Genomic DNA, 112,439 nt, shown 5'->3' with positions numbered 1-112,439 from the left:
ACCGACCCCCTGGAGCTGGCCACGCGCTGCTGGGTCATCGGCCACGGGCTGACCTCGCTGGTCGCCACCGGGCCGCTGCCGCCGGAGGCGCTGGGCCACGCCGTACCCCTGCTGACCGCGCTGTTCGTCAGCGCGGGTGACGAGCGGGAGCGCTGCCACCGCTCCGTCGCGGCGGGCTGGGGTCAATCACCTTAAGGGACATGCACGGACATGCCATTACCCGCCCGCGGGGAGGGTGACGGGCATGAAGATCGCAATGGTGGGCCTGGGCCGGATGGGCGCGAACATGACGCGCCGGATCATGCGCGCCGGCCACGAGTGCGTGGTGTTCGACCGCGCCCCCGCCGCCGTCCAGTCCCTGGCCGCCGAGGGCGCCCAGGGAAGCGCCTCGATCGAGGATCTGGTACGCGCGCTGCCGTCCCCCAGAGTCGTCTGGCTGATGCTGCCCGCCGCCGTCACCGGCCAGGCGACGAAGACGCTGTTCGGCCTGCTGGAGCCGGGCGACGTCGTCATCGACGGCGGCAACTCCTACTACCGCGACGACGTGGACCGCGCGCGGGCGGCCGGGGCGCGGGGCATCCACTACGTGGACGTGGGCACCAGCGGCGGCGTCTGGGGCCTGGACCGCGGCTACTGCCTGATGGTCGGCGGCGACGACGAGGCGGTGAAGCTGGTCGAGCCGGTGCTCGTCGCGCTGGCACCGGGGGTGGACGCGGCGGGTCGTACCCCGGGACGGACGGGCGAGCCGTCGGCGGCCGAGCAGGGCTGGCTGCACTGCGGGCCACCCGGAGCGGGACACTTCGTGAAGATGGTCCACAACGGCATCGAGTACGCCGTCATGGCCGCCTACGCCGAGGGGCTGAGCGTGCTCGGCGGCGCGGGGGCGGGCCGGCACGTGCGTGAGGCCGACGCCGAGACGGCGCCGCTGCGCGACCCGCAGTACTACCAGTACGACACGATCGACCTGGCCGAGGTGGCCGAGGTGTGGCGGCGCGGCAGCGTGATCGGCTCGTGGCTGCTCGACCTGACCGCCGCCGCGCTGCACGCCGACCCGGACCTGGAGCGGTTCGCCGGCCGCGTGTCGGACTCGGGCGAGGGACGCTGGACGAGCATCGCCGCCATCGAGGAGGGCGTGCCCTCACCCGTCCTGACCGCCGCGCTCTACAGTCGCTTCGCCTCGCAGGGGGCGGCGCTGTTCGCCGGGAAGGTGCAGTCCGCCCAGCGCAAGGGCTTCGGCGGTCACGACGAGAAGGACGAGATCACGCCGGGGTGAGCTCCACGAAGGACACCCCGGGCATGGGCAGGTCGAACTCCAGCGTCAGCGGGCCGGACACCCGGGCGGGCGGGGTCAGCTCGTCCAGGGTGTTGGCCGCGGCCAGTTCCTCCCACTGGCCGCCGGCGGGCCAGTCGCCGCCGCCCATCGCCTGCCACACCGCCCTGATGTTGGAGTGGCGCTCGTCGATGCGGTGATGGGTCACGAGGTGCTCGCCCGCCAGTCCCGGGATCGACAGCGTGACCGTGCGGGCCAGCTCTGCGGCGCCGTCGGCCTGGGCCTGGTTGAGCGTGCCGTTCCAGATCAGGACGCCGATCCTGCCGTCGCCGTGGCGGGCCGCCCAGACCTCCACGCCGCCGGCGTCGCCCTCGGCGCGCGCGGCCAGCTCCTGCTCGCCCAGCCGGTGGGCCAGGGTGAGCGCGTGGTAGCGGGGCTTGCGCAGGTTGCCGACGGTCAGCAGGCCGAAGCCGCCGTGGAACAGGCGCGGCGGACGGCCCAGCTCCTCGAAGTGGTCGGAGGCCACCCAGTGCGACAGCGCCTCGATCCGGCCCGCTGCCGCCTTCATGCCGTGCAGCAGGAACGTCGCGCCGAACGGGCCGTCGCCGATGCCGTGGAAGTGCGTCGGCGTGGGGCCCCACTCGGTCCACCAGATCGGTACGTCCTCGCGGCCGTGCCTGGCCAGGGCGGGCCGCCAGTCGAGGGGTGCGTTGCCGTAGGTGTGCGTGGAGACGAAGTCGAGCGCGGCGCCGGACTCGGCCACGTGCGCGAGCAGTTCCTCGACCCAGCCGTTGGCGGCCGAGGAGGGCCCGCCGACGCGCAGGTCGGGGTGGACGTTCTTCACCGCCGCCGCCGTCACGTCGTAGAGCAGGAAGTACTCCTCCGGCGTGCCGGACCAGAACACGGCCAGGTTGGCCTCGTTCCAGACCTCGAAGGACCAGCGGTCGACGAGCTCCCGGATGCCGTAGCGCTCGGCCAGGTGCTCCACCAGGGCCCTGACCAGGTCGCTCCACGCCTCGAAGTCCTTGGGCGGTGAGATGATCGCCTCGTAGCCGAAGACCGTCGTGGACGGGTCACGGGCCAGGTCGCGCGGCATGTAGCCGAGCTCCACGACCGGCCGCAGCCCGAACTCCATGATCGTGTCGTAGACCCGGTCGACCAGCGTGAAGTCGTAGACCGCCGTGCCCCCGGCCTCCTTGTACACCCCCAGGTCGTCGCAGAGGATGGCGTGGGCCCGGACACTCTCCACGCCGAACTCCTCCCGCATCGTCCGCAGCGCCGCCGTCAGCTCGGCCCCGATGGGACGGCCGCCGGTGGTGTCCTCGGACAGCATGTGGGACAGGTGCTCGGAGCCGATCATGGCGGTCCAGGGGCGCGGCAGCGCGCGGGTGACACGGTCGGCCTCGACCACGACCGTGACGGCGGCCGGTCCGGACAGCGGCGCCGCCCGCACCGGCGCCGAGAAGGCGCCGGTCACCTCCATGGCGGCGATCGCCGCCACCGTGTAGGCGGCCGGGCCCTGGCCGGTGTCGACATAGCGGCACTCCGGGACGGCGGGCACGTCGACGTCGGGCTGTTTGACCGACTCTCCGTCCCGGTGCACCAGGTACCCGATGGCGCCCGGTACCGGCTCCCAGGTCAGCGTCACGTGCCCGGCGCCGGATTCCGCCCGCAGCCCCTCCGGGGCCGGCAGCGGGATCTCGCCGACGGGTGTGACCTCCCCCGAGGCCTGGTAGATACGTTCCTGCCAGTCACGGCGTGCGGCATCGGCCGTACTCATCGAGAATGCGTTCCTCTTCTACTGGGAGACAAGCGGGATGACGTTCCACTCTTCGAGCCCCATCATGGGACGGAGCTTCGCCTCGACGGCGGGCGTGCCGAAGTAGCGGCGCATGTTGTCGCGGGCCAGCACGTTGCCCAGGGCGGCCATGACCATCCCCTGGTCCAGCGCCAGGTACCACTTCGACACCACGCCCGACCTGACCGCGACGGCGTCGTAGAAGCCGCCGGGCCCGTAGGCGTCGAAGTTCTTCTTCAGCCCGGCCAGGTTCTCCATGGCCGCCTTCTTCGCGTACGGCAGAGCCAGGAAGCCGGCATGCGGCGTGACGACCCCGTCACCGTAGGCGGCCGGTTCCGGCTGGGCGGGGCGGCAGCCCTCGTAGCCGGGGTCGGTGGTGGTGCGTTCCCTGTCGGTGGTGTAACCGGTGGCGTCCATGCCGAGCGGGTCCACGCCGTACTCGCGGTAACCGCCGTGCGGGTCGTTGGAGGGCGAGAAGCCCCAGTAGCCGTACTTGGCCTCGCGCAGGCCGTGCTCGATCTGGGCCTGGACGAACACCGGGTGGTTGCGGCCCCAGCTGCGCGGCGCCCACTTCGACTCGGGCACCACCAGGTCGGGCATCAGTTCCTCGAACATCGAGCCGCCCCAGTTGGGAACGTAGCGCATGCCGCGGTAGCCGTACGTGCCTTCCCAGACCTTGACGCCCAGGTGCTCCTTCCAGGAGCCGACCGGCTTCTGGTCCTGCCAGGCCCAGTCGCAGGCGTTGTCGGGGAAGGTGCGGTAGATGCCGAAGTAGTGCTCGCGCGGGACCTGGCCGAGGGCGATGCCGACGTAGGTGGCGATGCGGGTCTCGGCGGGCGCGCCGTAGTGGTGGCAGGTGGAGTAGACGACGGTGCCGGTGCCGGCGTAGTCGCTCTCGACCGAGCAGCCTTCCGGTTTCTCGGGTGAGAAGCCGCCGCGCAGCAGGCCGGTGCCGGCGTCGGGGCGGGCGGCGGGGTCGTAGTAGGAGGCGAAGTTCATGGAGCGGGCCAGGCGGCCGGCCTTGCCCGCGTGCTGCGGCATGGCCTTGGGGATCATCATGAGCGCGGTGGCCAGCCAGCCGTTGTCGACGCTGGAGGCGAAGAGCTGGATGGCGTTGCCGCTGTCGGGCCACACGCGCACGAGCTTGAGCGTGGCCGGGTCGTACCAGTTGTAGAACTGGCCGGTGGGGGTGTTGCGCTCCAGCTTCTCCAGCGCGTCCAGGACCCTGGCCACGCGCCTGGAGGCGTCGCCGGAGCCGATGAGGCCGAGGTCGCGGGCGGTGAGCGTGCTCCAGACGTAGGTGGCGATGTTGGTGGGCGAGGTGACCTTGGCGCGGGTGCGCAGGTCGCCGGTGACCTTGTCGGCCGGCAGGCCGGTGGCGGGCTCGACCATGGCGTTCATGGAGCGCCACGTGTCCTTGGCGTACTTGTAGAGGGTTAAGTCGGGGTTCGTCACGTGGGTGGGCGTGGCGGCCAGCAGGCCCGCCATGAGGGTGTTGAGCAGCATTCCGGGTGCTCCTTACTTGATGCCGGAGGTGGCGATTCCCTGGATGAAGAAGCGCTGCAGGAAGACGAAGAGGATGAGGATCGGCGCGATGACGATCACCGATCCGGCGACCAGCAGGTTGTAGTGGGTGCCTTCGGCGAAGTTGAGGATGTTGAGCGCGACCGGGAGGGTGTAGAGGTCCTCGGACTGCGCGACCACCGCGGGCCACAGGAAGTTGTTCCACGCGCCGAGGAAGGTGATCAGGCCGAGCGTGGCCATCGCGGGCTTGCACAGGGGCAGGACGATCCTGAAGAAGATCCGGAACTCGCCCGCGCCGTCCACGCGCGCGGCGTGGATCAGCTCGTCGGGCAGGTCGGCGATGAACTGTCGCATCAGGAAGACGCCCAGCGGGTTGATCAGTCCCGGCAGGATGATGCCGATGAAGGTGTTGACCATGCCGAGCTTCGCGATCAGCACGAACTGCGGCATCATGAGCACGATCGCCGGGACCGCCATCTGAGCCAGGACCAGGGCGAAGACGACGTTCTTGCCGCGGAAGCTCAGCTTGGCGAAGCCGTACCCGACCATGGAGCCGAACAGCAGGTTGCCCGCCACGATGGCCAGCGCCACGATCAAGGAGTTCATGAACGCCTGCCCGATGTGCACGCGTTCGAGGAGTTCGGCGTAGTTGCCCAGCGTCCAGGTCTCGGGCAGGAACGTCGGCGGGTCGCGCCTGATCTCCGGCTCGGGCTTGAACGAGCTCAACCCGGCCCAGAGGAACGGCCCGATCACCAGCAGCAGGCCGGTGGCGAGCCCGATGTAGGTGACCACGTGCTGCCCGCGGGTGCGCTTCACCGCGACCTCCCGATCCTGAGCTGCAGCACCGCGAGCGCGATGATCACCGTGAACAGCACGGTGGCCGCGGCGCCGGCGTAGCCGTAGTTGCCGACTCCGAACTGCTTCCAGATGGCGAGCGACACCGACAGCGTCGAGTTGAGCGGCCCGCCCCCGGTCATGACCAGCGGCTCCTCCAGGAACTGCAGGAAGCCGACGGTGCTGTAGATGGTGCAGAAAAGGATCACCGGCCGCAGCTGCGGCACCGTGACCGACCAGAACCGCTGCCACCGCCCGGCCCCGTCGACCTCCGCCGCCTCGTACAGCTCGCGCGGGATGCCCTGGAGCGCGGCCAGGAAGACGACCATGTCGAAGCCGAACCCGCGCCAGGCGGTCATCGCGATGATGGACGGCAGCGCCGTACGCTGGTCCTGCAGCCAGGCGGGACCCTGGACGCCGACCAGCTCCAGCAGCCGGTTGACCAGCCCGGCCTCGGGCTCCAGCAGAAACTTCCAGGCGACCGCGATGCCGATGATGCTGGTGATGTGCGGCAGGTAGTAGCCGAGCCGGAAGAAGGCGGCCGGCAGCCGTCCGATCCCCGAGTTGAGCGCGACCGCCGCGGCCAGGCCCAGCCCGATCGTCAGCGGCAGGCAGACCACGACGAACACGAGCGTGTTGACCGCCGCCTTGACCATGGCCTCGTCCTGGGCCAGGCGGATGTAGTTCTGCACGCCGACGGGGTTGACGCCGAGCACGTCGGCCACGTCGGTACTACGGAAGTCGGTGAAGCTCATCCCGAGGCCGGCCAGCAGCGGCCCGAGGTAGAACACGACGAACATGAGCAGGAACGGCAGCACGAACACCCAGCCGAGCCCGGTCCTCCGAGCGTGGATCATGATTACAGGCCGGTGCCGATCGCGTCGGCCTGCGCCTGGATGGCCTTGGCCGCCTGCTCGGGCGTGGACTTGCCGAGCGCGAGCTTCTCCAGCTCACCCTCCATGACCTTGGCAAGCTGCTCCCAGGTCGGGTAGGGCGGCGGCGTCTTGGCGTCCTTCAGCTGCTCGCCGAAGACCTTCAGCTGCGGGTCCGCGGTCAGCTCGGGCTCCTGCCAGGCCGACTGTACGGCCGGCAGCGCCTTCACCGTCGTGTACCACTTGGCCTGCACCTTGGGTTCGCTGAGCCACTGGACGAACTTCCACGCCGCGTCCCGGTTCTGCGCCTTCTTGAACACCACCATGTCGGAGCCGCCGACGAAGCTGGTGCCGCTGACCGGCCCCTTCGGGTACGGCACGACGTCGAACTTGTCCTTGAACCCCGCTCCCCCGTCGTTGTTGAGCACCCCGGCCATCCAAGGCCCGGAGATGAAGCCGCCCACCTCGCCCTTGATGAAGTTCTGCGGGAAGCCGCCCTTCGGGGTGTCGTTGGGCGCCAGCTTCTCCTGGAACAACGAGGCGTACTGCTTCAGCCCCGTGATCGCCTCAGGCGTGTCGAAGGTGTACTTGCCGTCCTTGACGATCTCCCCGCCGGCCTGCCAGATGAGCGGGACCATCTCCTGCCAGGAGCCCTCGGTGTAGCCCTGGTTGAAGCCCTTCTTGGCGCCGCCCTTGTCCTGGAGCGCCTTGATGAACGTCTTCCACTCCGCCCACGTCTTCGGCGGCTCGACGCCGGCCTTGTCGGCCTGGTCCTTGCGGTAGTAGAGGACGCGGGTCTCGACGTACCACGGCACGCCGTACGCGGTGCCGTTGACGTCGACCGTCTGCCAGGCGCCGGGGAAGAACGCGGCCTTGTCGATGAGGTTGCCGGGCGTGGGCTCCAGCGCGCCGGTCTTGGACAGCTCGCCCGCCCAGGTCGAGCCGATCATGCTCACGTCGGGGGTGGCGGATCCGGCGATCGCCGAGGTGATCTTGTCGTGCGCGACGTCCCAGCCCATCGGGGTCACGTTGACCTTCACGCCGGGGTTGGCGGACTCGAAGTCCTTCGCGAACGCGCCCAGCGCCTTGCCCTCCTCACCGATGGCCCAGACCGTGACCTCGCCCGCGACCTTGCCGGTGGCGACGTCCTTGGCCTGTTCCGGTGCCTTGTTCGCCTCGCGTCCGCATCCCGCGGCCAGGATCGCCAGCGCCAGCAGGCCGGCGGCCGAGCGCCTGGTGGTGGTGTTCATCGGGGTTCCTCCTGGGGGTGATGACCGCAGCTGGAACGGATCACCAGCTCGGTGGTCAGAGTGAGGTGGTTCGGGGTGGAGCGGGCCGCGGTGATCAGCTCGTCGAGCGCGCGGGCCGCGCGGGCGCCGAGCTCGCGCATCGGCTGCCTGATGGTGGTCAGCGCCGGGCGGGCGTGGCGGGCGGCCATGATGTCGTCCCAGCCGGTGACGGCCACGTCATCCGGTACGGCGAGGCCGAGCTCCTCGGCGGCCAGCAGCGCGCCGAGCGCCACCTCGTCGTCGGAGCAGATGATGGCCCGCGGCCGGTCGCCGGACCTGAGCAGGCGCAGCGCCGCCTGGTGTCCGTCGTCCACGGTGTAGTGGCCGGTGGGCACCGCCTCGATGGCGGCGCCGAGCACCGAGCGCACGCCCTGCCAGCGTTCGTCCACGTCGTCGCCGGTGACCAGCGGCGCGCCGAGGAAGGCGAAGCGCTCGTAACCGTGCAGGGCCAGGTGCTCGGCCAGCAGCCGGGCCGAGGCGGTGTTCTCCGCGCGCAGGGTGTCGGCCCCGGCCAGCGGCTCGCGCGAGACGAACACCAGCGGCATCCCCACCTGGATCAGCTCGGCGATGACGTCGTCCGGCGCGGTGTGGCCGAAGATCAGCAGCCCGTCCACGCGTCCGGCCAGATCCTTGACCAGGTCCCGCACCCGCGTACGCCCGGTCGTGGACAGGATGAGCACGGAGCGGCCGAGCTCGGCGGCGACCTCCTCGTAGCCGAGCAGGACCTCGGTGTAGTAGGGGCCGGACAGGTTGGGGAAGACGATCCCGTTGGCGGCGTGGCGGCCCTCGGCCAGGCTGACGCCGAGCCTGCTGGGCGTGAAGTTGAGCTCTTCCACGGCCTTGAGCACCTTCTCGCGCGTCTTCGACGCCACGGGCCCCGTGCCACGCAGCGTCCGCGACACCGTCGCGATCGACACCCCTGCCCGCTGGGCCACCTCGTAGATCGTCACGTCCATCGTCTTTCTCCCTCGCTGTGTAAGCGGTTACACACAACCTCGTGTAAGCGCTTACAGAAAAGGAGTGTGCCAGCCGCGTCAACTTCTCGTACAGACCCCGGCGAGTAACGGTGAGGTCACGCCGCCGCGGGTAAGTGCGATCACATGCTGTACGGCAAGGAACACGTCGAGAGATACCAGCAGACCGGCGGGGCCGAGGGCCACGACTGGAACGGCACCACGGTCCTGCTCCTGACCACCCGCGGCCGCAGATCGGGCCGCCCTTACACCACCCCGCTCATCTACCAGAGGTACGGCGACGCCTACACGGTGGTCGCCTCCAACGGCGGCGCCAAGGAGCATCCCGACTGGTACGCCAACCTGCTGGCGGACCCGGAGGCCGAGGTGCAGGTCAAGGACCGGCTCTTCAAGGCACGGGCCAGGACCGCCACCGACGAGGAGAAGCCCGGCATGTGGGGCGCCATGACCAGGGTGTGGCCCGACTACGACAACTACCAGCAGAAGACCGACCGCCCGATCCCGGTGGTCGTGCTCGAACCCGTCACCTGACGGCCGCCTCCACCACGCCGGTGGCCCGCGCGAACCGCTCCACCTCCTCGCGCGGGATGGCACCGGGCAGGAGCACCGAGGTGGCCAGCCGGAAGACGAGCGCCCGCGCCACCATGCGGGCCCCGCCGTCCACCTGCTCGACCAGCGCGGGATCGGCCCCGTGGTAGAGGAGGCCGTCGGCGACGACCACCGCCTCGGCGTAGCCGGCGGGCCGCCAGTAGGGCGAGAAGTCGATCACCGCGGGCGGCCGTTCCGGGTGGAACAGCACGTTGCCGGTCAGGTCGCCGTGGACGAGCCGGCTGGGCGCCCCGGCCGGGCTCGGGACGCGGCGCAGCCGTTCCAGAAGATCCGCGGGTCCTCGCGGAGGCTCGCGTTCCTCCCACGCGATGCGGTCGGCCATGGCCCAGGCGTGCTCGCGGCGGTCCAGCAGGGCGGGGCGCGGCAGGTGACGCAGGGCCCGGTGGAAGGCGCGGCCGGCCGCGAGCAGGTCCGCCCACCGGCCGCCCGGACCCGGCGTGCCCTCGGTGAACTCGGCGGCGGCCCACCCGCCCGCGACGTGACCGCCGTCGCGCGAGCGCAGCGGCCGCGGCACGCGGAAGCCGTCGGCGCCGGGCAGGCCGCCGAGCACGCGCGCCGACCACTCGGCCTCCTGCGCGTCACCGGCGGGCTTCAGCACCGCGTCGCCGGCGCGGAAGCTCTCTCCCTGGCCGCCGTCGAGCGGGCGGGCGGGCCCCGCGAGCCCGAAGGCGGCCAGTACGTCGTCAGAAGGGCGCATCCCACCATCATGGGCAAGTACGCCTAGAACGTGACCAGCGGCGCTCCGAAGGTGTCGGCGACGAAGTTGACGAAGAAGAAGCCGAAGAACAGGAAGTTCAGGACGAGGATCACGTAGTGCCACGGGCGCGGGCGGGCCGGGCGTGGCAGCCTGCTGTTGAGGTAGATGAGCATGAACGGGTAGATGAGCGCGCCCAGGTTGGACAGGTTGGCCGACCACTCCACCAGGCCGACCGGCAGCGCCAGATGGATGACGATCGAGATGATCACGAGCAGCACGATCATGAACGGGTAGTAGAAGCGCCGCGGGTCGCCCTCGATCAGCGCGCGCAGGCGCGGGCTGGTGGCGTGGGCGGCGTCGGTGGTCACGCGGACCATCGCCTCGAAGATGCCGAGCTGCGTCGAGAAGAGGATCAGCACGCCGAGCACGAGCGCGACGTAGAAGAGCGTGCGGCCGTACTCGTCGCCGAGCGCGGCGGCCACGAACGTCGGGACGTTGGCGCGGGTGGGCCGCTCCCCCGACAGGGCCACGGCCTGGGCCATGAGGATCGTGGGCAGCAGCATGCCCAGCATGGCGCCGACGAAGAAGACGCCCCACATGTCCGTCAGCAGCAGCCGGTACCAGCGGCGCCACAGGCCGCGGTTGCGGTCGTCGTCGGGGAAGGTGACGCCGCTGGCCAGGATCTCCTTGCGGCCGCCGCGCAGGCCGGAGATGAAGCCGGCACGGTAGCCCATGCCGTAGCCCTTGTCGCGGTAGTGGCCCATCACGTACCAGTTGAGGCCCGAGGCCAGCGCGGTGAACCCGGCCAGCGCGCCGAGCTGCGTGGCGGTGATGCCGGCGGGCGGCGCGGCCGGGGTGAAGAAGCCGCGGATGCCCTCCCACCACAGCGAGAACGGCACCACGAACAGGTCGATCGCCAGCAGGGCGAGCAGGATCGTGCCGACCATCACCCAGTTGGCCAGCTCAAGGGCGCGGCTGATGCGGCGGGCCGAGGCGGCGATGACGAAGACCAGGACGAGCAGGGCGATGGCCCACAACCTCGGCTCCTCGGCGCCGGCCGGGGCGATGGTTCCGTGGACGAGCGCGTAGACGCCCTGGCCCGCGGAGGCGGCCCAGCCGCCCGCGATGAACGCGAAGATCACCACGAGCACGGACAGCGGCACCCACAGCATCCAGCCCGGCGGCACCCGGCCCCACCCCACGACCGGGGTCTCGCCGGTGGCCAGCACGTACCGGGAGCACTCGACGTTGTAGAACGTCTGCAGCAGCGCCGAGATCAGGATGACCCAGCCGACGCCGACGAAGCCGTACTGGCCGACGTTGAGGGGGCCGAGCAGCCATTCGCCGCTGCCGATGGAGATGCCGAGGGCGATCAGGCTCGGGCCGACCGCGTACTTGACCAGCTCCTTCGGGCCGAGGCGGCCGACGTTGAAGACCTCCTCCGGAGTGGGCAGGTCGGCGACGGTGAGGGCGGGGCGGCTGACTCCGAGTGGATGCGTCATGGCAGGCCTCCTGGTTTCAGGGTGATCCCGAACCCGGGGGCGGACAAGACCCATTTGGTCAAAAGGAACCGGGGTCACCGGGTCGTTCGTTGGCCCGGCATGGCTGACATCCCCTATGACCGGAAAGAACAGTTCAAGCAGATCGAGAGCGGCCTGATGCCCGGCGAGCAGATCATCGCCGTCTATGACGCGATCGGGGCGGGCACCGGGTTCCTCGGGCTGACCGACCGGCGGGTGATCGTCCAGGACAAGTCGTTCGTGGGCAAGCGGGTCGCGATCACGAGCATCCCGTACAGCAAGATCTCAGCGGTGAGCGTGGTCAGCAACAAGTCGTTCGCGGGCAGCTTCTTCTCCTCGGGCGCGATCGCCATCCACGTCGGGACGCACACCTACGAGGTGGACTTCCGCGGCGACAACAAGGCCCACCACGTGCACAACGTCATCCTCCACCACATCTCCCGCTGACCCCGGGGCTCACACCAGGGACGAGTACAGATCCAGGGTGCGGGTGGCGATGTGTTCCCAGGAGAAGTGCTCGACGGCCCTGGCCCGGCCGGCCAGGCCGAGGTCGCGCGAGTAGCCGGGGTCGGCGAGGACGGCGTTGACGCGCTCGGCGAGGTCGGCGGCGAAACGATCGGGGTCGTGGGGCTCGCCGTCGGGGCCGCCGGAGATGGGGACGAGCAGGCCGGTCTCGCCGTCGGCCACGACCTCGGGGATGCCGCCGGTGGCGGTGGCCACCACGGCGGTCTCGCAGGCCATGGCCTCCAGGTTGACGATGCCCATCGGCTCGTACACCGACGGGCACACGAACACCCGGGCGTGCGTGAGCAACTGGATGACCTCGGGCTTCGGCAGCATCTCGGAGATCCAGACGACGCCGTCGCGCGCTCCGGCCAGGCCCTCGACCAGGCCGGTGACCTCGGCGGCGATCTCGGGTGTGTCGGGCGCGCCCGCGCACAGCACGATCTGCGCGCCGGGCGCGAAGGACCGCGCCGCGCGCAGGAGGTGGACCAGCCCCTTCTGGCGGGTGATCCGGCCCACGAAGATCACGTACGGCCGCGCGGGGTCGATGCCGTGCTTCTTCAGCACGTCGAGGCCCGGGTCCGGCGCGTACTCGACGGTGTCGATGCCGTTGTGGATCACGCTCACCCGGTCGGGCCCGATCTCGGGGTAGGCGGCGAGCACGTCGGCGCGCATGCCCTCCGACACCGCGATCACCGCGTCGGCCGAGGCCAGGGCGGTGCGCTCGGCCCAGGACGAGACCGTGTAGCCGCCGCCGAGCTGCTCGGCCTTCCACGGCCGCAGCGGCTCCAGGCTGTGGGTGGTGACGACGTGGGGCAGGCCGTAGAGCATCTTGGCCAGGTGGCCGGCGAAGTTCGCGTACCAGGTGTGGGAGTGCACGACGGACGCGCCCTCGCAGGCGGCGGCCATCTCCAGGTCGACGCCCAGCACCTGCAGCGCCGCGTTGGCCGTCTCCAGCCCCCCGGGCACCCGGTAGGCCGACACGCCGGGCTCCTCGCGGGCCGCGCCGAAGCAGCGCACCCGCACGTCGGCCAGCCGGCGCAGCTCGCGGGCCAGGTATTCCATGTGGACTCCGGCCCCGCCGTAGACCTCCGGCGGATACTCCCGGCTGAGCAGATCGACGCGCACGGAGCCCACCTTAACCAAGGTCGGCGGCAGGACGCAGCGCTCGGTCCGCGAGGTTGTTCGTACTTGCCGGATTTCGGGGTAGCTTCCTGGTCATGACGTCCCCCAGGGTTCTCGCGGTGGTGCTGGCCGGTGGAGAAGGCAAGCGGCTCATGCCGCTGACGGCGGACAGGGCGAAACCGGCGGTGCCCTTCGGCGGGATGTACCGGCTGGTGGACTTCGTGCTGTCCAACCTGGCCAACGGCGGCTACCTGAAGATCGTGGTGCTCACGCAGTACAAGAACCACAGCCTCGACCGGCACGTGTCGCGCACGTGGCGGCTGTCGGCGATGCTGGGCAACTACGTGACGCCGGTCCCGGCGCAGCAGCGGCTGGGCCCGCGCTGGTTCTCGGGCTCGGCCGACGCGCTGTTCCAGAACCTCAACCTGATCTACGACGAGATGCCCGAGCACGTGATCGTGTTCGGCGCCGACCACATCTACCGGATGGACCCTCGCCAGATGGTCGCCCAGCACGAGGCGTCGGGCGCGGACGTCACGGTGGCCGCGATCCGGCAGCCGCTGTCGCTGGCCGACCAGTTCGGGGTCATCGAGACCGACCCGGCGGGACGCAAGATCGTGGCCTTCCGCGAGAAGCCGAAGGACGCGGTCGGCCTGGCCGACTCCCCCGACGAGGTCTACGCCTCGATGGGCAACTACGTGTTCAAGACCCAGGCGATGATCGACGCGGTGCGCGAGGACGCCCTCGACCCCACCAGCAAGCACGACCTGGGCGGCAACATCATCCCGATGCTGGTCAAGTCGGGCGTGGCCGACGTCTACGACTTCGCCAACAACGTGGTGCCGGGCTCCAGCGAGCGCGACCGGGGGTACTGGCGCGACGTCGGCACGCTCGACGCCTACTACGAGGCCCACATGGACCTCATCGCCGCGCACCCGGTCTTCAACCTGTACAACGACCGCTGGCCCATCTTCACCGGCCACGACCCGCTGCCTCCGGCGAAGTTCGTGCACAACGACGGCGACCGGGTGGGCCGGGCGATCGACTCGCTGGTCTCGCCCGGCGTGATCGTCTCCGGCGGCACCGCGGTCCGCTCGATCCTGTCGCCGAAGGTGGTCCTCCACTCGCACTCGCTGGTGGAGGACTCGGTGCTGATGGACAACGTCAAGGTCGGCCGGGGCGCGATCGTGCGCAAGGCGATCGTCGACAAGAACGTGGTGATCCCGGACGGCGCCAGGATCGGCTTCGACCTGGACTATGACCGGACGCGCTTCGCCGTGACCAGGGGCGGCGTGGTGATCATCGGGAAGAACGAGATCGTGGACCGCTGATCCAGAGCACCCGTCCGCCCTCGACGGGCACCGGCTTGTAGGCGGAGAACAGCGCTGCCTCCTGCAGCCCCTCGACGGCGGGCGAGCGCACCACGGCGGTGCGCGGGTCGAGGCCGAGCGCGTCCCAGTCGATCTCCAGCTCGACCTCGGCGGGCCCGTCGTGCCAGCTGCCGATCGCGACCAGGGAGCCGGCGGGCCCGACGTAGGTGGTCGCGCGGGCCTGCGACGAGACCCGGACCGGCGCCGAGGGCGACCAGTAACCGTACATCGCCGCGGACGGCAGGTCGCAGGCGTCGAAGAGCCGCCACATGCTCCGCGGGTCGCCGTCGCCGCCGTAGACGCGGCTGGTCATGCCGTAGACGAGGCCGCGCCAGGGGTGCCCGCCGTCCTGCAGCATGTCGCCCATCACGCCGAACGGGATGCCGCAGGTCTCGACCAGCCACTGGTCGGGGTGCGCGCTGTAGTCGAAGTACTCGCCGAACCACAGCCGGTCCACGTACGGCAGGTGCTCCAGGTAGAGGTTGGCGCTGCTGGCGAAGCCGTCCTTGGCGTTGAACTGGTTGGCGGAGTGCAGGTCGATCAGCGGGGCGGGACGCTGGTCCAGCACCCGCCTGACGCGTTTCATCACCTCGCGGTCGAAGCCGAGGTCGTCGAGGTAGATGCCGTCGACGCCGACGTTGCGCACCAGCCAGTCCAGGCCCTCGACGTAGAAGTTGTGCCAGCGCGACTGCCCGCTGGTGATGAGCGAGGAGTCGTCGGTGGCGGTGGCGAACCAGGCGGGCAGCCGCCCGTCGCCGACGTGCTCGCGCGACCAGGCGCCGCCGCCACCCGGCCCGGCGGCGAGCACCTCGTCGCCCAGGCTGAGCAGCGCCCACAGCTCGGGCGCCCGCGTGGTCAGCTCGCGCACCGTGTAGTAGACCTTGCTGCGCAGGCCCGCCGCGTGGAGTTCGTCCACGTACTCCTTGAGCCGGTCGACGGCCAGGAACGGGTAGTTGATGTAGGGGTTGACCTCGGTGGCGTGGTGGGTGTTCACCACGGTGGCCCCGGCCTCCAGGACCTCGCGGGCGGGCCGGTAGGCGTGGAAGTAGCGTTCGCGGAAGTGGGCGGCGGTGTCGATCGGCTTGAACGGGGTCAGCGTCAGCCGTACGTCGAACCGGAGCCTTTCCCCGGCGGCCATGCGCCGCGGCCCGCCGTAACAGACAAGCCGGTCGTCGTCGAGGCGGACGCCGCCGCGCCCGCCGTTGTGCCACGAGCCGGGCAGCACGAGCGGCCGCTGGTGGTAGAAGTTCGTGTTGAGCGGGCGCGTGTAGTGCTCGTCGCTCAGCCTGACCTGCACGCCGGCGTTGACCGCGCCGACCCACAGCGCGTCCTGGTTGCAGCTGACGTCCCAGCGCCAGTCGAGGTCTGCGCGCGCCCCTCCGGCCCGCCCCAGCCCCATCTGGTACGGCAGCGCCGCCAGCGGCATGCTCAGCCGGGTGTCGTCCAGGTCGGCATCGGCATGCGCGGACAGTTCGAGCCGGTAGTCCAGCGTCCCGTCGAACTCCAGCCGCCCGTCGAGGTCGAGCGTGAGGTCCCCGGCCCGCCACCGCGACACCCAGGTCACGGCCGCGGCGTTGCGGGAGGTGACGCGCCATCCGTCGCTCGCCCACGCGTGGCCGGGCACCTCGAAGCCGACCGGCCCCGACAGCACCTGTACGGCCTCCTGCCCGAGCGTCACCTCGGGCGTGAAGTACGAGGTCAGCGCGGCGGGCAGCCCGTCAGGGCCGAGCCTGACCGTGCGGCCGAGCACGCCGAGCCGCGCGCCGTCCACGGTGACCGGCGTGAACGGGCGCACCACGGTGTCGTCGGCGAAGCGCCGGGAGTCGAGCCAGCGCAGCCGTGACAGCTTGGCCGGATCGGCGTCGCCGTGGTCGTCGGAGGTCCGATCGCTGAACTCCACCACGAAGTCGACCGTCAGCGGCTGCTCACCCTCCGTGAACACCCGGACAGTGAACTCGCTTTCGGAAATGAGCGCTCCGCACCAGAGCGCTTGCACTGTGTGCGCGCTCACATCGAGGCGCCGGGTGAAGTCGCGGCCGAGGTGGTCGGTGCCGCCGAGGGTGTGGCAGGTGAAGCCGGGCAGGTCGCATTCCACGCGGACGTCGCGCAGGGGGCGGGAGCCGTACACGCCGATCTGGAAGGCGAGATGGTCGCCGCGGTCGGCCCGCAGCCGCACGGGGCCGGGCTCGCGCTCCAGCCAGCGGGCGGGCAGGGCGCGCATCCGGATGGGGTGCTCGCGGCTTTCGCCGAAGGCGAAGAAGCCCTCCATGGGCGGCGCGGGGCGCTCCATGTCGGTGTAGCGGTCGTGCTCGGTGCGGGCCTCGTAGGACTCCACCACGCACGTGCCCGAGGGGCCTTCCGGCAGGTCATCGGTGGGCGGGAGGTACTCGTGCTGGGGGTACTGCGGGGTGGCCGCGTTCTCGTACGCAGTGTAGTAGAGCACGTAGCGCCCCCTGCCACGAGCCGGCGCGAAGGCGTAGCCGCCGGGGACGGCGTGCGCGCGGCCGGCCTCCTCTCCGCCGGCCGTACGCACGAGGCCGGAGCCCCGGTGGTGCTGGGGCGGGATCCAGGGCACGGGCACCGTCACCAGCGGGCTTTCCGTCTCGACCAGGACGGTCACGCGGTGGTTGCCGAGCTCGGCGGGAGCCCAGAAGGAGACGGCCTCGTGGGGTTGCAGCATGGCGGACAGGCTAACGTGTGCCCAACGGTGATTAAAGATGTCTCTTTCATAAATACTGCGAACACTATTGACCAGGGCGGTTGGCATCTCGCACGATGTCGGATCAATCCCCCAATAATCCGGACGAAGGTGAGACGTGACGACGGTCGAGTCGGCAGTGCGCCCCCCACAGGGGCAACGCCGTACCGAGGGCGAGGCGAGCGGGAAGCGCGCCGGGCGCTGGCGTAGGGACAAGACCCTGTTCTTCCTCGCCCTGCCGGGTGCGCTGTGGTTCGTGTTGTTCTTCTACATCCCGCTGCTGGGCAACGTCGTGGCGTTCCAGAACTACTCGCCCTTCCTGGGGTTCACCGGCAGCGCGTTCGTCGGGCTGGAGAACTTCACCGCGATGCTCGCGGACGACGCCTTCTGGAAGGCGGTCGGGAACACGGTAGAGATCACGCTGCTCCAGCTGGTCCTCTTCTTCCCGGCCCCGCTGGGGCTGGCGCTGCTGCTGCACAGCCTGCTGGGCAGCCGGCTCAAGCGCATCGTGCAGACGGTCGTCTACCTGCCGCACTTCATGTCGTGGGTCATCGTCGTGGCGATGTTCCAGCAGGTGCTCGGTGGCGCGGGCGCGGTCAACATGTTCCTGCGCCAGAACGACATCGGCGTCCTGAGCATCATGAACAACCCCGACACGTTCTCCCTGCTGATGACCAGCCAGGTCATCTGGAAGGACTGCGGGTGGGGAACGATCATGTTCCTGGCCGCGCTGGTCGCCGTGGACCAGAACCTCTACGAGGCGGCTGCCGTGGACGGCGGCGGCAGGTGGCGCAGGTTGTGGCATGTGACGCTGCCCGGCATCAGGCCCGTGCTGATCATGCTGTTCATCCTGCGGCTGGGCGACATCCTCTCGGTCGGCTTCGAGCAGATCCTTCTGCAACGAAAATTCGTCGGGGCCAACGCCTCGGAGGTGATCGACACCTACGTCTTCCAGAACGGGCTCATGAACGGTGAGTTCGGGATGAGCACCGCGGCCGGCCTGATGAAGGGCATCGTCGCCGCCGCGATGATGATCGCCGCGAACAAGCTGGCGCACCGGTTCGGAGAGCAGGGGGTCTACAGCCGATGAGGAATCCGTTCGCCCTGCCGCCGATGCCGCCGTGGATGGAAAGGCCCACGGTCCTCGGCCGCGCCACCAAGGGCATCGCGCTGGCGATCATCTGTGTGCTCGTGCTCTACCCCTTTGTCCTGGCCGTCGGCACCAGCCTGGCGGGCGCCGACGAACTGCGCGAGCGCGGCGGGTGGGTGCTCATCCCCGACGCGCCGACGCTGGACGCCTACCAGGTCCTGCTCTCGGGCGGCGTGGTGACCAAGGCCGCCATCGTGTCGATCGGCGTGACCGTGATCGGCACCACGCTGAGCATGCTCGCCACCATCATGATCGCCTACGGCACCAGCCGGCCCGGCTCGTTCGGCAGCCGCTGGATCGTGTTGATGATGCTGGGAACGTTCCTGTTCGCACCCGGAATCATCCCGAGCTTCCTCATGGTCAAGCAGCTCGGGCTGCTCGACACCTACGCGGCGCTGGTCCTGCCGGTGATGCTCAACGCCTTCAACGTGATCGTGGTCAGGCAGTTCTTCATGAACGTGCCCAACGAACTGCTCGACGCCGCCCGCATGGACGGCGCCACCGACATGACGATCCTGCGCAGGGTGATCCTCCCGCTGTCGAAGGCGGTGCTGGCGGTCGTCGGCCTCTTCTACGCCGTCAGCTACTGGAACGCCTTCTTCAACGCGATGATCTACGTCCAGCCGGACAAGTACCCGCTGCAGATGGTCCTGCGCTCCTACATCATCGAGGCCGGCGAGATGAACGCCGGTGACCTCGGCATCGCCTCCCTGCCTCCGGGCCAGGCGATCAAGATGGCGGTCCTGGTCTGCGCCGTGACCCCCATCGTCTGCGTCTACCCCTTTCTCCAGAAGTACTTCGTCAAGGGTGTCCTCACGGGCGCCATCAAGGGCTAAAGGAGCCTGCACCATGAACCTGAACCGGCGTTCCTTCCTGGGCCTGGCAGGGCTGACCGCGGCAGTCGCGGTCACCGGCTGCTCCACCTCGGGTAGCGGCACCGCGGGCTCCAAGGCGGGGGCCGCGGGCGGCCCGCTGAAGATGCCGGCCTACGTGCCGTTCGCCGGCCCGGCCCCCGACCTGCCCGGCAACGCGCAAGGTCTGGACCCGGGCTACCTGAAGTTCCCGTCCAGCCCGGTCAAGACGGTCAAGGCGGTGCCGGGCGACGGCTCCACGATCACCGGCCTGACCTACTACGACGGCCCGATCGTGCCCCAGATGGACGCCAACGCCTTCTGGCAGGAGGTCAACAAGCGCCTCGGGGTGACCTTCCAGCTCGACACCGGCAACGACGAGGGTTACCCCACGAAGTTCAACACGACGGTCGCGGGCGGCGACATCAAGGACCTCATGTGGGTGGCGCCCAACCAGGGCATCACCAAGGTCGCCCAGCTGGCCGAGGCCATGTTCGTCGACCTGACGCCGTTCGTCTCGGGTGACGCGGTCAAGGAGTACCCGAACCTGGCCAACTTCCAGGAGATGACCTGGCAGGCCGCGGTGATGAACGGCAAGATCTGGGGCGTCCCGGTGCCCTACAGCTTCTTCGGCCAGGTCTACGCCGGCAACAAGAAGTCCTGGGACTCCGTCGACGGCTTCACCGCCAAGTCCCCCGACGAGCTGATCGAGAAGTTCAAGCAGCTCACCGACGCCAAGGCCGGACGCTGGGCGCTGGAGCCCGCCTATGTCAACGCCGTCGCCCAGTTCAACCAGATCTTCCGCGGCGTCAACGTGTGGAAGCTGGAGGGCGGCAAGCTCACCCACATGTTCGAGACGCAGGAGTACGTCTCGGCCATCGAGATGGCGATCAAGGCGTTCCAGGCCGGCGTCTTCTACCCGGACCCGAAGATCACCGACATCGCGTCGAAGGTCGCGCAGGGCACGGTCGCCGCGCAGGTCCTGTCGGGCGCGGGCTGGGTCGGCGTCCCCAACCAGCCGGGTTACGGCACCGCCTGGGAGATGACCACGTTCGTTCCCTTCGGCCACGACGGCGGCAAGGGCGTGCACAACCTGGCCAGGGGCTCGGTCGGCTTCACCGGCATCAGCAACAAGAACGACGAGAAGAAGACCAAGATGCTGCTCAAGGTGCTGGACTACCTGGCCGCGCCGTTCGGCAGCGAGGAGTGGTTCTTCCTCAACTACGGCGTCGCCGGCACCCAGCACAAGATGGAGAAGGGCGCCCCGGTCAAGACCAAGGAGGGCGAGACCCAGCTGGCCTTCAGCAACCAGCTGAAGTTCATGACCCAGTCGCCGGAGTTCCTCTACTACCCGGGCAAGGACGAGACCACCAAGGCCATCCACACCGCCCAGCAGCAGCTGCTGGAGATCTCCCAGCCGAGCCCGATCCTCGGCCACTACTCCGAGACCAACATCGACAAGGGCCAGTCGCTCACCTCGAAGGTCTACGAGTACGTCGAGGACGCCGTCAGCGGCCGCCGGCCGCTGACGGACTTCAAGTCGGTCGTGGAGGAGTGGAAGAGCGGCGGCGGCGACAAGATCCGCAAGGAGTTCGAGGAGTCGATCGCCAAGGCGGGCTGATCTTCGCCGGGGCCGGTGTGGAATGCCACACCGGCCCCTCGCGTATCCAGGCGTCCGAAACTCTCCCCCAAACCCCGCCGAATCGGTAGAGTGCCCGGTCCCTGGACGAATAGGAAACACGCGTGAACGTGCGAGAAGCGCGCCAGGCGGCGGCGCGCTGGGTGGCGGGGATCGAGTGCGAGGGAGCGTTCCTCAGCGGGTCGGCGACCTGGCTCGCCCGCGACGACGACCTGCCGCCCGCCTCGGACGTGGACGTCTTCGTCCTCGTCGCCGAGGAACGGCGCAAGCTCGGCAAGTTCCGCTTCGAGGGCGCCCTGCTGGAGGCCACCTACCTCACGTGGGAGCGGATTCCGTCGGCCGCGGCGATCCTCGGCGACTACCACCTGGCCGGGGCGTTCAAGGACGACAACGTGCTGGCCGACCCCACCGGGCGGCTGCGCGAGCTGCAGTCCGCCGTGGAGCCCGCCTGGGCCGAGCCGCGCTGGGTGCGCGAACGCTGCGAGCACGCGGAGAGCGGCATTCTCAAGGGGCTGGCGGCCATGGAGGAGGCGCAGCCGTACCCGATGAAGGTGTTGCGGTTGTTGTTCGCGACGGGCGTCACCACGCACGTGCTGCTCACGGCGGGGCTGCGCAACCCGACGGTGCGGCTGCGCTATCCGGCGGTGCGCATCATGCTCATGCCGTACGGCCGCGCCGCGCTCTACGAGCGGCTGCTGGAGCTGCTGGGCAGCGAGCACCTGCCACCGGGCCGGGTCGAGCGGCACCTGGCGGCGATGACCAGGGTGTTCGACCAGGCGGCCCGGGTGGAGGGATCGCCGTACGCCTTCGCCTCGGACATCTCCCCGCAGGCCAGGCATATCGCGGTGGACGGCAGCCGGGAGCTGATCGAGCGCGGGCTGCACCGCGAGGCGATGTTCTGGATCGCCGTGACCTATGCGCGCAGCCTGCTCATCCTGGGCGGCGACGCCCCCGGCTTCCACGAGATGCTCGCCGACCTGCGGATCGGGTCGCTGCAGGAACGCGCGGACCAGGTCCGCGCGTTCCTGCCGAGGCTGCGGCGGGCGGCCGAGGGGATCATCGGGCGCCGAGACGGCGCCGGGCCTCCTCCAGCTGGCGCATGACGGCGAGGCTGTCGTCCAGCGGCATGATCGCGCTCTCGGTGCGGCCGTCCGCGACGGCGCGGGCGACCTCGCGGACCTCGCCGCGGTAGCCGTTCTCCTCCGGGTCCAGCACGTGCTCCTCCGGCTCGGCGCCCGGCCTGGTCAGCACGATACGGCGGGGCGCCCAGAAGGCGGCGGGGATGTCGGCGCGCATCTCGGTGCCGATCACCGTGGCGCTGTTGGGGTGCGGGCTGAGCAGCGAGGTGTCCAGCAGCGCACGGCGGCCGCCCTCGTAGGCCAGCAGCACGCCCGCCTCCGCGTCCACGCCGGAGGGGCCGAGCGAGCCGGTCACGTGCATGTCCACCGGCGTGCCGAGCAGCAACTGGGCCAGCGCGAACGGGTAGACGCCCAGGTCGAGCAGGGCGCCGCCGCCCAGGGCCGGGTCCCAGAGCCGGTGGGCCGGGTCGTAGGGCTGCGGGAAGCCGAACGCCGCCTGGACCCCGCGGATCTCACCGAAGCGCTCGTCGGCGGCGATCTTCTGGATGAGCGGGTTGAACCGCATCCACATGGCCTCCATCAGGAACACCCCGGCCTCGCGGGCGAGGGCGACCATGCGCTCGGCCTCGTCCAGGCGGGCGGTGAGCGGCTTCTCGCACAGCACGGCCTTGCCGTGGGCGATGGCCGCCGCGGCGACCTCCAGATGCTGGGCGTGCGGGGTGGCGACGAAGACCGCGTCCACCTCGTCGGCGGCGCACAGCTCCGCGTAGGAGCCGAAGGCGAGCTCCGCGTCCAGCTCCTGGGCCAGGACGGCGGCGCGTTCCTTCGAACGCGAGCCCACGGCGGACACGCGCATGCCCGGCTCGGCGGCGATGACCATGCCGACGGTTCGCGCGATTCCGCCGGTGGCGGCGATACCCCATCTCATTCGGACACCTGCATCCTGAAGTCGTAACGGCTGGGCAGCGGGTTCTCCCGGCGTGCCCGTTCGGCGAGCTCCGGCGTGACCGGGCCGGTGCCGGACAGGCGGCGCTCGTGGTAGGCGAACCAGACGGCGTCCAGGGATATCTCACCTTCGCGAAGGTTGTCCACTTCGATGCCGCTGGTGAGAACGTTCCCGGCACGTTCCAGGTCGCCCGCGTCGAGGGCGGCCTGTGTCTCGATCAGCTGGACCCTGCCGCGGGAACGCTGCTCGGCGGGGAGCGCGTCGATGAGGGCCAGCGCACCGGCCGGGCGTCCGGCGGCGAGCAGCGCGCGCAGGGTCTCGACGGCGAGCTCCGGCACCCGAGGCGCGAGTGAACAGGCCTCGGCCAGCAGCTCAGCCACCTCAGACCGCACACCGTCCCTCTCGGATGGCACACCGTCCGTCTCCAGGCGCGGGCCCCCGTCTGTTTCGTGCCGCAGGCTTCCGTCGGTTTCCAGGCGGAGGCTTTCGGCCAGGCAGCGCAGGGTCCACGGGGTGCGCTCCAGGGCCAGGGACTCCTTCCACGCCGTGCGGGCGCCCTCGGTGTCGCCGTCGGCGTAGCGGGCCAGGCCCAGATGGTAGCGGGCGTGCCAGTCGGCGGGGTGCGCCTCCAGCAGCGCGCGCCACCTCGGCCCGGTCACCGGCGCCGCGGGCGGGTCGCTGACCGGCAGCCTCCCGCTCGCCAGCAGCTCGGCCCAAGGAGCCTGCTCCTCCCCCATCTCCCCGTACGGCAGGCCGTCCAGCTCGGGCAGCGCCCCGGCGGCGGCCTCCAGCGCGGCCCACCCGGACCCGTGGGCCAGCCGTACCGCCTCCCCGGAGAAGCCGTCGGCCTGCTCTTCCAATGTCTGCCGGGAAACGAGCCGGTCCAGCGCCTCCGACACCGCCGAACGCGCCTCGTCCCACGACCCGTGCACCCGGTCGGGGTCGGCTTCCAGGAGCCCGTACGCCTCGACCCAGGACCACGACGTGTTGCCCGGCATCGGCACGTGCTCCAACTGGGTACGCGCCAGCCCCGCCTGGATCTCCAGGTAACGCGAGCCCGGCCCGCTCAGCCACTCCTGCCAGCGCCGCCCTCCGGCACCGGTGCCCCAGTGGAACAGCTTGCGCCCGCGCAGCGGATCGGTCGATGTCTGGACCAGGCCCCGGCCCTCGGTGTCGAGGGCGGCGATCCAGCGCCGCTCGGCCGGGGGGATCTCGAAGAAGTAGTCGGCCGAGCGCGGTACCTCGTCGGTGTAGCTGCGGTCGATGCCGTCCAGCACCGGGAAGCCGACCACGCGCAGCTCGGCGGTGTAGTCGAAGTGGTGGGCCCGGTCCGCGGGCGCCACCACCCGCACGCCGGGCCCCTCGGGGACGGCGATGTTGGACCACCAGTAGACCGGCGCCTCGGCGGGCGCCGGGTTGCGGATGGTGACCCGGACGAACAACACCGGGGAGTCCTCGGGCAGCCACGCGTCGATCTGCAGCAGCAGGCGGCGCATCCGCTCGAACTCGTACAACCGCAACATCGGCGTCCCGTCCGCCCTCGTCAGGCGGACGGCGTGGAGAGGCGAACAGGTCAGGGGCCAGTGGCCGGTGGCGCCGAGGTTCCACTCGACGCCACCGGCCAGCCAGGCGTCGCGCAGGGCCAGGTTGGCGGGCTGGAGGATGGGGTTGCGGTGCAGCAGTTCCCTGCCGCTCGGGCGGTGCTCCAGCGACCACAGGCGGCCGCCGTACCCGGGCAGGAAAGTGGCGGTGAGCTGGGAGTTCTCGAGGACCACCACGGGCAGCTCGCGCTCGCGGCGGGCGCGCGAGTAACCGTCCTGCGGCGTGTACGGCAGCAGCGAGTACGGCTGGCCGTACCCGATCTGCGCGGTCATCTCGGGATCGGCGCCGGTGATGCCGGGCCTGACCCGGGTTCCGTGCAGGATCGGCAGCGGGCCGTGCCGGGGCGGCTCGGTCGCGGGCAGGCGCAGCGTGCCGCCGCGCAGGGTGCTGGTCATGTGGTGGTCCCCGAGTGGGTGGATCGTCAGTTGCAGGTCGTGAGCTGGTGCATGCCGATGTCGGGCGTGCAGGTGACCGGGTTGCCGAAGTGGTCGCGGCCGCCGTTGGCCGCGATCTCCCGGCCCTTCTGGAGCGCGGGCGAGCCCTGCTGGAGCTTGCCCTCGCCGGTCAGGAGCGGGTCGCCGGTGACGGTGCCGATCGCGCCGTCCGGTACGGCCACGCCGTTCAGGAGGTTGTTCTCCAGCTTGTATCCGCCGGAGCGCAGGTTGAACACGGCCTTGCCGGTGCCCCTGGTCACGACGATGTTGTTGGCGAACAGGACGTTGCGCGGGTTGGCGTTGTTCTCGTTGATGACGGTCTGGGTGACGCCGTCGCCGATCACGAACGTGTTGTTGTAGATCGCGGCGCTCTCGATGCCGCCGCTGCAGTTCTCGACGCCGCGGAAGTGGTCGTTGACGCTGAGGTTGTAGCGGACGACCGCGTCCTTGATCTTTCCGGCGGCGTTGCACAGGAGCAGGAAGCCGCCCTGGTTGTCGTGGCTGCGGTTGTACTGGAAGACGGTGCCGAAGCCGTTCTCGTCCACGTCGAAGCTCATGCCGTCGCGGGTGGTCTCGCCGCCGCTGACCTCGTTGAACTGGATGACCACGTTGTCGGAGTTGTGCGTCCAGAGCCCGACGCTGTAGCCCTGGGAGCGGCGCTGGAAGCCGTGGACGCGGTTGTGCTCGGCCACGGCGCCGGTGACGCTGCCCAGCACGATGCCGTCGCCGCCGACGTCGGTCACGGTGTTGCGCTCGACCTTCACGCCGGTCCAGGGAACGTGGCGGTTGCCCGGCTCCCGGCCCCAGCCGGAGAGGTTCCAGGTGGAGAAGAGGAAGATGCCGGAGCGGTCGACGCTTTTGACCGTGTTGCCGGTGATCAGGACGTCGTCGAAGAGTGTGGGGGTGGTGTTGCCCTCGACCCACATGGTGATGCCGGCCGAGCCGTACTCGTCCTTGGAGTCGTCGCCGTTGACGTCGTGCACGTCGAGGTCGCGCAGCACGATGTGCCGGAGGGTACCGGCGTCGCGGGCACTGATACGCACGCCGCGGCGCTTGCCCGCGGTGGCGCCGGTGTTGGCGACGTCGAGGTTGGCGATCTCCCAGTGCTGCTGGTTGTGCAGCTTGACCGCGTCGTCGGCGCCGCCGCCCTGGATGCGGGGCTTGGCGCCGCGGCCGTAGGCGTCGATGCGGATCGGCGCGCCGGCCCGTCCCGAGCCCTGCGGGGCCAGGGCGCCGGTGCAGGTGGAGCCACGCTTGAACGACACGCGGTCGCCGGGGCGCAGGGCGAGGGCGTTGACCTGGGCGAGAGAGTTGAGCGGACGGCCGACGGTGCCCTTGGGCGCCTTGCGCGACTGGCAGTCGACGTGAACGGCGCGACCGTGACCGAACCCGGCCGCGCTCAGGCCTTGGCCGGCCATGCCGGGGTCCTGGCCGGGCGTGCCGGGGCTTTGGTCGGGCGTGCCGAGGTCCTGGCCGGGGGTGCTGGGGGCCTGGTCGATTGTGCTGGGGGCCTGGCCGATTGTGCTGGGGTGGTCGGGCGTGCTGGGGGTGGGCTGGGCCAGTGCGGGCGTGGCGGTGAGCCCGACCAGCGCGAAACCGACAAGCAGAGCTTTCACGCGAAAAATCTCCCTATTTCCCGATGCCAACGGTCATGCCCTGGATGATGCGGGTGCCCAGCCACGAGAACAGCGCGACCATGGGGGCGAGGATGATGCAGATGCCGGCGAACATGGTCCCCCAGTCGCGCCCGGCGTACTGCTGGAGGCCGACGAAGTTGACCAGCGCCACCGGCAGCGTGATCTTGTCGTCGCTGGTCATGAGCGCGATCGCGAACAACGTCTCGTTCCACGCGCCGATGAACTGCAGCAGGAACGCGGTGATCAGCCCGCCCCGCGCGACCGGCAGCACGACCTTGACGAAGGCGCGCAGCCCGGAGGCCCCGTCGATGGCCGCCGCCTCCTCCAGCACCACGGGGATGCCGGCGAAGAACCCGGTCAGCAGGTAGACGGTGAACGGCATGGCCAGGCCGATGTAGACGACGGTCAGCCCGACGAAGCTGTCGGTCAGCTCGACCGCGGCGAGCCCGACGAACAAGGGCACCAGCAGCACCTGCCCAGGCACCCCGAGGCCGAGCGCGAAGGTCATGGTCAGCGCGTTCGAGGTCCTGGTACGGCGGCGCGCGAGCGCGTACGCGGCGGGTGCGGCCAGCGCGACGGCGATCAGCGAGGAGACGGCGGCGACCCCGACGCTGTTGATCGCGGCGCTGCTGAAGCCGCCGTCGGCCCAGGCCTTGGCCCAGTTGCCGCCCTGCGGCGGCACCGGCAGCCCGAACGGCTCGTTGAAGATCGACTGGGTGTCGCGCAGCGAGGTGACGAAGATCCAGGCCAGCAGCGCCAGGTCGGCGACGACCAGGAGCCAGACGATCGTGTGTCCGATGCGCCTCACATCGACACCCGCTCCCTGCGCATCATCCGCCGCAGGATCAGCACGAACACGCCGACCATGATCAGGCTGACGACGGCGGCCGCGGCGGCCAGGCCCAGCTTGGGCACCGAGCTGCCGGGGAAGGCGGAGTAGTAGACGTACATGGCCGTGGTCCAGGTCTGGATGGGCGCGCTGCTGACGGTGGCGCCACCGCCGAACAGCAGCACGATCTCGAAGACCTTCACCGAGCTGACCGTCCAGAGCACCGCGCAGACGCTGACGACCTCCCACGACAGCGGCAGCGTGATGTGACGGAAGCGCTGCCAGGCGTTGGCGCCTTCGAGCTCGGCGGCCTCGTACAGGTAGGTCGGGATCTGGTCGACGGCGGCCATGATGATGGTGGTGTAGTAGCCGGTGGCCGTCCACACGATGGTGGCGATGATCATCGCGGGCAGGTTGTCGATCGACAGCCACTTGGGCACCGCGTCGATGCCGAGGAGGTTCAGCATCTTGTTGACCGGCCCGGTCGGCCCGAACAGGAACCCGGCCGCGATCCCGAAGACCAGCGCGTTGACCAGGCACGGGAAGAAGAGCACCGAGCGGGCGAACATCTTGCCGGCCATCTCGCGCAGCGCCAGCGTGAGCAGGAAGCTGATCGCGAAGGTGGCGACACCGCCCACGACCAGGATCTTCACGGTGTTGGTCACCGAGTAGTGGAAGGCCTGGTCGTCAAGCAGCGTCTGGTAGTTGCCCAGGCCGCGCCACTGCATGGCGCCCATGCCGTCCCACTTGTACAGGCTCGTCCAGGCGGCGTAGGCGATCGGGGCCAGGAACAGCAGGGCGTAGAAGGCCAGCGCCGGGCCGACGAACGGCCAGAACAGGCGGCTGGCCTGCCGTTCCAGCGGGCCCCCGCGGGCCGCGCGGGCCCGCCGGGGTGCGGCCATGGAGGTGACCGCCACTAGCCGTTGGCCTTCCAGTAGGCGAGGTGGCCTTCCTTGGCCTTGGTGATGAACTGCTCGGCCGTGGCCTTGCCCAGCCACAGCTCGCTGAAGGCGGGGAAGAGCGCCTTGTCGAGGTAGTCGCCGGAGACGCCGTCGATGGGCAGGCGGCTCGGGCTGTCGGTGAGCAGCTTCTGCGCGTCGAGCAGCTCCTCGGGGGCGGGCACGTCGGCGCGCGGGGTGATGTTCTTCGCCTCGGTCGAGATGCCGGAGATGTTGTCCTTCTTCAGGAAGTAGGCGATGAACTTCTGGGCGGGCTCGGGGTTCTTGGCCCGTTTGGGGATGGCGAAGCCGAGCGGGATGATGTCGAGTTCGGTGTTAGTGCCCTTGGTCGTGGGCACCGCGAACTCGCCGACCTTGAAGCCGCTCGCCAGGTTCTTCTGCGCCTCGCTGGGCACCCACGTGCCGTCGAGGTGGAAGGCGGCCTTGCCGGTCGCCCAGTTGGTCTGCTGCGCGGGGTACTTGCTGGCGTCGTAGCCCTTGAGGATGTGGCCCGCCTTGACGAACGCCTCGATCCGCTTGGCCGTCTCCAGCACGCCCGGCTGGTCCCAGGCGGCGCCGGTCTTGTCGTTGACGATCTTGCCCATGGTTCCGGCGCCGTTGTCGCGGACCAGCAGGTAGTCCATGAACAGGAAGTTGGTCCAGGTGTTGTCGCCGTCGGAGGCGACGCACGCCTTGTCCTTCGCCTTGAGGGTCTCGCAGAGCTTGACGAAGTCGTCCCAGGTGGCGGGGGTCTTGGCCAGGTCGGCGTCGGCCTTGTTGTAGTAGAACATGGCCGAGTTCAGGACGTAGGGGACGATCCAGCGGGTGACGCCGTCGGGGTCCTTCGGCATCGCGTCCAGGTACTTGGCGGGGATGACGTCGGAGACCTTCTTGCCCTCGCCGGGCACCTCGCTGTCGTAGACGGGGGTGAGGTCCCTGGCCTGGCCGGTCGAGGCGAGCAGCGAGCTGATCACGTCGAAGCCGTTCTCGACCAGGTCGGGTGCCTTGTTGGCGGCGATCGCCGGGCCGATCTTGGTGCGGATGTCGCGGCCCTGCCACTCGACCGTGACCTTGGTGCCGGTCTCCGCCTGGAACTTGTCGATCGCGGCCTTGATGACCTTGGCCTGCGGCTCGTTCTCCTTCCACATCGACCAGTAGGTGAACTGGCCGCCCTTCTCCTCCGCGGTGCTCTTGTCGCCGGTGCTCTTGTCGCCGGTGCTCTTGTCGCCGCCGCCGCAGGCGGTCAGCGCCAGGGCGGCCACGACACCGGCCGCCAGGACCCTGGGTGCGCGCATATCGGTTCACCTTTCGCGATTACCTGTTGCGGCACCCTAGAACCGCCTCAAAGCGCCAAACAAGGCAGTACATGCAACGCTTTGATCACAGCATGCACTAAACGACGATTTTTGCGCATAAAGATGCACACTCCTGCAAGGAGTGCGAGAAAAGCTGCACTGGGGGTGCTAAAAGACCTCAGGCGGTCAGTACTGCTTGACGCTGTAGTCGTAGCGGCACGGCAGGCGCGAGGCGTGCGTGTGCGGCTGCCCGTGGTAGTCCCACCACAGGGCGTCGAGCGAGTCCTCGCCCTCGCGCAGGTCGTCGACGACCAGGCCGGTGTCGAGGATGCGCCGGGCCCTGGCCCGGTCACCACCGTCCAGGGCGGCCCGGCACTCCAGCAGCCGGATGCGCCCGTGCCAGCGGTCGGCCGGGCCCAGCTTGTCGATCAGCGCGAGCGCGTCGGCGGGGCGGCCGCCGGCCAGCAGCGCGGCGAGCGTCTCGATGGTCAGCGGGCGCAGCCGCGGCGAGAGCGCGTGCGCCTTCAGGTAGAGCTCGGCCGCCGCGCCCGGCTCCTGCTCCAGGACGGCCAGGTTGCGCAGCGCCCACGCGTTGGGCGCGCACGCCAAGGACTCCTCCCAGGCGGCGCGCGCGCCGTCGTGGTCGCCGTCGTGGTAGAGGTTCACGCCCAGGTGGAACCGGGTGAACCAGGTCGGCTCCGCCGCCTCCAGCAGCGCCCGCCACTCGGGCCCGACGGTGTAGGAGGAGGGCGGGAGCGCCGGGGCCGGGGGCGGGATGGAGCCCTTGCGCACGAGCGAGAGCCACGACTGCTGGTCGCGGCCGATCGTGGTGTCGGCGAACGGCGTGGCGGGCAGGTTCAGCGCCCGGCTGCGCCGCTTGGCGAGGGCCCGGCGTTCGAGCGCGCCCCATCCGCTGCCGACGTGCAGCGTCTCCTCCGGTACGGCTGCCGCCAGCCGTACCGCATGCTCGTGCTCGGACGCCAGCCGGTCACGGGGGATCAGCCGCTCGACCGCCTCGCCCGCGCGGACGGCGGCCCCCTCCCACGCGCCGTGCGCGTCCTCGACCTCGGCCAGCCCGTAGGCCTCCGTCCAGGAGAAGGCCGAGCGGGGCGCGAGGCGGACGTGTTCGAGCTGCGTACGCGCCAGACCGGCCTGGATCTCCAGGTAGGGGCGGTCGGGGCCGGACAACCAGTCCTGCCAGTTGCGCCCGGCGGGGCTGGCGCCCCAGCGGAAGTGCTTGCGCCCGCGCAGCAGATCGGTGGAAACCTGCGCCAGCCCGGCGCCGGACTCGTCGACGGCGGCGATCCAGCGGCGCTCGCCGTCGGGCAGTTCGTAGAAGAAGTCGGCGGCCTGCTCGTTGCGGCCCGGGTACGACTGGTCGGAGTCCTGCCAGCTCGGCACCGGCACACGGCGCAGCCGGCCGTCGTAGGAGAAGTGGTAGGCCTGGCTCGCGGGGGCGAGCACGCGCGTGCCCGGTGCCTGCGGTACGGCGGCGTTCGACCACCAGTAGACCGGCGCGTCCACGGGGAACGGGTTGTACACGCGCACGTGCACGAGCAGCACGGGCGAGCCGGGCGGCAGGCACGCGTCGATCTGGTAGACCAGGCGCCGCAGCCGTTCCCACTCGTACATGCGCAGCACGGGCACGCCGTCCGGCCTGGTCACGCGGGCCGCGTGCAGGGGCGCGCAGGCCAGCGCGGTGTGGCCGAACGTGCCGAGGTTCCACTCCACTCCCCCGGCGAACCAGGCGTTGCGCAGGCCGAGGTTGGCCAGTTGCAGGTGCGGCGGCCGGTGCAGCAGCTCGCGGCCGGTCGGCTGGTGGATCAGGGAGCGCAGCCGCCCGCCGTACTCCAGCAGGAATTCCGCGCGCAGCACGCCGTTCTCGAGCACCGCCGTCTTCAGCTCCCGCTCGGCCCGCTCCCGCCCGTAGCCGTCCTGGAAGGTGTACGGCAGCAGCGACCCGGCATGCCCATAGGCCAGCTGAGCGGCCATCTCGGCGTCGGCCGCGGTCGTCTCGAGACCGCCACGCGGGTCGGTCAGCGTGTGGAGCGGCGGCAGCGGGTTCTCCGGACCGAGCGGCGAAACCGGGAGCCGGACAGAGGAGATGCTCAGCATTTCAGCATATCTTTGCACATATCGCGCACTAACTGCATGATTGGCCAGGTGAACCGGTACGAACGCTGGAATGTCCTGCTGGAGATGGTCGCCGAGGCCGGGCAGCTGGACGTCGTCGAGACCGCCGAGAAGCTCGAGGTGTCGACCGCGACGATCAGGCGCGACTTCGACGAGCTGGCCGCACAGCAACTGCTGACCAGGACGCGCGGCGGCGCGATCGCGCACAGCGTCTCCTACGACCTGCCGCTGCGCTACAAGGTCGCCCAGCACGCGCCGGAGAAGCAGCGCATCGGCTCGGCCGCCGCCGCCCTGGTGCCGGAGGGCTCGACGGTCGGGCTCAACGGCGGCACCACGACGACCGAGGTGGCGCGCGCCCTGGCCACCCGCGACCTCGGCGGCGACCAGCGCGGCCCGGCCCTGACCGTGGTGACCAACGCCCTGAACATCGCCCACGAGCTGGTCGTACGCCCCCATCTGCACGTGGTCACCACCGGCGGCTCGGCCCGCGCCCAGTCGTACGAGCTGGTGGGCCCGGTGGCCACCGGCATGCTGGAGCGCATCGCCCTCGACGTGGCGGTGCTCGGCGTCGACGCCCTCGACGTGGACCACGGCGCCAGCGCGCACAACGAGGGTGAGGCCGCCATCAACCAGCTCATGGCCGCCAAGGCCCGCCAGGTGATCATCGTCGCGGACGGGTCGAAGCTGGGCAAGCGGGCCTTCTCCCGCATCTGCCCGCTGGCGCAGATCGACGTCCTGGTGACCGACTCGACCGCGCCCGCCGACCTCACCGCCCGGTTCGCGGAGTCCGGGGTGCGGATCGTTCAGGTGTGACCGCGGTGGGCTTGGCGCGTACGTGCATGCGCTCGCCCTGACGGCCGAACAGGCTGAGGATCTCCACCGGCCCGTCGCCCGCGCTGCCGAACCAGTGCGGCAGCCGGGTGTCGAACTCGGCCGCCTCCCCCGAGCCGAGCACGATGTCGTGGTCGGCCAGCACGAGGCGCAGCCGTCCCGACAGCACGTACATCCACTCGTAGCCCTCGTGCGTGCGCGGTTCCGGGACGCACTGGTCGGCGGGGATCACCATCTTGTACGCCTGCAGCCCGCCGGGCTGGCGGGTCAGCGGCAGCACGGTACGCCCGTTGACGGTGCGCGCCACCACCCTGACCCGGGGGTCGCCCACCTCGGGCGCGCCGACCAGTTCGTCCAGCGGGACCTGGTGGGCCTGGGCGATCGGCAGCAGCAGCTCCAGGCTGGGCCGGCGCTGGCCGGACTCCAGCCGGGACAGCGTGCTCTTGGAGATCCCCGTGGCCTCGGCCAGCGCGGAGAGCGTGACCCCGCGCTCGGTCCGCAGCCGCTTGAGCCGGGGCCCCACCTGGGCGATGACGTCTTCCATGCCCCCATTGTCCCGGATACGGCAACCGGTGTTGCCAGGCGACCGGTGTTGCCGGACGGCCGGTGTTGCCGGACGGCCGGTGTTGCCGGACGGCCGGTGTTGCCGGACGGCCGCCCCCGCGCGCCGCCCGGCCCGGTCGCCGGAACGGCTAGGCGGCGAAGAAGCCCCGCATCGCGTGGGCGACCTGGGCCGGGGCGCTGTCGTTCGGCGCGTCGTGGGTGAGTCCGGGCAGTTCGACCAGCCGCGCGGCCGGGATGACGTCGTTGAGGACGGCCGCGGCACTCAGCAGGTACGCGGGCCCGCGCTCACCCGTCAGCAGGAGGGTCTCGGCGGCCGTGTCCCGGTAGCGAAGGCCGTCGGAGTCGAGCCTCAGCACCTCCCGCATCTCGGCCGGCACCCTGGGCAGCACGTCCACGTACCCCTGGCGGCGCTCGCCGCGCAGCGTGAGCGCGATCATGGCCTGGATCAGCCAGAGCGGCAACCGGCTGAACGACCCCGCCACCTCCAGCCCCTTGATCTGCCGGGCGAGCGCCTCCAGCGTGCGCCCTTCGGCGAGCGCCCGTTCGAAGGCGGGCAGCCAGTCCCGGGGCAGCCCGCCGTTGACGCTCACGGCCGGTTCGTAGGCGGCCAGCTTCTCCACCGGGTGCCGCAGCGCGGTCTCGAGCGCGACCAGCCCGCCGGAGCTGTGCCCGAACAGCCGCGTGGACCCGGTCTCCGCCATGACCGTGATGACGTCGTCGCAGACCCGGTCGATGCTGTAGCCGGCGAGGCGGGTGTCACGGTCCAGGAGGTGCACGGTGAAGGAGTCGGCCAGGTACCAGGCCAGCGCCCGGTATCCGCGCCCCGCCACCCGGCCGCCGCCCAGGACGACGATCCCGGGTCCGGTTCCGATGCTCTCGTAGCTGATCAGCGTCCCGTCCGCTGAGGCGAGCTTTGTCATGCGCGACCACCCACTCTGTCGGCGTATCGTGAGAGACGATATATCTCGTCTTGGACGGGAGTCAAGATATATCGCGTCAAGGGCATGCTCATCGGATGCCAAGATGGAGGGGATGACTGATGACCTGCCCCGGGAGCGATCACGGCGGCGGGTGCTGGCAGGCGCACTCGCGGGGGCGGCGGCGCTGACCGTTCTGGGAGTGGCCGCGCTGCGCCGTGACCCCGGTCCGAGCGCGGGACCCGCCGAGCCCGCCACGCCCGGCCCCGCTCCCTCCCCCAGCTCCACCACGCCCTCCCCCACGACGCCCTCCCCCGCCACGCCCTCCCCTGCCGCGTCGGGCGTGCCCACCTGGGTGGGCCCGACCGCGCCCGGCGTCGAGGCGGGCCTGTCGCTGGGCCGGCCGGGCGCGCTGGTGGCGGTCGAGGAGTTCGGCGACTTCAAGTGCCCGAGCTGCCGCCGCTACGCCCGCGAGATCGCCCCGGCACTCAAGACGAAATACGTGGACACCGGCATCGCCCGCGTCTTCTGGCGCGACTACCCGATCAGGGGCCGCGACTCCACCCGCGCCGCGCACGCCGGCCGGGCCGCCGCCCGCCAGGGCCGCTTCTGGCCGTTCCACGACGTGCTCTACTCGGGCGAGGTGGCGCTGAGCGACGCCGGTCTGCGCGAGGCCGCCGATCGGGCCGGGCTCGACGTCGCGCGTTTCGAGCGTGACCGCAAGGATTCTTCGGTACGGCAGGCCGTACAGGCCGACCTGGAGTTCGCGCTCCAGCTCGGCCTGCCCGGCACGCCCGCCTTCCTCATCAACGGCGAACTGCTGTTCGGCGCCCAGCCGGTCGCCGCCTTCGAGAAGGCGATCGAGAAGGCCAGGCGGGCGCGTTGACCGAGATCGGCTATGCCGCCGCGTTCCTGGGTGGCCTGTTCTCGCTGGTCAGCCCGTGCGGCGCGATGCTCCTGCCGGCCTTCTTCTGCTACGCCTTCCCGACCGGCCGGGCGCTGGCGGGCAGGACGGCGTTGTTCTACGCCGGGCTGTGCGCGGTGCTGGTCCCGCTGGGCATGGGTTCGGCCCTGGTCAGCCGGGTCTTCTACGGCCACCGCGAGCTGCTGGTCACGGTGGCGGGGTGGGCGCTGATCGGGTTCGGCGTGCTGCAGATCGCCGGGCAGGGCTGGACGCTCGGGCCGGTGGAGCGGTTGCGCGCCCGGCTGGGCGGCGACTCGCCCTGGGCGGTGCTGGGGCTGGGCGCGGTTTCCGGGCTGGCCGGGTTCTGCGCGGGCCCGATCCTGGGCGCGGTGCTCACCGTAGCCGCGGCCTCGGGTGACGCGGTGCGGGGCGCGGTGCTGCTGGCGGTGTACGCGGCGGGGATGGCGGCGCCGCTGCTGCTGCTCGCCCTGCTGTGGGAGCGCTACGACCTGGGGCGGCGCCAGTGGCTGCGCGGACGCGGCGTCGAGCTGGGGCCGGTCGTGATCGGCCGGCTGCGGATCGGCCCGGTGCGCCTGCACACGACCTCCACGCTGTCGGGGCTGGTCTTCGTGGCGCTCGGCGTGGTGTTCCTGGTGACCGACGGCACCGCCGCTCTGGCCGGGCCGGTGCCGGAGGGCTTCGAGGACCGGGTCGGCGCGTGGGCGGCGGGCGTACCGGATCTGGCGCTGGTCGGGGCCGGGGCGGTGGCGCTCGTCGCGGCCACCGTCTGGGGCCTTGCCCGCACCCGCCGATGACCGCACGGGGACGCCTCAACCAGGCCGCGGCTGACCAGGAGCAAGTCCAGAAGCAGGAGCAGGTCCGGGACCGGGACGGCTCAGGCTTCTGCTGACCAGGATGTGGGCTGGGGGCCGGTCGGCAGGTCCACGCGGAAACGCGGCAGCGACTCGGGATGGTTCTCGCGGACGTACCCGACCAGGTGCTCGCGCACGTCACACTTGAGGTCCCACGCCGAGGCCGAGTCGGCGGCGCTCATCAGCGCCCGCAGCTCCACCAGGCCGTTGGGCAGCACGTCGGTCACCTGGAGAGTCCAGTCCTTCTGGTCCCAGAGCGGGTTCTCCTGGATGAAGCGGTACAGCTCCTCGCGCAGGGCGTCGACCGGCACCGCCCAGTCCACCCGCAGGTGAACCACCGCCAGGACGCGGCTGCCGTGCCGGGTCCAGTTCTCGAAGGGGTTCGTGGTGAAGTACGAGACCGGCAGCACCAGCCGCCGCTCGTCCCACAGCCGCAGGACGACGTAGGTGAGCGTGAGCTCCTCGATGCGGCCCCACTCGTTGTTGACCACGACCACGTCGTCCAGGCGCAGCGCGTCGCTGAAGGCCAGTTGCAGCCCGGCCAGCATGTTGCCGATCGTGGACTGGGCGGCGATGCCGACGATGGCGCCGGCGATGCCCGCCGAGGCGAGCAGACCGGCGCCGAGCGCGCGTACCTGCGGGAAGGAGAAGAGCATCGCGCCGAGCGCGACGACGATGATGACCGCGGTGGCGACCCGGCGGACCAGCGCGATCTGCGTCATGATCCGCCGGGCGCGGCGGTTGCGGTCGCCTTCGACGAGCACGAGACGGTCGAGGATGACATCCGTGACGGCGTAGGCGGCGCCGACGATCAGCCAGGTGACGCAGGCGATCGTGATCAGCCCGAGCACCCGGTCGACGCCCTCGCCGAGGGTCTGCTCCTGCGGCGTCCCGCCGAACATGGCGGGCACGAAGACCACGTTGGCCGCGATGACCACGGCCGTGGCGAAGCCCGCCCAGGTGCAGTGCTCGACAAGATGCCTGGCCAGGCCCCACTTGGCGCCCGCCCTGGACAGCAGCCTGCGGGCCACCTCCACGACGATGATCGCCCCTGCCACCGAGAGGGCCAGGATCGCCCAGGTCGACACAGTCACTCCTCACCTGTCGCGAAAAATCACACTCCCCCTATGGTGCCGGACATCTCAGAAGGACTCGTCAAAGGACACGTTGCCCTCGACCGCGACCTGGTAGGCCGACACCCTGCGCTCGAAGAAGTTGGCGAGCTCCTGCACGTCCTGGAGCTCCATGAACGCGAACGGGTTGGCGGCGCCGTACTTCTTCTTCAGGCCGAGCCTGGACAGCCGCTGGTCGGCCACGTACTCCAGGTACTCGCGCATGTGATCGACGTTCATGCCGCCGATGCCGTCGCCGCACAGGTCGCGGGCGAAGGCCAGTTCGGCCGCGACCGCCTCCTCGATCATCTGGGTGACCTGCTCGCCCAGCTCGTCGTCGAACAGGTCCGGCTCCTCGGCGCGTACGGTGTCCACGACGCTGAAGGCGAACTCCATGTGCATCGACTCGTCGCGGAAGACCCAGTTGGTGCCGGTGGCCAGGCCGCCGAACAGGCCGCGGGAGCGGAACCAGTACACGTAGGCGAACGCGCCGTAGAAGAACAGGCCCTCGATGCAGGCGGCGAAGCAGATCAGGTTGAGCAGGAAGGTCCGCCGGTCCTCCCGCGTCTCCAGCCGCTGCAGGCTGGACAGCGAGTCGATCCACCGGAAGCAGAACTCGGCCTTGTCGCGGATGGAGGGGATGTTGTCCACCGCGGCGAACGCCTTGACCCGCTCGTCCGGGTCGGGCAGGTAGGTGTCGAGCAGCGTCAGGTAGAACTGCACGTGCACCGCCTCCTCGAAGAGTTGCCTCGACAGGTAGAGGCGCGCCTCGGGGGCGTTGACGTGCTGGTACAGGTTGAGGACCAGGTTGTTGGCCACGATGGAGTCGCCGGTGGCGAAGAAGGCGACCAGGCGGTTGATCAGGTGGCGTTCCTGCGGCGACATCTTGGCCAGGTCGGCCAGGTCGGAGTGCAGGTCCACCTCCTCGACCGTCCACGTGTTGCGGATGGCCGCCCGGTAGCGCTCGTAGAAGTCGGGGTAGCGCATCGGACGGAGCGTCAGGTCCATTCCGGGGTCTAGCAGCATTACTGGCACGCCTCGCAGTACTCGGGGTTCTCCAGGGAGCAGGCGACCGCTTCCTGGACGGGGGTCGTCTGAACGGTGGTCTGCGCGATCCGGGTGGCCGGTCGTGAGCGCAGGTAATAGGTGGTCTTGATGCCCTTCTTCCAGGCATAGGCGTACATCGAGGAGAGCTTGCCGATGGTGGGCGTGGCCATGAACAGGTTCAGCGACTGCGACTGGTCGATGTACGGCGTGCGCGCCGCGGCCAGGTCGATCAGCGCCTTCTGCGGCAGCTCCCACGCGGTGCGGTAGAGCACCTTCAGCTCATCCGGGATGCCGGGGATGTCCTGGACGGAGCCGTCGGCGCGCTTGATGGCGTCGCGCATGTCCTGCGTCCACAGCCCGCGCTCCTGAAGGTCACGCACCAGATACCGGTTGACCTGCAGGAACTCACCCGACAGCGTCTCGCGCTTGAACACGTTGGACACCTGCGGCTCGATGCACTCGTAGCACCCGGCGATGGAGGCGATCGTCGCCGTCGGCGCGATGGCGATCATGAGCGAGTTGCGCAGCCCGGTCTCGGCGATCCTGGCGCGCAGCGCGTCCCAGCGCTCGGAGGCGCCGACGCCGTAGTGGTCGGGGTGCAGCACGCCCTGGGCGGCGCGGGTGTCGTCGTAGGACGGGTGCCTGCCCCGCTCGACGGCCAGGTCGGAGGAGGTGGCGTAGGCGGCGAGGGCGATCTCCTCGGCGATCCTGGTGGACAGCGCCAGCGCCTCGGGCGAGTCGAACGGCAGCCGCAGCGCGAAGAACACGTCGGCCAGGCCCATGACGCCGAGCCCGATCGGCCGCCACCGCTTGTTCGCCTTCTCGGCCTCGGGCGTCGGGTAGAAGCCCAGGTCGATGGTGCGGTCGAGGAAGCGCACCGCGGTGCGGACGGTGCCGGCCAGCCGTTCCCAGTCCAGGCCGGTGCCGGTGACGTGGGCGGCCAGGTTGACCGACCCGAGGTTGCAGACCGCGGTCTCGCCGTCGCTGGTCACCTCCAGGATCTCGGTGCACAGGTTGGACAGGTGGATGACGTTCTCCGGCCTGGCCGTCTGGTTGGAGACGCGGTTGGCGGCGTCCTTGAAGGTCATCCAGCCGTTGCCGGTCTGGGCGAGCGTGCGCATCATCCGGCCGTACAGGGTGCGGGCCGGGATCTGCCGCGTGTACAGGCCCTGCTCCTCGGCGGCGCGGTAGGCGGTGTCGAAGGCGTCGCCGTACAGGTCGGTGAGGTGCGGGACCGTCTTGGGGTCGAACAGCGACCACATGCCGTCGGACTCCACGCGGCGCATGAACTCGTCCGGCACCCAGTTGGCGAGGTTCAGGTTGTGGGTACGACGGGCGTCCTCACCGGTGTTCTCCCGCAGCTCCAGGAACTCCTCGATGTCGGCGTGCCAGGTCTCCAGGTAGACGCAGGCCGCGCCCTTGCGCCGGCCGCCCTGGTTGACGGCGGCGACGGAGGAGTCCAGCGTGCGCAGCCACGGCACGATGCCGTTGGAGTGCCCGTTCGTGCCCTTGATGAGCGATCCGCGCGAGCGGACCCGGGTCCAGGAGATGCCGATGCCACCGGCGTACTTGGACAGGCGGGCGACCTGCCCGTACCGGTCGTAGATGGACTCCAGCTCGTCCCGGGGCGAGTCCAGCAGGAAGCACGACGACAGCTGCGGCCGGCGGGCGCCGGAGTTGAACAACGTGGGAGAAGACGGCAGATAGGACAAAGTCGACATCAACGCGTACAGCTCGGCGGCCTCGCCGACCGTCTGGGACAGGCCGCAGGCGACGCGGAGCATGAAGTGCTGCGGGCGCTCCAGCACCTTGCGGCTCTCGGGGTGGCGCAGCAGGTAGCGGTCGTAGACCGTGCGCAGGCCGAAGTACTCGAACCGCTCGTCGGCGTCGGCGTCGATGAGCGCGTCCAGCTGTTCACGATTTCGCCGGACGAAGTCGGCGAGCGCGTCCTGGATCAGCCCGGCCGCGTGCGTGGCGGCGATGGAGTCCGAGAACGAGCGGACACCGTGGCCGGCCGCCTCGTCGGCGATCTCTTCGGCCAGCAGCCGCGCGGCGACCCGGGAGTTGGCCGGGTCGGCGATCACGCGCGCCGCCGCCTCCTCGATGGCCAGCCGCCGATCCATCTCAACGATCTGCGTCACGTGCAACACTCCTCGCGAGCGAGCTTTCCCCCTGCGAAGGCACGCGAGAGCGCACGCGGCAAGCACGGAGATCCCCCGGCCGCGCAGCCCCCGGGCCCTCCCTCGAGGCCCAATGGACAAGACAACCGCTGGCAGGTCTTCGGGCTCGCGGGCGTCTCAACGCGTGAGTCCTACTGGCCGTCGCTTCCCGGACCTGGGTCCAGTGCTCATGACGGCGGTCGTTCCCGCTTACCGCTGCGGGGCAGCCCTGGAATCGCACCAGGTTCCCTTTTGCTCCGCCTCCGGGGAGGCGAACCAGCGACAGTGCAGGATCCTACATCTAGTGGCCGATCCCGCAACTATCCCCGGTATGTTGTGCTCGGCGTGTCGAGCATGCCGAGTTCACGGAGTACTCTGCGGGTACGGGCGGACTCGGTGGCCAGCCACGTGGCGAAGTCGTCGCCGCTGAGCGGGATGGCCTCCCAGCCCCCGTTACGGCAGGCCTCGTGCCACGGCGCCGACCGGGTCGCGTCCTCCATCATGCGCACCGCGGCGCCCCGCCGTTCGCCGTCCATCGCGGCGGGCCCGACCACCGCGCACCAGTCGGCGAAGTCGACCCGCACCCCGCACTCCAGGAGCGTCGGGGCATCGACGCCGGGGACCCGGGCGGCCGAGGAGACGGCCAGCGGCCTGATCCGGCCGGAGTCGAGCCGGGCCCGCCAGTCGCGCAGCCGCCCGGTGGCCGCCGCGACCTTGCCGCCCTGCATGGCCGCCGCCACCTCCTGGGCGCCCGGGTAGCCGGTGTAGTCGATCTTCCTGACGTCCACGCCGAGCCCCTGCGCGACCAGGCCGAACAGCAGGTGATCGGGCTCACCCAGGGGCCCGCCGGCCAGGTAGGTGCGCTCCGGCTGGGCCAGCAGGTGGGCGGCGAAGGCGTCGAAGTCCTTGAGCCGCGAGTTGGCCGGCACCACCAGCACCTCGACGTTGCCGGTGAGCCTGGCCAGCGGCGTGGTGGTGACGTGCATGGGGCGCTGGTCGTTCAGCTCGGCGGCGGCCAGCGCGGGCAGGCCGGTGACGGTGACCGTGGTCGTGCCGCCCGTGCCGGTGGCGGGGTAGCCGGTCCTGCGCAGGGTGCGGTAGAGAGCCTGCGCGACCGGGGCCCATCGCTCACCGCCGGGGACGACGCCGACGGGGCCGAGGCCGTGCGCGCCGCCACCCGCGGTGGCGCATCCGGAGGCACAGGCGGCCAGGCCGAGCCCGAGTGCGAAGAACTGCCGACGCCGCATGATGCCCCTCCCCGAACCCCGATAGACCTCCCATTACATGAGGTTATTGGCAGATCACACGGTGTTACACATCGGGGGGCACTCTTCACGTATCATCGGCCGGCAGCGCGAACATCCTGATGTAGAGCGGGCGGGCGTCCGGGGGCGCGTCGTCGGCCCGGTGGCCGTACTTGGCCAGCAGCGCGATGTACTCCTCGAAGAAGGCGTCGAGATCCTGCTTGGTCATCCGGCCGAAGCCCCGCGAGGCCTTGGCCCAGTCGGGGTCGCGCCGATAGGCGGCCCCGAAGCGGTCCAGCAGCGCACGGTCCTCGGCCATGCCGATGCGGTAGAACTCCTCCAGCACCGCGCGGCTCTCCGGCGCCACGTCGCGGAAGTTCGGCGTGCGGATGTCGCGTGGCATGTCGGCCTTGCGCCACCAGCGCTCGCGGCCGGCCGAGCGCTCGGGGATCTCCTCGATGAAGCCGTACTTCTCCAGCTGGCGCAGGTGGTAGCTGGTCGTGCCGGTCTTGGCGCCGAGCAGCTCGCCCAGCGTGGTGGAGGTGGCGGGGCCGTGCACGTTGAGGTGCGTCAGCATGCGCCGGCGCATCGGATGGGCCAGGGCCTTCAGACGCTCGTGATCGTCGAGATACAGCGGCGCCCCATCCTCATCCCTCATGAGGAGAGAGCTTAGTCCTGCCGGATGATTTCTGCAGACATGTCTTTGCCGAGACCTCTCTGCAGAGTAGCGTCGGCAGCATGAAGAGGTTAGTGATCATGGTGTTCGCGCTCGTCTGCGCGTTCGTCCCGGCCGTTCCCGCGCTCGCCGCCGACGGGCTGACCGTCACCGAGGTCGCCTTCCGCGGCAGCGGCGGCCTCCCGATGCACGGCAGCGTGCTGGTCCCCTCCGGCGCGCGCGGGCCGCTGCCCGGCCTGGTGCTCGTGCACGGATCCGGCGGCGGGACCCCGCGCACGAAGCTGATGACCGAGGCCGAGGCCTTCGCCCGCCAGGGCCTGGCCGTGCTGGTCTACGACAAGCGCTCCGAGGGCTACTCGATGACCGTCCGCGACTACGGCCAGCTGGCAGAGGACGCGCTCGGCGCGCACGCGACCCTGCGCGCGTTCGCGGGGGTCGACCGGGACAACGTCGGCATCTGGGGGCTGAGCGAGGGCGGCTGGGTCGCCCCGCTGGCCGCCACCCGCTCCAAGGACGTCGCGTTCGTGGTGATCGTCGGCGGCAACGCCATGCAGCCGCTGCGCCAGCAGACCTGGGCGGTCGCCGCCGGGCTGCGCAACGCGGGCGTCAGCGGCCCGGTGCCCGACCGCGGCGTACCCGCCGTCTACCGGCTGCTGGCCGGCGCCGGGCAGTTCCCGATGCCCTGGCACGACGCGCAGGCCGTGCTCGCCCGGGTCACCCAGCCCGTGCTCGGCATCTGGGGCGCCCACGACCTGCTCACCCCGCCGCGCGAGACCCCGCGGCTGCTGGCCGAGGGACTCTCGCACGAGCACTACACGCTGCGCTACTTCGCCGGCGCCGACCACGCCGCCCACCTCACGCCCGACCGCGGCGTCACCCGCTCCCCCGAGCTCGCGCCCGGCTACGCCGAGGCCGTCGGGACCTGGGTGAAGCGCGTCGCCGCCGGGCGGCTGCCCACCGCGGAGAGCGTGGGCGAGCTGCCCGGCCAGGCGTCGCTGACCGTCGCGGTCCCGCCGCCGGCCTGGTGGGAGTCGGCCGCGGTGCAGGTGGGGGCGCTGGTGCTGTTCCTCGTGGCCTTCCTGGGCTACCCGGTCTGGGCGCTGGTCAGGCGGGTGCGGGGCCGTACCCCGGCGGACATGAGGGCGGGCTGGCCGCGGACGGTGGCGATCGCCGCGCCCGTGGCGGCCTTCGGCGCGCTGGCCTACCTGTTCTACTCGATCATGACGGGCGGCAAGCTGGGCTCACCCGGCCCGCTGGTGGCCGGCCGCCCGCTCGTCTGGCTGGTCCTGCAGGCCCTCGCGGTGCTCGCGCTGGTCGCGGCCGTGCTCACGGTACCCGCCGCGCGCCGCGCGCGTGGTTCCGAGCGGGTACGGCTGGCCGTCCTGCTGACCGGCGCCGCGGCCTTCCTGCCCTGGGCGCTCTACTGGGGACTGCTGGTGCCCTGAGGCCGCGGGCTAGTGGGGGCGGCCGGGTTTGCGGCCCATCGCGGCCCGCAGGTACGGCGGCAGCCGGTCCTCACCGACCAGCCGGGGCGTGTCGGGGCGCCACTCGGTCACCTCGACCAGTCCCGGTTCGACCAGCTCGAAGTCACCGAAGAAGCCCAGGATCTCCGCCTCGGTACGCCCCACGGCCCCGCCGGCGGAGGAGCCGCGGTAGATGTTCTTGGCCTCCTCCTCCGCCTCCGGGTCACCGAGCGTCGGCACCGCGTGCGTGAGCACCAGGTAACTGCCCGGCGGCACGGCCTCGCGCAGCACCGCGACCATGCCCGCCGGGTCGTCGGCGTCCTGGACGAAGTGCAGGATCGACACCAGCAGCACCGCGACCGGCTCGGTGCGGTCGAGGAAGCCGCTCACCTCGGGGCTGGCCAGTAACTCCCTGGGCCGCAGCAGGTCGGCGTGGAGGAAGACGACCCGGCCCGACTCCTCCAGCAGCGCGCGGGCGTGCGCCGCCACGACCGGGTCGTTGTCGACGTAGACGACCCGGGCCTCGGGCGCGATCTCGTGCACGTTGCCCTGCGTGGGCAGGCCGCTGCCGAGATCGAGGAACTGCCGGACGCCCGCCTCGGTCAGCGCCCGCACCGCCCGTTGCAGAAAGGCGCGGTTGGCCCTGGCTATCGGGATGGCCTCCGGGATGTGCTTCGACAGCTGGTCGATCGCGTCGCGGTCGACGCCGAAGTTGTTCTTGCCGCCGAGCATGTAGTCATACATCCGCGCCAGATTCGGCGTCTGCGGGTCGAAGGCCACATCATGATCTTAGGTCTTCTCAGTCATGACTTCACTGGATACCGTCCGATTCATGGCCGATTTCGAGCGTTTCCCCTTTACGTCCGGTCCGAGGGGTGCCCCATCGGACCAATACGCCATCCGCCGTGAGAAGGAACCGCTCGGCCTGGTCCAGGTACCGAGCGGCGACCACGTCCACCTGGCGACCCGCTACGAGGACGCCGCCATGGTGCTGACCGACCCGCGCTTCAGCCGCGACCTGTCCTACCCCGGCGCGCCCCGCATGTTCAGCGGCTTCACGATCGCCGAGGCGCCCGGCGGCCTGATCGGCATGGACCCGCCCGACCACACCCGCCTGCGCCGCCTGCTGTCGGGTACCTTCACCCCGCGTCAGGTGAACGGCTGGCGCCCCCGCCTGCGCGAGCTGGCCACCGACCTCGCCGACCGGCTGCCCGCCGAGTTCGACTTCGTGACCGCGTTCGCCTTCCCGCTGCCCGTCCAGGTGATCTGCGATGTCATGGGCGTGCCCGGCATCGACAGCGAGCGCGTACGGCGCTGGTCGGACGCCATGCTCTCCTCCTCCGGCCTCACCGAGGAGGAGAAGGCCGGATCGGCCGCGGAGTTCTACGCCTACTGCGCCACGATGATCGCCGAGCACCGCGACGCCCCGGGCGACGGCCTGCTCGCCTCCATGATCGAGGCCAGGGACGGCGGCGACCGGCTCACCGAGGACGAACTCGTCCGCATGACGCTCGGCCTGTTCCTGGCCGGGCACGAGACGACCGGCTCGATCCTGTCCAGGGCGGCGCTGCGGCTGCTGGCTCCCCGCGACGGCTTCGAGCGCCTGGTCGCCGACCCCGGCGTGATCCCGCGGGCGACCGAGGAGCTGTTCCGCGTGGAGCAGCCCGGCGACAGCCCGCTCATCCGCGTCGCCACCGAGGACGTCGAACTGCCCTCGGGCCCGATCAGGAAGGGCGAGGGGGTCATCGCCTCCTTCGCCGGGGCCAACTTCGACCCCGGCGTCTTCCCCTCCCCCGCCACCATGGACTTCGACCGCGCCGCCGGGCAGTCGCACCTGGCCTTCGGCCGCGGCGCCCACTACTGCCTGGGCGCCAACCTGGCCAGGGCCGAGGTGCAGGAGTTCCTGGGTGTGCTGGCCGCGCGCATGCCGGGGTTGCGGCTGGCCGTACCGGCTGAGGAGGTGGAATGGACGGTGGGCAGCATCATGGTCCGCCCGCTCCACCTGCCCGTGCGCAGGTAGCCCCTACTCGACCGTGACGCTCTTGGCCAGGTTGCGGGGCTTGTCGACGTCCCGCTCCAGGGCCACGGCGGCGTGGTAGGCCAGCAGCTGCAGCGGGATCGTCAGCAGGATGGGGTCGAGCTCGATCTCGTTCTTCGGCACCACGATCGCGTCGTCGGCCAGCTTGGCGCCGGGCTCGCGGTGGCCGATCATGAGGACGTTGCCGCCGCGGGCGCGGATCTCGCCGAGCGTGGTGAGGTTCTTGTCCAGTAGTTCGTCGTCGGGGACGATCGCCACCGTCGGCATCTCGGGGCCGATGAGCGCGAGCGGCCCGTGCTTGAGCTCGCTGGCCGGGTAGGCCTCGGCGTGGATGTAGGAGATCTCCTTGAGCTTCTGCGCGCCCTCCCTGGCCACGGGGTAGCCGCGCACCCGGCCGACGAACATGATCGACGGACGGCCCGCGTACTTCCGCGCGAAGTCCCTGATCCGGTCGCCCTGCTTGAGGATCTCCTCGATCTGGTCGGGCAGCTTGGCCAGGCCGTCCACGATGCGGCGGCCGTCGGCGGGCGAGAGGTCGTGCACGCGGCCGAAGTGCAGCGCGAGCAGCGCGAACGCCACCGCGGTGGAGGTGAACGCCTTGGTGGAGGCGACCGAGACCTCCGGCCCGGCGTGCAGGTAGATGCCGCCGTCCACCTCGCGGGCGATGGCGCTGCCGACGGCGTTGACGATGCCGATGACGCGGCCGCCCTTGCGCTTGAGCTCCTGGACGGCGGCGAGCGTGTCGTAGGTCTCGCCCGACTGGCTGATCGCGACGTACAGGGTGTCGGGGTCGACGACGGGGTTGCGGTAGCGGAACTCCGAGGCGGGCTCGGCGTCGGCGGGGATGCGCGCGAGCTCCTCGATGAGCTGGGCGCCGATCTGGCCGGAGTAGTAGGCGGAGCCGCAGCCGATGATCTTCACGCGGCGGAAGGAGCGGGTCTCGCGGGCGTCCATGTTGAGCCCGCCCAGGTGGGCGATGTGGAAGCGCTCGTCGAGGCGGCCGCGCAGCGTGCGGGCGACGGTCTCGGGCTGCTCGGAGATCTCCTTGAGCAGGTAGTGCTCGAAGCCGCCGGTGTCGTAGTGCCCGGCCTCGACGTCAACGGTCAGCGGCTCCTTCGCGGTCTCCAGGCCGCCGCTGGCGAAGGTGTGGAAACCGTCCGCCTTGAGCACGGCCAGCTCGCCGTCCTCCAGGTGGACGACCTGGCGGGTGTAGCGGACCAGCGCGGCCACGTCCGAGGCGGCGAACATCTCCTTCTCGCCGATGCCGAGCACGATCGGGCTGCCGTTGCGGGCCACGACGACCTCGCCGGGCCGCTCGGCGTCGAGGACCGCGATGCCGTAGGTGCCGACGACGCTCTTGAGCGCCTTCCTGACCGCCTCCTCCAGGCTGGAGGTCTCCTCGACGGTGCGGGCGATCAGGTGGGAGAGCACCTCGGAGTCGGTCTCGGAGACGAAGACGACGCCGTCGGCCTCCAGCTTGGCGCGCAGTTCCGTGGCGTTCTCGATGATGCCGTTGTGGACGACCGCGACGCGCTCGTCGGCGGAAAGGTGCGGGTGGGCGTTGACGTCGCTGGGCACGCCGTGGGTGGCCCACCGCGTGTGACCGATGCCGAGCGTGCCCTTGAATCGCGCGGGTACGGCCTGCGCCAGGTCGGCCACCCGGCCCTTGACCTTGCGGACCTTGAACCCCTTGTTGGAGACGACGACCCCGGCCGAGTCGTACCCGCGGTACTCCAGTCGCTGCAGACCCTCCAGCAAGATGGGGGCGGCGTCCTTCGGACCGACGTAAGCCACAATTCCGCACATACGGGCGTCCTCTCTTATCCGTAAACGATGCGGCGCAGCTGGCGCAGGGACAGCTCCGGTGCCGCGACCCGGCGTCCCGGCAACTCGGCGGCGATCCTGGGGAAGATCTCGTCGTTGGTGAGGCCGCGGGCCTTCAACTCGGCGTGCCGCCGCCGGACGAACTCCTCCACCGTTTCGGAGAAGTACGCCAGCACCTCGGCGACCACGCGGGCCGCCTCACCTGGGCCCAGCGGACTGGTCCTGGTCAGGTGCGCGATGAGCTCTTCGTAGGGATGCCGTGCCGTGGACACAGTCGAGGACATTACGCATCTGGGCCAGGTTCAAACAACTTCCTGCCCGAAATCGGGCAGGAATTGGCGACTTCGTCCCGTGCCTTTGCCTCGCAAGGCCGCAAAATCGGACCACATACGCATCGCACGCCCCGGGTGACACTCTTCTCACAGGGCATGATTACTCTATGTAGTTGTATGCTGCCTTTCCGTGGGAGTTGTCATGCCACACTGGATCGCCCTCACCCTCGCCACCGGCCTCCTGACCGCACCCACCCCCCAGCCCGGACGGCAGGGCGACTTCGCCGAGGCCGCCCGGGAGTACGGCGTTCCGGTCAGCGTGCTGCTCGGGGTCTCCTATCTGCAGTCGCGGTGGGACGACCACGCCGGGCTGCCGAGCGTGTCCGGGGGGTATGGGCCGATGCATCTGGTGGACGGGGGCGCGGCCGTACCGGAAGGTCATCATCACGACGGCGACCCGCGCGGCGACGACGCCCGCCCCATGCGGCCGCCCACGACGCCGCACGAGCTGGACGATCCGGGTTCCGCCGAGGCTCCTGAGGACACGTTGACTCCCGAGGACACGTTGCGGGAGGCGGCGCGGCTGAGCGGAATCGGGGCGGCGCGGCTGCGGCGCGATCCGGCCGCGAACATCAAGGGCGGGGCGGCGCTGCTGGCCTCCTATCAGGCGCGGCCCAGCGGGGCTCCGGCGGACTGGTATGACGCGGTCGTGCGGTACGCGGGGTCGCGTGGGTTCGCGGACGAGGTGTTCGCGCTGATGAGGACGGGGGCGGCCCGCCGTACCGAGGACGGCTCCCTCGTCCGGCTGGCCGCCGCGCCCGAGGCGGTGCCGCCCGCGCGCCCGATGCGGAAGGCGGCGAACCCGGCCGAGTGCCCGACCTCGCTGGACTGCGAGTGGATGCCCGCGGCCTTCAAGAGGTTCGGCAAGAAGAAGGACTACGGCAACCACGACCGCCTGAACCGGCCGCGGCGCGTCGACTACATCGTCATCCACGACACCGAGGGCTCCTACGCGGGCGTGCCGTCCATGGTGGGCAATCCCCGATACGTCAGCTGGCACTACACCATCCGCTCCCGCGACGGGCATGTCGCCCAGCACGTGCGAAATCGCGATATTGCCTGGCATGCGGGCAACTGGGATATCAACTCGCGCTCCATCGGCATCGAGCACGAGGGCTATCTGGCGCGGGGCGGCGCCTGGTACACCGAGGCGATGTACCGCGCGTCGGCGCGGCTGGTGAAGCACCTGGCGTCGGTGTACAAGGTGCCGCTCGACCGCGCGCACATCATCGGCCACGACAACGTGCCCGGCACCACCCCGAGCACCGTGCCCGGCATGCACGAGGACCCCGGCCCGTACTGGGACTGGGCCCGCTACTTCGCCCTCATGGACGCCCCGCTCAAGCCGTCAGGCAACGGCGACTCGGTCGTCATCCGCCCCGGCTTCGACGAGCACCGCGAACGCTACACCGGTTGTTCGAGCAAGCGCCCCGCCCGCGCCTGCCCGTCGCAGGGCTCGGCGTCGGTGTGGCTGCGCACCGCACCACGCGAGGACGCGCCGCTCGTCGACGACATCGGCAAGCGCGTGGGCCAGGGCAGCACCTACAGCGTGTACGACCACAGCGCCCGCGCCTCGACCGGCCAGCGGTTCGCCGTGGCCGGGCGCGAGGGCGAGTGGACCGCGATCTGGTACCTGGGTCAGAGGGCCTGGTTCCACAACCCGCCGTCCGCGCCGACCGCCATCCCGGCCGCGGGCCCGCTGGTGACGCCGGTGAAGGACAAGGTGCGGGTGTACGGCCGGGCGTACCCCGAAAAATCCGCCTATGCCGGATCGCGCAGCCGCTTCCAGCGCCACGTCCCCCTGAACTACGTCATCCGCCGCGGCCAGTCCTACTCCGCGGGCCTCACCCTGACCGGCACCTACCACCGCGCCGACTCCATCCACCCCGCCCGCCACGACACCGTCAAGGGACGGCTGCGCTACCACCAGATCCAGCTCGGGCACCGGGTGATGTTCGTACGGGCGGAGGACGTGCGGGTCGTCAGGTGAGACCCGTACACGCGCGGTGCGCACGGGCACTCCACGGAAGCGATATGGTTTTCCCGTGACCGGCGCTCACCGCCGGACACACGCGGAAGTGGCTCAGTGGTAGAGCATCACCTTGCCAAGGTGAGGGTCGCGGGTTCAAATCCCGTCTTCCGCTCGGAGTGCGATCTCCTGGTGGAGTGGCCGAGAGGCGAGGCAGCGGCCTGCAAAGCCGTCTACACGGGTTCAAATCCCGTCTCCACCTCGGTTGTACGGCGGACCGCCAGGATCCGCTAAAGTAGGTCAAGCGCCATGCGGAAGTGGCTCAGTGGTAGAGCATCACCTTGCCAAGGTGAGGGTCGCGGGTTCGAATCCCGTCTTCCGCTCGTTCGACAACTGAATAATCCCAGGACGATTAGCTCAGCGGGAGAGCGCTTCCCTGACACGGAAGAGGTCACTGGTTCAATCCCAGTATCGTCCACCAGCATGACCCAGCCCTCCACCTGAGGGCATCTTCACCGCCATCCGCGCGTCCCGCTGGCGTGTCTGACGTTCCAGGCAAGGTCACCGGGAAGGCCGACGGCCGTTCCTCCCCTCGCCGAGCACTCGCCTTCAAGCTCTACCCGGGCGTGAACTGCACCTCGCTGGTCGGACTCTCGGTGTGGCCAGAAGGCTGTCCGCCGGGCAGGTGTGTGAAGACCACGGCTTCCGTTCGGAGATCGTCGGGTCGAACGGTCGGCAGGGACGTCCGGGTTCCGGTCAGGAAGCGATGTGCTCCCAGTTCTCGGTCCTGGCGCAGTCCTTGAAGCCGAAGCGGCGCGCCGCCTGGCCCACGGCCTTCGCCGACTCCATCGCGATGCCCGCCTGCATGACCCGGAGGACGTCCGCCACCTGCGGCGACTCCATCATGCCGCTCATCTTGCGGAGGTCGGCGGTGTAGTCGGCGAGCTTGGTCAGCCAGTCGTTCAGCTCGGCCTGGCCGGTCTCCGGCCTGGGCAACCGGCGGGTGTGGTCGTGCAGGTCCGTCAGAAGGGCCACGCGCTCACGGATGCCCGGCGAGTCGTCGGCGCCGATCCCGTCGCCGTAGGCCAGATCGCCGGCGAACCGTTCGCTGATGACGCGGCACTTCTCGTCCGCGCTGTCGATCAGCGCCTGCCTGGGAGGAGCGGAGCAGCCGGCGAGCAGCAGCAGCACGATCCCCGTGAGAGTCGTCTTCGTCACCCGGACAGGATGGTACGCCCGCCCCGGGAGGGCTCCCCGGCGCCGGCGGGCGGGGCCGGCGCCGGGTTTTCCTGGATGGTCAGGTCAGGGCGGGTTCGAGGATGCGGTTCTGCTCGTCGACCAGGATCACCCGGGGCTGGTGGTCGGCGATCTCGTTCTCGGCCAGCTGGGCGTAGGTGATGATGATGACGGTGTCGCCGCGCTGGACGAGCCGGGCCGCGGCGCCGTTCACCACGACCTCGTTGGCGCCCGGCGTCCCAAGGATCGTGTACGTCTCGAACCGGGCGCCGTTGTTGACGTTGACGACGTGCACCAGTTCGTGGACGCCGATGCCCGCCGCCTCCAGCAGTTCGGGCGAGAGCGTGAGCGAGCCCACGTAGTTCAGGTCGCTGTCGGTGACCGTGGCCCGGTGGATCTTGGAATTCATGAAGGTGCGCAACATGCGGTGAGCCCCTGTCTGTGTCGGTGGAAAGCCGTCGGAAAGTCGATGGATACTACAGGGCCGACGCCCGCGCCGAGTTTATCCAGCCGCACCCCCGACCACCAGCGAAAAACTCTCCGGTGCATCTTTAAGGAATACTGAAAGGCCCTCGATTCGGCTCAGCCCGAATAGATTGGCAGCCGCAGCCGGGGCCCATAACGTCGCCTCCAAGGGGTAATCGGGGAGGAACTTCGGGCGCAGGCAGGACGGGGCGCGCCGTTTTCCCACGTATGTTCAGAAGGGGATTCCGCCATGCCGAATTCCGTGACCAAGCATTACATCGATCAATGTCTGGACGAGCGATCCGGCCTGCGTGACGCGGTACGGCGGGCGCCGTTCTCACCGGCCTTCGCCCACGCCTACGGGCAGCGGCTGGCCGATCGGCCGTGGTTCGCCGGTGAGTCGCGGCTGCGTGAGTTCGCCGCCGATCTGCGGCCGTTCCTGGATCTGCTGGTGTCGCTGCCGTGGCGGTTGTTCGACGGCGACCTGGCGGCGTACTGCGCGACGCTGGGTGTCAGTCCCCGGCACGCCGCGGTCATGACGAGGAACGCGACCCGCAATCCGCCCAGGTACGCCCGCCCTGACGTGTATTTCGACGGCTCGGCGTTCAAGCTGCTGGAGCTCAACATCTGCAGCGCGCTCGGCGGGCTCGACCAGGCGGCGGTCAACCGGGCGCTGCTGGAGGTGCCCGAGTTCCGGGCTTTCGCCGAGGAGCACCGGCTCGGGTTCTCCGACACGGCCGCCGAGTTCGCCGCGGCCCTGCACGACATCGCCGCCCCGGTGGCGGAAGGCGACAGCCCGGTGGTGGCCATGACCGAATGGACGGACGGCCTGGCCGCCTATGGGCACCGTATGCAGGTGCTGCAAGAGCAAATGGGCGCGGCCGGGCTCGACGTACGGCTCGCCGAGGCGGGCCAGTTCAAGGAAAAGGCCGGAAAGCTCTTTCTGGACGGCACGCCTGTCGACATGGTCCTGCGCTATTTCTCGGTCGACGAAATATGTTCCGACCCGTCGGGAGAAGAGGTCGTGGAGCCGATAGTGCGGGCCCACGAATCGGGCCGGACGGTTCTCCATTCAACGCTCGACAGCTATCTCTACTCCAACAAGGGCTGCATGTACCTGCTGTCGGACCCGCGCTGGCGTGCGGCGTTCACGGCCGAGGAGTCCGCGCTGATCGACCGGGTGCTGCCGTGGACGCGGGCCCTGTCGGGCACGGACGTGGTCGAGCGGGCGCTGGCCGAGCGCGAATCGCTCATCCTCAAGCCGCGCGTCGGCTACGCCGGCACCGGGACGGTCGCCGGGTGGACGGCCGGTGAGCGGGAGTGGCGGCAGGCGGTGGCGGCGCACACCGGCGACGGCTACATCGTCCAGCGGCGGGTGACGCCGCAGGCCGAGCCGGTCTGCGACGCGGAAAGCGGCGAGGTGGCCGACTGGATCGCCGCCTGGAGCTTCTTCTTCACCGACCGCGGTTACGCGGGTTCGTCGTTCATCCGCGCCATCCCGGCCGGCTCGGGGCCGATCATCAGCCCGTCCACGCAGCCGCCGATGCGTACCACCAGCGTCTTCACCTTTCCGCACGAATGAGGGGTTGCAGCCATGACCGAGATCATCAGGAAACGGGCCGAGCGCGTCCTTGTGATCGGCGCCGGTGTGAGCGGCCTGACCACGGCCCTGTCGTTGGCGCGGGCCGGGTTCGAGGTCGTCGTCGCCGCCGAGAAGGACGCCGCGCAGTGTGTGTCCGTGGTGGCGGGCGCCTTGTGGGAGTGGCCGCCCGCGGTGTGCGGCTACCACCATGACCAGATCTCGCTGTCGCGCTCGAAGGGGTGGTGCATGGAGTCGTACGAGATCTTCGACGGCCTCGCCGCCGACCCGTCGACGGGCGTGTTCATGCGGGTCTCGAACTTCTACTTCACCCACCGTGTCGAGCAGCACGTCCACGACCAGAACAAGATGAACGAGCTGGCCGTCAGGGTACGCGGGTTCGAGCGTGACCCCGGCCTCGCCTCGGCCAACGGCGTGAACCCGACGTACGGGATCCAGGACGCCTACCGGCACCTCGCCCCCATGATCGACACCGACACCTACACCGGCTGGCTGCTGCGGCAGGCGGAGGAGGCCGGGGTCAAGGTCGTGCGGGCGCGGGTCTCCGGCCTGCTGCGTGAGCAGGAGCGCGAGCTGCACCAGGCGTACGGCGTGGACGCGATCGTCAACTGCACCGGCCTCGGGGCGGCCGAACTGCACGGGGTGCCCATGTACCCGCTGCGCGGCGCGCTGGTGCGGGTGCTCAACGACGGCAGCCGGATCCCGAGGATCGAGGAGGCGCACTGCGTCTCCCACGACGAGCGCAACGGGGACGAGCAGGACATCGTGTTCATCGTGCCCCGCGGTGAGAACCTCGTCGTGCTGGGCGGCCTCGCCGAGCCCGACCAGTGGAGCACCGACATCAACCTCGACAACCACCAGCCGGTACGCGACATGTACAACCGGTGCGTGCAGTTCATGCCGGCGATCGGCAAGGCGGAGATCGACCCGGTCGAGCCGGTACGCGCCGGCCTGCGGCCCTTCCGCAAGCAGAACGTCTGCCTGGAGAGCGAGCCGGGAACCCGCATCGTGCACAACTACGCGCACGGCGGCGCCGGGTTCAGCTTCTCGTGGGGGTGCGCGCGGGAGACGGTCGACATGGTGAAATCCTTCGCGATCTGAACGCGGGGCGGGGGGCTCGGTGGTCCGGGCCCCCTCAGAGGGGGATCTCGGTCAGCCACTCCGGGTGGCGCTCGGAGCGTCCGCGCACGATCGCCGCGTACTCCCGCTCCAGCCGCGCCGTCACCGGCCCCATCGTCCCGTCGCCGACGCGGCGCCCGTCGACGGCGGTGACCGGCAGGATCTCCCAGGCGGTGCCCATGAAGAACACCTCGTCGGCCAGGTAGAGCTCGCTGCGGTCCACCTCCCGCTCCTCCAGCGCCAGCCCGAGGTCGCGGGTCAGCGCGCAGACGCTGTCCCTGGTCAGCCCGGCCAGCAGGCCACTGGTCAGCGACGGCGTGATCACCGTACCGTCGCGCACGAGGGCGACGCAGGCGCCCGGACCCTCGCTGACCTTGTGCCGGTCGTTGAGCAGGATGGGCCAGTCGTGGCCGTTCTCCCTGGCCTCCATCATCGCCAGCCGCCCGTTGTGGTAGTTGGAGAACGTCTTGGCCCGCGGCGGCATGGACGCGTCGCTCACCCGGATCCACGAGCTGACCGCGGCGCGGCAGCCGCGCGGCGTCAGCAGGTGGCTGTGGAAGGGCCAGCTGTCGACGACGATCTCGCAGCGGGTGCCCGCCGGGACCATCTGCTCGCGGATCACGCCGCGCGGGAAGGCCCACGGCCGGATGTAGGTGTCGGTACGGCAGGCGTTGGCGCGCAGCAGGCCGAGGATGGCCTCCCGCAGGTCGTCCACGCCGCCGGGCAGGTCGAGCCGGCACAGCCGCGCCGAGTCGAACAACCTGCGCAGGTGGTCGTCGAGCCGGAAGGCCAGCAGGCGGCGCCCGTCCGCGGCGAGGTAGGCCTTGATGCCCTCGAAGACGGCGGCGACCGAGGCGTGGCCGACCGCGTTGACGTGCACGGTGGCCTGCTCCCACGGCACGAGGGCGCCGTCGCGCCAGATCCACTCCGGGTGCCCGCTACCGCGGGCGGCCAGCGAGTCGAGGGTGTCGGGGGCCTGGGTGTCGGCGGCCTGGGTGTCGAGTGCGTGCGTCATGCGGCCGCCACCTCCAGGCCGTCGAGCGAGATCTGGTACAGGGTGTCGAGGACGGCGCTGGCCGCGCCGAGGTCGGCGTGGCGGCCGGCGGCGCTGGGCACGGCGACGCAGCGCAGTCCGGCGGCCCGCGCGGCGGCGACCCCCACCTCGGAGTCCTCCAGCGCCAGCACCTCCTCGGCCCGCAGCCCGCACCGCCGCAGAGCCAGCAGGTACAGGTCGGGAGCGGGCTTGGCGGCGATGCCGCCGTCGGCGGTGACCAGGTGGTCGAACCACTCGAGCGCCCCGAGCCGCCCGAGGTGCCCGGCCACCCAGGTGCGCGGCGAGCCGGAGACCACCGCGAGCCGGATGCCGCGCCGCGCGGCCTCCCCGGCCAGCGCCCGTACGCCGGGCCGCAGCGGCTCGGCGTCGGACAGCTCCTGCTTGCGGGCCAGCCGCCAGGCGACCTCCTCCTCGGTCACCGCGCGGCCGAGCGTGCGCCCGAGATGCCCGGCCGCGATGTCGGCGCCGGAGGAGCGTCCGGTCATCGCCGTCCACACCGACTCGGGAAACGCGAGGCCGAAGCGGGCGTAGAGGTCGCGCCAGGACTGCCGGGCGGCCCGTTCGGTGTCGCAGAGCAGGCCGTCGAAGTCGAAGAACAGTCCCCGGACGGCCATCACGCGGGCTGCCCTGCGTGGACGGGGCCGAGGACGCGGCCGAGGTAGTCGTTGGCGAACACGCCGTCGGGGTCGAGCGCGGCGCGCACACGCGCGAAGCTCTCCCACTCCGGGTAGCGCGGGCGCAGGATCTCGGCGGTGGCGGTGTGGGCCTTGCCCCAGTGGGGCCGGGCGTCGAGGTCGCGCAGCACGGGCTCGGCGACGCGCAGGATCTCGATGTAGCCCGCCGTCCTGGGCACGCACAGGTTGACGTAGCCGGTCCGCCGGCCGTACGCGGGACTGAGCGGGGAGTCGTCGGGGGCGCCGACGCGCACGAGCACCGAGTACGGCGAGTAGTGGCCGAAGCGGCGCAGCGCGCCGCGCAGCCCGGCCAGCGCGGCGGGGATGTTCTCCAGCGGCAGCGCGTGCTCCATGGCCAGGAACTTGATCGGCTGCGGGAAGGCGAAGACCCGGTGGGCGGTGTCCACGTAGGAGACGCGCTCGCCGGTGGCGGGTGTACGGCCCAGGCGGGGGACGATGCCGGGGCGCAGCCGTCCGGCCAGGCCGGACAGGCCGCAGCGGACCTCGGCCAGCGTGCTGTCGTAGCGGTGCAGCGCGGCGCGCGGGGTGGGCGGCGCGGCGGTGCGGTCCAGCGCGCGGGTGGCGGCGCTGTCGGCCCACGGCAGCCAGGAGAACGAGACGTGCTCGGCGCTGCCCGCCCACTCCCCGAAGCGTTCGAGCAGTGCGTCGAGCGGCTCGCGGCCGAGTACGGCGCGCAGGTTGAAGCGCGGCACCACGCGCAGCGTGACCTCGGTGATCACGCCGAGGGCGCCGAGCGAGGTGCGCGCGCACCGGAACAGCTCGGGGTCTTCGCGGGTGTCGCACTCGCGTACGGAGCCGTCGGCGGTGACCAGGCGCAGGCGGGTGACCTGGCCGGAGAACGGCGGATGGGTCAGGCCGGTGCCGTGGTTGCCGGTGGCCAGCGCCCCGGCGACGGTCTGCGCGGCGATGGTGCCGAGGTTGCCGAGCGCCAGCCCGGCGCGGTCGAGGGCGGTGCTCAGCATGTGTAAGGAGGTTCCGGCGCGCACGGTGACGGTCCCGGCGGCGCGGTCCACGCCGGCGACGCCGCGGAAGCGGGTCAGGTCGAGCAGCGTGCCGTCGGTGCAGGCCAGCTGGTTGAAGGAGTGCCCGGTGCCGACCGGGCGCACGGTGCGGCCGGCCTTGGCCGCGGTGCGCACCGCGTGGACGATCTCCTCCTCGCGGGTCGGCGCCAGCAACGTGGCGGGGGCGCAGCGCGCGGTGCCCGACCAGGTACGCCAGGTGGGTCGGTTGCTCATGTTCTCCCGTTCCCTGTGGAGAGGTGGGTGCGGTAGCGGGAGACCGCGTCGGACCAGTCCGGCATGGTGATCCCGAGGTGCTTCAGGCGGCCGGTGCTCAGGGTGGAGTTGCGCGGGCGGCGGCCGAGGAAGCCGCAGTCGTCGAGCGCGACCGGCTCGGCGGCCCGGCCCTCGCGCCCCAGCGCCACCCTGGCGACGTCGAACCAGCTGGCCGAGCCGGTGTTGGCCACGTGGAGCGTCCCCGCGGTGCCCCGCTTGAGCAGCAGCACCATGGCGCGGGCCAGGTCGACGGTGTAGGTGGGGCAGCTGAACTGGTCGTGGATGAGGCGTACGCGCTCGCCCCGCTCGGTCTGGCGGATCATGGCGAGCACGTTGTCGGTGCGCTCGTCGCTGCCGCCGAACAGCCAGGAGGTGCGGATGACGAGGTGGTCGTCGACGGTGGCCGCGATGCGCTCGCCGGCCAGTTTGCTCAGCCCGTACACGCTGAGCGGGCCCGGGGTGTCGGTCTCGCGGTAGCCGCCGTCGGGGGTGTCGGCCCCGTCGAAGACGTAGTCGCTGGAGACGTAGACCAGGCGGCTGCCGGTCCTGCGGCAGGCGTCCGCGACGTTGCGGACGCCTGCCACGTTCACGCGCAGCGCGAGCTGCGGGTCGGCCTCGCACTCGTCGACGATCGCGTGCGCGGCGGTGTGGACGACGACGTCGGGCGCGAAGTCCTCGACGGAGGCGCGCACCGCGCCGGGGTCGCCGATGTCGAAGTCGGCCACGGAGACGCCGCGCACGTCCCAGCCCGCGGTGAGCGGGTCGGCGGCCAGCGCGGCGCGCAGTGCGGTGCCGAGCATCCCGTCGGCTCCGGTGAGGTAGATCCGCATTCCCCCGCGTCTCCTTTACAGGTGGCCGAACTCGGCCAGCAGCTCGGACACGGTCGCCCCCGAGTTGATCTTGTCGCGGATCGTCTTCTCCTTGCCGATCTGCACGCGGGTGCCTTCCAGCACGTCCTGGGCGTCGGCGGAGGGGACGACGGCGATGCCGTTCTCGTCGGCCACGATGATGTCGCCCGGGTGGATGACCTGGCCGTCCACCACGACGGGCACGTTCACCTGCACCGGCTCCGTGCGGTTGTGCACGGCGGTGGGCGAGGGCCTGGGCACCGTGCCGCGGTACCAGACCGGGAAGTTCAGGTCGCGGATCTCGTCCACGTCGCGGATGGCGCCGTCCACGATCCCGGCCGCGACGCCCGCCTTCAGCGAGAGCGTGGACATCAGCCCGCCCCACATCGCGGTCCTGGTGGAGCGGTGACAGGCGAGCACGATCACGTCGCCCGGTTGCGCCCTGCTCAGCACCGGCATGCAGTCGACGAGGTCGTCGATGGACAGGTTCACGGTGATCGCGGGCCCGACGATCTTGTGGTGCGGCAGCACCGGCAGCAACCCCCCGATGGCTCCGGTACGGCGGCGCGCGTCGGTCACCAGGCAGCTCGGGCTGTACTCCTTCAACACCTCGCGGAAGGCGTCGATGATCTCCTGCGGAGGGCGCGGCATGTCGTTGTAGACGGTCTCCACTGTGGTCCTTTCAGGAAACGTGTTTACGGATGGTGTCGGCCAGGTGCTCGGGGCTCAGCCCGTGGGCGGCGAGCACCTCGTCGTCGCGCCCGCAGCGGGGCACGTCCTCGACGCCGATCCCGAGGAAGGCGGGCGGGCCGGGCAGGCCCAGCTCCAGCAGCGTCCTGGCCACGACGTCGGCCTGGCCGCCCCTGGTGTAGTGGTTCTCCACGACGAACAGCCGGTCGGCGCGGCCGGCCAGGTCGGCCAGCCAGCCGGCGTCCACGCGGTTGAGCCAGGGCAGGTTGACCACGGTGAGCTCCAGGCCGGTCGCGGCCAGCGCCTCGGCCGCGCGCAGCAGCTGGGCCAGGACGATCGGCCCCGAGCCGATGGCCACGGTCCGGCCGCCCTCGCGCACGACGGTGCCCCGGCCGGGCACGAGCGGCGCGGCGGACAGCGTGGCGGTCTCCGGCGGGCAGGGCACGCTGACCAGCCGGAGGTAGACGCTGTGCGGGGTGTTCGCGCAGAAGTCGACCGCGGCCCGCGTCTCCTCGGGGCTCGCCGGCTCCAGGATCACCAGGCCGGGCATCGCGGCCAGCGCGCTCACGTCGCGGACCGCCTGGTGGGAGTGGCCGGGCGCGGCGGGCAGCAGCCCGGCCAGCGACCCGACGTAGATCACCTTCCGGCCTTCCGTGGCGTTGGTGTAGATCTGCTCGTTCGGCCGGGCGTGCAGGAAGCAGGAGAAGGAGTGGACGAACGGCAGCAGCCCCCGGTAGGCCAGGCCCCCGGCGATCGAGACCATGTCCTGCTCGGCGATCCCGCATTCGACGAAGCGCAGGGGGAAGCGGCGCCAGAACGGGATCAGGCCGGTGTCGAGCACGAGGTCGGCGTCCAGGGCGATCACCCGGGCGTCCCGGGCGGCCAGGTCGGCGAGGGCTTCGCCGTACACCTCGGGGAGTTTGGGTGTCTGGAGCTTGACGGGGGGCTGGTCCTGGGCGGTGCTCAACCCGAACGGACCGCAGCTCGCGCGGGCGGCGTCGAGGAGCTCGCCGTGCGCGGCGAGGTAGTCCTCGCGGGCGGGCGCGCCGCTGTGGAAGCGGTAGCGCCACTCGTCCTCGCGCATCGAGGTCGCGGCGAAGCGCGCGCAGCCCGCGCCCTTCACCGTGTCGGCGATGATCACGGCGGGCCGGTCGGCGTGATCGTCGGCGCGGCGGGCGAAGGTGGCGGCCAGTTGTTCCTGGTCGTGCCCGTCGCACCTTAGGACGGCCCAGCCGAACGCGGTGAACTTGGCCTCCAGGTCGCCGAGGTCGCTGACGTCGCGTACCCAGGTGTCGGACTGGATCTTGTTGTGGTCGACGATGACGGTCAGCTCGCCCATGCCGGAGCGGGCCGCGCCGGCCAGGGCCTCCCAGTTCTGGCCCTCCTGGAGCTCGCCGTCGCCGGTCAGCACGTAGACGCGCTGGTCGCGGCCGAGCAGCCGGTTGGCCAGCACGACGCCCTTGGCCTTGGAGATGCCCATGCCGAGCGAGCCGGTGTTGAAGGGCATGTGCGGGGTGCCGACGTCGGGGTGGCCGGGCAGGCCGCCGAGGCGGCGCAGCCGGTGCAGCAGGTCCTCCTCCAGCCGGCCGAGACCGATCAGCGCCGCGTACAGGCCGGGGGCGTCGTGGCCCTTGGAGGAGAAGAACAGGTCGTCCTCGCGCAGCTCTTCGAGCAGGAGCCGGCTGATGACGTCGGCGGCGCTGAAGCTGGACCCGAGGTGCCCGGATCCGGCGCGCATGATCATGTAGAGGGTGTTGATCCTGGTGAGGGTGGCGAAGGCGTGGGCCCGGCGGCAGGGGTCCTCGATGCCGCCGAGCACGCGCGTGATCTCGCTCACCGGCACCCAGGCCAGCGTGCGGGTCTCACCAGCAGACATAGCCGCCATCGACCTGCAACTCCGTTCCTGTGACGTAACTGCTCTGGTTGGAGGCGAGGAAGAGCAGCGGGCCCGCCAGGTCCTCGTGGCGGGCCATCCGCTGCAGGGGCACTTTGGCGCTGAACTTCCTGCGGAACTCGGGGTCCTGGCCGCCGAGCACGCCGCCGGGCGAGAGCGTGTTGACCCGCACGCCGCGCGGGCCCCACAGCGCGGCCAGGTACCGGGTCAGCGCGGACACCCCGGCCTTCGACATGCCGTACGCGGGCGGCTTGAGGAAGGGCGGGTCGAGCGGCAGGTGCTCGTACAGCCGGGGGTCGGGGGCCATGGTCCCGTAGAGGGAGCCGATGTTGATCACCGAGCCCCGGCCGTTCCTGGCCAGCTCGGCGCCGAACACCTGACAGGCGCGCAGCGTGCCGTGCAGGTTGACGTCCAGCACGGCCGCCGAGCGCTCGTCGGGGATGTCCTCGAACGTCCAGCTCCCGGTGGCGGCCGACGGCGGCTGGTCGATCCCGGCGTTGTTGACCAGGATGGCCGGCCGGCCCAGCTCGGCCAGGCACAACTCCAGTGCCGCGCCCAGGCTGAGCCGGTCGGTGATGTCGGCCTTGGCGAGCACGAAGCGCTCGTCGCCGTGGCGGGTCAGGGTCTCGGCCAGCTCCGCGCTCAGCTCGGCGTGGATGTCGAGGCCGAGCACCCTGGCGCCCGCGCCGAGCAGCGCGTCGGTCCAGACCGCGCCGAGCCGGCCCAGCACGCCGGTCACGACCGCGATCTCCCCGGTCAGTTCGATGTTCAGCGCAGTCACCCTCAGCCGAGAAGGTCGGGGCTGAGGTCGGCGTCGAAGGCCAGCGGCGCGCGCAGCGTGCGCCCCACGACCTGTCCCAGCAGGTACGGCCGCATGCCGTCGCCGCCGGGTGACTTGATCGCGATGTCGTCCTCGGTCAGCACGTGGCCGGTGTCCAGGTCACGGGCGGCGACCAGCTTCTTGCCCAGCTTCCGCAGCGCCGGCGCCTCCGCGGGCAGCTGGCGCTTCTCCCCCGAGCCGAGCGACTCCCTGGTACGGCGCAGCCCGGCCACCAGCTCTGCCAGCTGCTCCGGTTCGAGGGAGAAGTGGTGGTCGCTGCCCGGCCTGGTGCGGTCGAGGGTGAAGTGCTTCTCGACCACCCGGGCGCCCAGCGCGTAGGCGACGTAGCTGAGATCGGGTCCCAGGTCGTGGCCGGAGAAGCCGACCACGACGTGCGGGAACTCCCGCCGGTAGGTGCCGATGACCGACAGGTTCAGGTCGGTGGCCGAGACGGGGTAGATGGCGGTGCACTGGAGCATCGCCACGTTGGAGTTGATCGGCAGCACCACGTCGAGCGCGCGGCGCACGTCGGTCATGTCCGCGCCGCCGCTGCTCATGATCAGCGGCAGGCCGGTCTTCGCGGCGTAGCTGAGCAGCGGGGTGTTCGTGAGGTCCGCGGAGGCCAGCTTGATCGCCGGGACGCCGATGCCGACGAGGAAGTCGACGCTGGCGAAGTCGAAGGCGGTGGAGATGAAGTCGATGCCCGCCTCGCCGGCCACCTTCGCGAGGTGCGTGTATTCGTGGTGGCCGAATTCGAGGGCCTCTCTGTGGGCGCCGTAGGTGGCGCCGTAGCTGTTTCTGCCGGTATAGGGCTCGTCGTACATCGCCTTGGTGTACAAGGTCGTGTTCTCGCGCTTCTGAAGTTTGGCCGCGCTCGCGCCGGCGGCGGCGGCCTTCAGGACGAGTTCTTCCGCCTTATCCAGGTCGCCCTCGTGGTTGTGCCCGATCTCCGCGATTACATACGCGTCGGAACCATCCGAGATCACTCTGCCGGCTATTGCCAGTTCCCGCGAACTCATTTTTCCCCTTTACCATGCACACGTGTCGACATGCGGCGCGAATGTTTGTCGCTCCGCACTCTTGGCCGTAACCGACTCGTACCAGAGGAAGCATGCTCCAGCGCTGGTCAGCGCCTTGCGATGGGAGATCCTCAAGTGTCTCCGCCCAGGCGAGCATGCTCGCCGAATACACCTTTGGATTGTTTATCCGTGCCGATCAACCGGCGCCGCCCTTGCCGTATCGATCACACCCCGATTTCACCCCTGGCCTCATCTCCGCGCCCATTTGGCCGCGGATCTATGTGAGGTCCCCACAAATCACTGGTCAAGTGTTACACGACCGGTCGTCGCACTGTCAACACATGACATATTTAGCCAGGTGGATCGTATTAAGTCAGGATGGCCTTAAAGCGCCGATGGACGCCACCCTTCAGCAGGGCTTCAACATTGTGATCCGATGTTCTCGGCAAATTAATGGGGCGGGATATCACGCGATGGGAGCCATTACAAGGGACTCGGCCACGGTGGTGCGCGCGTACATGACGAATCGCCCCGCGCGATGCGCGGTCACCAGTCCCGCGGAACGCAGGGCGGCGAGATGCTCCGAGACGCTGCTGGCGGCCAGACCCGTCCGATGGGTGAGCTCGGTGGTGGAGGCGGGCGTGTCGAGCTCCATGAGCAGAACGGTCCTGGAGCGCCCGATGACCGCCGCGAGGGCGTCGGCCGTGGTGCGGTCGCGGCGCTCCCACAGCGAGGCCACTCCGCGCGCCGGATAGGTCAGCGTTGGCTGCCAGGGCGGGATGGTGCTGGAGAAGACCGACGGCCAGACGAACGCCGAGGGGACCAGCAGCAGACCCTGGCCGTCCAGGGAGCGCGCGCCGGAGTAGCGCGGGTGGGCGATGTGCAGGCTGCCGTCCTGCCAGCGCACGATGGAGGCCAGGTCGGCGAAGAGCCTGGCCGCGCCGCCGTCGGCCAGGCGGCGGGCGCGATAGATCACGTCGCCCTGGTGCAGCGCGCGCAGGCGCGGCCAGTGCGGGGCGATCGCCAAGTCCCAGTACGCCTCGATCACCCCGGCCAGCCTGGCCAGGCCGGGGACCGGGTCGTCGTGGAGCGCGTCCACCCAGGGCGAGCGCGCGTCGACCATGTGCCCGAGGTCGGTCCTGACCTGGCCGGGCGGCGTGGCGCGCAGCGTCTCCAGCTGGGCGGCGAACTCGGGGGCCGGCGTGAGCGGCGGCGGCGTCAGGAAGTCTGGGATGTACCAGCTCGGCACGGGCACCAGGTCGGACAGCGGTCCGAGGTCGAGGCCGGAGGAGGCCAGCAGGGGCCGGGTCTCGGCCACCCACGGCTCGTGCACGATGTGGGCGGCCGGATCCTTCAGCACCCGGATGCTGGCGACGACCTCCTGCAGCGGGGAGGTCGCGAAGCGGGTGCGGGCGAGGTCGTCCGCCGAGAAGCCGAGCGTCAGCATGACACCCCCACAATTTCCGCGGAGAATCCATTGTGCACGCATTTCGGGCGATCGCGAGGCTTTAAGCGGCGCTTCAACCCAGGGCACAGAATCTTTCACTACTTCTTTCCGCGGCGACCCTCCATAATGGGGACCGAAACGGATTCCGGCTTATGGAGAAACGTCTGATGCCAAGTTCCCTTTTCTCGCTGGGCGGCGACCTTCCGATCCGGAGGCTGGGCTTCGGCGCGATGCGGCTGACCGGTGAGGGCAACTGGGGCCTGCCGGACGACCCCGGGTACGCGCTCGACGTGGCCAGGCGCGCGGTCGAACTCGGCGTGAACTTCATCGACACCGCCGACGCCTACGGCCCGGGAACCAATGAGGAGCAGCTGGCGCAGGCGCTCCGGCCCTACCCCGACGGCCTGGTCATCGGCACCAAGGCGGGCCAGAGCAGGCCCAGCAGCGACGACTGGGTGCCGCTCGGCCGTCCCGAGTACCTGCTGCAGCAGGCCCACCTGAGCCTGCGCCGCCTGGGTGTCGAGCGCATCGACCTCTACCAGCTCCACCGCATCGACCCGAAGGTCCCGGCGGAGGAGCAGTTCGGGGCGCTCAAGCAGCTCCAGGACGAGGGGAAGATCCGCCACATCGGGCTGTCGGAGGTCTCGGTCGCGCAGATCGAGCAGGCGCGCAAGCAGATCGACGTGGTGAGCGTGCAGAACCTCTACAACATCACCAACCGCCGCTATGAGGACGTCATCGACTACTGCGAGCGGGAGAACATCGCGTTCATCCCCTGGCTGCCGCTGGCCAGGGGCGGCCACGCCAGCGCCGGCGGCGCGCTGGCACAGGTCGCCAAGCAGCTCGACGCCACGACCGCGCAGATCTCGCTGGCGTGGCTGCTGCGCCGCTCCCCCGTGATCATTCCGATCCCGGGCACCTGCTCGATCCCCCACCTGGAGGAGAACGTCGCGGCGGGCGACATCGAGCTGACCGACGAGCAGTTCGCCTACCTCACGCGCGAGGTCGCGGGGGGCTAGGCGCCAACGGCGGCCGCCGGGGCGCGCGGTCCGGGCAGGACGGACGGCGTCCCGGCGGGCAGGGGCCCGTCGATCAGCCGGTGGTCGGGCTGGGTCACCAGCCGGGCCGCCGTGGCCAGCATCTCCACGGCCGCCATGACCGCGGGACGACGGCCGGCCTCCTGGCGCCAGACCGCGTAGACGCGCCGGCTCAGGCGGGGGCGTACCGGCACGATCCGCACGCCGTCGGGCACCTGGTCGCGGCCCAGCCTCGGCATGACCGCGACCCCGAAGCCCGCCTGCACCAGCGCCAGCTGCGTCGGGTGCTCACCGGCGGTGTGTCCCACCCGCGGCTCCACCCCGCGCTCGCGCATGGTGTGCAGCAGCCAGTCGTGGCAGCCCGTGCCGGGCGACCAGGTGATCCACACCTCCTGCGCCAGGTCCTCCAGGTCGAGCACCGAACGCTCGGCCAGCGGGTGCCCGGCCGGCAGCGCCACGTCCACGACGTCTTCGAGCAACTGCTTCGTGGCCAGCCGATCGGGTACGGCCAGCGGCACGTTGAACCAGTCCTGGACCACGGCGACGTCCAGATCCCCCCGGGACACGAGGGGCATCGAGCCTTCCTGCTCCTGCTCCGACAGCTCCACGCGCAGCTGCGGATATTCGCGTTTCAACATGGTGACGGCCCGGGGCAGCAGGCCCCGCACCGTGGACGGGAAGCCCGCGATCGACAGCTTGCCCACGACCGCGCCCCGGTACCCGTCGAGCTCGGCCTCCGCCTCGTCGGCCAGGGACAGGATGCGCTCGGCGTATCCGAGCAGGAGCCGTCCGGCGTCGGTGAGCCGCACGCCCCTGCCGTGGCGTTCCAGCATGCTCTGGCCTACCTCGCGTTCGAGCTTGGCCAGGCGCTGGGAGACCGCCGAGGTCGTGATGTGCAACACGTCCCCAGCGGCGCTGATCGAGCCGCTCCGAGCTACGGCGTGCAACGTCTGCATTAACGCCAACTCAATCATGTGCCGATCCTAACCGTGGGCCTTCCTCCTCCGTCAGCCCTGCCGGTCGGGTGGTTTTGTGCCGTTCGACGCATTCACCGGCTCCTAGGACTCCGGCTCCTCTCGCGGCAGTTCCCGCATCTTTCTCATCGGCGAGAAATAGAGCGGCAGCCACGCGAGGGCCAGTCCGGCCGCGCCCACCCAAAGGGCGGTCCGCACGCCGGCGAACTGCCCGATCAACCCGGTGAGCGCGGCGCCGAGTGAAAGCACGCCGTGCATGAGGAACCGCATGGTGGCGTTCATCCGGCCCAGCAGATGCGTGGGGGTCACCTGCTGGCGGAAGCTGATCAGGATGACGTTGTTCACGCCGATCCGGTAGTTGAGCACGAGCCAGGCGACGCCCGCGAGCCACAGCCATATCCCGCGGTCGACGAGCGGGAACACCGCGCAGGCCGGTACGACGGCGAGCCCGATGATCCACAGGCCGCGGCCCTGTCCGAGCCAGGCCGTGACCCGGCGCGCGGTCAGGGCGCCGAGCAGCATGCCGATGCCGTCCACGGCGAAGAACAGGCCGAGCGTGAACGCCGACAGCCCGAGCTCGCGCTGGAACATCAGCGGCATGATCACGATGATCATCGAGACCGACATGTTGACCATGGCGCCGTTGATCGCGATGGCGCGCAGCAGCGGGTGGCCGAAGACCAGGACCAGGCCCTCCCTGATCTCGCGCACGAGGTGGCGCTTGCCACCCTCGGGCGGCGGCGGGGGCGCCTCGCGGTCGCGGATGCGCGACAGGCACAGCGCCGACCACACGTAGCCCACGGCGTCCACGGCGGCGGCCAGCGGCGCGGTGATGAGCTGGATGAGGAACCCGGCGCCGGCCGGCCCCGCCACGTTGTTGACCGCCTCCATGCCGCCCAGGTGGGAGTTGGCCTCCACCAGGCGCTCGCGCGAGACGATGGCGGGCAGGTAGCTCTGTGAGGAGACGTCGAAGAACACGGTGGCGAAGCCGCTCAGGACCACGACCACGTACAGCTGGGCAAGCGTGAGCACACCCAGCGCGTACGCCACCGGCACCGACCCGACCAGCGCGGCGCGCACCAGGTCGGCCACCACCATCACCCTGCGGCGCCCGTGCACCCGGTCCATCCACGCGCCCGCCGGCAGCCCGATCAGCAGGAAGGCGATCGTGCCCAGCATGCCGAGCACGCCGACCTGGCCCGGCGAGGCGTTGAGCACGATCACCGCGACCAGGGGCAGCGCCAGCAGCCTGATCTGGGTGCCGAACATACTGACCGCGGCGGCGGCGAACAGCAGCCGGAAGGAGCGGTTGACCCGGAACAGCGAACCCGGCCGCTCCTCCAGCGTCTCCGCCTCCGTCCCGCGGCCTTCAGCCATCGATCCTCCGGCCACGGACGTGGAACAGCTCGCCGAGTCCCTTCAGCGAGCGGTCGCAGGCCGCCGCGTCCTCGCCGACGGCGAAGCCCGCGGCCATCCGGCCCTTCACGAACGAGCCCGGCGGCAGCAGCAGCCGCTTGCCCGGCTCGGCCAGCAGGGTGACCTCCCAGATGCCCGGGGGCAGCCGGTCGGTGTCCAGGCGCAGGTCGTCCACGACCATGTCGTGCGGGGGGTAGAAGTAGCGCACCGCGGCGCTGGAGCGGCGGCGTGGCCGTACGTCGGGACGCTCGCCGCAGGCGATCCGCGCGGCGGCCACGAGCAGGTCGACGCCGGTGGCCAGCAGTCCGACGTAGGAGACGAGGTCGCCGCTGAGGCGGCCGTTGAGCTCGACCACGCGCGGGCCCCTGGCGGTGAGGCGCAGCTCGGTGTGGGTGACGCCGTTGTCGAAGCCGAGCGCGGCGTGCGCGGCGCGTACGACCTCGACGATCTCCGGGTCGTGCAGCAGCGGGTCGTCGGTGCTGACGAAGTGGCCGGTCTCCTCGAAGGTGGGCGGCCGGTCGAGCTCCTTGCGCGAGATGAACACGGGCTCGACCTCGCCGTGGAAGACGGCGGCGTCGACGCCGATCTCCGGGCCGTCCAGGTACTCCTCGACCAGCACGCCCTCGGCGTAGCGCTCGACCTCGGCGAAGTGGGCGCGCTCGGTGAAGGCGAACTGCGCGTCGAGCTGCTCGGGCCCGTCCACGCGGGCCACGCCCTCGCTGCCGGCCAGCGCGCGCGGCTTGAGCACCACCGGATAGCCGATCTCGGCGGCGACGCGGTGGGCCGCGGCGGCGTCGGGCACGGGGACAGAGCGGACCGAGCCGGGGATGTCCGGGGTCATGCGGGCGCGGGTCAGGCTCTTGTCCCTGCAGGCCAGGATGGCGTCGGAGGGGCTGGTGGGCACGCCGAGCGCCTCGGCGATGCGGGCGGCGTTGTGGACGCGCATCTCGTCGTAGCAGAGCACGCCGGCGAACGGCATGCGTGTGAACAGCTCCTTCGCCGCCGCCATCGCCTCGTCCAGGTCGAGCGCGTCCACCTTCGTCTGGCCGACGAGGTAGGGCCGGTCCCAGGTGGCCTCGCGCGCGTCCAGCAGCCACAGCCGGAACTCGCGGTGCAGCCCGCGCAGTCCCCACTCGCGGTACTGCGGGTTCATCCCGCTGTTGACCAGCAGGATCAGCGGCCGGTGGTCGGCGGGGTCGGTGGGCGGGAATCCGTCGGACATGTCATCGCCCCTCGGGGTCGGTGCGCAGCCGCAGCGTGCTCACCAGTTCGTCGAAGACCGGGTCGAGTTCGTCCACGTCGTTCACCTTGAAGATCAGGTGGCCGTGGCCCTGGAAGGTGCGGGGCGGCACCTCGAGGTGGTCGCCGAGGTGGCGGTAGATCTCCACCTCGTCCACGCGCGGGTCGGCGGCCGCCCGGTCGAGGCCGACGATCTCGCTCAGCGTCCCCGCCCGCTCGGGGAAGATGTTCCAGAAGCCGATGGGCCGCGCGACCTCGCGCGGCGCGATCTCGGGGGTACGGCCCAGCGCCAGGTCCAGCGCCGCCTCCACCAGGTCCACCCCGGTGCTGAGCAGGACCGAGCGGTAGATGGGCCCGCCGCCCATGCGCGCCGCGGCTTCGAGCACGACCGGCTCCACCCCGCCGGCCAGCCGGAACTCCACGTGGGTCGGCCCGGTGAGTATGCCCATCGCCTCGTGCACGTCGCGTACGGCGGCGGCGATCCGCTCGACCGTCTTCTCCGGCAGCCGGGTGGGCGTGCAGGCGTAGACCTCCTCGAAGGTCGGCCCGGTCGGCAGCGGCTTGTCGTGGATGGCCAGCACGTGGGTCGTGCCCGCCACGACCAGGGACTCCACGCAGATCTCCGGTCCCGGAACGAACTGCTCGGCCAGGACGCCGCCGCCGTAGGAGCGCATCGCGGAGTCGTGCAGCGGGTCGTAGGTGAAGCCGGCCCACGCGCCCTCGCGGATGACGTCGAAGTGCTCCTCCAGCTCCGCCATGGTGGCGACGCTGCGCACGTACATGCTGCCGGTGCCGATGATCGGCTTCAGCACCATCGGGAAGCCGACCTCGCCGGCCGCCTTCTCCGCCTCTTCCAGGGTTGCGGCCAGGGCGAACCTGGGCTGCGCGACCCCGCCCTCGGCGAACGCGGCCCGCATCAGGTACTTGTCCCTCGCCAGATGCGCGGTCCGCTCGCTGACCCCCGGCAGCCCGAACTCGGCGGCGACGCGGGCGGCGGAGGGCACCGCGGCCTCGGCGAAGGTGACGACCGCGTCGATCGGGGCGCTCTCCGCCGCGGCCACGGCTTTGGCGGCGCTTAACGTCTCGTCGATGCTGCTGGTGTCGGCGACCACGACCTCGTCGACGTAGTCGGCCTCCCATTCGGGATCCTTCATGATCATGATGACCCGGTGGCCGTGCTCCTCGGCGTATTTCCGCGTGCGCGCCAGGTGCCTGCGCCGGCTCAAATTCTTTTTATGCAGCACGATAATACTCATCGAGGCCCCCACGAATTTTCGTCCCGGAACACGGAGTAAAGGGATTTCGAATTCGATGCTAACCGCGGGTCACCCGGGTAACCAGTGAAAAGGTCTTTCAACCATCCTTTAGCGATGCTGAAAGCGCGTGGCAGAATGGCGCCGGTGACCTTCCACGCCCCCGAACCCCACTGGCCCGCGACCGTCGCCGAGGCCCAGGCCGAGCAGGATCGCCTGCGGCCGTTCGCCGACCTGGACGGCCCGGGACCGGCCGAGGTGGGCCTGGTCGCCGGTCTCGACGTCGGGTACCGCGACGACGACGAGGTGGTGGGCGCCGTCGTGGTGCTCGACGCCGCGAGCCTGGAGGTCGTGGACCGGGCGGTGGTCAGGCAGCGCGCGAGCTTCCCCTACGTTCCGGGCCTGTTCGCCTTCCGGGAACTGCCGCCGTTGCTGGCCGCGGTGGGCAAGCTGTCGGTCCGTCCCGAACTTCTGGTGTGCGACGGGTACGGCCTGGCCCACCCCCGCCGCTTCGGCCTGGCCTGCCATCTGGGCGTGCTGACCGGGCTGCCGGCGATCGGCGTGGCCAAGACGCCGTTCGTCGGCGAGCACGCCGAGCCGCCGCCCGCCCGTGGCGCCTGGTCGGCGATCCTGCTCGACGGCGAGGTGGTCGGCCGGGCGCTGCGCACCCGCGAGGGCGTCAAGCCGGTCTTCGTCTCCCAGGGCCACGGCGTCGGCCTGGACAACGCCTGCGCGCACATCCTGCGCCTGTCACCCACATACCGCATCCCGGAGCCGATCCGCCAGGCCGACCACCTGTCCCGCCTCCCCTGAACCCACCCACGCACGCGAAACCGCCCACGTGGGTGAAACCCGCCCATTCGCGCGAACCCCGTCTATGTGCGCGAGCGGGCCAGGTGCCACAGCAGGAACGGCGCGCCCAGGGCGCCGGTGACCACGCCGACCGGCAGGACCGTCTCGGTCAGCAGGCGCTGGCTGATCAGGTCGCTGACCACCACGAGCGTCGCGCCCGCCCAGGCCGAGGCGGTGACCAGTGGCATCGGGGCCCGTGCCAGGCGCTGGGCCAGGTGCGGGGCGGCCAGTGCCACGAACAGCACCGGGCCCGCGGCGGCCGTCGCGAACGCCGCCAGCGCCGCCCCGCACAGCAGCAGCGCCACCCGCGAGCGCTGCACCCGCACGCCCAGCCCGACGGCCACGTCGTCGCCGAGTTGCAGGGCCCGCTGCCCGCGCGTCAGCAGCAGCACCACCGGCACGAGGACGGCCAGGGCCAGCGCCAGGGGCCGGGCGTGGTCCCAGCCGCGGTCGTTGAGGTTGCCGACCAGCCAGCCGAGCGCCCTGGCCGCCTGGTACTGCTCGGCCCGGCTGAGCAGGTAGTACGTGACGCTCACGCAGATCCAGCTGAGGCCGATCCCGACCAGGACGATCCGGTAGCCGGTGGTGCCGCGGTTCCAGGCCAGCACGTAGATCAGCAGACCGGCGGCCAGCGCGCCCGTCAGGCCCAGGGCCTGGGAGCCGAGCCCGGTGAAGCCCAGGACGATGGCGGCCACCACCGCGGTGCCGGCGCCCTGGGTGATGCCCAGCATGTCGGGACTGGCCAGCGGGTTGCGGGTGATGGACTGGAACAGCGCCCCCGCCATGCCGAACGCGGCCCCGGTCAGCATGGCCACCACCGCCCTGGGCAGGCGCAGTTCGTGGACCAGGAAGAGGGTGGCGGGCTCACCGCTGCCCCACAGCGCGGGCAGCACCTCGCCGAACGGCACCGCGATGTCCCCGGCGCCGATCCCGACGGCCAGGCAGAAGGTCAGGAAGGCGGTGAGGGCCAGGGCCAGCCAGACCACCAGGACACGCGGGCGCGCGGTTCCCGAGACGGCGGGCCGTACCAGCCGGAAGGCCGCGCGGTGCCGGGAGAGCCGCACACCGCCGGAAGCGCTCACGGCGCGGCCGCCCTTCGGAGCCGCGCCGGGGTGGCCACCCTCGGACGCCGGGCCAGGACGGTCGCTCACAGCTCGGCCACCCTGCGGCGGCGGACCAGGGCGATGAAGAACGGCGCGCCGAGCAGCGCGGCGACCAGGCTCACGTCGATCTCCTGGGGGCGGGCCACGACGCGGCCGAGGATGTCGGCGACCAGCACGAGGCAGGGCGCGACCAGGGCGGCGCCGGGCAGCAGCCAGCGGTGGTCGGGGCCGGTGACCATGCGGACCAGGTGCGGGACGGCCAGGCCGACGAAGACGATCGGGCCGGTGACGGCCACAGCCGCGCCGGTCAGGACGGTGACGGCGATCGCGGCGCGCAGGCGGGTCGGGCCCAGGCGGCGGCCGAGGGTGACGGCCACGTCGTCGCCCAGGGCCAGGGAGTTGAGCGCGGGGGCGGTGCCGAACGCCAGGATCGCCCCGAGCGCCAGGAACGGCAGGACGGTCAGCACGGTCTCGTTGGAGTGGCCGGTGAGCGATCCGGCCGACCAGTAGCGGTAGCGGTCGAGCGCCTCGGGGTCGGTCAGGGCCAGGCCGCTGGTCAGGGAGTCGAGCAGGTACGTGAGCGCGACGCCGGCCAGCGCGAGCTTGACCGGGGAGGCGCCGCCCCTGCCGCGGCTGCCCAGGGTGTAGACCACGACGGCGGCCAGCGCGGCGCCGCCGAAGGCGAACCAGATGGTGGTGAGCAGCCCGGTGGCGGCCAGGAACGTGGCGGAGGCCACGATGCCGAAGGCGGCGCCCGCGCTGACGCCGAGCAGGCCGGGGTCGGCCAGCGGGTTGCGTGTCAGGCCCTGCATGACGGCGCCCGCCAGTCCCAGCGCGGCTCCGGCGAGGATCGCGACGAAGGTGCGGGTCAGGCGGGTGCCGCGGACGATGGCCGCGGTCTCCGGGTCGACGCTCGCGGGGTCGGTCAGCGCGCGGGCGACGTCGGCGAGCGGGATGGCCCGGCTGCCGACGGCCAGGGAGAGCAGCACCAGACCGAGCAGGACGACCACGGTGCCCGTGATCAGCAACGATCTCTGACGAGTCACCGAGGTCCGATCAAATTGAAGAAGAGGGAAGGCTTACCTTACTATCACGGTCCCATGAACACTCCTCGACGCCTGCTGGTGTCGCTCGCCGCCTTGGCGCTGAGCCTGACGACCGCCTGCGGTGGCACGCAGCCCGCACAAGACAAGACCGCTCAAGGCCAGGCCACGGCCGCCGCGGCACCCGGCGCGTCCGGTGCGTTCCCCGTGAAGGTCGAGCACCTGTACGGCACGACGGAGATCAAGAAGAAGCCCGAGCGGATCGTCACGATCGGGCTCAGCGACCACGAGCCGGTGCTGGCGCTCGGCCACAAGCCGGTCGGGGTGGTGGACTGGTTCCAGCGCAGCCCGTTCAGCGACTGGCCGTGGACGAAGGACAAGTGGGCCGGCACCGAGCCGACCGTGCTCGGCCTGCGCGAGGACGGCGTGAAGATGGAGAAGCTGCTCGCGCTCAAGCCCGACCTGATCTTCGCCATGTACTCGGGCGTGCAGAAGGCGACCTACGACCAGCTTTCCAAGATCGCCCCCGTGGTGGCACAGCCGAAGGGCTTCGACCCGTACGCCGCCCCGTGGCAGGAGATGACGCTGCTGGCCGGGCGCGCCCTGGGCCAGGAGGCCGACGCCAAGAAGCTGATCACCGGCATCCAGGACCGGTTCGCCCAGGCGCGCAAGGACAACCCGCAGTGGGCGGGCAAGACGGCGGTGGCCGCGGACAGCTTCAAGGCCGGCACCTACTCGGCCTTCCAGAAGGGCGACCCGAAGTCGGCGTTCCTGGCCGAGCTGGGCTTCACGATCCCGGAGAAGATCACCAAGCAGGCGGGCACGTCCAATGTGGCCGAGTTCGGCTCGGAGGGGCTGAACATGCTGGAGGTCGACCGGCTGGTCTGGCTGACCACCGGCAAGGAGCCGTGGGAGCGGATCAAGAAGGACGCGGTCTACAAGGAGCTGAAGGTGGCCAAGGAGGGCCGCGACCTGTTCCTGACCTACCAGGACCCGCCGATCGGCGCGGCGCTGTCGTTCAACACCGTGCTGAGCATCCCGTACGCGATCGAGCAGATGGTCCCCCAGATCAAGAGTTGAGCGCGTTAACGCGTTAGGCTAGCCCACGTGAGTGGGATCTTACTGCTGACCTTCGACGACTTCTTCGTGCCGGAGTGGCGCGCGGCACGGGAGGTCTTCCGGGCGCACGGCGCCCGGGTGACGTTCTTCGTCAGCGAGCCGTGGCAGGTCCGGAGCTGGGCGGGCCTGCGCGAGCTGGCCGCCGACGGCCACAGCGTGGGCGCCCACGGCTTCCGGCACCTCAGGGCCGACGAGCGGGTGGCCGAGGCGGGCGGCGCGGCGTACCTGCGTGAGGAGATCGAGCCGTGCCTGGCCGCCCTGGCGGCGGAGGGGCTGCGGGCGCGCGGCTTCGCCTATCCCAACAGCGCCCGCTCCCCCGCCTCCGACGCGGTCCTGACGACGGTCTTCGAGCGGCTGCGGGGCGGGCGCGGGGTGCCGGACGGCGCCGAGCCCGCCGACGTCGGCGACTTCTTCGTGCCGGTGGCCGAGCTCGCGCGCCGGCGGGTGCTGATCGGCGCCGGCGCCGACAACGGCCGGATGTTCCGGCCCCGCGGTCTCACCGAAGCCGCCCTGCTCGGCGCCCTGCGCCGCGCAGCCGCCCGCGAGGAGGCCCTGACCCTGTACGCGCACGCGATCGCCCCCGCCCACGAGGCCAACTACCTGACCCCGGACCGCCTCGACCGGCTGCTGGCCGAGGCCGCCCGGCTGGGCCTGCGCTGCCTCGGCTTCGACGACCTGCCCGCGCCGGCTTGAACCTGACATCAATGGCAAGTCTTACGGTTCTCGCATGACGAACCACACGCTTTTCGACTACAGCCCCATCACCGATCGGCCCGCGATCACGTGGCCGGGCGGCGCCAAGGTCGCCGCCTACGTCGGGCTCAACATCGAGCACTTCCTCATCGACCGCCCGTCCACCAGCATCTGGCCGGGCACCGCCGACCTCGTGCCCGACGCGCTCAACTACGGCTGGCGCGACTACGGCGTGCGCGTGGGCATCTGGCGCACGATCGAGAGCCTCGACCGGCACGGCGTGCGGGCCAGCGCGCTGCTCAACTCCGACGTGGCCGCGCACTACCCGCAGATCATCGAGGCGGGCCTGCGCCGCGACTGGGCGTGGCTGGCGCACGGGCGCACCAACTCCATCCTGCACACGGGCATGGAACCGGAGGAGGAGCGCGCCTTCCTCACCGACGTCGTGGACACCATCGCGGGGGCGACCGGGCGGCGGCCGAGGGGCTGGATGGGCCCGGGGCTGACCGAGACGTTCAACACCCCCGCCCTGCTGGCCGAACTCGGGCTGAGCTACGTGCTCGACTGGACCAACGACGACCAGCCGTACCGGCTGAACGTGCCCGGCATGATCAGCGTGCCGTACACGCTGGAGCTCAACGACCTGGCGGTGTTCTCCAAGGGGACGACCGGGCCGGAGTTCCTGCGGATCGTCCAGGACCAGTACGAGCAGTTGCGCGCCGACTCCCGGGACAGCGGGCGGGTGATGGCGCTGGCGCTGCACCCGTTCGTCACCGGCCAGGCCTTCCGCGCCAAGTACGTGGACCAGGCGCTGGAGTACCTGGCCGCCCAGCCGGACATCTGGCTGACCACCAGTGACGAGATCGCCGAGCACTACGTGCGCACGTCGGCCGCGGCCTGACGCCGGTAGAGCAGGCGGCGCATGAGCGCCTCGGCCGGGCCGGGCAGGCCCCGCCGTTCCAGGAAGAAGGCGAGCGCGAGCGTGATCAGCCACGCGCCCAGCGCGTAGAGGGCCGCGCCCGCGCTGCCCAGATGAGCGCCGAGCCCGAGGCCCCACGCGGCCAGTACGGGACCCAGCAGCACCGAGTGGGCGAGGTAGACCGACAGCGACCGGCGGCCCGCCGCGCCCACCGCGACCCCCAGCGGGCGCCGCACCCACCCGCCGGTCGCGAGCAGGGCGAACACCGCGACGTAGCCGAGCCCGGCGAAGATCCCGGTCGCCGCCTGCAGCAGGAACAGCTCGCCCTGGTCGGTCTGCGCCCCGGCCGGCACGCTCAGGACGCCGAGGTGGGCCAGCGCGGACGGCAGCGCGCCCAGCCAGCCCAGCGGGATGCCCACGGCGGCCGTGACGACCAGCAGCCGGCGGTGGCGGGCGGGCTCCTCCAGAACGCGCTTGCGGGCGGTCCAGATCCCCAGCAGCAGGACGGCGTGCATGCCGAACTGCGCCGGCGCGCCGGCCAGGAGCATTCCCCAGGTGGTCAGGCGCCCGGCGGCGGCGGCGAGCCAGCCGTCCTCGCCGGTGGCGTACTCGACGTGGCCGGGCGTGGCGACGTGACCGGGCGCGGCGTCGGACGCGCCGGTCGCGAGCATCAGCGCGTTCAGCCCGAGTGCCAGGACGAGGAGCAGCCCGGCGAAGATCGCGGCCCAGACGAGCAGGGTGCGGTTGGAGCGGCGCAGGAACAGGGCGCCGAGGACCAGGCTGATCAGGCCGTACACGGCGAGGATGTCGCCGGCCAGCAGCAGGGCCGCGTGGACCAGGCCGAAGGCGATCAGCAGGAGGCTCCTGCGGCGTACCAGCCGGACCGCCTCGGCCGGTGAGTCGCCCCGGCCGACCTGGCGGTCCATGAGGCGGGCCATGCCGTACCCGAAGAGGAAGGCGAAGAGCGGGTAGATCCGCAGGTCGACCAGGACGATCATCAGGAACTGCGTGATCCGGTCGGCCGCCGACCCCTCCGCGGGGTGCCAGCCGGAGGGGCCCGTGCGCGCGGCCCACAGGTGGAACACCACGTTCGACAGCACGATCATCGCCAGCATCAGGCCGCGCGCCAGGTCGGGCGCGGCCGAGCGTTCGCTTGAAGCCATCACTCCCCCTTCACAACTCCGATCGACATTCGGAGTTTCGTGACTCCGAACGGTATACGGAGTTGTAGGATGGCCGCAAGATGACGATCGACGACCTGCTGTGGGGGCGCGTACGGCGCCCGACCCGGGGGCCCAAGCAGGGCCTCGACCTGGAGCGTGTGATCACCATGGCCGTCGAGATCGCCGACGCCGACGGCCTGGCGGCGCTCACGATGAACCGGCTGGCCAAGGCGCTGGGCGCGGGCGCCGCGTCCCTCTACACGTACGTGCCGGGCAAGCCCGCGCTGGAAGCGCTCATGCTCGACTGGATCATCGGCACCGGCCCGCTGCCGCACACCCTGCCGGGCACCTGGCGCGAGCGCCTGGAGGCGGGCGCGCGCGCCGACTGGTACGGCTACCGCGCCCACCCCTGGGTCCTGCAACTGGCCATCGCCCAGGTACGGCCCGGCCCGAACCTCGTGGCGTGGTACGACTCGACGCTGGCCTCGCTGGAGTCCACCGGCCTGACCGAGCCCGAGAAGGTGGACGTCGTGGAAACCCTCGACGCCTACGTGCGCGGCATGGCCCGCCTGGCCCTCGACCCGGCGCCGGCGCGCGACGAGGAGCCCGACGGGGCGGCGGAGGCCTACCCGGCGCTGGTCAGAGCGGCGAGGGCCGGGGCACTGGCGCCCCGGCCCGAGGCGACCTTCGAGTTCGGCCTGGCACGACTGCTCGACGGCGTCGAAGCCCTCGTGCGCGAACGGCTCAAGCCGTGACGCGCTCCACGCCGGTGTAGGCGGACACGCCCGCGCGGGCCGCCAGGTACGTGCGCCGCGACAGGGCGCTCATTCCAGCCCCACGAGCTGGGCGGAGCGGAACAGCGCCGGGTTCTTGGGCGCGGAGCCCACCCCGCCGCCCCACTCCAGGTAGCCGTCGCGGGCGTCGCCGTTCGTGCCCGCGTCGGCATCGTTGACCAGGAACGACAGCCCGACCAGCCCGGCCGGCGGCGCGTCGTGCCCCAGCGACTTCCACGGTACGGCCAGCCGGTACGTGGTGGTCTTGGCCGCCTCGTCCCGCGTCACCCGGACGTCGGCGCCGGGCGTCGGCCCGGCCGGCTGCCCCGGAGGCGGGCCCCAGGTGTAGGCGACGGGCCCGCCGGGCAGCAGGGCCGCCCCGACCTCGACCCTGGTGCCGCCGAGTTCGCCGGGGAAGGCGGAGTAGAGGTCGAACTGGATCGAGTCGACCTGCCAGGCGAGCGCGGCGTCGCGGGCGGCGTTGTGCGTGTCGTCCTTGATCACCGCGTCCAGGACCAGCGCCTCGGGGGTGTGCGTGAAGCGGACGTTCCCCGCGAGGTCGGCGGGCCCGGTCCTGGTCCCGCCCCGCAGGCCCACCCAGCGGCCCAGGGTGTCGAGGTCGATCGGGTCCAGCGTGGTCGCGCCCGCCTTCTCCACCGGGGTGAAGCTCATCGAGCCGCTCTCGGCCGCCTCGCCGGCGTTGACCGCGTAGCCGTAGGCGACGAACGGCGCGACCTGCGGCAGCGCCGCCTCGACCGATGCCGTGGCGGACGGCGCGACCTGCGGCGGATCGGCGATCGTCCCGTGCCAGGAGCCGACCCGCCAGCCGACGGAGCCGAGCTTGAGCGGCGTCGTGGGGCTGTTGTTGGTGAGCGTGACCTTGACCTTCTTGGCGTCGATGACCGGCCGCGCCTTGATCGAGTACGGCTTGAGCACCTGCGTGGAGGTGCGCAGCCTGGCGATGGCGCCGCGGGCGCCGGAGGCGCTCGCGGTGACGGCGCGGATGCCGGTGGTGCCGGTCGCGGGCAGTTCCAGCGTGACCGAGGTCTTCCGGCCCCTTCGGGTGACCAGGTCGGCCGTGACGTCGCCGGCCGCGACGGTCAACCGGCCGGGCAGGTGCGCGCCGCCGGTGCGGTCGGCGGTGACGGTCACCTTGAGCTTCTCGCCGGTGACCGACTTCTCGGGGGCGCCGGCCGACAGCGGCGAGGCATCGGCCTTGGCGGCCAGGACGCCGGAGACGAAGACGGGGCTGCCGTCCAGGTCCAGGCGTACCTTGCCGGCCTGCGGGGTGAGGGTGCTGACCTTGCCGAACTGGTCGGTCAGCGTCACCGGGGTGAGCGCGGCCAGCGTGACCGAGCGGGGCTGCGTGGCCCACAGCAGGCGCCTGCCGCCGCTGATCGGATAGGAGTAGATCTCGGGGTCGCCGAGGTTCTGGCGGGCGCCGAGCGTACGGCCGGCGAGCTGGCGGATGAGCACGGCGTTGGAGATCGCCGCCGGTTTGGGCGCGGGCGCGCCGACGCCGGAGCCCGGACGGCGGAACAGGCCGAAGCGGTGCTCGCGCTCGCCGGGGTTGTCGCCGTCGTCGAGCACGTCGTACCAGAAGTACTTGCTCGCGCCGGCGGCCTTGGCCAGGGTCTGCGCCCTGATCAGGTAGTCGGCCTGCTGCGCCTCCGTCGAACCGGAGGTGTGGGTGGGCCAGCCGTTCTCGCTGATCCAGACCGGCATGTTCTTCTTGGCCTTCACCTTCTGGACGAGCTGCGGGAACTCGGTGACCAGGACCGTCTTCTCCGGCGGGGTGCCGGGGCCGAGGTTGGCGTAGCCGTAGAAGTTCACGCTGAAGGTGTCGAGGTGGTTCAGGCCGCCCAGGTTGATGAACTCCTCGTGCCAGGCGAGCTGCGTACCGGCCGAGGTGGGACCGACCAGGTTGGTGGTGGCCGGCACGGCCTGGTCCACGGCCTTGACCATGTTCAGGTAGCACTGCGGGGTGATGCCGCAGGCGCCGTCGTTGAAGCCGGTGGAGTTGTACTCGTTGTAGATGGAGATGTCGCGGGTCCGCCCGGCGTACTCGGCGGCCACGGCGGCGCCGAAGCGGGCGAAGGCGGCCAGGCCCGCGGGGGTGCTGGGCGTCTTGCCGCCGTCGTAGAGAGGGTTGCGGTAGCCGAGGATCGGCATGGTCGTGATGCCGTGCTTGGCGGCCTCGTTCAGGCCCGCGTGCAGGGGGTAGCCCTCGTGCGTGTAGACGCCGGGCTGCTTCTCGATGCCGCTCCAGTTGGCGTCGGAACGGACCTCGCTCCAGCCGACGCGGCCCATGGTCTCCAGCAGGGCCTCCTCGTAGCCCTTCTGCCAGCCGTAGTGCATCGCGACGGAGAAGAAGGGGTCCTTCGCGGCCAGTGGGGTGATGACGCCGAAGCTGGTGGAGCGGGTGGTGAGCGGGGTTTTGGCGGTCAGCGTGTAGTAGCCGGGGCCGAATGCCGAAATATCGAGACTTGCGGTGCCGTTCGTGACCGGCAGCGTGCCGGAGCGCAGCGGCACCCCGTTGGGGTCGCCGACGGTCCAGTCGATCTGGCCGGCGGCGGCGGAGAAGGTGATCGCGTTCTGGCCCTGGGTGAACACCAGCGACTTGCTGGTCACGCTGAGCTGCGCGGGGTCGGTGAAGTAGACGTCGACCTCCGACACGCACACGCCCGGCATCGACGCGGCGTCGGCCTTGACGTTGAGCCGGAAGTCGGCGCCGTTGGCGCGGTTCTTGAAGTTGACGCCGCCGAGCTCGTACTGGTGTGTCTTCCACGTGCCCGAGCCGGTCAGCTGCAGGTTGGCAGAGCCGGTGAAGGCCCCGGCCGTGCCGTCGTAATGGATGTCCATGCCGGTCGGCCCGGCGTCGAAGTACCGCACGACGACGTACGCCCTGCTCGCCCCCGCCGGGATCGCGGCGTCGGCCACGTCCACGTAGACATAGCGGTTGTACGGCGTGCCCGAGGTCTGCCAGCACGACACGCCGCCGCGCTCGCTGACGGCGGCGGCCGGGTTCTTGTCGGCGTCACCCGGCCAGGCCCGCACGACCCCGGTGTAGACCGGGTTCGCCCCGAGCGTGGCGCTGGCGGCGGGCGCGGCCGAGGCGCCGGGGCCGGCCGAGGTGCTGAGGTCGGCGTGGGCGGGCGGGGTGCCGGGGTCGGCGTGGGCGGGCGGGGCGGACAGCAGCCCGCCCGTCAGTGCCGCCGCCAGCGCGGCCAGCGCGGCCCGGCGTAAAGTGCTCTTCATACGAGGTCCTTTCTCGTGTGCCGCCGCCCGCCCCTTCCTGGTCGTCGTGGCGGGCGGCACGGTCAGATCGTGCGGACGGCCACCGCGACCTGCCCGGTGGCGGGGTCGCCGTGGTTGTACAGGACGGCGGAGCCGTCGGGGGTGAAGATCGGGTGCGGGTGCCGGGGGTGGGTGTCGGCGCCGGTCCTGGCGAGGAACGTCCGCTCCCCGGTCGCGACGTCGATCAGCAGCACGTCGGAGATCTGGCGGGCGTTGTCCCAGCCGCGGCCGGGCTCGTCGTGGGGCCCGGTGGTGTCCACGACGGCGTGGCGGCCGTCGCGGCCGATGTCGCAGTGCCAGATCCGCTCCCCCTCGCTGACCAGCCGCGCGGGGCGGCCGTCGGGGTGGACGGCGTAGAGCCCGCGCGGGCCGCGCTCGCTCACGCCGTAGACGCAGACGAGGGCGCCGAGGTCGTGGAACATCCAGCGCTCGTGGCCCGCGGCCATCCCGCGCTGGTCGAAGACGCGGCGGCGCTCGCCCCTGTGGTGCGCCCACACCCGGTCGCCGATCTCGTCGGCCGGGCCCTCGTGGGAGTAGGCCAGCCACTCCTCGTCGTGCGGGCTGTGGTGCGGGTGGTTGGCGAACCACTCCTCGCGAAAGAGCCGGGTGACCGCGCCGGTGGCGAGCGAGACCTCCAGGCAGTCCACCGCCCCGCCGTCGTGCTCCATCACGACCACGCGGCCGCCGTCGGCGGTGATCGAGCACAGGCCCTGCAGTCCTCGGCCTCGGTGGACCGGCTCGGGTTCGCCGCCGCCGAGGTCGAGGACGTACAGGGCGCCGTCGCGCACCCAGGCCGCCACCTCGGCCTCCAGCGCCACGTCGGGCCAGACCAGATCCGCCGCCGTGAACGCGCACAGCGGGCGCTCGTCCGGTTCGCCGCCGCGCCAGGCGACGCTGCTGATGCCCTGCTCGCCGGTACGCGGGCCGTACCTGCTCACCAGCAGCCGCTCGCCGCCCGCGTGGAAGCCGTTGGCGTGCGGATAGGTCAGGTGCGCCCCGGTCATGACGAGGTCGTGGCCGGTGCGGGACCAATGGTTCATGCCGCTCCTAGGTGACGTCAGAGCCGGAACGGGTGCGCGGCCTCGAAGCCGAGGACGCGCCGGGCCTCACTCAGATCGATCGGTACGGCCCGGCCCGGCAGCCCCGCGCGCGGCGGGGAGCCGGGGTGGTGGCGGGCGAGCAGTTCCTCGGTGGGCTGGGACGCCAGCGTGTCGGGGGCGGCCACGAACAGCACGTGCGCCCCGCTCAGCGGCCTGGTGATCGACAGCCAGCAGGCGGTGGCCGCGTCGCGCAGGTCGAGGTAGGCCCACAACTCCCTGGCGCCGTCGGACGGGTCGGCGGCCAGTTCCGCGGCCCGCTCCGGCAGGCGCTCGTCCGCGCCGCCGACGAACGGGAAGCGCAGGGCCACCACGGACATGCCGTGCAGGCGCGCCGCCATCCTGGCCGTGGCCTCGTCGGCCTCCTTCGACAGTCCGTAGGGGTCGGCGATCAGCAGCGGGTGCGCCTCGTCCACGGGCACGTAGACGGGGCTGACCGGGGTGGGGGAGAACGGCAGGCCGAGCGCGCACAGGCTGCTGGCGATCACCGCCCGGCGCACGCCCGCCCTGCCCGCCTCGTCGAGCACGGTGAAGGTGGCGCGGGTGTTGTTGCCGAACACCTCCGGCGCCGGGTGATGGTTGGGCGAGGGGATGGCGGCCAGGTGGACCACCGCGTCGGCGTCGCGGACGGCCTGCCGTACCGCTGAAGGGTCGCCCGCGTCGCCGGCCACGACGCGGTCGGCCTTCAGGTCACCCGGGTCTTCGAGCACCAGGGCGGTGACGTCCGCGCCCTCCTCGGCGCAGCGGTCGAGGACCGCGCGCCCGATGAGTCCCGCCGCCCCGGTGACCAGCACTCGGGTCAACCCTTCACCCCCGTGAATCCGACACCGCGCACGATGTACTTCTGAAAGGCGATGAACACCAGCACCGGCGGCAGCAGTGCCATGAACATGCCGGCGATGACCATGTTCTCCTCGGCGAACTCCGCCAGCCTGGGCAGCGCCACCGAGATCGGCTGCGCCTCGCCGTCGGAGATCGCGACCATGGGCCAGAGGAAGTCCTTCCACGCGCTCATCAGCGTGAGCAGCGAGGTCACCGCGAGGACCGGCTTGGACATGGGCAGCACGATGTACCAGAACATCCGCCACGGTCCCGCGCCGTCGACCTGCGCCGCGCCGAACAGCTCGCGCGGGATGCCGTCGAAGAAACGTTTCATGAGCAGGACAGTGAACGCGTGCGAGGCGTGCGGCAGCCATACCGCCCAGGTGGTGTTGGCGATGCCCAGGTCCAGGACGGTCAGGTAGAGCGCGACCAGCGAGACGCTGCCCGGCAGGAACAGCGTGGCCAGGATCGCGCCGTAGACGTAGGGGCCGTAGCGGGGGCGCAGCACCGACAGGGCGTAGGCGCCCATGACGGAGACGATGATCTGCGCCAGCCACGAGCCGCCGGCCAGGATGACCGTGTTGAGCATGAAGTGACCGATGCGCAGCCTGCTCCACGCCTCGCCGAGCAGCGACCAGTCGGGGCTGGCGGGGAACAGGCGCAGCGGGTCGGTGAGGAGTTCCTGGGTGGGCGAGATGGCGCCCTTGATCGTCCAGAGGATCGGGCCGAGGCCGAGCACGAGCACGCCGAGGAAGACGGCGAACTGGGTCGAGCCGAGGACGACCCGCACGATCCGGCGCTGCCGGTCGAAGTTGGAGATCATGAGCTGCTCCACGTTCTGGTCGCGCGCAGGTACACCGCCGACAGGGCGCCGAGCACCACGGCCAGCAGCACCGACAGCGCCGCCGCCATGCCGTAGTCGCCGTAGACGAAGGCGTAGCGGTAGATGAGCAGCAGGACCGTCACCGTGGAGTCCTCCGGCCCGCCGTCGGTCATGACGAACGGCTCGGTGAAGACCTGGAAGGTGCCGATGACCTGCAACAGCAGCATGAGCAGCAGCACGCCGCGCAGTTGCGGCAGCGTGATGTGCCACACGCGCCGCCAGATCGAGGCGCCGTCGCTCTCGGCCGCCTCGTAGAGCTCCTTGGGCACGGCGGTCAGCGCCGCCAGGTAGATCAGCACGGTCCCGCCGGCGCCCGCCCAGGTGGCTTCGAGCACCAGGGAGGGCATCGCCCACGCGGTGTCCTGCAGCCAGGGGTACGGCCCCAGCCCGGCCAGCCCGAGCAGGTTGTTGAGCAGCCCGTAGTCGGCGTTGTAGAAGAACTTCCACATCATGATCGCCACGACCGGCGGCACCGCCACCGGCAGGTACACCAGCACCCGGAACACCGCGGAACCCCGCCGCAGCTGCGACATCACCACCGCCAGGAAGACCGGCACCGGGAAGCCGAACAGCAGCGCGAGCACCGTGAACCAGGCCGTGTTGACCACGGCGGTGCCCAGCAGCGGATCGGCGAACAGGTTGGCGAAGTTCTCCCACGCCACCCACTCGGCCGCCGCCACCAGGTTGGTGCGCTGGAAGGCCAGCAGCCCGCTCTGGATGATCGGCCACCAGGAGAAGACGGCGAAGACCAACACCAGCGGTGCCAGGAACAACACCGAGGCCAGGCCATACGGGCCGCGCCGCCGCCGGGCGCGGCCCGGCGCGGGCGCCGCCGCCCGCTCCTTCCGCTGCAGGACCGCCGTCACCGCTGCGACCTGTCCAGGATCGGCGTCACCTTCCCGACCGCCTTGGCCAGCTCACCCGCCGGGTCGGCGTCCTTTCTCGTGAGTACGGCCTGCACCACCGTGTCCAGGGCGGCGTAGAGCTCCTGCCCGGCGACCGGCGGCTCGGAGATGAACTCCTGCTTCTTCACGCCCTCGTTGTAGGTGGCGAAGTGGTCCCAGTTCACGTTGGAGGCGGCCTTCTCGGCGGCCACCACCGGCCCGGAGACCGCGTCGGAGTAGAACGGCAGCGTGGGCAGGCCCGCGACCAGGCCGTCGGCCTTCCGCTTCTCGGCGCGCTGGGTGGCGAGCGCGGGGTCGTACTTGGGGCGCAGGTAGAAGTAGTCGATCCACTTCACGGCCGCCTGCCGCTGCTCGGGGGTGGCCTTCGGGCTGACCACGGCGACCGTGCCGCCGAGCAGGGTGCCGTTGCCGGAGCCCGAGGGGAGCGTGGTCTGGCCGTAGCTCTCCGGCTTGCCGGCGAACTTCGCGACGTAGCTGGAGTAGAGGTTGGGCGCGCCCATCATCATCGCGACCTTGCCGGAGGCGAAGTCGCGCAGCAGGTCGTCCTGGTTGCGCAGGTGCTGGGTGCCCATCGACCCGTCCTGCCAGCGCATCGCCTTGAGCAGATCGAGCGCGCTTCTGGTGGGGACGTCGTCGAAGGCGGGTGCGTACTTGCCACCCTGCTCCTTCTCCATTCGGCCGCCGTAGGAGTAGGTCATCGTGGTGAGCATCCAGCCGCCGGTGTTGGCGGTGGCGTGCATGCCGAAGCCCGGCACTCCGGCCTTGTCGCTGATCTGCTTGGCGGCGGCGCGGACCTCGTCCCACGTGGCCGGGGGCTTGTCGGGGTCCAGGCCGGCCTTGGTGAACAGGTCGCGGTTGTAGACCAGGCCGGCGGCGTACGCCTCGGTGGGCAGGCCGTACACCTTGCCGCCGGAGCTGCTCGGGGCCAGCAGGCGGGGATCGAAGTCCTTGTTGGCCAGGACCTTCAGGTCGGCGGTGAGGTCGGCGACCTGGCCGCGCTTGATCATGGCGGGCGGGTCGGTGAGCGGGATGCGGAAGACCGTCTCGAGCTGGCCGGCCGCCAGGCGCGCGGCGAAGGTCTTGACGTCGTACTGGGTCTCGGTCGGCTTGAGCTTGATCGTCGGGTTGGCCTTCTCGAACGCGGCCACGTCGGCCAGGAAGTTCTTCTGGCTCTCTGCCTGCGTACTCGGCGGCATGCCGGAGACGGTGATCTCGATCTTGCCGCTGTCGGCGCCGTCCTGGCCTCCGCCGCAGGCGGCGGTGGCGAGCAGGAGCAGTCCCGCAGCTCCTCGTGCGATGTGTGTGTTCATCGGGACTCCAGTTCGTGCCGGGGGGCGAGGTGAGTCGAACGTTATATTTGACGCGTTAACGTGTAAAGAACGAGATGGTAACTTGGCCGAAATATCGTGATTTAACGCGTCAACTAGGGTGGCTCCAGGCCGCCGTCGGGGCGGCGCACCCGCGCCGCCCACCGCTCGTGCAGGTGCGTGACCGGCGGGAACCGCGCGGCCAGCCGTTCGTCGAGTTCCACGCCCCAGCCGGGCGCTGAGGAGGGTTGGAGGTGGCCGCCGACGGGATTGAGCGTGCCGGGGAACACCTCGCACACCGCCTCCGGGTAGACGTGCGCCTCCTGGATGCCGAAGGCGGGCGTACTGACGTCGAGCGCGAGGTTGGCCGCGACGCCGACCGGCGAGACGTCGCCCGGCGAGTGCCAGGCGGTGCGCACCCCGGTCAGCTCGCACAGGGCCGTGAGCTTGCGCGCGGGGGTCAGGCCGCCGATCGCGGAGACGTGGCAGCGCAGCAGGTCCACGCCGCCGTTCAGGACGAGCCTGGCCGCCTCGGGCACCGACACCAGCAGCTCGCCGACGGCGATCGGCACCGGCGAGGCGGCCCTGACCTCGGGCAGGCGGTCGTAGTGCTCGGGCGCGACCACGTCCTCCAGGAAGAACAGCCGGTGGTCGGCCAGGCTGCGGGCCAGGATGACCGCGTCCTTCGGGGTCAGGCGGCTGTGCACGTCGTGCAGCAGCTCGACCTCCTCCCCCAGCACCTGCCTGGCCCGCTCGAACAGCGCGGGCGTGGTGCGCAGGTAGTGGCGCACGTCCCAGCCGTCGGGATGCGGGGCCGCCGGGTAGCCGCCGGGGGCGCCGGGCGCGCCGTAGGTGCCGTGGCCCGGCTGGCCGGTCTGCAGGCGTACGTGGCGGTAGCCGTCCGCCATGAGCCGCTGCGCGTGCTCCAGTGTGGCCTCGACGGTGGCGCCCTCGGCGTGCAGGTAGAGCGGCGCCGCCGCCCTGACCCGCCCGCCGAGCAGCTCGTGTACGGGCATGCCCGCGCGTTTGCCGGCGATGTCCCACAGCGCCATGTCCACCCCGGACAGCGCGTTGTTCAGGACCGGGCCGCCGCGCCAGTAGCTCGACAGGTGGATCATCCGGACGATGTCCTCGATGTCGGCCGGATGGCGGCCGATCAGCAGGGGCCCCACGTGCTCGTCGACGGTGGCGGCGACGGCGTGGAAGCGCTGGGTGAAGGTGGCGCAGCCCAGGCCGTACAGGCCGGCGTCGGAGGTGTCCACGCGGACCACCACCAGCGGGATGCCCTCGGGGGCGGTGACGATCGCGCGCACCCCGGTGACGCGCAGGCCGTCGCGGGGCTGCCAGGGGGGTTGTGTCTCGGGCATGACCTGGCCGGGAGAGGGGGTCACGGCATCGCCTTTCAGCGGCTCGTCTTGGGGCAGGACGGTTTCTTGAGTGGGCGGGTTGGCGGGCCAGCGGGTTGGCGGGTCAGCGGGTTGGCGGGCCAGCGGGTTGGCGGGTTGGCGGGCCAGCGGGTTGGCGGGTCAGCGGGGGAAGGGCGTCGGGTGCGCGGGCGTGGAGACGCTGAGATCGCCCCAGCTCCAGACCACCTCCGCACCACCGCCGCCCTCTGCCCCTCGGCTCTCCGTGTCGCGGAGCTCGGCGGCGTCGTCCTCCCGACGACCGCTCGGTGAGGTGGGCCAGGGAGCGGCGGAGCCGGCCGGGGCGGTGGAGGAACCGGGGCCCGAAGCGGCAGAGTCGGCCGGGGCGGTGGAGGAACCGGGGCCGGGAGCAGCGGGGGCGGCCGGGGCGGTGGAGGAACCGGGGCCGGGAGCGGCGGGGGCGGCCGGGGCGGTGGAGGGGCCGGGGGCGGGGGCTGGTGGGAGGTGGTAGGTCAGGGGGGAGGTGGTCGGTCGGTCGTCGCCGGTGAGCAGTTCCACGGCGAAGCCCGCGCGCAGGATCGCGTCGTGGAAGTCCACGGGCCGCACGTCCCCGCTGTACAGCACGACCTCGGCCGCCACCTCGTCCCCCTCCCGAGCCAGCCGCCACCCCGCCGTGACACCCAGGAAGGACGCGGCGGCGGTGTGCACCACGGCCCGCCGCCCGCCGGCGGCCAGCTCGAAACGCCCCTCCCCCAGGTCGCGCCCCGACACCCCGTTCCCGCGCAACGTGACCCGCAGCCGCAGGTCCCCCACCGGGAAGACGGATCCGGGCGGCAGGTCGAGGTTGGGGTGGAAGTCGCCGGAGTCGTAGCTGAGCCACCATCCGGCCAGCACGCGCGGCCCGTCCTGCGCCTGGCGGCACCACGCCGCCGACAGGTCGTGCCCGTTGTGGATCATGCGGGCGCGCAGGACCACGGCCGGGTCGTCGGGCGTACGCCAGTACCCGAGCAGGGGCCGCCGCTGCACCCACGCGAACTCCTCGTTCACGCTGCCCAGGCAGGCGTCCTCGGTCAGCCAGGTGGTCCCGGCGGTCTCGCCGTCGAAGACCGTCCGCACCCGCACGGGGTCCGCGGGCAACGCGCGAAACCGCTCCACCAGGTACGGCGGGCACGCCAGCCCCGGCATCAGCCGGGGCGTCGGGTCACCCTCCGGCACCCCGGCCCGCTGCCCGATCGGGACCCCGGTCTGCTCCGCCAGATAACGCGTCAACTCGGGCCGCAGCCAGTCGTCGTAGGCCCGCGCGTGCGGCCCCGCGAGCTGCCCGGTCCCGGGATGGAACCGCTCGGCCACCGCGCCCCACACCCGCTCCCGCAGCCGTTCCACACCGTCGAGGAACTCCCGGTCCGTCACGACCAGCCGGGCCCGTTCGGCGATCTCCAGCAGGAACGGGCTGTAGGCGGGCGAGTTGTACTCGGCGAAGGCGTCCAGCGCGAGCAGGGCGGTCAGCTTGGCCCTGCCGTACTCCAGCAGGAAGGGTTCGGGGAGCAGTTCGCCGGCGGCGGCCGCGGTCACCGAGCCGAGCAGGGCGATGTTGGTGTAGCGCGGGCCGACGTTCCTGCGGAAGATCGACATGGCCGCGTGGCGCAGCGCCGCCGCCACCCCGCCGTCCAGCACGTCCCCGTGTACGGCCAGCACCTGGGCCAGCCGTACCCCGATGAAGTCCGCCCAGTTCCAGTCGGCCGGGCCCATGGCGTGCGGCGGCTCCTCCAGGAAATAGCCCCAGATGCCGTAGTGCTCGTCCAGGGGGTCGGTCACCTGGAGGGCGGTGACCGCGGCGAGCACCTCGCGCGCGCGGTCCACGCGCCCGGCCCGCAGCAGCGCGAGGGCGTAGTCGGTGGACTCACGGGTCTCGTGAACTCGGGTTCCCGCGGGGATCCTGGTGTGGTATCCGTTGCTGCGCGACAGCCGCCAGGGCATGCGCGCGGCGGGATCGTAGCGTTCGTCCTGGAGGTTGAGGAACTGGTCCAGGTCCACGTGGGCTCCTTTCGCCGAATGGGGGCCGACAGTAGCCTTAGCGTGTTAACGTGTCAACGATGACAAAGGCCGACGAAGGGGGCGGGATGAGCGACGCTGGCGACACCCAGGAGCCGCTGTACCAGCAGGTGAAGCGGGATCTGGTCGCCGCGATCTCCCGCGGGGAGTACATCGCCGACGAGCCGTTCATCAGCCAGCGGGAGGTGTGCGAGCGCTTCGGGGTCTCGACCACGACCGCCGTGCGCGCGCTCAACGAGCTGGTCACCGAGGGCTATCTGGTGCGCCACCGGGGCCGCGGCACGTTCGTGGCGGAGCGGCCCGCCGAGCCTCCCCAGGCCAGGGAGCGCTCGATCGCCTACATCATGCACGGGCACGGGCCGCACAACACCGACATCATCGACGGCATCGGGTCGGTCTGCGCCGAGCTGGGCTACCGGATGTTCCTGTCCGACACCAAGGGCTCGGCGGCCGCGCAGGAACGCGCGCTACGGCAGGCGCTCGACACCCAGGCCAGCGGGGTCGCGCTCTACCCGGTGGACGGGCACGCGGAGTCCCCGGCGCTCGACGAGCTGCGCCGGCGCAAGGTGCCGCTGGTGATGGTGGACCGCTACCTGCCCGAGGTGCCCACGGACGCGGTGCTGTTCGACAACTTCGCCGCCGGATACCAGCTGACGCGTTATCTCATCGGCCAGGGCCACCGCCGGATCATGGCGCTGTGGGACGCCACCGACTGCACCAGCGTCCAGGAGCGGCTGTCCGGCCACGTACGCGCGCTGCGCGAGCACGGCATCCCGATCTCCCCCGAGCTCACCGCGCTGACCACCTACCTGCGGCTGCCGGACGAGCGGCGGCGGGCCATGCTGGCCGGGCTGCTGGAGCGGGCCGAGCCGCCGACGGTGCTGCTGTGCGCGAACGGCTACGTGCTGGCCCACGCCGCCACCGACCTGACCCGGATGGGCGTGCAGGTGCCGGAGAAGGTGGAGCTGGCCGGGATGGACGACGCGGGGCCGTTCGACCTGCTGCCGCTGACGGTCGCGGCGGCGCAGCTGCCCTCGCGGGACATGGGCGAGCGGGCGATGCGGCTGCTGGCCGAGCGGATCGACCAGCCGGACTCGGGCCGCGAGATCGAGCACATCGTGCTGCCCATCGAGATCCGCACCCGCGACGCCGCCTCCGCCTACCTCCGCGTCGTCTCCACTCAGTCCGCCTGACACACCCGGCCCGCTTGAGAGCCGGTCCGCTTGAGAGCCGGCCCGCTTGACACCCGGTCCGCTCCTGCCCCTTGCCGGGGCGGGAGCCTCACCCTACGCTCGTGGTAAGCGCTTTCCAATCAGGAGGTCTCCTCGGTGCCGCCCCCCATCCGCGTCGCCGTCGTCGGCGGCGGCCAGATCGCGAACGCCGTCCATATGCCGACATTTCGTAAACTGCCGGAGGACATCGAGGTCGTCGCCGTCGTCGACGCCACCGAGGACCTGGCCAGGTCCTTCGCGAGCCGGTGGGAGATCCCGCACGCGAGCGGCGACCTGGACGCCACGCTCGCCGAGGTCAAGCCCGATCTCGTGGACATCGCCAGCCCGCCCTCCCTCCACCGCGAGCAGGCCGTCGCCGCGCTGCGCGCCGGGGCGTGGGTGTGGTGCGAGAAGCCGCCGTGCCTGTCGCTGGAGGAATACGACGCCATCGCCGCCGCCGAGCGGGACGGCGGGCCGTACGCCTCGATCGTCTTCCAGCAGCGCTTCGGCTCCGGCGCGCAGCACCTCAGGCGTCTGATCGAGTCCGGCGCGCTCGGCGCGCCGTATGTGGCGCACTGCCAGACCACCTGGTACCGCGACCCCGCCTATTACGCCGTGCCGTGGCGCGGCAGGTGGGCGACCGAGGGCGGCGGCCCGGCGATGGGGCTCGGCATCCACCAGATCGACCTGCTGCTGGAACTGCTCGGCGACTGGCGCGAGGTGCGCGCCATGGCCGGCCGCCTGGCCCGTGACATCGAGACCGACGACGTGACCACCGCGCTGGTGCGCTTCGAGTCGGGCGCGCTGGCCACCGTCGTCAACACCGCCCTGGCGCCGCGCCAGGTCAGCCACCTGCGCATCGACCTGGCCGCCGCCACCTTCGAGCTGTCCCACCTGTACGGCTACGCCAACGACGACTGGACCTGCACCCCGGCCCCCGGCACCGGCCAGATCCCCTGGCCGCCCCCGAGGGACGAGTCCAGCTCCCACCTGGGGCAGCTGCGCGGCCTGATCGCCGACCTGCGCGCCGGCCGCAGACCGCGGGCCAGCGGAGACGACGGCCGCAACTCCCTGGAGCTGATCTCCGCCATGTACCGCGCCGCGCAGACCGGCGAGACCGTGCGCAGAGGCCAGATCGTCGCGGGCGATCCCTTCTATTCCAGCTTGGAGATCACCCTGTGAAGATCAGCGGGTTCGAACTCTTCTTCGTGGAGCCGCGCTGGCTGTTCCTGCGCGTCGACACCGACGAGGGCGTGAGCGGCTGGGGCGAGCCGATCGTGGAGGGCCGCGCCGAGACGGTCGCCGCCTGCGTGCGCACGCTCATGGACGTTCTGTCCGGCGCCGACCCACGCCGGGTCGAGGACCACTGGCAGGTGATGACCAAGGGCGGCTTCTACCGGGGCGGCCCGGTGCTGTCGAGCGCGGTCTCGGGCATCGACCAGGCGCTCTGGGACATCAAGGGCAAGGCCCTGGGCGTGCCGGTGTACGAACTGCTCGGCGGCCCCGTCAGGGACCGGGTCCGGGTCTACACCTGGGCGCACGGCGACACCCCCGAAAGGCTGGCCGATGACGCGCGGGCGAAGGCGGCGGCCGGGTTCACGGCGGTCAAGTTCGCCGCGTGGGAAGGGCCGCTGCCCGCCGTACCGTCGGCGGCGCAGGTGCGGGCGATCGTCGCCCGCTTCGCCGCGGTCCGCGAGGCGGTCGGCGACGGCGTGGACGTCGGCGTGGACCTGCACGGCCGCTTCAGCGCCGCCGCGGCCCGCCGGGTGCTGCCGCTGCTGGAGGAGTACCTGCCGATGTTCGCCGAGGAGCCGGTGCTGCCGGAGTTCTCCCGCGACCTGCGCCGGGTGGTGGAGAGCACGTCGGTGCCGATCGCCACCGGCGAGCGCCTCTACTCCCGCTGGGACTTCCGCGACGTCCTGACCACCGGCATCGCGGTCGCCCAGCCGGACCTGTCGCACGCGGGCGGCATCTCCGAGGTGCGCAGGATCGCGGCGATGGCCGAGACCCACGACGTCACGCTCGCGCCGCACTGCCCGCTCGGCCCGATCGCGCTGGCGGCCTGCCTCCAGGTGGACTTCGCGACGCCCAACTTCCTCATCCAGGAGCAGTCGCTGGGCATCGGCTACAACACCGGCGCCGACCTGCTCGACTACCTGGCCGACCCGTCGGTGTTCGCCTTCTCCGCCGGCCACGTCGGGCTTCCGTCCGCGCCGGGGCTGGGCTTGGAGGTGGACGAGCGGACGGTACGGCGGGCCGCCGAGCGCGGGCACGCCTGGCGCAACCCGGTCTTCCGCCACGAGGACGGCTCGTTCGCCGAATGGTGAGCCCTCCTACGGGGAGCCGGTGAGCGTCGGGATCGAGTCGAGCAGCAGCTTGGTGTACTCGTGCTCGGCGTGCCTGATCACCCGCGGCGCCGGGCCGCTCTCGACCACCTTCCCGTCGCGCAGCACGATCACCTCGTCGGCCAGCAACCGCGCGCTGAGCAGGTCGTGCGTGATGTAGAGCATCGCGATGCCCCGGTCACGGGCCAGCCGGTCGAGGAGCTGGAGGATCTCGGCGCGGATCGAGACGTCCAGCATGGAGATCGGCTCGTCGGCCACGAGCACGCTCGGCTCGGGCGCCAGCGCGCGGGCGATGACGACCCGCTGGCGCTGCCCGCCGGACAACTGGTGGGGCAGCTTGTCCAGGTACTGCTCCGCCGGATGCAGCCCGACCGCCTCCAGCAGTCCGGCCGCCTTCTCCGCCGCCGCCCGCTCACCGAGCCCGAGGTGGTTGCGCAGCGGGCGGGCGAGCGCGTACCCGACCGTGCGGGTGGGGTTGAGCGCGGCGAACGGGTCCTGGAAGACGATCTGCACGTGCCGCCGATAGCGGGTGAGCCGCCGGCCGCGCAGCCCGCCCACGTCGAGGTCGCCGAAGGCGACGGTGCCCGAGGTGGGCCGTTCGATGCCGGTCACGAGCCTGGCCAGCGTGGTCTTGCCCGATCCGCTCTGCCCGACCAGCGCGCTCACCCGGCCCGGCCGCAGGTCGAAGGAGACCCGGTCCACGGCCCGCGTCACGGTGTTTCGCCACCCGCGGCGTACCCGGTAGTCCTTGACCACCTCCCGCACCGACACGACCGGCTCGCGCGGCGCGGGCTCGGCGCGGTCCGGGGTGAACGCGCGGGCCCGGCCCGCCTCGGGCAGGTCGCCGCCGAGCACACAGCGGACCGCGCCGGGACCGGCCGGGGCCAGCGGGGGGTGGGTGGTGGCGCAGGCTTCGACCGCGACCGGGCAGCGCTCGCGGAAGCGGCAGCCGCTCTGCTCCCGGGACAGGTCCGGCGGGCGGCCGGGCACGTAGTCCACGCTCACCTCGGCGGCCCGCGGGTCGGCGTAGGAGCCGAGCAGACCGCGCGTGTAGGGGTGCATCGGGCGGGTGAGCATCGCGGCGGCGGGCTGGTCCTCGACGATCTCCCCCGCGTACATCACCATCACCCGGTCGGCCATCTCCATGACCGTCCCGAGGTCGTGGCTGATGAACAGCACGGCGAAGCCCAGCTCGGCCCGCAGTTCGCGCAGCCGGTCGAGGATGGTGCGCTGCACGACCACGTCGAGCCCGGTGGTGGGCTCGTCCAGCAGCACGAACTTCGGCCGCAGTGCCAGCGCCAGCGCGAGCGCGGCCCGCTGGCGCATGCCGCCGGACAGCTCGTGCGGGTAGCGGCGCAGCACGTCCGGGCCGAGCGCGACCATCTCCATCAGCGCCGCCGCGTCGCCGTCGGCGTCGTGCGCGCGGAAGGCGTCCTCGAACTGCGCGCCGACCGTGATGACGGGGTTGAGGGCGTTCATGCTGCTCTGGAAGACGGTGGAGATCCTGGCCCACCGCAGCGGCCGCAGGTTCTCCTCGCTCGCGTGCGTGACGTCCACGCCGTCGAAGACGACGCTCCCGCCGCTGATCGCGGCGGGCTTGTCCAGCAGCCGCAGTACGGCGTTGCCGAGCGTCGACTTGCCGCACCCGGACTCCCCCAGCAGCCCGACGAACTCGCCCTCGTCCACGTCGAAGCCGACCCGGTCCACCGCGCGTACCGGCGCGGCGTCGCGCGGCCGGTAGGTCACCGACAGCTCGCGCACCTCCAGCAGGGCCATGTCAGTCCTCCCTCAGGTGCGGGTTGCTCAGCGCGTCCACGCCGAAGTTGACCAGCGTGAGCGCGATCATCAGCCCGGCGAAGGCCAGGCCGGGCGCCACCAGCCAGGCCCACTGGCCGGTGAGCATCGCGCCGCCGTTGTTGGCCTGGTTGAGCATCGCGCCCCAGCTCACGCTGGCCGGGTCGCCGAGCCCGAGGAAGGAGAGCCCGGCCTCGCCGCCGATCGCGCCGAGGCAGGCGCCCATGAAGCCGACCACGACGAGCGAGGTCATGTTCGGCATGATCTCCTTCATGATGATCCGGGCGGTGGAGTCCCCGGCGAACTTGGCGGCCGTCACGTAGTCGCGGGTGCGCAGGGAGATGATCTGCGCCCGTTTGATCCGCGCGCCGTACGCCCAGCCCGTGACGCTGATGACCGCGACGATCAGCCACAGTCCCTTGACCGGCGAGTACGCCGCGAGGGTGATCATCAGCGGCAGGACCGGCACGACCAGCGCCAGGTTGGTGAAGAAGGAGAGGATCTCGTCGACCAGCCCGCCGAGGTAGCCGGAGGTCAGCCCGACGGCCAGCGCGATCACCGTGGACAACACCCCGGCGGCCAGCCCGACCACCAGGGAGATCCGGGCGCCGTAGATGAGCTGGGAGAGCACGTCCTCGCCGCGCGCGGTCGTGCCGAGCCAGTGCCCGGCGCCGGGCGGCAGCGAGCCGTCGAAGGAGTCGTCACGCGGCCCGTACGGCGCCAGCCACGGCGCGAGCAGCCCGACGACGACGAACCCGGCCAGCATGACCAGCCCGATCCGGCACTTGCGGTTGCGCCACAGGATGACGAGCCAGCCGGGCAGCCGGGTGGCCCGCCGGGCCTCGGTGGCGGCCAGTTCCGCGGTCATGCGGCCACCTCCCTGCGCACGCGCGGGTCCAGCACGCCGTAGAGCATGTCGGCCAGGAAGTTGGCGAGCAGGACGCCGATCGTGATGAACAGGAACAGGGCCTGCATGAGCGGGTAGTCGCGGTTGGTGACCGAGTCGAGCATCATCCGGCCGAGGCCCGGATAGTTGAAGATCGACTCGACCAGCACGGTGCCGCCGAGGATGCCGCCCAGCGCCATGGCGAAGCCGGTCACGTTGGGCAGGATGGCGATGCGGGCGCCGTAGGTGAGCGCGATCCTGCGCTGGGGCAGGCCCTTGGCTCTGGCCAGGCGGGCGTAGTCCTCGCCGAGCGTCTGGACCATGTTGTTGCGCATGCCGATGATCCAGCCGATCGGGCCGACGATGAGCAGCGCCAGCGCGGGCAGCACGCTGTGCTGGAAGGCGTCGGAGAAGAAGATCCAGCTCCAGCCGGGGTTGGAGCCCGGCCCGTAGCCGCCGCGGGCGGGGAACCAGTTGAGCGTGATCGCGAAGACGTAGATGAGCATGAGCGCCAGCCAGAAGAACGGCAGCGTGCCGACGAACGTCGAGCCCAGCGTGATCACCGAGTCGGTACGGGTGTTGCGCCGGTGGGCCGCCCACGCGCCGAGCAGCGTGCCCGCGGCGAACGAGAGCACGTGCGTGACCCCGACCAGGATCACCGTCCACCACAGCGCCTGCCCGATCATGTGCGTGACCGGGTAGGGGAAGTAGGTGTAGGAGACCCCGAACTCGCCCCGCAGCACCGCGCCCAGGTAGTTGACGTACTGCGTGAGCAGGGTGCCGTCGGGGGCGCCCAGCATCGTGCGCACCGCGGCGACCTGGGCGGGGTCGATCGCCTGGCTGCGCCCGCTGAGCCGGGCGACGATGGCCTCGGCCGGGTCGCCCGGCTGCAGCCGGGGGATGAGGAAGTTGAGCGTGACGGCGGCCCAGAGGGTGGCCGCGAAGAACCCGGCCCGCCGAAGGAAGTACCTCATGCCGGCTTCAGGTTCGTGATGATGAGCAGGTTGTCGCCCGGGTTGGCGTAGGGGTTCTTCGCGTCGGGCCAGCCGACGGCCTTGTCGGTCTGGTACTGGAACCACTTGGCCCCGTACCACAGCGGGATGACCGGCACCTGCTCCATCATGATCGTGGCCAGGCCGGCGACGGCCTTCTTCTGGGTGGCCTCGTCGGTGGCGACGCGCAGTTCGTCCAGCAGCCGGTCGGTCTCGGCGTCCTTCCAGCGCACGAAGTTGGAGGCCGCCTTCTTGCCGATGGGCGCGCTCTGGTCGCCGGCCAGCGGCTCGGCGAAGTTCCTGAACATGTTGCACGAGCCGCCGTGCACGCCGAGCAGCGCGTCGTAGCTGCCGATCGCCCGGTCGCTCTCGTAGGTCGGGAAGTCCGGGGTCTCCAGGTCCACGTCGAAGCCGAGCGCCTTGAGGTTCTTGACGATGATCTGGCCGGCGGCCAGCCAGTCGGTCCACTCGCCCGGCACCTTGAACGTGAACGTCAGCGGCTTGCCGTCCTTGCCGAGCCGGGTCCCGTCGGCGTCCTTGGTGTAGCCGGCGGCGGTGAGGGCGGCGTCGGCCTTGGCCGCGTCATAGGGGATCACGCCCTTGCCCGTCAGGCCGGGCGGCAGCCACTTGTCGTGGCCGGGGACGATGAGGCCGCTCTGGCTGGCCTGGGTGACGTAGCCGTTCTGCGACTTGTCGATGATCTGCTTGTGGTCGAAGGCGCCGGTGAGCGCCTTGCGGAAGGCCAGGTCGTCGAAGGGCTTCCTGGTGAGGTTGAGGTAGACGCTGATCGTGCCGCCCGGCGGGTACCAGTAGTGGTTGACCTTGGGGTCGCGGGCCACGTAGGCCTTGTCCACGTCGGGGATGAACATCGCGTTGTGGTCGTACTCGCCGCGGCTCATCTTGAGCTGGTCGATCGGGCCGCCGCCGTCGGCCTTGTGGAAGCGGATCTCCTGGACCTTGATCTTGTCGGCCTGCCAGTAGTTCGGGTTGCGCTGGATGGTCAGCTGCTGGCGGTTGAAGGCCTTCACGGTGAACGGGCCGGTGCCGACGGGGTTGTCGGCGTTGACGAACGTCGTCGGGTCGGGGACCTTCGACCAGATGTGCTCGGGCACGATGAGGACGTTGACGGCGAGGGTGAAGGCGGAGGCGCCGGCGTCCTTGAAGCGCATGGTGACGGTCGCGGCGTCGGTGGCCTCGACCGAGGACAGGTAGCGCCACACGCCCTCGTTGTCGAAGGCCGGATGTTTCTTGATCAGGGCGTAGCTGTAGGCCACGTCCTTGGCGGTCAGGGGGGCGCCGTCGGTCCACTTCACGCCCTGCCGTACCCGCAGGACGAGGGTCTTGGGGTCGGTCCAGGAGTACGCGGCGGCCAGCCAGGGCTTGGGGGTGCAGGAGAAGTGGTCGTACTCGACGAGCTTCTCGAAGAGGTATCCGGTGGCGCCCAGCTGGGTGGCGAGCAGGTAGGGGTTGTAGTTGGCCTGCGGCTCGGTGCCGCCGCCGAAGTCGCCGTAGTCGAGGTGGCCGATCATGCCCTGGGCGGTGTCCTGCGGGGCGGCCATGCCTTCCGTGCCGGTGCATCCGGCCACGGCCAGTGCCGCCACTAACGCGATGAGGATCTGCTTACGTCCTCTCACCTTTGCTTTCACTCCTTCTGCTGGTGGTGCAGCCGCAGCTCTCGCGCAGCACCGGTTCGGTGGCGAGGACCGCGTCCATGACGGCTCCCGGGCCGCCGAGTCCGGAGATGAGCAGCCGCGCGGTGGTCGCGCCCAGTTCCCTGATGGGCTGGCGGACCGTGGTCAGGCGCGGCTGCACGAGCGAGGCCATGGGCACGTCGTCGAAGCCGGTGATCGCCACGTCGGCGGGCACCGACAGGCCGCGGCCGAGCGCGCCGATGAGCAGGCCGAGCGCGGTCTCGTCGTTGGCGCAGACCACCGCGCGCGGGCGGCGGCGGCCTTCGAGCAGCTCTCCCGCGGCGATGACGCCGTCGGACTGCTGCAGCCCGAGCCGCAGCGGCTCGCGCGGGGCGCTCACCTTGGCCGCGCGGTGGGCGGCTTTGAACGCCTCCCAGCGCTCGGTCACGTCGGGCGAGCCGCCGGGGTTGCCGACGAACGCCAGCCGCCGGTACCCGTGGTCGAGCAGCAGGTGCCTGGTCAGCTCGCCGATCGTGGTGTTGTCGGCGCGCACGGCGGGCACGCCGTCCATGGAGCGGCCGGCCAGCGTCACGACCGGGACCCGCTCGGCGGCCCGCCGGAGCGCGTCGTCGCTGATCGTGCCGCCGTGGACGGCCATGCCGTCCACCCGCTCGGCCATGGTGAGCACCTGCTCGTCGGCGCCGGCGCGGTGGTGGGTGGCCAGGATGTGCACCGAGGCTCCCGCCGCCATCGCCTCCGACTCGAAGCCCTGGATGAGCTCGGAGAAGTACGGCCCCGCCAGCCCCGGGAAGACCATCGCCACCGAGCCGTGTTTCTGCTCGGCCAGGGCGCGGCCCATCTGGCTGGGACGGTAACCGTATTCCTCGATGACGCGGAGCACGCGCTCGCGCATCTCGGGACTGACCTGGCCCGTTCCCCGCGAGACGCGGGAGACGGTGGCGACGGAGACCTGGGCGATCTTGGCGATCTCTCGCACTGTCGGGCGTCTGTTGCCCATGGCCCGCCTCCGCCGTAACGTGTTGCTGTAACCGCTTTCAGCGACCATATGTGAGGAACCTCACCACGGCAAGACCCCCACGGAGAGGACCCGTCCGCATGCGCGACATCCGTCTCGGCCGGCGCAGAATCCTGATCGACGGCGTGCCTTCGCTGGTCATGAGCGGGGAGGTGCACTACTTCCGGCTGGCGCCCCGCGACTGGGGCGACCGCCTCGACCGGCTGGCGGAGGCGGGGTGCACGGCGGTGGCGACGTACATGCCGTGGCTGGTGCACGAGCTGCCCGACGGCTCCGCCGACCTGACCGGCAGGACCGCCGGGCACCGGGACCTGACCGGGTTCCTGGACCTGGCGGCCGGGCGCGGGCTGGCGGTGATCGCGCGGCCGGGGCCGTTCGTGATGGCCGAGCTCAAGAACGAGGGCATCCCCTATCGCGTCTACGCGCGGCACCCGCAGGTGCACCCGGTGACCTGGGACGGCGCACCGGCGCCGACCAGGACCATCGACTACCTCGCCCCCGCGTTCCTGGAGGAGGTGGACGCCTGGTACGCGGCCATCATGCCGGTCCTGGCCGAACGGCTCGCGCCGCGCGGCGGGCCGGTGGCGGCGGTGCAGCTCGACAACGAGGTCGGGATGTTGTCGTGGGTGAGCAACTCCCCCGACCTCACCGACGGCGTGCTGGCCGACTTCGCCGCGTGGAGCGGCGGCGCGTTCGGCGGCCTGTCGCCGCGCAGCCCGTCCGGCCCCGGCTCACCGGCCTTCCACCACGCGCTGGGCGCCTACAACCGCGACCGCTACGCCCGCTACCTCGCCTTCCTGCGCGAACGGGCCGAGGCATACGGGGTGCGCGGCGTGCCGTACCTGGTCAACATCCACGGAACCGGCGGCGGGCGCGGCCGGACCTACCCGATCGGCATCAGCCAGCTCTACCGCGCCTACCGGGGCCGGCCGCAGCTCACCTCGGGCTCCGACCACTACCTGGGCGACCTCACCGTGGGCAACGTCGCCGACCTGTACGTCGGCAACGCGTTCATGGCCGCCGTGCACGACGCGGACCAGCCGCTCACCTCGCTGGAGTTCGAGGCGGGCACCGGCGACTACGGCGAGGACCTGGCGCTGATGGTGCCGCCGTCGGCGCTGGAGCTGAAGACCCGGCTGTGCGTGGCGCAGGGGAACCGGCTGATCAACTACTACCTGTTCGCGGGCGGGGTGAACCCGCCGCTCGACGTCCCCGCGGGCGACGGCAACGACCGCGTCGCGTTCACCGGCGAACGCCACGGCTTCGCCGCGCCCGTGGACCCGGAGGGGCGCACCGGCCCGGCGTTCGCGGCGATCCGGTCGGTGCTGTCGGCCGTGCGCGGGGCGGCGGAACTGCTGGCCGACATGGACGAGGAGCACGACGACGTGGCACTGGGCTTCGTGCCCGACCACTACCTGACCGAGTACGCCTACCCGGGCGACGCCGAGCGGCGGGCGATCGTGGCCGACCTGGAGCGCTTTCGCGGGATGGGCTCCAGGGACGTCCTGGCCCGCGCGCTGCTGCTGGCCGGGTTCTCCTTCCCGGCCGTCGACCTTCAGGAGGACTTCGCCCCCGGCCGGGTGCTGGTGCTGGGCAGCGCCACCACGCTCGCGGCGCGGGTCCAGCGGCGGCTGGCCGCGTACGTGCTGGACGGCGGGCGGCTGCTGCTGGCCGGCATGCTGCCCGGCCGCGACACCGACGGCGCGCCCTGCACGATCCTGGCCGAGGCGCTGGGCCTGTCGGCCGGGCCGCCGGTGGAGGGCACCGCCGAGTTCTTCCCCTCGGTCCGCGCGGCAGGCCGCGCGGAAGGCCGCGCCGAGGTCCGGGTCGGCGTGCTGCAGCACCTGAGCGCGCCGGAGGCGGAGGTCCTGGTCCGCGAGGCGGTCTCGGGCGCCCCGGCCGGCGTGCTGGTACGCGCCGGGTCCGGCCAGGCGATCGTCCTGACCTGCGACTACCCGTGCCATCTGGACTTCTGGACCGGCCTGCTCGCCCTGCTCGGCGCCCGGCCCCGTCACACCCACGACGCGCCGGTCCCGGGCATCGTGGTGACCTCCACCGCCGACCCGGGCGGGCAACGCCTGGTGCACCTGCTGAACGTCGGCCCGGTGGACCAGTCACTCGTGCTCAGCAGGGACGGCCGGCCGCTGTTCGGCGGGCGCAGGATCGACCTGCCCGCCCGCTCGGGCCTGATGCTCCCCGAGGGTGTCATGCTCCCCGAGGGCGCCGGCGATCTGGCCTGGTCGACCTGCGAACTGGCCGGTCCCGGCCTGCTGCGCCGGCGCGGCACGGGCGACGCCGCCCAGGTCGGGGACCGCCTGCTCACCTGGCCCGACGACCCCGCCGCCCGCGGACAGACGGTCCGGCCGGATCAGGAGCGCCCGGCTCCCGGCCACTCGACGCCCTCGAACGGGTCGTAGTCGACCTCCAGCTCCTCCTGCGGCGGCCGCTGCCCCTCGGGCACGTGCTGGAGGTTGACCCGGATCCGGTACCACACGCTGCTGCGCCCGCGCATCCCGTCGACCAGCACGTCGGCGGGCTCCAGCAGGGCGGCCACCTCCGGGTGGCGCTCCTTCCAGCGCTCGAACCCGGCCATGGCCTCGTCCTTGTGCTGCGCCCGCGCGATCTCGATGAGCGGCATCGTCTGCTGCCGCCGCCCCTCCCCCTTGGGCGCCTTGGGGGCGGGCCCCAGCGACTCGGCCAGCTCCAGCAGCCCGTCGAGCACGCCGGCGTGCAGATCCATGTCCTCCCACGGGTCGCCGATCTCGGCGTAGCGCTTGGGCACGGTCTCGATGGTGTACGCCTCCGGCCGGCAGCCCGGCACCTCGTCCCAGGTCAGCGGCGTGGACACGCGGGCATCGGCCACCGCGCGCACCGAGTAGGCGGAGGCGACGGTGCGGTCGTAGGCGTTCTGGTTGAAGTCGACGAAGACGCCCTCGCGCTCCTCCTTCCACCAGCGGGCGGTGGCCAGGTCCGGCGCGCGCCGCTCGACCTCGCGGGCGACGGCCTCGGCCGCCTTGCGCACCTGCGCGTACGGCCAGCGCGGCTCGATCCTGGCGTAGACATGGAAACCCCGCGACCCGGACGTCTTGGGCCAGGCGGTCAGCCCGTGCTCCTCCAGCACCTCCCGCGCCACCTGCGCGGTGGACAGCACGTCGCGGAAGGGCACGCCGGGGATGGGGTCGAGGTCGATGCGCAGCTCGTCGGGGTGGGCCAGGTCCCCGGAACGCACCGGATGCGGGTTGAGGTCGACGCAGCCCAGGTTGAGCACCCAGACGAGCTGGGCCAGGTCGCTGACCACGACCTCGGCCGCGCTCAGCCCGGAGCGGTACTTGAGCTCGGCCACCTCGATCCAGTCCGGCCGCTTGGCGGGAGCCCGCTTCTGGAAGAAGGCCTCCTCCCGGATCCCGTGCACGAACCGTTTGAGAATCATCGGCCGGCCGGAGACGCCGCGCAGCGCCCCGCCGGCCACGGCCCGGTAGTAGGAGATCAGGTCGAGCTTGGTGTATCCGGCCTCGGGGAAGACCACCTTGTCGGGGTTGGTGATGCGAACCTCTCGCCCAGCCACGTCCATGGTCTCAACATACGTGCTCACTCCGACAAAGCCCGGGACCCCCGCAGCAGCGCCCGCATCCGGGTGATCTCCGCGCCCTGCCCCTGGTCGATGTCGGCGGCCAGCACCCGGATCGCCGGGTCCGCACCCTCTTTGACCACCCGTCCGGCCAGGTCGAGCGCGCCCTCGTGGTGGGCGATCATCCCGGCGAGGAAGGCCCGGTCGAAGTCCGCGCCGCGCAGCGCCGCCATGGCGGGCCCGCCGGAGTGCGCGGCGTGCTCCGGTGTACGGCCCAGCCGCCCCAGCCACGTCGTCAGCCAGGTGATCTCGGCCTCCTGCGCGACCCTGACCCGCTCGGCCGCCGCCAGGACGGGCCGCGAGGCGGTCCGCCCGCGGGCCAGCGCGGCCATCTCCAGCCCCGCCCGATGATGGACGATCATGGCCTCGGCGAAGCGCACGTCGGCCGCGTTCGGCTGCTCGACCGGCGCGACGGTCTGGCCGGGGGTGGCGGTGGCCGCGGGCTCGCCGGGGCCACCGGGCAGGATCACGGGCGGCCCGCCGGTGGGGACGACTCCCCGCGGGGGCGGCTGGGCCGTACACGCGCAGGCGAGCACTGTCACGGCGGCGAGCACCGCGTTACGGTTCATCTGGGCAAAATCTACGACGAACGGGGTGACCGTGCGACGGGGTGTTCTCATCGGGCCGCTCGCCGTGCTGTTGTCCGGATGCTTGTCCGGGTGCGCGGGCGAGCCGCCGCTCCGCGCCGCGCCGCTGCCCGTGGTGTCCGACACCCCGGCCCCCACGGGCGCCCCGATCGACCCGGAGATCCTGAAGAAGCACGACGCGACGATCAGGCACAGCGACAACCTCCGGCCCGTCGCCGGGGTGAACAACCCGGCCCCGTTCGACACCGCCGCCGCGATCGGCACCGACCTCGCCTTCACCGGCGGCTACGCCATCGCCGGCAACTACGAGGGCTTCACCGTCTACGACGTCTCCGCGCCCGAGCGGCCCGCGATCATCAGCCAGGTCTACTGCCCGGGTCCGCAGAACGACGTGACGGTCAGCGGCAACCTGCTCTTCCTGTCGGTCGACCTGCCCATGGGCAGCGCGAGCTGCGACCCCGGCGCGGCCGGGCGTACCTGGGAGGGCCTGCGGATCTTCGACATCACCGACAAGGCGGCCCCGAAGTACGTCGGCGCGGTCGCGACGCCGTGCGGGTCCCACACCGCGACGCTCGTCTCGGCCGACGCGCGGAACGTCATCCTCTACTCCTCCTCCGCGCCCAGCCGCCTCGGCGGCGGCGCCAGCGCGGCCTGCGAGCGGAACAAGGGCCGGATCACCGTGGTGAAGGTGCCGGTGGGCGACCCGGCCAGGGCGGCGGTGGCGGCCACGCCCGTCGTGCTCGACGACGGCGGCACCGCGCTGCCCGAGCCGTTCGGCTACGGCGGCTGCCACGACGTCACCGTCTTCGCCGCCAAGAAGCTGGCCGCCGCCTCCTGCATCGGCGACGGCCTGCTGCTGGACGTCACCGACCCCTACAACCCGAGGGTGCTCGACCGTGTACAGGATCCGGCGCACTTCGGCTACTGGCACTCGGCGGTCTTCACCCGCGACGGCGACCGGGTGGTCTTCTCCGACGAGTTCGGCGCCGGCCGGTCGGTGGTCTGCGACCCGAAGGCAGGCCCTCAGCTCGGCGGCAACGGCGTCTACGCCATCAAGGACGGCAGGCTCGAACTGCTCGGCTACTTCAAGATCCCCCGCCCGCAGCTCGCGCCGAAGACGTGCAGCGCGCACAACGGCTCGCTGGTCCCGGCCCTGGGCCGGGACATGATGGTGCAGGGCTGGTACGACGGCGGCGTGTCGGTGATCGACTTCACCGACCCGGCGCGGGCCAGGGAGATCGCCTACTTCCAGCGGGAGAAGTCGCCCTTCGACCACGGCGGCTCGTGGGCCGCCTACTTCTACGCCGGCCACATCTACTCCAGCGACATGATCGCCGGCCTGGACGTGCTGAAGCTGACCGGCGTGCCGTTCGAGCCGGCCGGACCCGGCGAGTTCAACCCGCAGACGCAGCGCTAGGAGAAGCGGCCGTGCCGGCCCTCCCCCGAGGCGAACCTGGCGGCCCCCGCCAGCCCGTCCTCCAGCGAGATCATGCCGTGGCGCAGCTCGTTGACCATGGCCTCGCGCTCGGGCAGGCCGTCCTGCTCCAGGGCCGAGAGCCGGTCGCCGCGCAGGCACGTCTGCGGGAAGGCGGCCAGGGCGGCGGCCAGTTCCTCCGCCGCCCGCCGCGCGGTGCCGGTGGGCACGACGCGGTTGGCCAGGCCCATGTCCAGGGCCTCGCCGGCCTCGACGGGGCGGCCGGTGAGGATGAGGTCCATGGCCCGCGACAGGCCGATCAGGCGCGGCAGCCGTACCGTGCCGCCGTCGATGAGCGGCACGCCCCAGCGGCGGCAGAACACCCCGAAGACCGCGTCGCGCTCGGCGACCCGCAGGTCGCACCAGAGGGCCAGCTCCAGCCCGCCCGCGACGGCGTGGCCCGCCACCGCGGCGATCACCGGCTTGGACAGGCGCATCCTGGTCGGCCCCATCGGGCCGTCGCCCTCCTCGCCGACGTGGTTGTCGAGCCGCTTGAGGTCGGCGCCGGCGCAGAACGTGCCGCCCTCGCCCCACAGCACGGCGACGGCCGCGTCGGACTCCTCGAACTCGGTGAACGCCGACACCAGCGCGTCGGCCATCTTCCTGTCGACGGCGTTGCGCGCCTCCGGCCGCGACAGCACGACCGTGGTCACCGGGCCCGCACGCTCCACTCGGACGCTCATGGCTCTCGCCTCCGTGATCCGTAGTCGCCGAACGGGTCGTCGCGCTCGCACAGCAGCTTGAGCATCTCCAGCTGGTCGCCGGGAAGCAAGGCCATCCGGGACGCCGGCGCCGTGGCGTGCCCATGGAGCCGCTCGTCCGGCACCACCTCGGCGGCCCGCGAGCGGTCTCCGTACGGATCACGCGATGGCCCCCGCCAGCAACGCGTCGAGGTGGTCGGCGTGGGGGGTGTCCAGGCCGCGCAGCGGGCCGCGCTCGGCCAGGTGCGCCTCGGCGTAGAGGCGGGCCACCAGCGCCTTGCGCTCGTCGTCGATGCCCCACGTGGCCTGCTCCTCCAGCAGCGCGGCGGCGTAGACGTCGGCCATGAACTGGGCCAGCGGGTAGAGCCTGGCCTCATCGGGGGCCCCGAGCCAGGCCTCGACGGCCTTGGCGAGGTCCTCGACGCGCTCCTGGGTGAGGGGCGAGGTGGCGGCGCCGCGCAGCCGGTCGAGGAAGGGCAGGTGGGCCTGCTCCTTGAGCATCGCCCGCCGTACGTCCAGGCAGAGGATGTTGTCGCCGCCCTCCCAGATCGGGTTGACCTGGGCGTCGCGCAGCAGGCGGGCGACGGGCCACTGCTCGATGTAGCCGTTGCCGCCGTGCACCTCGATGGCGTCGCTGGCGGCGGTGACGCCGAGCCTGGCGGTGCGCAGCTTGATCACGGCGGGGCCGAGCCGCAGCCGGTTGATCAGGCCGTCGAAGACCATGGCCTGTGCCGCCTCGACCTCGACGATCAGCTCGGCGAGCTTGCGGCGCATGAGCGGCTGGGCGATGAGCGGCTTGCCGAACGCCTCGCGGGCGCGGGCGTAGCAGACGGCCTCGACCAGCGCGCGGCGGGCCACGCCGACGCCCATCATGGCCACGCCGAGCCGGGAGGCGTTGGTGAGCTTCATCATCGTGCCGAGGCCGGATCCGGAGCCCGAGCCGGACAGCAGGAACGCCTCGGCGCCGGTGAACTCGACCTCGGCCGAGGCGACCGAGCGGGTGCCGAGCTTGTCCTTGAGGCGGCGGATGCGCACGCCGTTGCGCGCGCCGTCGCGCCGCTCCCACAGCACGAGGAACGGCTTGACCTCCTCTGACGGCAGCCGGGCCAGCACGACGAAGGCGGAGCCGTTGGCGTTGGAGGCGAACCACTTGAAGCCGTCCAGCCGCCACGCCTCGCCGTCGGGGACGGCGGTGGTCTCCAGCGCGGCCAGGTCGGAGCCGCCGGTGCGCTCGGTGAACATCTGCGCGGCCTCGCCGGAGTAGAAGCCGTTGGCGAAGATCTCGCGCACCCGGTCGCGTACGTCGGCGGGCGCGTGCTTCTCGGCGAGTTGCACCACCATGTCGCCGCCGGTGCCGAGCGCGCAGCCCATCCCGATGTCGGCCTGGTTGAGCAGGTAGGTCCAGGCGGCCCCGAGCGCGGCCGGGTTGGCGCCGTGGTCGAGCGCCTCCTTCACGAAGGCGGGCGCGAGGAAGTTGTCGGCCATCATCGCGGCGCGGGCGGTGTGGAAGGAGGGCGGCATGACGACCTGGCTGACGTCGCGGCCCCACTTGTCGTACTTCTCCAGCCGCGGCGGGTTGCGGTCGGTCTCCTCCGCGCACTCGGCAACGACGCCGCCGGTGACAACGCCCAGCCTGCGCAGGTACGGCTCCGCCCACGCGTAACCGTCGCCGAGGTGGTGGCGCATGAGCAACTGCAGCGTGGGGTCGATGGCCCACCAGTCGCGCCCGGCGGCGCCCTGGTAGCGCTCGGTCGCGTAGCGGTCACTGTTGTCGAACGGTTCGATGAGATAGCGGCCCATGCTCGGAGTGTTACATATACTCAACACGCGATGGAAGAGCGTAATAGTCTCAGTGCCCGGTCCGCCGTCCTCAGCGCCCTGCTCGGCAGCCACCCGCCCCGGCTGGCCGCCCGCCACCTCGTGCGCATCGGCGAGCTGTTCGGCATCGCCGAGGGAACCGTCCGGGTGGCCCTGTCCCGGATGGTCGCCGCCGGCGACCTGGTCCAGCAGAACGGCCGTTACACCCTGTCGGAACGCCTGCTCGAACGGCAGGGCAGGCAGGACGAGAGCCGCGACCCGCACACCAGGCCGTGGGACGGCGCCTGGGAGATCGCGCTGGTGACCGCCGAGCGGCGCGCCCCCGCCGACCGGGCCGCCTTCCGCCACGCGATGGGCGCGCTACGCCTGGCCGAACTGCGCGAGGGCACCTGGATGCGCCCGGCCAACCTCATCAGGGACTGGCCGGAGAGCGTCACCGCGCAGTGCACGCTCGTCGACGGCCGCCCCCGCCGGGATCCCACTCCCCTCCTGTGGGATCTCGACGGGTGGGCGGCCGAGGCGCGCGCGCTGGAGCGGGAGCTGCAGCGGGCCGACGGGCTGGCCGAGGGCTTCATCGTCTCCGCCGCGGTCCTGCGCCACCTGCTGAAGGACCCGCTGTTGCCACCGGCGCTGCTGCCCGCCGGCTGGCCGGGCGCCGAACTGCGCGAACGCTACGACGCCTTCGACCGGTCCTACCGCGAGGTGCTGATGAAGCACCTCAGAGACTGACCCCGAAGACCACGCGCCGGTTCTTGAACTCCGTGACGCTCCAGAGCCTGCCGCCCTGCACGGTCAGGTCCTCGGGACCGATCGGGAAGGGCCGGGCGCTCAGCTTGGCGCCGTTGGTGACCAGGAGCCTGCCGTTCCTGTCGGCGTCGAAGGCCTGGCTGAGGTACCACGTGCCGCCCTGGGAGACCGCGCCCTGGATCTTGGCGGCGCCCATCTGGAAGCAGTCGCGGGCCGGGCCGGGCCGGTTGCCGGCCAGCTCGTAGCGGACCACCCGGCCGGTGGGCCCGTCCGGGTCGTACTCGCCGGTGATCAGCAGGTCGGGACCGGCGCTGCGGTCGATCGCCACGAACGAGAAGATCGCGCCGCTCGGCGAGGCCAGCCGCCAGAAGTCGCTCTGCGGGACGACGTAGCGGTAGCCGAAGGCGTGGAACCTGCCCCCGTGGCGGCCCACGCGCTTGTCGTCGCCGAGGTCCTTCTGCGCGGTGCGCAGGTCCAGCATGGTGTTGAGGTCGAAGACGCGCAGGCCCCGCTTGGTGTCGGCCACGTAGAGCAGGTCGCCGTACCAGGCGATGCCGCCCGCGTGGATGTCGATCGGCCCGTACGAGCCGTCCGGCTTCGCCTCGACCAGCAGCACGTGCTGGTACTTCAGCGTGGACGGGCTGAGGAACGTCACCCGGACGCCGCGCTCGGGCACCGGCGCCTTCGGCTTGAAGTACCAGCTGACCGCGAACACCGGCACACCCGCCTCGCCGGAGTCCTCGCCGCCGGTCAGCCCCTGCGGGTACCAGTCGACGGTCGCCTGGTCCTTGGCGTCGAAGGCGTACCACTCGTGCGGCTTCGGGCTCATCGCGCCCAGCGCCGCCGCGGCGCCCTTGCGCACGGCCGTCCTGTTGGCCTGTGCGAGCAGCGCCTCGACGCCGGTGCTGCCGATCTCGCCGGCCAGCTTCGCCGCGCCCTCGGCGAGCTCGCCGGGCGCCTGCCGCAGCGCGAAGGGCGCCGCGTCTGCCGGGACCATTCCCGTGGTAGCCATGTACCCCTCGCTTATCCGTCTCCTTTGTCTCCGTTTGACGAATGGGGCGGGCCAGAAGTTGCGTTCAGCGCCACAAGTGCACCGGCAGCCCGGACAGCGCCAGCTCGCGGTAGCGCCGCACCAGCCGCTCCACGTCGCCGTCGTAGCGTTCCAGCGCCTCGCGCTGCCACGCCGATCCGGTACGGCGCAGCCGTACACGCTGCTCGATCACCCCGAGCGCCCGGTCGGCCTCATCGGCCGCGACCCCCGCCCCCAGCAGGGCGGCCCTGGCCTCGGGCAGCAGGGCGAGCACCAGGTCGGCGGCGGGCAGCTCGCCCTCGCGGCCCGGCCAGGACAGCCGCGCGTCCAGGCCCTTCTGGGCGGCCCGGTAGAAGTTCTGGTACGCCTCGGCGAAGCGGTAGCCGGTCAGGTCGTGCTCGGCGCAGGCCAGCGTGAGCCCGACCAGGAACGCGGTGTTGGCGGTCATGTCCGCGCAGCTCGGCCCGGCGGGCAGGGCGCGCATCTCGACCCGCAGGTGGCCGCCGTCGCCGGGGTCGTAGACGGGCCGGTTCCACTGCCAGACGGTGCCCTGGTGAAGCCGGAGCTCGGCCAGCTCCCCATCGGATGACATATCCGGCATGACGGGGTCGTAGTCGCGGACGTAGCGCTCGAACAGCTCATACGCCCCCTCGTGCACCCAGTCGGAGCCGAACGTGACCCGCCCGTCCCTTCTGAAGCGCCGCTCCACGTCCCGGTCGTCGGCCGCCTCCTCCATGAGCGCGATGCGCGTCTCCTCCCAGAGCGTGCGGCCCAGGAACAGCGGCGAGTTCCCGCAGGCGGCCAGCACCGGCCCGGTGGCCAGCTGCGCGGCGTTGAACAACCGGGCGAAGCGCTCGGGCGGCGTGCGCAGGTGCACCTGCCAGGAGGTGTTGGCCGCCTCCAGGACGACGTCCTCCACCTGCAGCTCCAGGTCGTCGATGACCACCAGGAACGGCTCCACGCGCAGCCTCCTGATGCCCCTGCTCAGCGCCCGGTAGCGGTTCTCGTCGCTGATCGCCTGCCGGGTGAAGTCGCCGGTGCCGAGCGTGGGCAGGATGCCGATCGGCAGGGCCCCGCCGCCCTCGACCGCGCCGTCCGCCTTCAGCAGCGTCTCCTGGATCTCCGCCCCCATGGCCGAGAACGGCCGGCCGGCCAGCGGCACCGGTGTCAGGTTGATCTCCAGGTTGTACCGGCCCAGCTCCAGCACCACGCGGGGGTCGTCGAGGGCGGCGCGTACCTCCTGGTTGCGCGGCAGCGGCAGGCCCTTCTCGTCGATGAGGAAGAGCTCAAGCTCGGCGCCGAGCGTCGTCGGGCCCTGGCCGAAGCCGGGCCTATCGAGCAGCGCGCGCAACGTGCCGAGCTGCTCCTCCAGCCGCTCTCCGAACCGGGCGAACTCCGCCTCGGAGAACCGCTCCTTGTCCAAGTCTCGTCCCATCCCTCCCTTCTGTCCTGGGGGCGGGCGTCCACACCTACCAGGGCACCGGACCGGCGTCCTCGAAGTAGCCGCCGCTCGGCCCGTCTTCAGCCAGCGTCGCCAGGTGGAGCGCGATGGCGGCGCCCTGCCCGGCGGTGCGGGAGCCGGTGTGACCGTTGAGGTCGGTGGCGCAGTAGCCGGGGTTGGCGGCGTTGACCTTGATCGGGGTGTCCATGAGCTCCTTGGCGTAGGAGATCGTCACCATGTTGAGCGCGGACTTGGAGGAGTTGTAGGCCAGGTAGTTGTGCGGGTAGAGCGGGTCGTCCGGGTCGATCGCCCTGGACAGCGAGCCGAGCTCGCTCGACATGTTCACGATCCGGCCGGCGGGCGCGCGGCGCAGCAGCGGCAGCATGGCGTTGGTGACCGTGACCACGCCGAGCACGTTCGTCTCGTACACCTGCCTGAGCACCGCGGCCTCGGTGGCGCTCGGGCGCGGGTCCTCCTGCGCCACGACGATGCCGGCGTTGTTGACCAGGATGTCCAGCGTGCCGTACTCCTCCTCCAGCCACTTCGCCGCCGCCCGCACGCTCGCCGCGTCGGTGACGTCGAGCCGCACGTACGGCTGGCCGATCCGCCCGGCGGCGGCCCGCCCGCGCTCCTCGTCGCGCGCCCCGACGACGGCGGTGACGCCGCGCTCGCCGAGCAGCCGGGCGATCTCGAAGCCGATTCCCTTGTTCGCGCCTGTGATGAGAGCTGTCGTCATGCCGTCGAGATTCGCCCCGGCCGAGCGCGCGCGGGAGAGACCTCCCGAGACTGGGATCGGCGGTACCACCCTCACGCGCCGCCGATGACGGAGGATGAAGGACATGAACCGCGAAGAACTGGCCGCCTTCCTGCGCAGCAGACGTGCCCGCCTCGCCCCGCGCGAGGCGGGCCTGCCCGAGGGCGGGCGCCGCCGCACCCCCGGCCTGCGCCGCCAGGAGGTCGCCCAGCTCGCCGGCATGTCGATCGACTACTACATCCGGCTGGAGCAGGCCCGCGGCCCGCACCCCTCGCGCCAGGTGCTCAACGCGCTGGCCAGGGCGCTCATGCTCACCGCCGACGAGCGGGCCCACCTGTTCCACCTGGCCGGAGCGCGGCTGGAGACGCCCCGGCGGCGCGGCGACGTGCCCGCCGGCACGCTGCACCTCATCGCGTTCCTGGAGGAGGTCCCCGCCTACGTCCTCGACGCCAAGTACGACATCCTCGCCTGGAACCCGATGGCCAACCTGCTCATGGGCGACCTCGACTCCCGGCCGCGCGACGACCTCAACGTCATCCGCTGGGTCTTCCGCGCCCCCGACCTGGCCGAGCACCTCACCTACGAGGAGAAGGGCCGCTTCGCCCGCGCCTCCGTGGCCGACCTGCGCTGGGCCGCGGGACGCTATCCCGACGACCCCGAGATCCAGGCGCTGGTGGCGGAGATGCTGGCCTGCAGCCCGGAGTTCGCCGCCCTGTGGGACCAGCACGAGGTGGCGGTGCGCAGGGAGCAGCGCAAGCTCATCCACCACAGCGTCGTCGGCACCATCGACACGCTCTGCCAGGTCGTGCCCGTGCCCGACCGCGACGACCTGCGCCTGGTCCTCTACACCACCGAACCCGGCTCCCCCTCTCACCAGGCCTTGCGCAGGTTGCGGCAGGTGACCCTAAGCTCATGAGATGCGAGCGGTAGCCTTTGACATCTTCGGCGGCGAGCTGGACCTGCGCGAGCTCCCCGATCCGGCGCCCACGCCCTACGGGGCGGTGATCAGGGTCGAGGCGACAGGCCTGTGCCGCAGTGACTGGCACGGCTGGCAGGGACACGACCCCGACATCACCGCGTTCCCGCACGTACCCGGGCACGAGCTGGCCGGCGTGGTCGTCGCCACCGGCTCCCTGGTGCGCGGCTGGTCCGAGGGCGCGCGGGTGACCGTCCCGTTCATCTGCGCCTGCGGATCCTGTACGGCCTGCGCCGCCGGAGACCAGCAGGTGTGCGAACGGCAGACCCAGCCCGGCTTCACCCATTGGGGCTCCTTCGCCGAGTACGTGGCCATCGACCACGCCGACGTCAACCTCATCCCGGTGC

At 71.4% G+C, this 112,439-nt stretch carries 96 protein-coding genes, 4 tRNA genes and 1 riboswitch (2 of these 101 cut by a window edge); of the genes, 35 read left to right on the top strand and 65 right to left on the bottom strand.

Going from position 1 to position 112,439, the window contains the following annotated elements:
• Both ACFWYW_RS09730 and gnd read left to right on the top strand, forming a co-directional pair.
• On the top strand, positions 1–195 hold the 3' end of the coding sequence (locus tag ACFWYW_RS09730) for a TetR/AcrR family transcriptional regulator (protein WP_379623707.1). The gene continues 417 nt to the left of window position 1, outside the view; 195 of the gene's 612 nt are visible here — the last part of the coding sequence; the start codon falls outside the window, past its left edge; the stop codon is at positions 193–195.
• Between the two features lie 49 nt (positions 196–244).
• The gene (gene gnd / locus ACFWYW_RS09725; protein WP_379623709.1) at positions 245–1,273 is read left to right on the top strand and encodes a phosphogluconate dehydrogenase (NAD(+)-dependent, decarboxylating); all 1,029 of its coding nucleotides are present in this window, start codon (positions 245–247) and stop codon (positions 1,271–1,273) included.
• On the opposite strand, the gene ACFWYW_RS09720 is transcribed toward gnd, so the two are convergent.
• The 6 genes from ACFWYW_RS09720 to ACFWYW_RS09695 are packed head-to-tail and all read right to left on the bottom strand — an operon-like array spanning position 1,260 to position 8,543.
• On the bottom strand, positions 1,260–3,050 hold the full coding sequence (locus tag ACFWYW_RS09720) for a hypothetical protein (RefSeq protein ID WP_379623711.1): 1,791 nt from the start codon (positions 3,048–3,050) through the stop codon (positions 1,260–1,262). The two genes, gnd and ACFWYW_RS09720, sit on opposite strands and share 14 nt — an antisense overlap.
• Positions 3,051–3,068: 18 nt before the next feature.
• Entirely contained in the window at positions 3,069–4,574 is a 1,506-nt protein-coding gene (locus tag ACFWYW_RS09715; protein WP_379623713.1) for a glucoamylase family protein, read from the bottom strand.
• Positions 4,575–4,586: 12 nt separating this feature from the next.
• Complete coding sequence (locus tag ACFWYW_RS09710; protein WP_379623715.1) at positions 4,587–5,408, bottom strand: carbohydrate ABC transporter permease; 822 nt, start codon at positions 5,406–5,408, stop codon at positions 4,587–4,589.
• Complete coding sequence (locus tag ACFWYW_RS09705) at positions 5,405–6,283, bottom strand: carbohydrate ABC transporter permease (protein ID WP_379623717.1); 879 nt, start codon at positions 6,281–6,283, stop codon at positions 5,405–5,407. Before ACFWYW_RS09705 ends, ACFWYW_RS09710 begins: the two co-directional genes overlap by 4 nt.
• A 2-nt stretch (positions 6,284–6,285) precedes the next feature.
• Positions 6,286–7,548, bottom strand: coding sequence for a sugar ABC transporter substrate-binding protein (locus ACFWYW_RS09700; protein ID WP_379623719.1), 1,263 nt, complete (start codon positions 7,546–7,548; stop codon positions 6,286–6,288).
• On the bottom strand, positions 7,545–8,543 hold the full coding sequence (locus tag ACFWYW_RS09695) for a LacI family DNA-binding transcriptional regulator (protein WP_379623721.1): 999 nt from the start codon (positions 8,541–8,543) through the stop codon (positions 7,545–7,547). The genes ACFWYW_RS09700 and ACFWYW_RS09695 overlap by 4 nt, the downstream gene beginning before the upstream one ends.
• Before the next feature lie 144 nt (positions 8,544–8,687).
• On the opposite strand from ACFWYW_RS09695, the gene ACFWYW_RS09690 reads away from it, so the two are divergent.
• Positions 8,688–9,092 carry a nitroreductase family deazaflavin-dependent oxidoreductase gene (locus tag ACFWYW_RS09690; RefSeq protein ID WP_379623724.1) on the top strand — a complete coding sequence of 135 codons (405 nt, stop codon included), beginning with the start codon at positions 8,688–8,690 and terminating at the stop codon, positions 9,090–9,092.
• On the opposite strand, the gene ACFWYW_RS09685 is transcribed toward ACFWYW_RS09690, so the two are convergent.
• Positions 9,085–9,867, bottom strand: coding sequence for a TIGR02569 family protein (locus ACFWYW_RS09685; RefSeq protein WP_379623726.1), 783 nt, complete (start codon positions 9,865–9,867; stop codon positions 9,085–9,087). The genes ACFWYW_RS09690 and ACFWYW_RS09685 overlap by 8 nt on opposite strands.
• Positions 9,868–9,890: 23 nt before the next feature.
• Positions 9,891–11,369: an Nramp family divalent metal transporter gene (locus ACFWYW_RS09680; RefSeq protein WP_379623728.1), complete on the bottom strand. Its 1,479-nt coding sequence runs from the start codon at positions 11,367–11,369 to the stop codon at positions 9,891–9,893.
• Between the two features lie 99 nt (positions 11,370–11,468).
• On the opposite strand from ACFWYW_RS09680, the gene ACFWYW_RS09675 reads away from it, so the two are divergent.
• Complete coding sequence (locus tag ACFWYW_RS09675) at positions 11,469–11,834, top strand: PH domain-containing protein (protein WP_379623730.1); 366 nt, start codon at positions 11,469–11,471, stop codon at positions 11,832–11,834.
• Positions 11,835–11,843: 9 nt separating this feature from the next.
• Here ACFWYW_RS09675 and glgA read toward each other — a convergent pair whose 3' ends face one another.
• Complete coding sequence (gene glgA, locus ACFWYW_RS09670; protein ID WP_379623732.1) at positions 11,844–13,019, bottom strand: glycogen synthase; 1,176 nt, start codon at positions 13,017–13,019, stop codon at positions 11,844–11,846.
• Between the two features lie 92 nt (positions 13,020–13,111).
• Here glgA and glgC point away from each other — a divergent pair, with 92 nt between their 5' ends.
• On the top strand, positions 13,112–14,347 hold the full coding sequence (gene glgC / locus ACFWYW_RS09665; protein WP_379623734.1) for a glucose-1-phosphate adenylyltransferase: 1,236 nt from the start codon (positions 13,112–13,114) through the stop codon (positions 14,345–14,347).
• Here the strand turns inward: glgC and ACFWYW_RS09660 are convergent.
• On the bottom strand, positions 14,316–17,066 hold the full coding sequence (locus ACFWYW_RS09660; protein ID WP_379623736.1) for a glycoside hydrolase domain-containing protein: 2,751 nt from the start codon (positions 17,064–17,066) through the stop codon (positions 14,316–14,318). The two genes, glgC and ACFWYW_RS09660, sit on opposite strands and share 32 nt — an antisense overlap.
• Positions 17,067–17,202: 136 nt before the next feature.
• Between ACFWYW_RS09660 and ACFWYW_RS09655 the strand changes: the two genes are divergently transcribed.
• From ACFWYW_RS09655 to ACFWYW_RS09640, 4 genes are all read left to right on the top strand, one after another.
• The gene (locus ACFWYW_RS09655) at positions 17,203–18,174 is read left to right on the top strand and encodes an ABC transporter permease (RefSeq protein WP_379623738.1); all 972 of its coding nucleotides are present in this window, start codon (positions 17,203–17,205) and stop codon (positions 18,172–18,174) included.
• Positions 18,171–19,070, top strand: coding sequence for a carbohydrate ABC transporter permease (locus ACFWYW_RS09650; protein ID WP_379623740.1), 900 nt, complete (start codon positions 18,171–18,173; stop codon positions 19,068–19,070). The genes ACFWYW_RS09655 and ACFWYW_RS09650 overlap by 4 nt, the downstream gene beginning before the upstream one ends.
• 13 nt (positions 19,071–19,083) lie before the next feature.
• On the top strand, positions 19,084–20,706 hold the full coding sequence (locus ACFWYW_RS09645) for a substrate-binding domain-containing protein (protein WP_379640951.1): 1,623 nt from the start codon (positions 19,084–19,086) through the stop codon (positions 20,704–20,706).
• 122 nt (positions 20,707–20,828) lie between these two features.
• Positions 20,829–21,827 carry a hypothetical protein gene (locus tag ACFWYW_RS09640; protein ID WP_379640950.1) on the top strand — a complete coding sequence of 333 codons (999 nt, stop codon included), beginning with the start codon at positions 20,829–20,831 and terminating at the stop codon, positions 21,825–21,827.
• Here the strand turns inward: ACFWYW_RS09640 and ACFWYW_RS09635 are convergent.
• The 7 genes from ACFWYW_RS09635 to ACFWYW_RS09605 all read right to left on the bottom strand — a co-directional run bounded on the left by ACFWYW_RS09635 (position 21,781) and on the right by ACFWYW_RS09605 (position 31,599).
• Positions 21,781–22,731 (bottom strand): Gfo/Idh/MocA family protein, encoded by a 951-nt coding sequence (locus ACFWYW_RS09635; protein WP_379621518.1) that lies wholly within the window; start codon positions 22,729–22,731, stop codon positions 21,781–21,783. The two genes, ACFWYW_RS09640 and ACFWYW_RS09635, sit on opposite strands and share 47 nt — an antisense overlap.
• Positions 22,728–24,746, bottom strand: a complete 2,019-nt coding sequence (locus ACFWYW_RS09630) for a DUF5107 domain-containing protein (RefSeq protein ID WP_379621520.1) — start codon at positions 24,744–24,746, stop codon at positions 22,728–22,730. The genes ACFWYW_RS09635 and ACFWYW_RS09630 overlap by 4 nt, the downstream gene beginning before the upstream one ends.
• Positions 24,747–24,772: 26 nt before the next feature.
• Positions 24,773–26,401, bottom strand: a complete 1,629-nt coding sequence (locus tag ACFWYW_RS09625; protein WP_379621522.1) for a right-handed parallel beta-helix repeat-containing protein — start codon at positions 26,399–26,401, stop codon at positions 24,773–24,775.
• Between the two features lie 13 nt (positions 26,402–26,414).
• Complete coding sequence (locus ACFWYW_RS09620; RefSeq protein WP_379621524.1) at positions 26,415–27,230, bottom strand: carbohydrate ABC transporter permease; 816 nt, start codon at positions 27,228–27,230, stop codon at positions 26,415–26,417.
• The gene (locus ACFWYW_RS09615; protein WP_379621526.1) at positions 27,227–28,153 is read right to left on the bottom strand and encodes a carbohydrate ABC transporter permease; all 927 of its coding nucleotides are present in this window, start codon (positions 28,151–28,153) and stop codon (positions 27,227–27,229) included. Before ACFWYW_RS09615 ends, ACFWYW_RS09620 begins: the two co-directional genes overlap by 4 nt.
• Before the next feature lie 14 nt (positions 28,154–28,167).
• Positions 28,168–29,484, bottom strand: coding sequence for an ABC transporter substrate-binding protein (locus ACFWYW_RS09610; protein ID WP_379621528.1), 1,317 nt, complete (start codon positions 29,482–29,484; stop codon positions 28,168–28,170).
• 186 nt (positions 29,485–29,670) lie between these two features.
• Positions 29,671–31,599, bottom strand: coding sequence for a DUF5107 domain-containing protein (locus ACFWYW_RS09605; protein WP_379621530.1), 1,929 nt, complete (start codon positions 31,597–31,599; stop codon positions 29,671–29,673).
• Positions 31,600–31,647: 48 nt separating this feature from the next.
• On the opposite strand from ACFWYW_RS09605, the gene ACFWYW_RS09600 reads away from it, so the two are divergent.
• Positions 31,648–32,430, top strand: a complete 783-nt coding sequence (locus ACFWYW_RS09600) for a DeoR/GlpR family DNA-binding transcription regulator (protein WP_379621532.1) — start codon at positions 31,648–31,650, stop codon at positions 32,428–32,430.
• On the opposite strand, the gene ACFWYW_RS09595 is transcribed toward ACFWYW_RS09600, so the two are convergent.
• Positions 32,384–32,992 (bottom strand): helix-turn-helix domain-containing protein, encoded by a 609-nt coding sequence (locus ACFWYW_RS09595; protein WP_379621534.1) that lies wholly within the window; start codon positions 32,990–32,992, stop codon positions 32,384–32,386. The genes ACFWYW_RS09600 and ACFWYW_RS09595 overlap by 47 nt on opposite strands.
• 148 nt (positions 32,993–33,140) lie before the next feature.
• Entirely contained in the window at positions 33,141–33,932 is a 792-nt protein-coding gene (locus tag ACFWYW_RS09590) for an alpha/beta fold hydrolase (protein ID WP_379621536.1), read from the bottom strand.
• Between the two features lie 112 nt (positions 33,933–34,044).
• Here ACFWYW_RS09590 and ACFWYW_RS09585 point away from each other — a divergent pair, with 112 nt between their 5' ends.
• Positions 34,045–34,815, top strand: a complete 771-nt coding sequence (locus ACFWYW_RS09585; RefSeq protein ID WP_379621538.1) for a DsbA family protein — start codon at positions 34,045–34,047, stop codon at positions 34,813–34,815.
• The gene (locus ACFWYW_RS09580) at positions 34,812–35,648 is read left to right on the top strand and encodes a cytochrome c biogenesis CcdA family protein (RefSeq protein WP_379621540.1); all 837 of its coding nucleotides are present in this window, start codon (positions 34,812–34,814) and stop codon (positions 35,646–35,648) included. The genes ACFWYW_RS09585 and ACFWYW_RS09580 overlap by 4 nt, the downstream gene beginning before the upstream one ends.
• A gap of 80 nt (positions 35,649–35,728) precedes the next feature.
• Here the strand turns inward: ACFWYW_RS09580 and ACFWYW_RS09575 are convergent, their stop codons facing one another.
• The 5 genes from ACFWYW_RS09575 to ACFWYW_RS09555 form a co-directional block, all read right to left on the bottom strand.
• Complete coding sequence (locus ACFWYW_RS09575) at positions 35,729–36,793, bottom strand: mechanosensitive ion channel family protein (protein WP_379621542.1); 1,065 nt, start codon at positions 36,791–36,793, stop codon at positions 35,729–35,731.
• A gap of 54 nt (positions 36,794–36,847) precedes the next feature.
• Positions 36,848–37,804, bottom strand: coding sequence for a ribonucleotide-diphosphate reductase subunit beta (locus ACFWYW_RS09570; RefSeq protein ID WP_379621544.1), 957 nt, complete (start codon positions 37,802–37,804; stop codon positions 36,848–36,850).
• 38 nt (positions 37,805–37,842) lie between these two features.
• On the bottom strand, positions 37,843–40,005 hold the full coding sequence (locus tag ACFWYW_RS09565; protein ID WP_379621546.1) for a ribonucleoside-diphosphate reductase subunit alpha: 2,163 nt from the start codon (positions 40,003–40,005) through the stop codon (positions 37,843–37,845).
• A 112-nt stretch (positions 40,006–40,117) separates the two neighbouring features.
• A riboswitch (cobalamin riboswitch) is annotated at positions 40,118–40,319 on the bottom strand.
• Between the two features lie 24 nt (positions 40,320–40,343).
• A complete protein-coding gene (locus tag ACFWYW_RS09560) occupies positions 40,344–41,270 on the bottom strand; it encodes a Bug family tripartite tricarboxylate transporter substrate binding protein (RefSeq protein WP_379621548.1) in 927 nt (308 codons plus the stop codon).
• 85 nt (positions 41,271–41,355) lie between these two features.
• On the bottom strand, positions 41,356–41,925 hold the full coding sequence (locus ACFWYW_RS09555) for an ArsR/SmtB family transcription factor (RefSeq protein ID WP_379621550.1): 570 nt from the start codon (positions 41,923–41,925) through the stop codon (positions 41,356–41,358).
• An 80-nt stretch (positions 41,926–42,005) separates the two neighbouring features.
• Here ACFWYW_RS09555 and ACFWYW_RS09550 point away from each other — a divergent pair, with 80 nt between their 5' ends.
• Positions 42,006–43,388, top strand: coding sequence for an alpha/beta hydrolase family protein (locus ACFWYW_RS09550; RefSeq protein WP_379621552.1), 1,383 nt, complete (start codon positions 42,006–42,008; stop codon positions 43,386–43,388).
• Between the two features lie 9 nt (positions 43,389–43,397).
• Here the strand turns inward: ACFWYW_RS09550 and ACFWYW_RS09545 are convergent, their stop codons facing one another.
• Positions 43,398–44,186 carry an SAM-dependent methyltransferase gene (locus ACFWYW_RS09545; protein WP_379621554.1) on the bottom strand — a complete coding sequence of 263 codons (789 nt, stop codon included), beginning with the start codon at positions 44,184–44,186 and terminating at the stop codon, positions 43,398–43,400.
• Between the two features lie 52 nt (positions 44,187–44,238).
• Between ACFWYW_RS09545 and ACFWYW_RS09540 the strand changes: the two genes are divergently transcribed.
• Positions 44,239–45,426, top strand: a complete 1,188-nt coding sequence (locus ACFWYW_RS09540; protein WP_379621556.1) for a cytochrome P450 — start codon at positions 44,239–44,241, stop codon at positions 45,424–45,426.
• Between the two features lie 3 nt (positions 45,427–45,429).
• Here ACFWYW_RS09540 and glmS read toward each other — a convergent pair whose 3' ends face one another.
• On the bottom strand, positions 45,430–47,238 hold the full coding sequence (gene glmS / locus ACFWYW_RS09535; RefSeq protein WP_379621558.1) for a glutamine--fructose-6-phosphate transaminase (isomerizing): 1,809 nt from the start codon (positions 47,236–47,238) through the stop codon (positions 45,430–45,432).
• Positions 47,239–47,264: 26 nt separating this feature from the next.
• Positions 47,265–47,552, bottom strand: coding sequence for a hypothetical protein (locus ACFWYW_RS09530; protein ID WP_184962258.1), 288 nt, complete (start codon positions 47,550–47,552; stop codon positions 47,265–47,267).
• A gap of 190 nt (positions 47,553–47,742) precedes the next feature.
• Here ACFWYW_RS09530 and ACFWYW_RS09525 point away from each other — a divergent pair, with 190 nt between their 5' ends.
• The 5 genes from ACFWYW_RS09525 to ACFWYW_RS09505 all read left to right on the top strand — a co-directional run bounded on the left by ACFWYW_RS09525 (position 47,743) and on the right by ACFWYW_RS09505 (position 50,050).
• Positions 47,743–49,590 carry an N-acetylmuramoyl-L-alanine amidase gene (locus ACFWYW_RS09525; RefSeq protein WP_379621560.1) on the top strand — a complete coding sequence of 616 codons (1,848 nt, stop codon included), beginning with the start codon at positions 47,743–47,745 and terminating at the stop codon, positions 49,588–49,590.
• Between the two features lie 82 nt (positions 49,591–49,672).
• A tRNA-Gly gene (locus ACFWYW_RS09520) sits at positions 49,673–49,744 on the top strand.
• A 16-nt stretch (positions 49,745–49,760) separates the two neighbouring features.
• Positions 49,761–49,831, top strand: a tRNA-Cys gene (locus ACFWYW_RS09515).
• A 49-nt stretch (positions 49,832–49,880) separates the two neighbouring features.
• Positions 49,881–49,952: transfer RNA gene (locus tag ACFWYW_RS09510), tRNA-Gly, on the top strand.
• 23 nt (positions 49,953–49,975) lie between these two features.
• A tRNA-Val gene (locus ACFWYW_RS09505) sits at positions 49,976–50,050 on the top strand.
• Between the two features lie 275 nt (positions 50,051–50,325).
• Here the strand turns inward: ACFWYW_RS09505 and ACFWYW_RS09500 are convergent.
• Both ACFWYW_RS09500 and panD read right to left on the bottom strand, forming a co-directional pair.
• The gene (locus ACFWYW_RS09500) at positions 50,326–50,787 is read right to left on the bottom strand and encodes a hypothetical protein (protein WP_379621562.1); all 462 of its coding nucleotides are present in this window, start codon (positions 50,785–50,787) and stop codon (positions 50,326–50,328) included.
• A gap of 79 nt (positions 50,788–50,866) precedes the next feature.
• Positions 50,867–51,229, bottom strand: a complete 363-nt coding sequence (gene panD, locus ACFWYW_RS09495; protein WP_379621564.1) for an aspartate 1-decarboxylase — start codon at positions 51,227–51,229, stop codon at positions 50,867–50,869.
• 303 nt (positions 51,230–51,532) lie between these two features.
• Between panD and ACFWYW_RS09490 the strand changes: the two genes are divergently transcribed.
• Positions 51,533–52,852: a hypothetical protein gene (locus tag ACFWYW_RS09490; protein ID WP_379621566.1), complete on the top strand. Its 1,320-nt coding sequence runs from the start codon at positions 51,533–51,535 to the stop codon at positions 52,850–52,852.
• A 12-nt stretch (positions 52,853–52,864) separates the two neighbouring features.
• Complete coding sequence (locus ACFWYW_RS09485; RefSeq protein ID WP_379621568.1) at positions 52,865–53,971, top strand: FAD-dependent oxidoreductase; 1,107 nt, start codon at positions 52,865–52,867, stop codon at positions 53,969–53,971.
• 34 nt (positions 53,972–54,005) lie between these two features.
• Here ACFWYW_RS09485 and ACFWYW_RS09480 read toward each other — a convergent pair whose 3' ends face one another.
• From ACFWYW_RS09480 to ACFWYW_RS09440, 9 genes are all read right to left on the bottom strand, one after another.
• Positions 54,006–55,004 carry a branched-chain amino acid transaminase gene (locus ACFWYW_RS09480; RefSeq protein WP_379621570.1) on the bottom strand — a complete coding sequence of 333 codons (999 nt, stop codon included), beginning with the start codon at positions 55,002–55,004 and terminating at the stop codon, positions 54,006–54,008.
• Positions 55,001–55,657 (bottom strand): HAD family hydrolase, encoded by a 657-nt coding sequence (locus ACFWYW_RS09475; protein WP_379621656.1) that lies wholly within the window; start codon positions 55,655–55,657, stop codon positions 55,001–55,003. The genes ACFWYW_RS09480 and ACFWYW_RS09475 overlap by 4 nt, the downstream gene beginning before the upstream one ends.
• Positions 55,657–56,973, bottom strand: coding sequence for a D-arabinono-1,4-lactone oxidase (locus ACFWYW_RS09470; RefSeq protein ID WP_379621572.1), 1,317 nt, complete (start codon positions 56,971–56,973; stop codon positions 55,657–55,659). Before ACFWYW_RS09470 ends, ACFWYW_RS09475 begins: the two co-directional genes overlap by 1 nt.
• Positions 56,970–57,842: a dTDP-4-dehydrorhamnose reductase gene (rfbD, locus tag ACFWYW_RS09465; RefSeq protein WP_379633197.1), complete on the bottom strand. Its 873-nt coding sequence runs from the start codon at positions 57,840–57,842 to the stop codon at positions 56,970–56,972. The genes ACFWYW_RS09470 and rfbD overlap by 4 nt, the downstream gene beginning before the upstream one ends.
• A gap of 15 nt (positions 57,843–57,857) precedes the next feature.
• A complete protein-coding gene (locus ACFWYW_RS09460) occupies positions 57,858–58,532 on the bottom strand; it encodes an RraA family protein (RefSeq protein ID WP_379621578.1) in 675 nt (224 codons plus the stop codon).
• Positions 58,533–58,542: 10 nt separating this feature from the next.
• Complete coding sequence (locus ACFWYW_RS09455; protein WP_379621580.1) at positions 58,543–60,426, bottom strand: transketolase C-terminal domain-containing protein; 1,884 nt, start codon at positions 60,424–60,426, stop codon at positions 58,543–58,545.
• Complete coding sequence (locus tag ACFWYW_RS09450; protein ID WP_379621582.1) at positions 60,413–61,225, bottom strand: SDR family oxidoreductase; 813 nt, start codon at positions 61,223–61,225, stop codon at positions 60,413–60,415. Before ACFWYW_RS09450 ends, ACFWYW_RS09455 begins: the two co-directional genes overlap by 14 nt.
• 2 nt (positions 61,226–61,227) lie before the next feature.
• Complete coding sequence (locus ACFWYW_RS09445; protein WP_379621584.1) at positions 61,228–62,283, bottom strand: N-acetylneuraminate synthase family protein; 1,056 nt, start codon at positions 62,281–62,283, stop codon at positions 61,228–61,230.
• Between the two features lie 466 nt (positions 62,284–62,749).
• On the bottom strand, positions 62,750–63,730 hold the full coding sequence (locus tag ACFWYW_RS09440) for a DUF5937 family protein (RefSeq protein WP_379621586.1): 981 nt from the start codon (positions 63,728–63,730) through the stop codon (positions 62,750–62,752).
• Between the two features lie 167 nt (positions 63,731–63,897).
• On the opposite strand from ACFWYW_RS09440, the gene ACFWYW_RS09435 reads away from it, so the two are divergent.
• Positions 63,898–64,749, top strand: a complete 852-nt coding sequence (locus tag ACFWYW_RS09435; protein WP_379621588.1) for an aldo/keto reductase — start codon at positions 63,898–63,900, stop codon at positions 64,747–64,749.
• On the opposite strand, the gene ACFWYW_RS09430 is transcribed toward ACFWYW_RS09435, so the two are convergent.
• The 4 genes from ACFWYW_RS09430 to ACFWYW_RS09415 form a co-directional block, all read right to left on the bottom strand.
• On the bottom strand, positions 64,746–65,741 hold the full coding sequence (locus tag ACFWYW_RS09430) for a LysR family transcriptional regulator (protein ID WP_379621590.1): 996 nt from the start codon (positions 65,739–65,741) through the stop codon (positions 64,746–64,748). The two genes, ACFWYW_RS09435 and ACFWYW_RS09430, sit on opposite strands and share 4 nt — an antisense overlap.
• Positions 65,742–65,825: 84 nt before the next feature.
• A complete protein-coding gene (locus ACFWYW_RS09425) occupies positions 65,826–67,118 on the bottom strand; it encodes an MFS transporter (RefSeq protein ID WP_379621592.1) in 1,293 nt (430 codons plus the stop codon).
• Positions 67,111–68,379, bottom strand: a complete 1,269-nt coding sequence (locus tag ACFWYW_RS09420; protein ID WP_379621594.1) for an acetyl-CoA carboxylase biotin carboxylase subunit family protein — start codon at positions 68,377–68,379, stop codon at positions 67,111–67,113. Before ACFWYW_RS09420 ends, ACFWYW_RS09425 begins: the two co-directional genes overlap by 8 nt.
• Position 68,380: 1 nt before the next feature.
• Positions 68,381–69,622 (bottom strand): ATP-grasp domain-containing protein, encoded by a 1,242-nt coding sequence (locus tag ACFWYW_RS09415; RefSeq protein ID WP_379621596.1) that lies wholly within the window; start codon positions 69,620–69,622, stop codon positions 68,381–68,383.
• Positions 69,623–69,766: 144 nt separating this feature from the next.
• On the opposite strand from ACFWYW_RS09415, the gene ACFWYW_RS09410 reads away from it, so the two are divergent.
• Entirely contained in the window at positions 69,767–70,462 is a 696-nt protein-coding gene (locus tag ACFWYW_RS09410; protein ID WP_379621598.1) for an endonuclease V, read from the top strand.
• Positions 70,463–70,524: 62 nt separating this feature from the next.
• Here ACFWYW_RS09410 and ACFWYW_RS09405 read toward each other — a convergent pair whose 3' ends face one another.
• Positions 70,525–71,652, bottom strand: a complete 1,128-nt coding sequence (locus ACFWYW_RS09405) for a FecCD family ABC transporter permease (protein WP_379621600.1) — start codon at positions 71,650–71,652, stop codon at positions 70,525–70,527.
• Entirely contained in the window at positions 71,649–72,650 is a 1,002-nt protein-coding gene (locus tag ACFWYW_RS09400; protein ID WP_379621602.1) for a FecCD family ABC transporter permease, read from the bottom strand. Before ACFWYW_RS09400 ends, ACFWYW_RS09405 begins: the two co-directional genes overlap by 4 nt.
• 54 nt (positions 72,651–72,704) lie before the next feature.
• On the opposite strand from ACFWYW_RS09400, the gene ACFWYW_RS09395 reads away from it, so the two are divergent.
• Genes ACFWYW_RS09395 through ACFWYW_RS09385 form a run of 3 tightly spaced genes read left to right on the top strand, consistent with a single transcriptional unit; the run spans position 72,705 to position 75,360 of the window.
• Positions 72,705–73,727, top strand: a complete 1,023-nt coding sequence (locus ACFWYW_RS09395) for an iron-siderophore ABC transporter substrate-binding protein (protein ID WP_379621604.1) — start codon at positions 72,705–72,707, stop codon at positions 73,725–73,727.
• Positions 73,728–73,754: 27 nt separating this feature from the next.
• Complete coding sequence (locus ACFWYW_RS09390) at positions 73,755–74,459, top strand: polysaccharide deacetylase family protein (protein WP_379621606.1); 705 nt, start codon at positions 73,755–73,757, stop codon at positions 74,457–74,459.
• Between the two features lie 34 nt (positions 74,460–74,493).
• Positions 74,494–75,360: a polysaccharide deacetylase family protein gene (locus ACFWYW_RS09385; protein ID WP_379621608.1), complete on the top strand. Its 867-nt coding sequence runs from the start codon at positions 74,494–74,496 to the stop codon at positions 75,358–75,360.
• Here ACFWYW_RS09385 and ACFWYW_RS09380 read toward each other — a convergent pair.
• On the bottom strand, positions 75,333–76,541 hold the full coding sequence (locus ACFWYW_RS09380; protein WP_379621610.1) for a DUF418 domain-containing protein: 1,209 nt from the start codon (positions 76,539–76,541) through the stop codon (positions 75,333–75,335). The genes ACFWYW_RS09385 and ACFWYW_RS09380 overlap by 28 nt on opposite strands.
• Positions 76,542–76,621: 80 nt before the next feature.
• On the opposite strand from ACFWYW_RS09380, the gene ACFWYW_RS09375 reads away from it, so the two are divergent.
• Positions 76,622–77,296: a TetR/AcrR family transcriptional regulator C-terminal domain-containing protein gene (locus ACFWYW_RS09375; protein ID WP_379621611.1), complete on the top strand. Its 675-nt coding sequence runs from the start codon at positions 76,622–76,624 to the stop codon at positions 77,294–77,296.
• A gap of 69 nt (positions 77,297–77,365) precedes the next feature.
• On the opposite strand, the gene ACFWYW_RS09370 is transcribed toward ACFWYW_RS09375, so the two are convergent.
• From ACFWYW_RS09370 to ACFWYW_RS09335, 8 genes are all read right to left on the bottom strand, one after another.
• Positions 77,366–80,572, bottom strand: a complete 3,207-nt coding sequence (locus ACFWYW_RS09370) for a hypothetical protein (protein ID WP_379621613.1) — start codon at positions 80,570–80,572, stop codon at positions 77,366–77,368.
• Positions 80,573–80,634: 62 nt separating this feature from the next.
• On the bottom strand, positions 80,635–81,651 hold the full coding sequence (locus ACFWYW_RS09365) for an oligogalacturonate lyase family protein (RefSeq protein WP_379640948.1): 1,017 nt from the start codon (positions 81,649–81,651) through the stop codon (positions 80,635–80,637).
• A 17-nt stretch (positions 81,652–81,668) separates the two neighbouring features.
• The gene (locus tag ACFWYW_RS09360) at positions 81,669–82,502 is read right to left on the bottom strand and encodes an NAD-dependent epimerase/dehydratase family protein (RefSeq protein ID WP_379621658.1); all 834 of its coding nucleotides are present in this window, start codon (positions 82,500–82,502) and stop codon (positions 81,669–81,671) included.
• 5 nt (positions 82,503–82,507) lie between these two features.
• Positions 82,508–83,353, bottom strand: coding sequence for a carbohydrate ABC transporter permease (locus tag ACFWYW_RS09355; protein ID WP_379621616.1), 846 nt, complete (start codon positions 83,351–83,353; stop codon positions 82,508–82,510).
• A complete protein-coding gene (locus ACFWYW_RS09350) occupies positions 83,350–84,279 on the bottom strand; it encodes a carbohydrate ABC transporter permease (protein ID WP_379621618.1) in 930 nt (309 codons plus the stop codon). The genes ACFWYW_RS09355 and ACFWYW_RS09350 overlap by 4 nt, the downstream gene beginning before the upstream one ends.
• Positions 84,276–85,628 (bottom strand): extracellular solute-binding protein, encoded by a 1,353-nt coding sequence (locus ACFWYW_RS09345; RefSeq protein ID WP_379621620.1) that lies wholly within the window; start codon positions 85,626–85,628, stop codon positions 84,276–84,278. The genes ACFWYW_RS09350 and ACFWYW_RS09345 overlap by 4 nt, the downstream gene beginning before the upstream one ends.
• A 113-nt stretch (positions 85,629–85,741) precedes the next feature.
• The gene (locus ACFWYW_RS09340) at positions 85,742–87,016 is read right to left on the bottom strand and encodes an enolase C-terminal domain-like protein (RefSeq protein ID WP_379621622.1); all 1,275 of its coding nucleotides are present in this window, start codon (positions 87,014–87,016) and stop codon (positions 85,742–85,744) included.
• Between the two features lie 135 nt (positions 87,017–87,151).
• A complete protein-coding gene (locus tag ACFWYW_RS09335; RefSeq protein ID WP_379621624.1) occupies positions 87,152–89,023 on the bottom strand; it encodes a hypothetical protein in 1,872 nt (623 codons plus the stop codon).
• 59 nt (positions 89,024–89,082) lie between these two features.
• Between ACFWYW_RS09335 and ACFWYW_RS09330 the strand changes: the two genes are divergently transcribed.
• From ACFWYW_RS09330 to dgoD, 3 genes are all read left to right on the top strand, one after another.
• Positions 89,083–90,234: a GntR family transcriptional regulator gene (locus tag ACFWYW_RS09330; protein WP_379621626.1), complete on the top strand. Its 1,152-nt coding sequence runs from the start codon at positions 89,083–89,085 to the stop codon at positions 90,232–90,234.
• A gap of 135 nt (positions 90,235–90,369) precedes the next feature.
• Positions 90,370–91,434 (top strand): Gfo/Idh/MocA family protein, encoded by a 1,065-nt coding sequence (locus ACFWYW_RS09325; RefSeq protein WP_379621628.1) that lies wholly within the window; start codon positions 90,370–90,372, stop codon positions 91,432–91,434.
• Positions 91,431–92,579, top strand: a complete 1,149-nt coding sequence (dgoD, locus tag ACFWYW_RS09320) for a galactonate dehydratase (RefSeq protein ID WP_379621630.1) — start codon at positions 91,431–91,433, stop codon at positions 92,577–92,579. Before ACFWYW_RS09325 ends, dgoD begins: the two co-directional genes overlap by 4 nt.
• Positions 92,580–92,585: 6 nt before the next feature.
• On the opposite strand, the gene ACFWYW_RS09315 is transcribed toward dgoD, so the two are convergent.
• Genes ACFWYW_RS09315 through ACFWYW_RS09295 form a run of 5 tightly spaced genes read right to left on the bottom strand, consistent with a single transcriptional unit; the run spans position 92,586 to position 98,918 of the window.
• Positions 92,586–94,373 carry an ABC transporter ATP-binding protein gene (locus tag ACFWYW_RS09315; protein ID WP_379621632.1) on the bottom strand — a complete coding sequence of 596 codons (1,788 nt, stop codon included), beginning with the start codon at positions 94,371–94,373 and terminating at the stop codon, positions 92,586–92,588.
• A 1-nt stretch (position 94,374) separates the two neighbouring features.
• On the bottom strand, positions 94,375–95,259 hold the full coding sequence (locus ACFWYW_RS09310; protein ID WP_379621634.1) for an ABC transporter permease: 885 nt from the start codon (positions 95,257–95,259) through the stop codon (positions 94,375–94,377).
• A complete protein-coding gene (locus tag ACFWYW_RS09305; RefSeq protein ID WP_379621636.1) occupies positions 95,256–96,251 on the bottom strand; it encodes an ABC transporter permease in 996 nt (331 codons plus the stop codon). The genes ACFWYW_RS09310 and ACFWYW_RS09305 overlap by 4 nt, the downstream gene beginning before the upstream one ends.
• The gene (locus tag ACFWYW_RS09300) at positions 96,248–97,903 is read right to left on the bottom strand and encodes an ABC transporter substrate-binding protein (protein ID WP_379621638.1); all 1,656 of its coding nucleotides are present in this window, start codon (positions 97,901–97,903) and stop codon (positions 96,248–96,250) included. Before ACFWYW_RS09300 ends, ACFWYW_RS09305 begins: the two co-directional genes overlap by 4 nt.
• Positions 97,890–98,918, bottom strand: a complete 1,029-nt coding sequence (locus ACFWYW_RS09295) for a LacI family DNA-binding transcriptional regulator (RefSeq protein WP_379633240.1) — start codon at positions 98,916–98,918, stop codon at positions 97,890–97,892. The genes ACFWYW_RS09300 and ACFWYW_RS09295 overlap by 14 nt, the downstream gene beginning before the upstream one ends.
• 98 nt (positions 98,919–99,016) lie before the next feature.
• On the opposite strand from ACFWYW_RS09295, the gene ACFWYW_RS09290 reads away from it, so the two are divergent.
• Positions 99,017–101,353, top strand: a complete 2,337-nt coding sequence (locus ACFWYW_RS09290) for a beta-galactosidase (RefSeq protein WP_379640947.1) — start codon at positions 99,017–99,019, stop codon at positions 101,351–101,353.
• On the opposite strand, the gene ligD is transcribed toward ACFWYW_RS09290, so the two are convergent.
• Positions 101,305–102,507 carry a non-homologous end-joining DNA ligase gene (gene ligD / locus ACFWYW_RS09285; protein WP_379621652.1) on the bottom strand — a complete coding sequence of 401 codons (1,203 nt, stop codon included), beginning with the start codon at positions 102,505–102,507 and terminating at the stop codon, positions 101,305–101,307. The genes ACFWYW_RS09290 and ligD overlap by 49 nt on opposite strands.
• A 17-nt stretch (positions 102,508–102,524) precedes the next feature.
• Complete coding sequence (locus tag ACFWYW_RS09280; protein ID WP_379621654.1) at positions 102,525–103,133, bottom strand: DUF305 domain-containing protein; 609 nt, start codon at positions 103,131–103,133, stop codon at positions 102,525–102,527.
• 25 nt (positions 103,134–103,158) lie between these two features.
• Here ACFWYW_RS09280 and ACFWYW_RS09275 point away from each other — a divergent pair, with 25 nt between their 5' ends.
• Entirely contained in the window at positions 103,159–104,568 is a 1,410-nt protein-coding gene (locus ACFWYW_RS09275; protein WP_379640946.1) for an LVIVD repeat-containing protein, read from the top strand.
• Here ACFWYW_RS09275 and ACFWYW_RS09270 read toward each other — a convergent pair.
• Together ACFWYW_RS09270 and ACFWYW_RS09265 are read right to left on the bottom strand one after the other, a co-directional pair.
• On the bottom strand, positions 104,565–105,308 hold the full coding sequence (locus ACFWYW_RS09270; protein WP_379627408.1) for a crotonase/enoyl-CoA hydratase family protein: 744 nt from the start codon (positions 105,306–105,308) through the stop codon (positions 104,565–104,567). The genes ACFWYW_RS09275 and ACFWYW_RS09270 overlap by 4 nt on opposite strands.
• A 177-nt stretch (positions 105,309–105,485) precedes the next feature.
• Positions 105,486–107,126 (bottom strand): acyl-CoA dehydrogenase family protein, encoded by a 1,641-nt coding sequence (locus ACFWYW_RS09265; RefSeq protein ID WP_379627410.1) that lies wholly within the window; start codon positions 107,124–107,126, stop codon positions 105,486–105,488.
• A gap of 30 nt (positions 107,127–107,156) precedes the next feature.
• Here ACFWYW_RS09265 and ACFWYW_RS09260 point away from each other — a divergent pair, with 30 nt between their 5' ends.
• Positions 107,157–107,873 carry a PaaX family transcriptional regulator C-terminal domain-containing protein gene (locus ACFWYW_RS09260; protein WP_379627412.1) on the top strand — a complete coding sequence of 239 codons (717 nt, stop codon included), beginning with the start codon at positions 107,157–107,159 and terminating at the stop codon, positions 107,871–107,873.
• Here ACFWYW_RS09260 and ACFWYW_RS09255 read toward each other — a convergent pair.
• The 3 genes from ACFWYW_RS09255 to ACFWYW_RS09245 all read right to left on the bottom strand — a co-directional run bounded on the left by ACFWYW_RS09255 (position 107,863) and on the right by ACFWYW_RS09245 (position 111,098).
• Positions 107,863–108,903, bottom strand: a complete 1,041-nt coding sequence (locus ACFWYW_RS09255; protein ID WP_379627414.1) for a hypothetical protein — start codon at positions 108,901–108,903, stop codon at positions 107,863–107,865. The two genes, ACFWYW_RS09260 and ACFWYW_RS09255, sit on opposite strands and share 11 nt — an antisense overlap.
• Positions 108,904–108,967: 64 nt before the next feature.
• Positions 108,968–110,356, bottom strand: a complete 1,389-nt coding sequence (locus ACFWYW_RS09250) for a glutamate--cysteine ligase (protein ID WP_379627416.1) — start codon at positions 110,354–110,356, stop codon at positions 108,968–108,970.
• Positions 110,357–110,390: 34 nt separating this feature from the next.
• On the bottom strand, positions 110,391–111,098 hold the full coding sequence (locus ACFWYW_RS09245; RefSeq protein WP_379627418.1) for an SDR family oxidoreductase: 708 nt from the start codon (positions 111,096–111,098) through the stop codon (positions 110,391–110,393).
• Positions 111,099–111,201: 103 nt separating this feature from the next.
• Between ACFWYW_RS09245 and ACFWYW_RS09240 the strand changes: the two genes are divergently transcribed.
• Positions 111,202–112,032, top strand: coding sequence for a helix-turn-helix transcriptional regulator (locus tag ACFWYW_RS09240; protein ID WP_379627420.1), 831 nt, complete (start codon positions 111,202–111,204; stop codon positions 112,030–112,032).
• A 1-nt stretch (position 112,033) separates the two neighbouring features.
• Positions 112,034–112,439: the 5' end (the start) of a zinc-dependent alcohol dehydrogenase family protein gene (locus tag ACFWYW_RS09235; RefSeq protein WP_379627422.1), read on the top strand. It continues 620 nt past the right edge of the window; only the first 406 of its 1,026 coding nucleotides appear in the window; the start codon lies at positions 112,034–112,036; its stop codon lies beyond the right edge, outside the window.

The sequence above is a fragment of the Nonomuraea sp. NPDC059023 genome (assembly GCF_042740095.1).
GTDB lineage: Bacteria > Actinomycetota > Actinomycetes > Streptosporangiales > Streptosporangiaceae > Nonomuraea.
The sequence above is the reverse complement of the archived record's forward strand: the minus strand, read 5'-3'. Positions and strand labels throughout refer to the sequence as shown.

What these genes read in the sequence shown, in the direction of transcription:
- panD (WP_379621564.1), bottom strand. Translation starts at nt 51,229, where the DNA reads ATGTTGCGCACCTTCATGAATTCCAAGATCCACCGGGCCACGGTCACC.
- ACFWYW_RS09590 (WP_379621536.1), bottom strand. Translation starts at nt 33,932, where the DNA reads ATGACAAAGCTCGCCTCAGCGGACGGGACGCTGATCAGCTACGAGAGC.
- ACFWYW_RS09315 (WP_379621632.1), bottom strand. Translation starts at nt 94,373, where the DNA reads ATGGCCCTGCTGGAGGTGCGCGAGCTGTCGGTGACCTACCGGCCGCGC.
- ACFWYW_RS09715 (WP_379623713.1), bottom strand. Translation starts at nt 4,574, where the DNA reads ATGCTGCTCAACACCCTCATGGCGGGCCTGCTGGCCGCCACGCCCACC.
- ACFWYW_RS09260 (WP_379627412.1), top strand. Translation starts at nt 107,157, where the DNA reads ATGGAAGAGCGTAATAGTCTCAGTGCCCGGTCCGCCGTCCTCAGCGCC.
- ACFWYW_RS09485 (WP_379621568.1), top strand. Translation starts at nt 52,865, where the DNA reads ATGACCGAGATCATCAGGAAACGGGCCGAGCGCGTCCTTGTGATCGGC.
- ACFWYW_RS09265 (WP_379627410.1), bottom strand. Translation starts at nt 107,126, where the DNA reads ATGGGCCGCTATCTCATCGAACCGTTCGACAACAGTGACCGCTACGCG.
- ACFWYW_RS09355 (WP_379621616.1), bottom strand. Translation starts at nt 83,353, where the DNA reads ATGATCTCCAACTTCGACCGGCAGCGCCGGATCGTGCGGGTCGTCCTC.
- ACFWYW_RS09615 (WP_379621526.1), bottom strand. Translation starts at nt 28,153, where the DNA reads ATGGCCGCACCCCGGCGGGCCCGCGCGGCCCGCGGGGGCCCGCTGGAA.
- ACFWYW_RS09255 (WP_379627414.1), bottom strand. Translation starts at nt 108,903, where the DNA reads ATGGCTACCACGGGAATGGTCCCGGCAGACGCGGCGCCCTTCGCGCTG.
- ACFWYW_RS09570 (WP_379621544.1), bottom strand. Translation starts at nt 37,804, where the DNA reads ATGCGCTACCCCGACTTCTACGAGCGCTACCGGGCGGCCATCCGCAAC.
- ACFWYW_RS09540 (WP_379621556.1), top strand. Translation starts at nt 44,239, where the DNA reads ATGGCCGATTTCGAGCGTTTCCCCTTTACGTCCGGTCCGAGGGGTGCC.
- ACFWYW_RS09550 (WP_379621552.1), top strand. Translation starts at nt 42,006, where the DNA reads ATGAAGAGGTTAGTGATCATGGTGTTCGCGCTCGTCTGCGCGTTCGTC.
- ACFWYW_RS09430 (WP_379621590.1), bottom strand. Translation starts at nt 65,741, where the DNA reads ATGATTGAGTTGGCGTTAATGCAGACGTTGCACGCCGTAGCTCGGAGC.
- ACFWYW_RS09365 (WP_379640948.1), bottom strand. Translation starts at nt 81,651, where the DNA reads ATGAACCATTGGTCCCGCACCGGCCACGACCTCGTCATGACCGGGGCG.
- ACFWYW_RS09555 (WP_379621550.1), bottom strand. Translation starts at nt 41,925, where the DNA reads ATGAGGGATGAGGATGGGGCGCCGCTGTATCTCGACGATCACGAGCGT.
- glgC (WP_379623734.1), top strand. Translation starts at nt 13,112, where the DNA reads ATGACGTCCCCCAGGGTTCTCGCGGTGGTGCTGGCCGGTGGAGAAGGC.
- ACFWYW_RS09470 (WP_379621572.1), bottom strand. Translation starts at nt 56,973, where the DNA reads ATGAGCAACCGACCCACCTGGCGTACCTGGTCGGGCACCGCGCGCTGC.
- ACFWYW_RS09660 (WP_379623736.1), bottom strand. Translation starts at nt 17,066, where the DNA reads ATGCTGCAACCCCACGAGGCCGTCTCCTTCTGGGCTCCCGCCGAGCTC.
- ACFWYW_RS09610 (WP_379621528.1), bottom strand. Translation starts at nt 29,484, where the DNA reads ATGCGCGCACCCAGGGTCCTGGCGGCCGGTGTCGTGGCCGCCCTGGCG.
- ACFWYW_RS09690 (WP_379623724.1), top strand. Translation starts at nt 8,688, where the DNA reads ATGCTGTACGGCAAGGAACACGTCGAGAGATACCAGCAGACCGGCGGG.
- ACFWYW_RS09270 (WP_379627408.1), bottom strand. Translation starts at nt 105,308, where the DNA reads ATGAGCGTCCGAGTGGAGCGTGCGGGCCCGGTGACCACGGTCGTGCTG.
- ACFWYW_RS09630 (WP_379621520.1), bottom strand. Translation starts at nt 24,746, where the DNA reads ATGACCAGCACCCTGCGCGGCGGCACGCTGCGCCTGCCCGCGACCGAG.
- ACFWYW_RS09650 (WP_379623740.1), top strand. Translation starts at nt 18,171, where the DNA reads ATGAGGAATCCGTTCGCCCTGCCGCCGATGCCGCCGTGGATGGAAAGG.
- ACFWYW_RS09250 (WP_379627416.1), bottom strand. Translation starts at nt 110,356, where the DNA reads ATGGGACGAGACTTGGACAAGGAGCGGTTCTCCGAGGCGGAGTTCGCC.
- ACFWYW_RS09530 (WP_184962258.1), bottom strand. Translation starts at nt 47,552, where the DNA reads ATGTCCTCGACTGTGTCCACGGCACGGCATCCCTACGAAGAGCTCATC.
- ACFWYW_RS09295 (WP_379633240.1), bottom strand. Translation starts at nt 98,918, where the DNA reads ATGGGCAACAGACGCCCGACAGTGCGAGAGATCGCCAAGATCGCCCAG.
- ACFWYW_RS09240 (WP_379627420.1), top strand. Translation starts at nt 111,202, where the DNA reads ATGAACCGCGAAGAACTGGCCGCCTTCCTGCGCAGCAGACGTGCCCGC.
- ACFWYW_RS09385 (WP_379621608.1), top strand. Translation starts at nt 74,494, where the DNA reads ATGACGAACCACACGCTTTTCGACTACAGCCCCATCACCGATCGGCCC.
- ACFWYW_RS09440 (WP_379621586.1), bottom strand. Translation starts at nt 63,730, where the DNA reads ATGCTGACGCTCGGCTTCTCGGCGGACGACCTCGCCCGCACCCGCTTC.
- ACFWYW_RS09585 (WP_379621538.1), top strand. Translation starts at nt 34,045, where the DNA reads ATGACTGATGACCTGCCCCGGGAGCGATCACGGCGGCGGGTGCTGGCA.
- ACFWYW_RS09245 (WP_379627418.1), bottom strand. Translation starts at nt 111,098, where the DNA reads ATGACGACAGCTCTCATCACAGGCGCGAACAAGGGAATCGGCTTCGAG.
- ACFWYW_RS09370 (WP_379621613.1), bottom strand. Translation starts at nt 80,572, where the DNA reads ATGAAGAGCACTTTACGCCGGGCCGCGCTGGCCGCGCTGGCGGCGGCA.
- ACFWYW_RS09375 (WP_379621611.1), top strand. Translation starts at nt 76,622, where the DNA reads ATGACGATCGACGACCTGCTGTGGGGGCGCGTACGGCGCCCGACCCGG.
- ACFWYW_RS09445 (WP_379621584.1), bottom strand. Translation starts at nt 62,283, where the DNA reads ATGAGTTCGCGGGAACTGGCAATAGCCGGCAGAGTGATCTCGGATGGT.
- ACFWYW_RS09695 (WP_379623721.1), bottom strand. Translation starts at nt 8,543, where the DNA reads ATGGACGTGACGATCTACGAGGTGGCCCAGCGGGCAGGGGTGTCGATC.
- ACFWYW_RS09395 (WP_379621604.1), top strand. Translation starts at nt 72,705, where the DNA reads ATGAACACTCCTCGACGCCTGCTGGTGTCGCTCGCCGCCTTGGCGCTG.
- ACFWYW_RS09480 (WP_379621570.1), bottom strand. Translation starts at nt 55,004, where the DNA reads ATGACGCACGCACTCGACACCCAGGCCGCCGACACCCAGGCCCCCGAC.
- ACFWYW_RS09280 (WP_379621654.1), bottom strand. Translation starts at nt 103,133, where the DNA reads ATGAACCGTAACGCGGTGCTCGCCGCCGTGACAGTGCTCGCCTGCGCG.
- ACFWYW_RS09380 (WP_379621610.1), bottom strand. Translation starts at nt 76,541, where the DNA reads ATGGCTTCAAGCGAACGCTCGGCCGCGCCCGACCTGGCGCGCGGCCTG.
- ACFWYW_RS09560 (WP_379621548.1), bottom strand. Translation starts at nt 41,270, where the DNA reads ATGCGGCGTCGGCAGTTCTTCGCACTCGGGCTCGGCCTGGCCGCCTGT.
- ACFWYW_RS09675 (WP_379623730.1), top strand. Translation starts at nt 11,469, where the DNA reads ATGGCTGACATCCCCTATGACCGGAAAGAACAGTTCAAGCAGATCGAG.
- ACFWYW_RS09605 (WP_379621530.1), bottom strand. Translation starts at nt 31,599, where the DNA reads ATGCTGAGCATCTCCTCTGTCCGGCTCCCGGTTTCGCCGCTCGGTCCG.
- ACFWYW_RS09310 (WP_379621634.1), bottom strand. Translation starts at nt 95,259, where the DNA reads ATGACCGCGGAACTGGCCGCCACCGAGGCCCGGCGGGCCACCCGGCTG.
- ACFWYW_RS09700 (WP_379623719.1), bottom strand. Translation starts at nt 7,548, where the DNA reads ATGAACACCACCACCAGGCGCTCGGCCGCCGGCCTGCTGGCGCTGGCG.
- ACFWYW_RS09410 (WP_379621598.1), top strand. Translation starts at nt 69,767, where the DNA reads ATGCTGAAAGCGCGTGGCAGAATGGCGCCGGTGACCTTCCACGCCCCC.
- ACFWYW_RS09680 (WP_379623728.1), bottom strand. Translation starts at nt 11,369, where the DNA reads ATGACGCATCCACTCGGAGTCAGCCGCCCCGCCCTCACCGTCGCCGAC.
- ACFWYW_RS09635 (WP_379621518.1), bottom strand. Translation starts at nt 22,731, where the DNA reads ATGAGATGGGGTATCGCCGCCACCGGCGGAATCGCGCGAACCGTCGGC.
- ACFWYW_RS09525 (WP_379621560.1), top strand. Translation starts at nt 47,743, where the DNA reads ATGCCACACTGGATCGCCCTCACCCTCGCCACCGGCCTCCTGACCGCA.
- ACFWYW_RS09720 (WP_379623711.1), bottom strand. Translation starts at nt 3,050, where the DNA reads ATGAGTACGGCCGATGCCGCACGCCGTGACTGGCAGGAACGTATCTAC.
- ACFWYW_RS09455 (WP_379621580.1), bottom strand. Translation starts at nt 60,426, where the DNA reads ATGTCTGCTGGTGAGACCCGCACGCTGGCCTGGGTGCCGGTGAGCGAG.
- ACFWYW_RS09330 (WP_379621626.1), top strand. Translation starts at nt 89,083, where the DNA reads ATGACAAAGGCCGACGAAGGGGGCGGGATGAGCGACGCTGGCGACACC.
- ACFWYW_RS09685 (WP_379623726.1), bottom strand. Translation starts at nt 9,867, where the DNA reads ATGCGCCCTTCTGACGACGTACTGGCCGCCTTCGGGCTCGCGGGGCCC.
- ACFWYW_RS09290 (WP_379640947.1), top strand. Translation starts at nt 99,017, where the DNA reads ATGCGCGACATCCGTCTCGGCCGGCGCAGAATCCTGATCGACGGCGTG.
- ACFWYW_RS09435 (WP_379621588.1), top strand. Translation starts at nt 63,898, where the DNA reads ATGCCAAGTTCCCTTTTCTCGCTGGGCGGCGACCTTCCGATCCGGAGG.
- ACFWYW_RS09305 (WP_379621636.1), bottom strand. Translation starts at nt 96,251, where the DNA reads ATGAGGTACTTCCTTCGGCGGGCCGGGTTCTTCGCGGCCACCCTCTGG.
- ACFWYW_RS09475 (WP_379621656.1), bottom strand. Translation starts at nt 55,657, where the DNA reads ATGGCCGTCCGGGGACTGTTCTTCGACTTCGACGGCCTGCTCTGCGAC.
- ligD (WP_379621652.1), bottom strand. Translation starts at nt 102,507, where the DNA reads ATGGACGTGGCTGGGCGAGAGGTTCGCATCACCAACCCCGACAAGGTG.
- ACFWYW_RS09595 (WP_379621534.1), bottom strand. Translation starts at nt 32,992, where the DNA reads ATGGAAGACGTCATCGCCCAGGTGGGGCCCCGGCTCAAGCGGCTGCGG.
- ACFWYW_RS09345 (WP_379621620.1), bottom strand. Translation starts at nt 85,628, where the DNA reads ATGAACACACACATCGCACGAGGAGCTGCGGGACTGCTCCTGCTCGCC.
- ACFWYW_RS09425 (WP_379621592.1), bottom strand. Translation starts at nt 67,118, where the DNA reads ATGGCTGAAGGCCGCGGGACGGAGGCGGAGACGCTGGAGGAGCGGCCG.
- ACFWYW_RS09420 (WP_379621594.1), bottom strand. Translation starts at nt 68,379, where the DNA reads ATGTCCGACGGATTCCCGCCCACCGACCCCGCCGACCACCGGCCGCTG.
- ACFWYW_RS09705 (WP_379623717.1), bottom strand. Translation starts at nt 6,283, where the DNA reads ATGATCCACGCTCGGAGGACCGGGCTCGGCTGGGTGTTCGTGCTGCCG.
- ACFWYW_RS09645 (WP_379640951.1), top strand. Translation starts at nt 19,084, where the DNA reads ATGAACCTGAACCGGCGTTCCTTCCTGGGCCTGGCAGGGCTGACCGCG.
- rfbD (WP_379633197.1), bottom strand. Translation starts at nt 57,842, where the DNA reads ATGCGGATCTACCTCACCGGAGCCGACGGGATGCTCGGCACCGCACTG.
- gnd (WP_379623709.1), top strand. Translation starts at nt 245, where the DNA reads ATGAAGATCGCAATGGTGGGCCTGGGCCGGATGGGCGCGAACATGACG.